At 63.6% G+C, this 115,343-nt stretch carries 101 protein-coding genes (2 of these 101 running past the window's edge); 56 read left to right on the top strand and 45 right to left on the bottom strand.

Features of this window, described 5'->3' with window-relative positions:
- Together P0M12_RS02930 and dapD are read right to left on the bottom strand one after the other, a co-directional pair.
- Nucleotides 1-1,044: the 5' portion of an amino acid permease gene (locus P0M12_RS02930; RefSeq protein ID WP_003945184.1), read on the bottom strand. It extends 339 nt beyond the left edge of the window; the window shows 1,044 of its 1,383 coding nt (coding positions 1-1,044); its start codon is at nucleotides 1,042-1,044; the stop codon falls past the left edge of the window.
- Nucleotides 1,044-1,997 (bottom strand): 2,3,4,5-tetrahydropyridine-2,6-dicarboxylate N-succinyltransferase, encoded by a 954-nt coding sequence (gene dapD / locus P0M12_RS02925; protein WP_019749368.1) that lies wholly within the window; start codon nucleotides 1,995-1,997, stop codon nucleotides 1,044-1,046. The genes P0M12_RS02930 and dapD overlap by 1 nt, the downstream gene beginning before the upstream one ends.
- A gap of 49 nt (nucleotides 1,998-2,046) precedes the next feature.
- On the opposite strand from dapD, the gene dapE reads away from it, so the two are divergent.
- The 10 genes from dapE to P0M12_RS02875 all read left to right on the top strand — a co-directional run bounded on the left by dapE (nucleotide 2,047) and on the right by P0M12_RS02875 (nucleotide 10,496).
- Entirely contained in the window at nucleotides 2,047-3,117 is a 1,071-nt protein-coding gene (gene dapE, locus P0M12_RS02920) for a succinyl-diaminopimelate desuccinylase (RefSeq protein ID WP_030536946.1), read from the top strand.
- 16 nt (nucleotides 3,118-3,133) lie between these two features.
- Nucleotides 3,134-3,937, top strand: a complete 804-nt coding sequence (locus tag P0M12_RS02915) for a TIGR00730 family Rossman fold protein (protein ID WP_003945176.1) — start codon at nucleotides 3,134-3,136, stop codon at nucleotides 3,935-3,937.
- Nucleotides 3,931-4,488, top strand: a complete 558-nt coding sequence (locus tag P0M12_RS02910; protein WP_003945191.1) for a TIGR00730 family Rossman fold protein — start codon at nucleotides 3,931-3,933, stop codon at nucleotides 4,486-4,488. The genes P0M12_RS02915 and P0M12_RS02910 overlap by 7 nt, the downstream gene beginning before the upstream one ends.
- Nucleotides 4,489-4,600: 112 nt before the next feature.
- On the top strand, nucleotides 4,601-6,373 hold the full coding sequence (locus tag P0M12_RS02905; protein WP_003945170.1) for a long-chain-acyl-CoA synthetase: 1,773 nt from the start codon (nucleotides 4,601-4,603) through the stop codon (nucleotides 6,371-6,373).
- Nucleotides 6,374-6,403: 30 nt separating this feature from the next.
- Entirely contained in the window at nucleotides 6,404-7,303 is a 900-nt protein-coding gene (folP, locus tag P0M12_RS02900) for a dihydropteroate synthase (protein ID WP_050656816.1), read from the top strand.
- Nucleotides 7,300-8,241 (top strand): glucosyl-3-phosphoglycerate synthase, encoded by a 942-nt coding sequence (locus P0M12_RS02895; RefSeq protein WP_003945188.1) that lies wholly within the window; start codon nucleotides 7,300-7,302, stop codon nucleotides 8,239-8,241. The genes folP and P0M12_RS02895 overlap by 4 nt, the downstream gene beginning before the upstream one ends.
- A gap of 32 nt (nucleotides 8,242-8,273) precedes the next feature.
- Complete coding sequence (locus tag P0M12_RS02890; RefSeq protein ID WP_003945181.1) at nucleotides 8,274-8,651, top strand: DivIVA domain-containing protein; 378 nt, start codon at nucleotides 8,274-8,276, stop codon at nucleotides 8,649-8,651.
- On the top strand, nucleotides 8,651-9,220 hold the full coding sequence (locus tag P0M12_RS02885; protein WP_030536943.1) for a DNA-3-methyladenine glycosylase I: 570 nt from the start codon (nucleotides 8,651-8,653) through the stop codon (nucleotides 9,218-9,220). The genes P0M12_RS02890 and P0M12_RS02885 overlap by 1 nt, the downstream gene beginning before the upstream one ends.
- Before the next feature lie 151 nt (nucleotides 9,221-9,371).
- A complete protein-coding gene (locus P0M12_RS02880) occupies nucleotides 9,372-9,539 on the top strand; it encodes a DUF3117 domain-containing protein (protein WP_003945169.1) in 168 nt (55 codons plus the stop codon).
- 117 nt (nucleotides 9,540-9,656) lie between these two features.
- Nucleotides 9,657-10,496 carry a putative RNA methyltransferase gene (locus tag P0M12_RS02875; RefSeq protein WP_210377502.1) on the top strand — a complete coding sequence of 280 codons (840 nt, stop codon included), beginning with the start codon at nucleotides 9,657-9,659 and terminating at the stop codon, nucleotides 10,494-10,496.
- 6 nt (nucleotides 10,497-10,502) lie between these two features.
- Here the strand turns inward: P0M12_RS02875 and glgA are convergent, their stop codons facing one another.
- A complete protein-coding gene (gene glgA / locus P0M12_RS02870; protein ID WP_003945186.1) occupies nucleotides 10,503-11,675 on the bottom strand; it encodes a glycogen synthase in 1,173 nt (390 codons plus the stop codon).
- A 132-nt stretch (nucleotides 11,676-11,807) separates the two neighbouring features.
- On the opposite strand from glgA, the gene glgC reads away from it, so the two are divergent.
- Nucleotides 11,808-13,022 (top strand): glucose-1-phosphate adenylyltransferase, encoded by a 1,215-nt coding sequence (glgC, locus tag P0M12_RS02865; RefSeq protein ID WP_003945185.1) that lies wholly within the window; start codon nucleotides 11,808-11,810, stop codon nucleotides 13,020-13,022.
- Here glgC and P0M12_RS02860 read toward each other — a convergent pair.
- The gene (locus tag P0M12_RS02860; protein WP_275232804.1) at nucleotides 13,019-13,654 is read right to left on the bottom strand and encodes an O-methyltransferase; all 636 of its coding nucleotides are present in this window, start codon (nucleotides 13,652-13,654) and stop codon (nucleotides 13,019-13,021) included. The two genes, glgC and P0M12_RS02860, sit on opposite strands and share 4 nt — an antisense overlap.
- 330 nt (nucleotides 13,655-13,984) lie before the next feature.
- Here P0M12_RS02860 and sigE point away from each other — a divergent pair, with 330 nt between their 5' ends.
- The 4 genes from sigE to tatB all read left to right on the top strand — a co-directional run bounded on the left by sigE (nucleotide 13,985) and on the right by tatB (nucleotide 17,014).
- Nucleotides 13,985-14,581, top strand: a complete 597-nt coding sequence (gene sigE / locus P0M12_RS02855; protein WP_029255812.1) for an RNA polymerase sigma factor SigE — start codon at nucleotides 13,985-13,987, stop codon at nucleotides 14,579-14,581.
- 52 nt (nucleotides 14,582-14,633) lie between these two features.
- Entirely contained in the window at nucleotides 14,634-14,993 is a 360-nt protein-coding gene (locus tag P0M12_RS02850) for a hypothetical protein (protein WP_003945180.1), read from the top strand.
- Nucleotides 14,994-15,068: 75 nt separating this feature from the next.
- Complete coding sequence (locus tag P0M12_RS02845) at nucleotides 15,069-16,547, top strand: trypsin-like peptidase domain-containing protein (RefSeq protein WP_065351193.1); 1,479 nt, start codon at nucleotides 15,069-15,071, stop codon at nucleotides 16,545-16,547.
- Nucleotides 16,548-16,621: 74 nt separating this feature from the next.
- Nucleotides 16,622-17,014: a Sec-independent protein translocase protein TatB gene (gene tatB, locus P0M12_RS02840; RefSeq protein WP_003945177.1), complete on the top strand. Its 393-nt coding sequence runs from the start codon at nucleotides 16,622-16,624 to the stop codon at nucleotides 17,012-17,014.
- Between the two features lie 64 nt (nucleotides 17,015-17,078).
- On the opposite strand, the gene P0M12_RS02835 is transcribed toward tatB, so the two are convergent.
- The 5 genes from P0M12_RS02835 to P0M12_RS02815 all read right to left on the bottom strand — a co-directional run bounded on the left by P0M12_RS02835 (nucleotide 17,079) and on the right by P0M12_RS02815 (nucleotide 22,619).
- On the bottom strand, nucleotides 17,079-18,215 hold the full coding sequence (locus tag P0M12_RS02835; RefSeq protein WP_003945178.1) for an Mrp/NBP35 family ATP-binding protein: 1,137 nt from the start codon (nucleotides 18,213-18,215) through the stop codon (nucleotides 17,079-17,081).
- Between the two features lie 24 nt (nucleotides 18,216-18,239).
- On the bottom strand, nucleotides 18,240-19,103 hold the full coding sequence (locus P0M12_RS02830; RefSeq protein WP_003945171.1) for a lytic murein transglycosylase: 864 nt from the start codon (nucleotides 19,101-19,103) through the stop codon (nucleotides 18,240-18,242).
- A gap of 145 nt (nucleotides 19,104-19,248) precedes the next feature.
- On the bottom strand, nucleotides 19,249-20,718 hold the full coding sequence (locus P0M12_RS02825; RefSeq protein ID WP_223304678.1) for a lytic murein transglycosylase: 1,470 nt from the start codon (nucleotides 20,716-20,718) through the stop codon (nucleotides 19,249-19,251).
- Between the two features lie 75 nt (nucleotides 20,719-20,793).
- Nucleotides 20,794-21,336 carry a DUF1003 domain-containing protein gene (locus P0M12_RS02820; RefSeq protein ID WP_003945067.1) on the bottom strand — a complete coding sequence of 181 codons (543 nt, stop codon included), beginning with the start codon at nucleotides 21,334-21,336 and terminating at the stop codon, nucleotides 20,794-20,796.
- On the bottom strand, nucleotides 21,333-22,619 hold the full coding sequence (locus P0M12_RS02815; protein WP_003945077.1) for a CBS domain-containing protein: 1,287 nt from the start codon (nucleotides 22,617-22,619) through the stop codon (nucleotides 21,333-21,335). The genes P0M12_RS02820 and P0M12_RS02815 overlap by 4 nt, the downstream gene beginning before the upstream one ends.
- Before the next feature lie 72 nt (nucleotides 22,620-22,691).
- Here P0M12_RS02815 and P0M12_RS02810 point away from each other — a divergent pair, with 72 nt between their 5' ends.
- The 6 genes from P0M12_RS02810 (at nucleotide 22,692) to ugpC (ending at nucleotide 28,789) form a co-directional block, all read left to right on the top strand.
- Nucleotides 22,692-23,654, top strand: a complete 963-nt coding sequence (locus P0M12_RS02810) for a CoA ester lyase (RefSeq protein ID WP_054826602.1) — start codon at nucleotides 22,692-22,694, stop codon at nucleotides 23,652-23,654.
- Nucleotides 23,655-23,761: 107 nt separating this feature from the next.
- Complete coding sequence (locus P0M12_RS02805; RefSeq protein ID WP_003945065.1) at nucleotides 23,762-24,256, top strand: general stress protein; 495 nt, start codon at nucleotides 23,762-23,764, stop codon at nucleotides 24,254-24,256.
- 227 nt (nucleotides 24,257-24,483) lie between these two features.
- Entirely contained in the window at nucleotides 24,484-25,821 is a 1,338-nt protein-coding gene (locus tag P0M12_RS02800; protein WP_037131899.1) for an ABC transporter substrate-binding protein, read from the top strand.
- A gap of 80 nt (nucleotides 25,822-25,901) precedes the next feature.
- Nucleotides 25,902-26,783, top strand: a complete 882-nt coding sequence (locus tag P0M12_RS02795; protein ID WP_044480569.1) for a sugar ABC transporter permease — start codon at nucleotides 25,902-25,904, stop codon at nucleotides 26,781-26,783.
- Between the two features lies 1 nt (nucleotide 26,784).
- Nucleotides 26,785-27,615 (top strand): carbohydrate ABC transporter permease, encoded by an 831-nt coding sequence (locus P0M12_RS02790; RefSeq protein ID WP_003945075.1) that lies wholly within the window; start codon nucleotides 26,785-26,787, stop codon nucleotides 27,613-27,615.
- Between the two features lie 4 nt (nucleotides 27,616-27,619).
- Entirely contained in the window at nucleotides 27,620-28,789 is a 1,170-nt protein-coding gene (gene ugpC / locus P0M12_RS02785; protein ID WP_003945069.1) for a sn-glycerol-3-phosphate ABC transporter ATP-binding protein UgpC, read from the top strand.
- A 3-nt stretch (nucleotides 28,790-28,792) separates the two neighbouring features.
- Here ugpC and P0M12_RS02780 read toward each other — a convergent pair whose 3' ends face one another.
- The gene (locus P0M12_RS02780; protein ID WP_202425898.1) at nucleotides 28,793-29,029 is read right to left on the bottom strand and encodes a hypothetical protein; all 237 of its coding nucleotides are present in this window, start codon (nucleotides 29,027-29,029) and stop codon (nucleotides 28,793-28,795) included.
- A 126-nt stretch (nucleotides 29,030-29,155) separates the two neighbouring features.
- Between P0M12_RS02780 and P0M12_RS02775 the strand changes: the two genes are divergently transcribed.
- The gene (locus P0M12_RS02775) at nucleotides 29,156-30,421 is read left to right on the top strand and encodes an ATP-binding protein (RefSeq protein WP_277377431.1); all 1,266 of its coding nucleotides are present in this window, start codon (nucleotides 29,156-29,158) and stop codon (nucleotides 30,419-30,421) included.
- 10 nt (nucleotides 30,422-30,431) lie between these two features.
- Nucleotides 30,432-31,535 carry a winged helix DNA-binding domain-containing protein gene (locus P0M12_RS02770; RefSeq protein WP_162114839.1) on the top strand — a complete coding sequence of 368 codons (1,104 nt, stop codon included), beginning with the start codon at nucleotides 30,432-30,434 and terminating at the stop codon, nucleotides 31,533-31,535.
- On the opposite strand, the gene P0M12_RS02765 is transcribed toward P0M12_RS02770, so the two are convergent.
- Both P0M12_RS02765 and P0M12_RS02760 read right to left on the bottom strand, forming a co-directional pair.
- Complete coding sequence (locus P0M12_RS02765) at nucleotides 31,528-32,391, bottom strand: hypothetical protein (protein ID WP_003945080.1); 864 nt, start codon at nucleotides 32,389-32,391, stop codon at nucleotides 31,528-31,530. The genes P0M12_RS02770 and P0M12_RS02765 overlap by 8 nt on opposite strands.
- The gene (locus tag P0M12_RS02760) at nucleotides 32,381-33,079 is read right to left on the bottom strand and encodes a metallophosphoesterase (RefSeq protein ID WP_277377907.1); all 699 of its coding nucleotides are present in this window, start codon (nucleotides 33,077-33,079) and stop codon (nucleotides 32,381-32,383) included. The genes P0M12_RS02765 and P0M12_RS02760 overlap by 11 nt, the downstream gene beginning before the upstream one ends.
- Nucleotides 33,080-33,150: 71 nt before the next feature.
- On the opposite strand from P0M12_RS02760, the gene P0M12_RS02755 reads away from it, so the two are divergent.
- Complete coding sequence (locus tag P0M12_RS02755) at nucleotides 33,151-33,735, top strand: suppressor of fused domain protein (protein ID WP_007736116.1); 585 nt, start codon at nucleotides 33,151-33,153, stop codon at nucleotides 33,733-33,735.
- A gap of 25 nt (nucleotides 33,736-33,760) precedes the next feature.
- Here the strand turns inward: P0M12_RS02755 and P0M12_RS02750 are convergent, their stop codons facing one another.
- Together P0M12_RS02750 and P0M12_RS02745 are read right to left on the bottom strand one after the other, a co-directional pair.
- Nucleotides 33,761-34,207: an SRPBCC family protein gene (locus P0M12_RS02750; RefSeq protein WP_007736117.1), complete on the bottom strand. Its 447-nt coding sequence runs from the start codon at nucleotides 34,205-34,207 to the stop codon at nucleotides 33,761-33,763.
- A 134-nt stretch (nucleotides 34,208-34,341) separates the two neighbouring features.
- A complete protein-coding gene (locus P0M12_RS02745) occupies nucleotides 34,342-35,412 on the bottom strand; it encodes a magnesium and cobalt transport protein CorA (protein ID WP_158171032.1) in 1,071 nt (356 codons plus the stop codon).
- Between the two features lie 169 nt (nucleotides 35,413-35,581).
- Here P0M12_RS02745 and P0M12_RS02740 point away from each other — a divergent pair, with 169 nt between their 5' ends.
- The 4 genes from P0M12_RS02740 to P0M12_RS02725 all read left to right on the top strand — a co-directional run bounded on the left by P0M12_RS02740 (nucleotide 35,582) and on the right by P0M12_RS02725 (nucleotide 39,043).
- Nucleotides 35,582-36,436, top strand: a complete 855-nt coding sequence (locus P0M12_RS02740; protein ID WP_277377430.1) for a PHP domain-containing protein — start codon at nucleotides 35,582-35,584, stop codon at nucleotides 36,434-36,436.
- Nucleotides 36,436-37,047 carry a MarC family protein gene (locus P0M12_RS02735; protein ID WP_003945093.1) on the top strand — a complete coding sequence of 204 codons (612 nt, stop codon included), beginning with the start codon at nucleotides 36,436-36,438 and terminating at the stop codon, nucleotides 37,045-37,047. Before P0M12_RS02740 ends, P0M12_RS02735 begins: the two co-directional genes overlap by 1 nt.
- A 3-nt stretch (nucleotides 37,048-37,050) precedes the next feature.
- The gene (locus P0M12_RS02730; protein ID WP_277377429.1) at nucleotides 37,051-37,443 is read left to right on the top strand and encodes a hypothetical protein; all 393 of its coding nucleotides are present in this window, start codon (nucleotides 37,051-37,053) and stop codon (nucleotides 37,441-37,443) included.
- Between the two features lie 406 nt (nucleotides 37,444-37,849).
- Nucleotides 37,850-39,043, top strand: coding sequence for an NADP-dependent malic enzyme (locus P0M12_RS02725; protein ID WP_003945072.1), 1,194 nt, complete (start codon nucleotides 37,850-37,852; stop codon nucleotides 39,041-39,043).
- Between the two features lie 73 nt (nucleotides 39,044-39,116).
- On the opposite strand, the gene P0M12_RS02720 is transcribed toward P0M12_RS02725, so the two are convergent.
- Genes P0M12_RS02720 through P0M12_RS02705 form a run of 4 tightly spaced genes read right to left on the bottom strand, consistent with a single transcriptional unit; the run spans nucleotide 39,117 to nucleotide 42,579 of the window.
- Complete coding sequence (locus tag P0M12_RS02720; RefSeq protein WP_003945081.1) at nucleotides 39,117-39,806, bottom strand: ABC transporter permease; 690 nt, start codon at nucleotides 39,804-39,806, stop codon at nucleotides 39,117-39,119.
- Nucleotides 39,803-40,486, bottom strand: coding sequence for an ABC transporter permease subunit (locus P0M12_RS02715; RefSeq protein ID WP_007736121.1), 684 nt, complete (start codon nucleotides 40,484-40,486; stop codon nucleotides 39,803-39,805). Before P0M12_RS02715 ends, P0M12_RS02720 begins: the two co-directional genes overlap by 4 nt.
- 4 nt (nucleotides 40,487-40,490) lie before the next feature.
- Nucleotides 40,491-41,636 (bottom strand): ATP-binding cassette domain-containing protein, encoded by a 1,146-nt coding sequence (locus P0M12_RS02710; RefSeq protein WP_003945084.1) that lies wholly within the window; start codon nucleotides 41,634-41,636, stop codon nucleotides 40,491-40,493.
- A gap of 4 nt (nucleotides 41,637-41,640) precedes the next feature.
- The gene (locus tag P0M12_RS02705; RefSeq protein ID WP_003945094.1) at nucleotides 41,641-42,579 is read right to left on the bottom strand and encodes an ABC transporter substrate-binding protein; all 939 of its coding nucleotides are present in this window, start codon (nucleotides 42,577-42,579) and stop codon (nucleotides 41,641-41,643) included.
- A 203-nt stretch (nucleotides 42,580-42,782) separates the two neighbouring features.
- On the opposite strand from P0M12_RS02705, the gene P0M12_RS02700 reads away from it, so the two are divergent.
- Nucleotides 42,783-43,667, top strand: a complete 885-nt coding sequence (locus P0M12_RS02700) for an ABC transporter substrate-binding protein (protein WP_042923402.1) — start codon at nucleotides 42,783-42,785, stop codon at nucleotides 43,665-43,667.
- A gap of 22 nt (nucleotides 43,668-43,689) precedes the next feature.
- On the opposite strand, the gene P0M12_RS02695 is transcribed toward P0M12_RS02700, so the two are convergent.
- From P0M12_RS02695 to P0M12_RS02685, 3 genes are read right to left on the bottom strand one after another with little or no spacing between them, the layout of a single operon-like run.
- Nucleotides 43,690-44,631: an alpha/beta hydrolase fold domain-containing protein gene (locus tag P0M12_RS02695; protein WP_063316844.1), complete on the bottom strand. Its 942-nt coding sequence runs from the start codon at nucleotides 44,629-44,631 to the stop codon at nucleotides 43,690-43,692.
- A 46-nt stretch (nucleotides 44,632-44,677) separates the two neighbouring features.
- Entirely contained in the window at nucleotides 44,678-45,508 is an 831-nt protein-coding gene (locus tag P0M12_RS02690) for an SDR family NAD(P)-dependent oxidoreductase (protein ID WP_007736128.1), read from the bottom strand.
- Entirely contained in the window at nucleotides 45,505-47,079 is a 1,575-nt protein-coding gene (locus tag P0M12_RS02685; RefSeq protein WP_125051612.1) for an NAD(P)/FAD-dependent oxidoreductase, read from the bottom strand. Before P0M12_RS02685 ends, P0M12_RS02690 begins: the two co-directional genes overlap by 4 nt.
- A gap of 71 nt (nucleotides 47,080-47,150) precedes the next feature.
- Here P0M12_RS02685 and P0M12_RS02680 point away from each other — a divergent pair, with 71 nt between their 5' ends.
- Nucleotides 47,151-47,780: a TetR/AcrR family transcriptional regulator gene (locus P0M12_RS02680; RefSeq protein ID WP_007736130.1), complete on the top strand. Its 630-nt coding sequence runs from the start codon at nucleotides 47,151-47,153 to the stop codon at nucleotides 47,778-47,780.
- A gap of 72 nt (nucleotides 47,781-47,852) precedes the next feature.
- Here P0M12_RS02680 and P0M12_RS02675 read toward each other — a convergent pair whose 3' ends face one another.
- The 5 genes from P0M12_RS02675 to P0M12_RS02655 form a co-directional block, all read right to left on the bottom strand.
- Entirely contained in the window at nucleotides 47,853-51,614 is a 3,762-nt protein-coding gene (locus tag P0M12_RS02675; protein WP_037126710.1) for a multifunctional oxoglutarate decarboxylase/oxoglutarate dehydrogenase thiamine pyrophosphate-binding subunit/dihydrolipoyllysine-residue succinyltransferase subunit, read from the bottom strand.
- A 175-nt stretch (nucleotides 51,615-51,789) separates the two neighbouring features.
- Complete coding sequence (locus tag P0M12_RS02670) at nucleotides 51,790-55,599, bottom strand: ABC transporter ATP-binding protein (RefSeq protein WP_277377428.1); 3,810 nt, start codon at nucleotides 55,597-55,599, stop codon at nucleotides 51,790-51,792.
- 36 nt (nucleotides 55,600-55,635) lie between these two features.
- Nucleotides 55,636-56,409 (bottom strand): ABC transporter permease, encoded by a 774-nt coding sequence (locus P0M12_RS02665; RefSeq protein WP_054187349.1) that lies wholly within the window; start codon nucleotides 56,407-56,409, stop codon nucleotides 55,636-55,638.
- Entirely contained in the window at nucleotides 56,406-57,407 is a 1,002-nt protein-coding gene (locus P0M12_RS02660; RefSeq protein WP_030536929.1) for an ATP-binding cassette domain-containing protein, read from the bottom strand. The genes P0M12_RS02665 and P0M12_RS02660 overlap by 4 nt, the downstream gene beginning before the upstream one ends.
- Before the next feature lie 68 nt (nucleotides 57,408-57,475).
- On the bottom strand, nucleotides 57,476-58,225 hold the full coding sequence (locus P0M12_RS02655) for a hypothetical protein (RefSeq protein ID WP_003945111.1): 750 nt from the start codon (nucleotides 58,223-58,225) through the stop codon (nucleotides 57,476-57,478).
- 154 nt (nucleotides 58,226-58,379) lie between these two features.
- On the opposite strand from P0M12_RS02655, the gene P0M12_RS02650 reads away from it, so the two are divergent.
- Nucleotides 58,380-58,790 (top strand): VOC family protein, encoded by a 411-nt coding sequence (locus tag P0M12_RS02650; RefSeq protein WP_003945129.1) that lies wholly within the window; start codon nucleotides 58,380-58,382, stop codon nucleotides 58,788-58,790.
- Nucleotides 58,791-58,801: 11 nt separating this feature from the next.
- Here P0M12_RS02650 and P0M12_RS02645 read toward each other — a convergent pair whose 3' ends face one another.
- Both P0M12_RS02645 and P0M12_RS02640 read right to left on the bottom strand, forming a co-directional pair.
- A complete protein-coding gene (locus tag P0M12_RS02645; protein WP_042450363.1) occupies nucleotides 58,802-59,836 on the bottom strand; it encodes a glutathione S-transferase C-terminal domain-containing protein in 1,035 nt (344 codons plus the stop codon).
- Between the two features lie 23 nt (nucleotides 59,837-59,859).
- On the bottom strand, nucleotides 59,860-60,549 hold the full coding sequence (locus P0M12_RS02640; protein WP_003945114.1) for a hypothetical protein: 690 nt from the start codon (nucleotides 60,547-60,549) through the stop codon (nucleotides 59,860-59,862).
- 126 nt (nucleotides 60,550-60,675) lie between these two features.
- On the opposite strand from P0M12_RS02640, the gene P0M12_RS02635 reads away from it, so the two are divergent.
- Both P0M12_RS02635 and P0M12_RS02630 read left to right on the top strand, forming a co-directional pair.
- Complete coding sequence (locus tag P0M12_RS02635) at nucleotides 60,676-61,299, top strand: PadR family transcriptional regulator (RefSeq protein ID WP_007736146.1); 624 nt, start codon at nucleotides 60,676-60,678, stop codon at nucleotides 61,297-61,299.
- 2 nt (nucleotides 61,300-61,301) lie between these two features.
- Nucleotides 61,302-62,786, top strand: coding sequence for a DHA2 family efflux MFS transporter permease subunit (locus tag P0M12_RS02630; RefSeq protein ID WP_003945132.1), 1,485 nt, complete (start codon nucleotides 61,302-61,304; stop codon nucleotides 62,784-62,786).
- On the opposite strand, the gene P0M12_RS02625 is transcribed toward P0M12_RS02630, so the two are convergent.
- Nucleotides 62,746-64,146: an FAD-binding oxidoreductase gene (locus tag P0M12_RS02625; protein WP_277377427.1), complete on the bottom strand. Its 1,401-nt coding sequence runs from the start codon at nucleotides 64,144-64,146 to the stop codon at nucleotides 62,746-62,748. The genes P0M12_RS02630 and P0M12_RS02625 overlap by 41 nt on opposite strands.
- Between P0M12_RS02625 and P0M12_RS02620 the strand changes: the two genes are divergently transcribed.
- The 4 genes from P0M12_RS02620 (at nucleotide 64,145) to P0M12_RS02605 (ending at nucleotide 68,002) form a co-directional block, all read left to right on the top strand.
- Nucleotides 64,145-64,945: an enoyl-CoA hydratase/isomerase family protein gene (locus P0M12_RS02620; RefSeq protein WP_007736151.1), complete on the top strand. Its 801-nt coding sequence runs from the start codon at nucleotides 64,145-64,147 to the stop codon at nucleotides 64,943-64,945. The two genes, P0M12_RS02625 and P0M12_RS02620, sit on opposite strands and share 2 nt — an antisense overlap.
- Before the next feature lie 93 nt (nucleotides 64,946-65,038).
- On the top strand, nucleotides 65,039-66,232 hold the full coding sequence (locus P0M12_RS02615; RefSeq protein ID WP_030536925.1) for an AMP-binding protein: 1,194 nt from the start codon (nucleotides 65,039-65,041) through the stop codon (nucleotides 66,230-66,232).
- A 35-nt stretch (nucleotides 66,233-66,267) separates the two neighbouring features.
- Entirely contained in the window at nucleotides 66,268-67,029 is a 762-nt protein-coding gene (locus P0M12_RS02610) for a crotonase/enoyl-CoA hydratase family protein (protein ID WP_003945127.1), read from the top strand.
- Between the two features lie 7 nt (nucleotides 67,030-67,036).
- Nucleotides 67,037-68,002, top strand: coding sequence for an adenosine deaminase (locus tag P0M12_RS02605; protein ID WP_003945144.1), 966 nt, complete (start codon nucleotides 67,037-67,039; stop codon nucleotides 68,000-68,002).
- Between the two features lie 3 nt (nucleotides 68,003-68,005).
- Here the strand turns inward: P0M12_RS02605 and P0M12_RS02600 are convergent, their stop codons facing one another.
- Nucleotides 68,006-69,319, bottom strand: a complete 1,314-nt coding sequence (locus P0M12_RS02600) for a D-arabinono-1,4-lactone oxidase (protein ID WP_030536924.1) — start codon at nucleotides 69,317-69,319, stop codon at nucleotides 68,006-68,008.
- Nucleotides 69,320-69,397: 78 nt separating this feature from the next.
- Here P0M12_RS02600 and P0M12_RS02595 point away from each other — a divergent pair, with 78 nt between their 5' ends.
- Nucleotides 69,398-70,045 carry a TetR/AcrR family transcriptional regulator gene (locus P0M12_RS02595; RefSeq protein WP_020908434.1) on the top strand — a complete coding sequence of 216 codons (648 nt, stop codon included), beginning with the start codon at nucleotides 69,398-69,400 and terminating at the stop codon, nucleotides 70,043-70,045.
- A 70-nt stretch (nucleotides 70,046-70,115) separates the two neighbouring features.
- Nucleotides 70,116-71,291 (top strand): amino acid deaminase/aldolase, encoded by a 1,176-nt coding sequence (locus P0M12_RS02590; RefSeq protein ID WP_030536923.1) that lies wholly within the window; start codon nucleotides 70,116-70,118, stop codon nucleotides 71,289-71,291.
- Between the two features lie 29 nt (nucleotides 71,292-71,320).
- Here P0M12_RS02590 and P0M12_RS02585 read toward each other — a convergent pair whose 3' ends face one another.
- The gene (locus tag P0M12_RS02585) at nucleotides 71,321-74,764 is read right to left on the bottom strand and encodes a bifunctional RecB family nuclease/DEAD/DEAH box helicase (protein WP_030536922.1); all 3,444 of its coding nucleotides are present in this window, start codon (nucleotides 74,762-74,764) and stop codon (nucleotides 71,321-71,323) included.
- Nucleotides 74,765-74,847: 83 nt separating this feature from the next.
- Between P0M12_RS02585 and P0M12_RS02580 the strand changes: the two genes are divergently transcribed.
- Entirely contained in the window at nucleotides 74,848-75,489 is a 642-nt protein-coding gene (locus P0M12_RS02580) for an alpha/beta fold hydrolase (RefSeq protein WP_277377426.1), read from the top strand.
- Nucleotides 75,490-75,494: 5 nt separating this feature from the next.
- On the opposite strand, the gene P0M12_RS02575 is transcribed toward P0M12_RS02580, so the two are convergent.
- Entirely contained in the window at nucleotides 75,495-76,112 is a 618-nt protein-coding gene (locus tag P0M12_RS02575; protein WP_030536921.1) for a cysteine hydrolase, read from the bottom strand.
- A gap of 92 nt (nucleotides 76,113-76,204) precedes the next feature.
- Between P0M12_RS02575 and P0M12_RS02570 the strand changes: the two genes are divergently transcribed.
- From P0M12_RS02570 to P0M12_RS02560, 3 genes are all read left to right on the top strand, one after another.
- Nucleotides 76,205-76,906 carry an FCD domain-containing protein gene (locus tag P0M12_RS02570; RefSeq protein WP_003945110.1) on the top strand — a complete coding sequence of 234 codons (702 nt, stop codon included), beginning with the start codon at nucleotides 76,205-76,207 and terminating at the stop codon, nucleotides 76,904-76,906.
- A complete protein-coding gene (locus P0M12_RS02565) occupies nucleotides 76,903-78,273 on the top strand; it encodes an FAD-linked oxidase C-terminal domain-containing protein (protein ID WP_277377425.1) in 1,371 nt (456 codons plus the stop codon). The genes P0M12_RS02570 and P0M12_RS02565 overlap by 4 nt, the downstream gene beginning before the upstream one ends.
- Nucleotides 78,274-78,351: 78 nt before the next feature.
- Nucleotides 78,352-79,347 carry an NAD-dependent epimerase/dehydratase family protein gene (locus P0M12_RS02560; protein WP_162114823.1) on the top strand — a complete coding sequence of 332 codons (996 nt, stop codon included), beginning with the start codon at nucleotides 78,352-78,354 and terminating at the stop codon, nucleotides 79,345-79,347.
- Nucleotides 79,348-79,403: 56 nt separating this feature from the next.
- Here the strand turns inward: P0M12_RS02560 and P0M12_RS02555 are convergent, their stop codons facing one another.
- The 4 genes from P0M12_RS02555 to P0M12_RS02540 all read right to left on the bottom strand — a co-directional run bounded on the left by P0M12_RS02555 (nucleotide 79,404) and on the right by P0M12_RS02540 (nucleotide 83,665).
- Nucleotides 79,404-81,191 (bottom strand): long-chain fatty acid--CoA ligase, encoded by a 1,788-nt coding sequence (locus P0M12_RS02555; RefSeq protein WP_277377424.1) that lies wholly within the window; start codon nucleotides 81,189-81,191, stop codon nucleotides 79,404-79,406.
- Between the two features lie 139 nt (nucleotides 81,192-81,330).
- The gene (locus P0M12_RS02550; protein WP_209909283.1) at nucleotides 81,331-82,029 is read right to left on the bottom strand and encodes a heme peroxidase; all 699 of its coding nucleotides are present in this window, start codon (nucleotides 82,027-82,029) and stop codon (nucleotides 81,331-81,333) included.
- Between the two features lie 126 nt (nucleotides 82,030-82,155).
- Nucleotides 82,156-82,782, bottom strand: coding sequence for a phosphoribosyltransferase family protein (locus P0M12_RS02545; RefSeq protein WP_054827947.1), 627 nt, complete (start codon nucleotides 82,780-82,782; stop codon nucleotides 82,156-82,158).
- 55 nt (nucleotides 82,783-82,837) lie between these two features.
- Entirely contained in the window at nucleotides 82,838-83,665 is an 828-nt protein-coding gene (locus P0M12_RS02540) for a carbon-nitrogen hydrolase family protein (protein ID WP_277377423.1), read from the bottom strand.
- A gap of 102 nt (nucleotides 83,666-83,767) precedes the next feature.
- Here P0M12_RS02540 and P0M12_RS02535 point away from each other — a divergent pair, with 102 nt between their 5' ends.
- Nucleotides 83,768-85,543 carry a DEAD/DEAH box helicase gene (locus P0M12_RS02535; RefSeq protein ID WP_277377422.1) on the top strand — a complete coding sequence of 592 codons (1,776 nt, stop codon included), beginning with the start codon at nucleotides 83,768-83,770 and terminating at the stop codon, nucleotides 85,541-85,543.
- A gap of 101 nt (nucleotides 85,544-85,644) precedes the next feature.
- Here the strand turns inward: P0M12_RS02535 and P0M12_RS02530 are convergent, their stop codons facing one another.
- The 4 genes from P0M12_RS02530 to P0M12_RS02515 all read right to left on the bottom strand — a co-directional run bounded on the left by P0M12_RS02530 (nucleotide 85,645) and on the right by P0M12_RS02515 (nucleotide 90,284).
- Nucleotides 85,645-87,543, bottom strand: coding sequence for an ABC transporter ATP-binding protein (locus P0M12_RS02530; RefSeq protein WP_019749303.1), 1,899 nt, complete (start codon nucleotides 87,541-87,543; stop codon nucleotides 85,645-85,647).
- 92 nt (nucleotides 87,544-87,635) lie between these two features.
- Complete coding sequence (locus tag P0M12_RS02525) at nucleotides 87,636-88,232, bottom strand: hypothetical protein (RefSeq protein ID WP_007736169.1); 597 nt, start codon at nucleotides 88,230-88,232, stop codon at nucleotides 87,636-87,638.
- A 56-nt stretch (nucleotides 88,233-88,288) separates the two neighbouring features.
- On the bottom strand, nucleotides 88,289-88,699 hold the full coding sequence (locus P0M12_RS02520) for a YchJ family metal-binding protein (protein WP_042450339.1): 411 nt from the start codon (nucleotides 88,697-88,699) through the stop codon (nucleotides 88,289-88,291).
- 22 nt (nucleotides 88,700-88,721) lie between these two features.
- Nucleotides 88,722-90,284 carry a long-chain-fatty-acid--CoA ligase gene (locus P0M12_RS02515; protein WP_047268989.1) on the bottom strand — a complete coding sequence of 521 codons (1,563 nt, stop codon included), beginning with the start codon at nucleotides 90,282-90,284 and terminating at the stop codon, nucleotides 88,722-88,724.
- A gap of 262 nt (nucleotides 90,285-90,546) precedes the next feature.
- Between P0M12_RS02515 and P0M12_RS02510 the strand changes: the two genes are divergently transcribed.
- The 5 genes from P0M12_RS02510 (at nucleotide 90,547) to P0M12_RS02490 (ending at nucleotide 96,796) form a co-directional block, all read left to right on the top strand.
- Nucleotides 90,547-91,320 (top strand): ABC transporter ATP-binding protein, encoded by a 774-nt coding sequence (locus P0M12_RS02510; RefSeq protein ID WP_003945134.1) that lies wholly within the window; start codon nucleotides 90,547-90,549, stop codon nucleotides 91,318-91,320.
- Nucleotides 91,321-91,324: 4 nt separating this feature from the next.
- The gene (locus P0M12_RS02505) at nucleotides 91,325-93,859 is read left to right on the top strand and encodes an FtsX-like permease family protein (protein ID WP_158171018.1); all 2,535 of its coding nucleotides are present in this window, start codon (nucleotides 91,325-91,327) and stop codon (nucleotides 93,857-93,859) included.
- 68 nt (nucleotides 93,860-93,927) lie between these two features.
- The gene (locus P0M12_RS02500) at nucleotides 93,928-94,374 is read left to right on the top strand and encodes a hypothetical protein (RefSeq protein ID WP_030536910.1); all 447 of its coding nucleotides are present in this window, start codon (nucleotides 93,928-93,930) and stop codon (nucleotides 94,372-94,374) included.
- A 107-nt stretch (nucleotides 94,375-94,481) separates the two neighbouring features.
- Nucleotides 94,482-95,657 carry an acyl-CoA dehydrogenase family protein gene (locus tag P0M12_RS02495; RefSeq protein WP_007736177.1) on the top strand — a complete coding sequence of 392 codons (1,176 nt, stop codon included), beginning with the start codon at nucleotides 94,482-94,484 and terminating at the stop codon, nucleotides 95,655-95,657.
- Between the two features lie 8 nt (nucleotides 95,658-95,665).
- Complete coding sequence (locus tag P0M12_RS02490) at nucleotides 95,666-96,796, top strand: acyl-CoA dehydrogenase family protein (protein WP_030536908.1); 1,131 nt, start codon at nucleotides 95,666-95,668, stop codon at nucleotides 96,794-96,796.
- A gap of 58 nt (nucleotides 96,797-96,854) precedes the next feature.
- Here P0M12_RS02490 and P0M12_RS02485 read toward each other — a convergent pair whose 3' ends face one another.
- Complete coding sequence (locus P0M12_RS02485) at nucleotides 96,855-98,201, bottom strand: DUF5691 domain-containing protein (protein WP_277377421.1); 1,347 nt, start codon at nucleotides 98,199-98,201, stop codon at nucleotides 96,855-96,857.
- Between the two features lie 104 nt (nucleotides 98,202-98,305).
- Here P0M12_RS02485 and P0M12_RS02480 point away from each other — a divergent pair, with 104 nt between their 5' ends.
- Complete coding sequence (locus P0M12_RS02480; RefSeq protein ID WP_050656661.1) at nucleotides 98,306-99,535, top strand: hypothetical protein; 1,230 nt, start codon at nucleotides 98,306-98,308, stop codon at nucleotides 99,533-99,535.
- A gap of 136 nt (nucleotides 99,536-99,671) precedes the next feature.
- Complete coding sequence (locus P0M12_RS02475) at nucleotides 99,672-100,442, top strand: hypothetical protein (protein WP_003945109.1); 771 nt, start codon at nucleotides 99,672-99,674, stop codon at nucleotides 100,440-100,442.
- Between the two features lie 2 nt (nucleotides 100,443-100,444).
- Here the strand turns inward: P0M12_RS02475 and P0M12_RS02470 are convergent, their stop codons facing one another.
- A complete protein-coding gene (locus P0M12_RS02470; RefSeq protein WP_007732210.1) occupies nucleotides 100,445-101,392 on the bottom strand; it encodes an aldo/keto reductase in 948 nt (315 codons plus the stop codon).
- Between the two features lie 183 nt (nucleotides 101,393-101,575).
- Here P0M12_RS02470 and P0M12_RS02465 point away from each other — a divergent pair, with 183 nt between their 5' ends.
- From P0M12_RS02465 to P0M12_RS02455, 3 genes are read left to right on the top strand one after another with little or no spacing between them, the layout of a single operon-like run.
- Nucleotides 101,576-102,001, top strand: coding sequence for a hypothetical protein (locus tag P0M12_RS02465; RefSeq protein ID WP_058037443.1), 426 nt, complete (start codon nucleotides 101,576-101,578; stop codon nucleotides 101,999-102,001).
- Nucleotides 102,001-106,104, top strand: coding sequence for a cation-translocating P-type ATPase (locus tag P0M12_RS02460; protein ID WP_277377420.1), 4,104 nt, complete (start codon nucleotides 102,001-102,003; stop codon nucleotides 106,102-106,104). The genes P0M12_RS02465 and P0M12_RS02460 overlap by 1 nt, the downstream gene beginning before the upstream one ends.
- 11 nt (nucleotides 106,105-106,115) lie before the next feature.
- Complete coding sequence (locus tag P0M12_RS02455; protein ID WP_030536904.1) at nucleotides 106,116-106,397, top strand: hypothetical protein; 282 nt, start codon at nucleotides 106,116-106,118, stop codon at nucleotides 106,395-106,397.
- 69 nt (nucleotides 106,398-106,466) lie between these two features.
- On the opposite strand, the gene P0M12_RS02450 is transcribed toward P0M12_RS02455, so the two are convergent.
- Together P0M12_RS02450 and P0M12_RS02445 are read right to left on the bottom strand one after the other, a co-directional pair.
- Complete coding sequence (locus P0M12_RS02450) at nucleotides 106,467-111,950, bottom strand: carboxyl transferase domain-containing protein (protein ID WP_277377906.1); 5,484 nt, start codon at nucleotides 111,948-111,950, stop codon at nucleotides 106,467-106,469.
- Between the two features lie 542 nt (nucleotides 111,951-112,492).
- The gene (locus P0M12_RS02445; RefSeq protein WP_225320093.1) at nucleotides 112,493-113,266 is read right to left on the bottom strand and encodes a hypothetical protein; all 774 of its coding nucleotides are present in this window, start codon (nucleotides 113,264-113,266) and stop codon (nucleotides 112,493-112,495) included.
- Between the two features lie 215 nt (nucleotides 113,267-113,481).
- Between P0M12_RS02445 and P0M12_RS02440 the strand changes: the two genes are divergently transcribed.
- Nucleotides 113,482-114,213 (top strand): GNAT family N-acetyltransferase, encoded by a 732-nt coding sequence (locus tag P0M12_RS02440; protein ID WP_007732221.1) that lies wholly within the window; start codon nucleotides 113,482-113,484, stop codon nucleotides 114,211-114,213.
- A 53-nt stretch (nucleotides 114,214-114,266) separates the two neighbouring features.
- On the top strand, nucleotides 114,267-115,241 hold the full coding sequence (locus P0M12_RS02435; protein ID WP_003945115.1) for a sigma-70 family RNA polymerase sigma factor: 975 nt from the start codon (nucleotides 114,267-114,269) through the stop codon (nucleotides 115,239-115,241).
- A 91-nt stretch (nucleotides 115,242-115,332) separates the two neighbouring features.
- On the opposite strand, the gene P0M12_RS02430 is transcribed toward P0M12_RS02435, so the two are convergent.
- Nucleotides 115,333-115,343 carry the end of a VOC family protein gene (locus P0M12_RS02430; protein WP_042923411.1) on the bottom strand. The gene runs 400 nt beyond the window's last position, so the window shows 11 of its 411 coding nt (coding positions 401-411); the start codon falls outside the window, past its right edge — the gene reads right to left on this strand; the stop codon is at nucleotides 115,333-115,335.

Here is a 115,343-nt window from a genome sequence, read left to right as displayed (position 1 = left end):
GCCGAAGAACACCGACAGCAGAACGGCATTGGTCGGAACTCCGGTGCTCGACAATTTCGCCATGAAGGCGGGTCCGTCGCCGCGGCGCGAAAGTGAGAACGCCATGCGAGAGGTGCCGTAGATGTTGGCGTTGAAGGCGGAAAGCAACGCCACCACTACGACGAGTTCCATGAACCCGGCAACGCCTGGAATGTTCGCCTTGTTCAGGACGGCCACAAACGGGCCGCTCTCGAGTTCGGGGTCGTTCCAGGGCAGCACCAGAACCATGATCGAGATGGCGCCGATGTAGAAGACGCTGATGCGCCACACGACGCTCCGGACAGCGACGGCGATGGAGCGTTCCGGATTCTCGGATTCGGCTGCGGCGATGGTGACGATCTCGATCCCACCGAAGGCGAATGCCACGACGAGAAGTCCTGCGGCTATGCCGGACAATCCATTGGGCATGAAGCCGCCCTGCCCGAACAGATTGCTCGTACCGACCGGGTCGGTATCGGGGAGGATGCCGAACACCAGCAGGACACCGATGATCAGGAAGCCGATGATGACGGTGACTTTGATTGCGGCGAACCAGAACTCGAACTCACCGAAGTTGCTGACTTTCGCCAGGTTCACCACGGCGAAGAACACCACGAAAACCAGGGCGACAACCCATTGCGGGATCGACGGCACCCAGTCGTTCACGATCGCCGAGGCTCCGGTGATCTCGGCGCCCAACACCATGATGAGCATGAACCAGTAGAGCCAGCCCATCACGAAGCCGGCCCACTCGCCGATCCCCAAGCGTGCGTAGTGAGAGAAGGAACCGCTGGCCGGGATCGCGGCGCCCATCTCGCCGAGCATGCGCATCACGAACACCACGACGGCGCCCGCAAGGATGTAGGAGATCAGGACGGCCGGCCCGGCCTTGGCGATACCGACGCCGGTTCCGAGGAACAGGCCGGCGCCGATGGCCGAGCCCAAGCCCATCATCGTCAGATGGCGGACCTTGAGACCGTGGCCGAGAGCAGTGGTTGTTCCGTCGGAGACGTCGGTGCTACTCATCAGTCGTTAGCGTGCAAAGCAGCGTTCAGTTCTACGCCGGTGCCCTTCCACGGCACGACCTCGACGGCACCCGAGACCGAGTTACGACGGAAGAGAAGGTTCGACTTGCCGCTCAGTTCCTTGGCCTTGACGACGGTTCCGTCCGGGCCGGTGACCTTGGTGCCGGCGGTGACATAGAGGCCCGCTTCGAGGACGCAGTCGTCGCCGAGCGAAATGCCGAGGCCGGCGTTTGCGCCGAGGAGGCAGCGCTTGCCGAGGGAGATCGTTTCCTTGCCTCCACCGGAGAGGGTGCCCATGATCGAGGCGCCGCCGCCCACATCGGATCCGTCGTCGACGACGACGCCCGCGGAGATGCGGCCTTCGACCATCGAGTTGCCGAGGGTGCCGGCGTTGAAGTTGACGAAGCCCTCGTGCATGACGGTCGTTCCGCTGGCGAGGTGTGCACCGAGTCGGACACGGTCCGCGTCACCGATGCGGACTCCGGACGGCACGACGTAGTCGACCATGCGGGGGAACTTGTCGACGCTGAACACGGTCACGACGCCGCGGATGCGCAGACGCGAGCGAACCTGCTCGAAACCTTCGACGGCGCACGGGCCGAAGTTGGTCCACACGACGTTGCTGAGCAGGCCGAACTGGCCGTCGAGGTTGACACCGTGAGGTGCGACGAGACGGTGCGAGAGGAGATGGAGGCGCAGGTAGACGTCATGTGCGTCGACCGGCGCCTTGGAGAGATCGGCGATGGTGGTGCGCACGACGACCTGCGATACCTCGCGAGCGTCGTCAGTGCCTGCCAGCAGTGCAAGATCGGAAGGAATATCTGTTCCCTCGACGTTCTCGGTACCGGTCTTGTCGAATGTTCCCAGCTCCGGTGCCGGGAACCAGGTGTCGAGGACGGTTCCGTCCGCGGTCACGTTGGCGATACCTACTGCTGTTGCTCCCTGTGCGCTCACGGGACTAGAGATTACTGGGTGGTGGGTGCACCGGCCTAGGCTGGTGCGTGTGAGCATCCTCGATCTTGCTTCGGACCCCATCGACTTGACGGCCGCCCTGGTCGACATCCCCAGCGTCTCGCACGACGAATCCGTCATTGCGCAGGCTGTCGAGGATGCGCTGCGTGAGCAGACTTCGGGCTTCGAGATCATCCGCAACGGCAATGCCGTGTTGGCGCGTACGTCGCGTGGTTTGCCCAGTCGGGTCATGCTCGCCGGACATCTGGATACGGTGCCGATCGCGGACAACGTTCCTTCGCGGCGTGACGGCGACATCCTGCACGGCTGCGGGACCGTGGACATGAAGTCGGGCGACGCGGTCTTCCTACACCTTGCGGCCACCATCGAGAACCTGGCCCACGATCTGACCCTCGTCTTCTACGACTGCGAAGAGATCGCCGCAACGTACAACGGCCTGGGACGGATCGAACGCGAGATCCCGCAATGGCTCGCGGCGGACGTCGCAATTCTCGGTGAGCCGACGGCCGGTTTCATCGAGGCCGGGTGTCAGGGCACGATGCGGGTGCGGTTGACGGCTTCGGGAACTCGCGCCCATTCGGCCAGGTCCTGGCTGGGGGACAATGCCATTCACAAGTTCGGCGGAGCGTTGGAGCGGTTGTCGAGTTACCAGCCGCGCTCGGTCGACATCGACGGTTGCGGCTACCGCGAGGGCTTGTCGGCGGTGCGGATCTCCGGTGGCGTCGCCGGAAACGTCGTCCCGGACGAAGCCGAGATGGACGTCAACTTCCGATTCGCGCCCGATCGCAGCGAGGTACAAGCCGAGGCGCACGTGCGCGAAGTGTTCGACGGTCTGGGCCTCGGATTCGAGGTCACCGACTCCTCGCCTGGCGCGCTGCCTGGCTTGGCGAACCCGTCCGCTGCCGCCCTGATCGAGGCGGCCGGTGGTCAGTTCCGTGCGAAGTACGGGTGGACCGACGTGTCCAGGTTCTCGGCGCTCGGCATTCCTGCCGTGAACTACGGACCGGGTGATCCGAACCTCGCGCACAAGCGCGACGAGCACGTTCCGGTGCAGCAGATCACCGACGTCGCGGCCGTGCTGAGGAAGTATCTGTCGGCCTGACCGTTAGCCTTGCCGCATGGCACCAGAGAAGAATTCGGCTTCGAAGAAGCAGAGCTCGTCGATCAAGCACCGCGGGCCGGTTCAGCTTCGACGCAAGCGCAAGGACGAGAAGACCACGACGGATCAGCGCTTGCTCGACAAGCGCGGACCCACGGATTGGGTACACACCGATCCGTGGCGTGTGCTGCGTATCCAGAGCGAATTCATCGAAGGTTTCGGCGCACTCGCCGAGGTCCCGCGTGCGGTGACGGTGTTCGGTTCGGCCCGCACCACGGTCGATCATCCCGAGTACCAATCCGGGCGCGAGCTGGGAACGGCGTTGGCCGAGGCCGGGTACGCCGTCATCACCGGTGGTGGGCCAGGGGTGATGGAAGCTGCCAACCGCGGTTGCAGCGAGGCCGGCGGATACTCGATCGGCCTCGGCATCGAGTTGCCGTTCGAGCAGGGACTCAACGAGTGGGTGGATCTCGGAATCAACTTCCGGTACTTCTTCGCACGCAAGACGATGTTCGTGAAGTACTCCCAGGCATTCATCTGCCTGCCCGGCGGCTTCGGAACACTCGACGAGCTGTTCGAGGCACTCACCCTGGTCCAGACCCACAAGGTCACGCGCTTCCCGATCGTCCTGTTCGGTACCGAGTACTGGTCCGGACTCGTCGACTGGATTCGCGGCACCCTCGAGCGGGACGGCAAGATTTCCGAAGGTGACGTGAATCTGCTGCACGTCACCGACAGCGTGGAAGAAGCAGTACGAATCGTCCTCAACGCCGACAAGGGCGTCGACGAGGCCGCAGATCTGGGGAAAGAAGAAGAATGGTGACCGATTCCGACAAAAAGTACTCGATCTGCGTCTACTGCGCGTCGGGGCCGGTGGACGAATCGTTCCTGGCGTTGGCTGCCGAGGTGGGAACCGCGATCGGTCGACGCGGATGGCAGTTGGTCTCGGGCGGTGGCAACGTGTCGATGATGGGCGCTGTCGCCGAGTCCGCTCGCGCGGCGGGTGCCTGGACCGTCGGCGTCATCCCGAAAGCCTTGGTGCACAAGGAAGTTGCCGACGTTGACGCCGACGAACTGATCGTCACGGACACCATGCGCGAACGCAAGAAGCTGATGGAAGACCACGCCGACGCGTTCATCACGCTGCCCGGCGGAATCGGGACGCTGGAAGAGTTGTTCGAGACGTGGACAGCCGGCTACCTGGGAATGCACGAGAAACCTGTCGTGATGCTCGATCCCGTCGGCCACTTCACCGGCCTGCTCGAGTGGTTGAACAAGCTCGACGGGACCGGCTTCGTCGGGCGTCAGGCGCTGGACACTCTGCTGGTGAGGACGGACGTCGAGGCCGCGCTCGACGCGTGCGTCAAATCCTGATCAGACGCTTGCGTGAAACCCTGACCTGGGGCATGGCGGGCTTTATTACCGTGCAGTAAGGTGGCCGCAGACTGGGCGGCCGAATGGGCGCCGGATACGTGTTAGGGGAGCCATGAGTTCGGAAGCCCGTTCGACCGTCGGCCTGCTCGATCTGGCGGCAAAACTGCCGTCGATGATCACCGAGGTGCCGATCCTGGCGCGGGGGGCCGCCGGGCTCACCCGTAAGCCTTCGGCCAAGGAATCGATCGGGTTGATCTTCCAGAAGGCCGCGCACGCGCACCCGTCGCGCCCGTTCATCCGGTTCGAGGGCCACGCGACCAGTTACGCGGAAGCCAACGAACTGGTGAACCGCTACGCGGACGTTCTCCGTGGTCGAGGAGTCGACCGCGGAGACGTCGTCGGAGTGCTGGCAAAGAACACTCCCGAAGCGCTGCTGATCGCCTTGGCCGCGGTAAAACTCGGCGCGGCAGCGGGCATGCTGAACTACAACCAGCGCGACGACGTTCTGGCACACAGCCTTACGCTCCTCGATGCGCGCGTCCTGGTGGTCGCCGACGAGTGCGAAGAAGCCCTCGAATCGTTGCCCGCCGGATTTAGCGGACCGAACCAACTTCTCGTCAGCGAACTCGCGGATCTGGCGAAGACGGCTGATCCGTCCAACCCCGCGGTCACCGCCGAGGTGCTGGCAAAGGAGAAGGCGTTCTACATCTTCACCTCGGGCACCACCGGAATGCCCAAGGCCAGCTTGATGACTCACTTCCGTTGGTTGAAGTCGATGTCGGGGCTCGGGTTGATGGGCGTGCGCTTGCGCGGCTCGGACACCCTGTACTGCTGCCTGCCGCTCTACCACAACAACGCGTTGACGGTCTCGCTGTCCTCGGTGCTCGCGTCCGGTGCGACAATCGCGATCGGACGTCAGTTCTCGGCCTCGCGGTTCTGGGACGACATCGCACTGAACAAGGCGACCGCGTTCACCTACATCGGCGAACTGTGCCGCTATCTGCTCAACCAGCCGGTCAAGCCGACCGACAGCGACAATGCTGTTCGGCTGATGGTGGGTAACGGTCTGCGCCCTGAGATCTGGGCCGAATTCACCCAGCGGTTCGGCATACCCCGCGTCGCCGAGTTCTACGGCGCGAGCGAATGCAACATCGCGTTCGTCAACGCACTCAACGTCGACAAGACAGCAGGCATCTGCCCGTTGCCGCACGCCGTCGTGGAGTTCGACGAGGACACCGGAAAAGCGTTGCGTGGAGCCGACGGTCGACTCCGCAAGGTTTCCACGGGTCAGGTCGGACTCCTGCTGTCGAAGGTCACCGACCGGGCGCCTTTCGACGGTTACACCGACGAAGCGGCGAGCAACAGCAAACTGGTACGCGGCGGATTCAAGGACGACGACACCTGGTTCGACACCGGAGACCTGGTGCGCAAGCAGGGATGGGGCCACGTCGCCTTCGTCGACCGTCTCGGCGACACCTTCCGTTGGAAGGGAGAGAACGTCGCCACCACGGAGGTCGAGGGCGCGCTGAGTTCGCACCCGGCCGTCGAGGAAGCAGTTGTCTACGGCGTCGAGATTCCGGGCACCGACGGTCGCGCGGGCATGGCGGCAGTCAAGCTGCGGGACGGTCAAAGCTTGGAGGGAAGTGAAGTCGCGGCACACCTCTACGGCAAGCTCCCCAACTACGCGGTCCCGCTGTTCATCCGCATCGTCGACTCACTCGAACACACCAGCACTTTCAAGTCGCGCAAGGTGGAATTGCGCAACGAGGGTTACGACGTCGGCGCCGACACTCTGCACGTTCTCGAAGGCCGCGAGGGTGGTTACGTGGACTCGTACGACGAATACGTCGGAAAGGTCGCGGCGGGCTCGGTACCCAAGGGCTAGACCGAGTTCCGTCATGCCAGTATGAGTGGCATGTCTTCACTCCCCGGTTCTACCGCGCAGCCAGGTCCGGCGCCCACCCTGTGTGGGCGTCCGGTCGCGGTCGACCGTGCACTGGTGATGGCCATCGTCAACCGCACTCCCGATTCCTTCTACGACCAAGGCGCGACGTTCTCGGATTCGGCAGCGATGGCTGCCGTCGACAGGGCCGTCGACGAGGGCGCCGATCTGGTGGACATCGGGGGAGTGAAAGCTGGGCCCGGTGACCTCGTCGACGCCGACGAAGAGGTCAGGCGAGTCGTTCCGTTCGTCGCCGCGATCAGAGCCAAGTACCCCGAGCTGATCATCAGCGTCGACACCTGGCGGAGCGGCGTCGCGCGGTTGGCACGCGTCGAAGGCGCCGACCTGATCAACGACACGTGGGCGGGTGCGGATCCCGACCTCGTCCTGGTTGCTGCCGAGACTGGTGCCGGGATCGTCTGCTCGCACACGGGTGGCGCGGTTCCGCGCACCCGCCCGCATCGTGTCCGCTACGACGACGTCGTCGCAGATGTGGTCACCGAGGTCGTGTCGGCGGCAGAGCGCGCCCTGGCACTCGGGGTTCCGCGTGACGCGATCCTGATCGATCCCACCCACGATTTCGGTAAGAACACCTTTCACGGGCTCGAGTTGTTGCGGAAAGTGGACGTTCTTGTAAACACCGGGTGGCCAGTGCTGATGGCGCTGAGTAATAAGGACTTCATCGGGGAGACTCTTGGTGTGGAGCTTTCCGAGAGGTTGGAGGGAACATTGGCAGCGACAGCAATGGCCGCGGCGGGCGGCGCCCGGGTGTTCCGTGTTCACGAGGTGGCGTCCACCCGTCGAGTCGTCGACATGGTGGCCGCGATCCAGGGACGCCGTGCCCCGGTACGTACGGTTCGAGGTCTGGCATGAGCATCACCGGTGCGGGCCCGACCCGCGTATGGGCAGACGCCAACAGTTGGGACCATCCGAGTTGGACGGTCGCCGAGCTCGAACGGGCGAAGGGTGGCCGAACCGTCTCGGTGGTGTTGCCCGCGCTCAACGAAGAGGACACCGTTGCTGCGGTGGTCGACACCATTCATCCGTTGCTCGGTGGTTTGGTCGACGAGTTGATCGTTCTCGATTCCGGTTCGACCGACCGTACCGCCGAGCGTGCTCGCGCGGCGGGGGCGACGGTGATCAGTCGTGAGAGCGCAGTCCCGTCCATCCCGCCGACCGCGGGCAAGGGCGAGGTGCTGTGGCGTTCGGTCGCCGCAACGACCGGCGATCTGATCGCATTCGTCGACTCCGATCTCATCAATCCCGATCCGGCGTTCGTGCCCAAACTGCTGGGGCCGCTGCTCACGGTTGACGGCATCCATCTGGTGAAGGGCTACTACCGCCGTCCGCTGCGCGTGAGCGGCACGGAGGATGCCAACGGCGGCGGGCGAGTCACGGAATTGGTTGCGCGGCCCATGTTGGCCGCGCTGCGGCCGGAACTCACGTCGGTACTGCAACCGCTTGGCGGTGAATACGCGGGCACCCGTGAGCTGCTGTCCGCTGTCCCGTTCGCGCCCGGCTACGGCGTCGAGATCGGCCTTCTGCTCGACACGTACGACACGTTGGGGCTGGCGGCGATCGGTCAGGTCAATCTCGGTGTGCGCAAGCATCGCAACCGGCCGCTCGCCGACCTCGGTGTGATGAGCCGGCAGATCATCGGAACGATGCTCCGGCGGTGCGGGATCGAGGATTCGGGTGCCGGGTTGACCCAATTCCTGGTCGACGGCGATTCTTTCGTGCCCGAGACCACCGAGGTTTCGCTACTCGATCGACCCCCGATGAATTCGATAGTGCGCACCGCGGGGGTCTGACCGCTCACACTCGGGTATGGGAGTATCGGTCCATGATGACGATCCTCCTGTACCTGATTGTCATGGCACTGGTCGGCGCGATGATCTTCCTCGCCGCCAGCGCTGTGTTCGGGCGCTCGGAAGAGCTGCCGCCGCTGCCTCCTGGCACGACGGCGACCGTACTCCCGGCAGAGGACGTCACCGGGGCGGATGTCGACGCGCTGCGTTTTCAGCAGGTGCTGCGTGGCTACAAGGCGAGTGAAGTGGATTGGGCCCTGCATCGCCTCGGGTTGGAAATCGATTCTCTGCGTGCACAACTGGGCCGTGACGAGCGGTCTGAGGTCCTGGTGAAAGCGGATGCTCCGGCCAAGGCCGAAGCATCGCAGGAGGAGCCTGAGACCGTATCCGAATCGAAGGATTCCCAGGGCTGATGGCCGACGGACTCGTTCGGTGCGGCTGGGTGGTCGAGACGCCCGGCGACACGCTCTACCGCGACTATCACGACGAGGAGTGGGGGCGTCCGCTGCACGGGCGCGACGAACTGTTCGAACGACTCGCCCTCGAAGCATTCCAATCGGGACTTTCGTGGATCACGATTCTGCGCAAACGCGAGGCGTTCCGCGAAGCCTTCGACGGGTTCGATCCGGACAAGGTCGCAGCGTACGGAGTTGCGGATGTCGAGAGATTGCTCTCCGATGCCGCGATCGTCCGCAATCGCGCGAAGATCGAGGCGACGATTTCCAACGCCCGAGTGCTCGTGAATTCGCCCGATCTGGACCTCGATTCGTTACTCTGGTCGTTCTCGCCGCCTCGACGCACCAGAAGACTGACATCAATTGCAGAGGTTCCCGCGGTCACTCCCGAGTCGACTGCCATGGCTAAGGAACTCAAGCGGCGCGGGTTCAAGTTTGTGGGTCCTACCACGGCTTATGCGCTCATGCAGGCTACCGGAATGGTCGATGATCACGTGGCTGATTGCTGGGTTCCGGTGCAGGTGTGACGGTCGACTGAACACCCCTAAATGTGACTCAGATTCCCGGTTCCCGCATCCATAGGGAACAATGGAGGGTACGAGCCTCGCTGATTGTTGGCGGGGCGCACCGTTAGTCGAGGCGCAGAGCAATGCAGCGCAGATCTGGAGGGAGCAGAGGATGGCGGCCATGAAGCCCCGGACCGGGGACGGTCCCCTCGAAGCAACCAAAGAGGGACGAGGAATCGTCATGCGGGTTCCACTCGAGGGTGGCGGACGCCTCGTCGTCGAGCTGACCCCGGATGAAGCTGCAGCGCTCGGTGTGGAACTCACGAACGTCACCAGCTAGTCGGGTCCAGGTTGTAGCAGTACGAACAACAGCACGTGATTGCACGCAGGCTCCGTATCCGTTTCGGTACGGGGCCTGAAGTGTGTGCGCACCGCCGGTAGCCGAAAGGACGGATCAATGCTTGCCGCCGTGATCGATCTTCTGTCCTGCCCGCAGTGTGCTGCTGATCTGGAATTGGTGGACGGCGCCGCCGAGTGCGACCGCGGACATCGATTCGATATCGCTCGCCAGGGTTACGTGAGCCTGATCAGTGGCGGTGCCACGAAGTTCACCGGCGACAGTGCCGAGATGATTGCCGCGCGTGCACGATTGCTCGGCGCCGGCCACTTCGGCCCGCTGATGGATGCCGTCACCCGAGCCTGCGCGACGACGGCGAGGTCGGATCCCGCGCGGATCGTCGAAATCGGCGCAGGCACAGGACAATACCTCGCACACGTCGTGGATTCGCTGCCTGATTCTCGGGCGATAGCCTTGGACGTGTCCAAGTTCGCGGCCCGGCGTGCCGCGAAGGTCCACGAAAGAATCGGTTCGATCGTCGCAGACGTCTGGCAACCACTACCCATTCGCGACGGAGCGCTCTCTCACGTGCTCTGTGTGTTCGCTCCTCGTAACGGTCCGCAGTCCCATCGAGTTCTCGCCGAAGACGGCGTTCTGGTGGTCCTGACGCCCACCGACAGGCATCTGCGCGAGCTGATCGACATTCTCGCGATGGTCCGGGTCGACGACCGCAAAGTGGAACGTCTCGAATCGTCGATGGCCGGATACTTCGAGCGTGTGAGTAGCGACGAGGTCGAGTTCACGATGTCACTCTCACACCAGGACGTCCTCGACTTGGTGGGGATGGGACCGTCGGCGAGACACCTGACGCCCGCCGATCTGGCTGCCGCCGTGGAGAAGCTGCCGCAGCCGAGTACCGTCACCGCGTCGGCGACGGTCTCGACCTATCGCAAGATCTGACGCGGATCAGCGTCTCGTGACGGCGTCCGCGTAGACCTCGAGCGTCTGCTTGGCGATTTCGGCCCAGGAGAACTCGTCGATCGCACGGATCCTGCCCGCACGACCCATCGCGTCGGCGCCTTCTCGGTCGGCGACAACGGCATTGACGGTGGCCGCGAGCGATTCCTCGAACGCGTTCGGCTCGTAGGCGTTGTAGTGCACGAGTCGACCGGTGACGCCGTCGGCGACCACCTCGGGGATGCCGCCGACGTCGGAAGCGACCACGGCGGTCTCACACGCCATGGCTTCGAGATTGACGATCCCGAGGGGTTCGTACACCGAAGGGCAGACGAATACCGTTGCTGCCGAAAGTATTTCCCTGATCTGCTCGGTCGGGAGCATCTCGCGCACCCAGTAGACATTGCCCCGGTGCCGGGCGAGTTCGGCCACCGCCTTCTCCGTCTCGGCGGCGATCTCCGGCGTATCGGGAGCGCCGGCGCACAGCACGAGCTGAATCTCCGGGTCGAAGTGGTGGGCTGCCGCGACGAGGTGCCCGACGCCCTTCTGCCTCGTGATGCGTCCGACAAAGGCCACGATGGGTTTTGCCGGGTCGACGCCGATCGACGCGAGTGCGGACTGTGCTCCCGGCGCAGATCCCCCGGGATGCCATACCTCGGTGTCGATTCCGTTGCGGACTACGTGAACGCGACTCGGATCGACAGCGGGGTACGCGTCGAGGACGTCGAGTCGCATACCGGAACTGACGGCGATGATCGCGTCTGCGTGCTCGACGGCGTTGCGTTCGGACCACGACGAGATCCGATAGCCGCCGCCTAGCTGTTCGGCCTTCCACGGGCGTCTGGGCTCGAGTGAGTGCGCGGTGAGGATGTGCGGCACGTCGTAGAGAGCCGACGCGAGATGCCCGGCCAGTCCGGTGTACCAGGTGTGGGAGTGGACGATGTCGACACCGGCCGCGGCGTCCGCCATGCGCAGTTCGGTGGAGAGCGTCGTCAGGGCCGGGTTGGATCCGGCGAGAGCGGGGTCGGGAGAGTGGACGATCGCGCCTTCGCGCGGGGCGCCCATGCAGTGCACGTCGACCTCGCACAGCCGTTTCATCTGAGCGACGAGCTCGGTTACGTGTACTCCTGCGCCGCCGTAGATCTCCGGCGGGTATTCCTTGGTCATCATCGCGACTCGCACGCGCTAAACCTAACCGCCCGTGGTCGATCCGGCTACCGATCACGTTATCCCCGACCGTTCGGAGGGGGACACGATCGGACCTCTCGGACTGCTTCGCTAGCGGGAGTTCACCAGTGCGGATAGGTTAGCGGTGTGAGAAGCCAGCCGCATGTGCTTGGAATCGTGCTCGCCGGGGGCGAGGGCAAACGCTTGTATCCGCTGACCGCGGACAGAGCGAAGCCCGCAGTGCCCTTCGGAGGTGCATATCGACTTATCGACTTCGTGTTGAGCAACCTTGTCAACGCGGGATATCTGCGTATTTGTGTGTTGACGCAATACAAGTCACATTCACTCGACCGCCACATTTCGCAGACGTGGCGGTTGTCCGGGTTCGCGGGTGAGTACATCACCCCGGTCCCGGCCCAGCAGCGGCTCGGGCCGCGCTGGTACACCGGCAGTGCCGACGCAATCCTGCAGTCGCTCAATCTCGTTTACGACGAGGACCCCGAGTACATCGTGGTTTTCGGTGCCGACCACGTGTACCGGATGGATCCGGAACAGATGGTTCAGCACCACATCGAATCCGGGGCAGGCGTGACGGTCGCGGGTATTCGTGTACCGCGAAGTGAGGCTTTTGCTTTCGGCTGCATCGACAGTGACGAGTCCGGACGCATCACCCAGTTCCTGGAAAAGCCCGCCCATCCTCCCGGGACACCGGACGACCCCAATTCGACGTTCGCGTCCATGGGTAACTATGTGTTCACCACCAAGGTACTCGTGGACGCCATCCGCGCTGATTCAGAGAATTCCGATTCCGATCACGACATGGGCGGCGACATCATTCCCGCCTTGGTCGCCGCGGGTGAGGCGTCGGTCTACGACTTCAAGGACAACGTCGTTCCCGGTGCCACCGATCGAGACCGCGGCTACTGGCGTGACGTCGGTACCCTCGACGCCTTCTACGACGCTCACATGGACCTGGTGTCGGTGCACCCGATCTTCAATCTCTACAACCGTCGCTGGCCCATCCGCGGCGCCACCGAGAATCTCGCGCCCGCAAAGTTCGTGAAGGGCGGACTCGCGCAGGAATCGGTCGTCGGTGCGGGGTCGATCCTGTCCGCGGCGACCGTGCGCAATTCGGTACTCAGTTCCAACGTGATGATCGAGGACGGTGCGACCGTCGAGGGCAGCGTGCTGATGCCGGGTGTGCGCATCGGCAAGGGTGCCGTCGTACGGCGAGCGATCCTCGACAAGAACGTCGTCGTCGGTGACGGCGAAATCATCGGCGTCGATCTCGAACGTGACCGCGAACGATTTGCCGTCAGTCAGGGTGGCGTCGTCGCCATCGGTAAGGGCGTCTGGATCTAGAGCTTGCTCGCGCAGAGGAGGCCGTCACCGAGGGGGAGGAGGACTCGAATGAGTCGCTCGTCCTCGGTCACGGCCTTTGCCGCTTCTCGGACCGCAACCGTTGTCGCGTCGCGTGCGGAGCTGTCGGCAACGCGGCCGTCGGCCAGGGCGTTGTGCAGAACGATGACACCGCCGGGGCGCAGCAGGCGGACACCTTCGCGGACGTAGTGCGGGTGGTCGATCGCGGCGCAGTCGACGAACACCAGGTCGTAGCCGCCGTCCGCGAGCCGGGGAAGCACGTCGAGAGCCCGTCCGTTGATGAGGCGAGTGCGTGCCGGAGCGATTCCGCTTTCGCGGAAGGTCAGCTTGGCTGCTCGTTGATGTTCGGGTTCGCTGTCGATCGTGGTCAGGACGCCGTCGTCGCGCATGCCGTGCAGAAGCCACAGGCTGCTCACGCCGGCTCCGGTACCTACCTCGACGGCCGTCTTCGCGTCGAGCATCCTCGCGAACATCGCGAGGGTCGCGCCGACGGCGGGCGTCACCGGATGGGCTCCGAGATCCAGCGCTCGATCTCGCGCCGCGGTCAAAATCTCGTCCTCGGAAACTACGTCCTCGACGTGGCGGAGTATCTGTTCGGCGTGGGTCACGCTCATGAGGTTATCGGGCGGTTCGGATTGTCGCTGCAAGGCGCGCAGTCACCAGGATTCTCAGGAATCCCTCAGGCTCCTCATATGGCGTGCACACCGCGATGAGAAAAGGTGTATACATCGCCGGATCGAAGATCGCACGGCGGTATCGATTTCTACCAAGTTGGTCTTTCGCAGCTCGGTGATCGGGAACAAATCACAGCAACGGCTGGTTCTCCCGAATATCGCGCATCACGTGATTCGGACAACGCGGTGATCGAACTACGCGATCCCGAGCAGGAGGATCAACTTATTTACCAGGTCAACGACGAGCCTCGCCCTCGAGAGTCGGAAGTTTTGACGACGGAATCGGCTGTGGATTCCGAATTGATCGGCACTGCTGTGTTCGATGCAACTGGTGAGAAGTCCTCCATGCCGTCTTGGGACGAACTCGTGCGTCAGCACGGTGACCGGGTGTACCGCCTGGCCTACCGGTTGTCAGGCGATGCCCAGGACGCCGAGGACTTGACGCAGGACACCTTCATCCGGGTGTTCCGCTCGCTCTCCGATTATCAGCCCGGAACTTTCGAGGGCTGGTTGCACCGCATCACCACAAACCTGTTCCTCGACATGGTTCGCCGACGCAATCGCATCCGTATGGAAGCGCTGCCCGAGGACTACGACCGCGTTCCCTCGCCCGGTCCGGACCCCGAGCAGATCTACCACGACGCGCGCCTCGACGCAGGTCTGCAGGCCGCACTGGACTCACTCGCACCTGAATTTCGTGCCGCTGTCGTGCTCTGTGACATCGAAGGTCTGTCGTACGAGGAAATCGGTGCCACACTGGGAGTGAAGCTCGGAACGGTTCGTAGCCGTATCCATCGTGGGCGACAGGCGATTCGTGATCATCTGGCAGCGCAGCGCGCAGCCGAATCCGAACTCGTCGGTTTCTGACGGTCGGGTTCGAGCTACAGAGCGGGACGTGGTCAATCACCTGGAGGGACGAATGACGGAGGCGCGGGCACATCGCCAGTTCGGTTCGACCGAACATCTGGCCAGCGAGGCAATCGCTGCCTACGTCGACGGAGAACTCCGAATGCAGGCCTACTTGCGGGCCTCGCATCACATCTCGATCTGTGCCGAGTGCGCTGCGGCCGTCGATGCTCAGCAGCAGGCACGTGGTGCGCTGCGTCGAAGCGGCGAGATGACGATGCCGTTGTCCCTGGTGGGACTTCTCAGCCAGATTCCTTCGTGCAACAGTCCGACTACCGGGCCGAATTCGGAAAACGCCGACAGTTCCGTCGGTAATCAACCCGCCGGCTTCTCCACCATCAGCAAGAGGTTGTCCCGTCGCTGGCGCAAATGACGCCGCGCGCCAGCTTCCCGGCGCGGATCAGTGATACTGGACCATGTGACTGACGGAAAAAGGGGGCACTCCGGAGTGAGTTCGGATTCTTCGGCAAACGGTTCGGTGGACAGACCGGCAGATGCGCCGGTTCTCGACCCCCGTCCGGTCTATCGACCCCAGATCGATCCGGCCTCGCGCCAGGTGTTCGGTCGGCCGAGTGGAGTCGAGGGCTCGTTCACTCCGGTGGCCGCGCGATCGACTCCGTCCTCCGATGTCGTGATCGGGACTCCGGACCCGGTTCTGGCCGAAGCGTTCGGTCGACCCGCAGACGCCACCGAGTCGATCGGTCGCGATCCCGAGGCGACGGCGAACAACACGCCCGACGAAGAAACGCCGCGTGATCCGTGGCGCGATCCTGAATCCGCCGTCTCGCTGGGCAAGCCCGCAGAGTCCGAGGCGCCGGTGCAGTTGCCTCCCGCCCAGAAACTCGACGTGCGTGAGCTGTTGTTCGGTCGCAAGGTCGCCCCCTCGGCACTGGCCGCGCTTGCGGGCATGGCGCTTGTCATCGCTCTCGTCGGTGGATTGCTTGCCACTGTCATCACTGCCGATCGCAGTTCACTCACCAGCTCACGTGTCACGCTCGTTCAATCCGGCGGTGGGGAACAGCCGGAGTCTCAGGTGGCGAAAGTCGCCGACGCCGTACTGCCATCCGTGGTGTCGATTCAGGTCGCCGTCGGCGACCAGGGCAGCACGGGTTCCGGTGTGGTCATCGACGGCGCCGGATACATCGTCACCAACAACCACGTGATCTCCTCGGCCGTTCCGCCCGCTCAGGACGCGAAGATCCAGGTGATCTTCTCCGACGGAACCAAGACCGACGCCCAGATCGTCGGACGTGACGTCAAGACAGACCTCGCAGTGCTCAAGGTGTCGGCGAACAATCTGACGGTCGCTCAGCTCGGAAAATCCGAGGATGTTCAGGTGGGCGACGACGTCGTCGCCGTCGGCTCACCGCTCGGATTGAGCAAGACCGTCACCCGCGGAATCGTCAGTGCACTGAACCGGCCTCTGCGGTTGTCGGGTGAAGGCACCGACACCAACGCCGTCATCGACGCCGTCCAGACCGACGCGGCGATCAACCACGGCAACTCCGGTGGTGCGCTCGTCGACGACGAAGCCCGCGTCATCGGCATCAACACCGCAATGCTCAGTGAGTCCGGCGGTTCGGTCGGGCTCGGCTTCGCGATTCCGATCGACACGGTGACCGAGGTGGCGCAGACCATCATCCGTGACGGCAAGGTTCATCACCCCGACATCGGCGTGAATGCACGCACCGCGGTCAACGACGCGACCAGTGGTGCTGCGGTGGCCAACGTGCGCGACGGCAGCCCAGCGCAACGTGCGGGGATCGTCGAGGGTGACGTCATCGTCAAGGTCGGTGACCGACCGGTGACAAGCGCCGACGAATTGGTGGTTGCGGTCAACGCGACGACCGTCGACCAACCCGTCAACGTTCAGTTGATCCGCGACGGACGGCAGGTCGACATTTCGGTCACGCCGGTGTCGGACTGATCGGACCCTGCGATCTTCCTGTGAGGTTGATCCGGACATGCGCGCACCGAGCGAGCACACAGTAGGCTGACCCTGTGTTTGGCAACATCGGTTGGGGCGAGTTCATGATCCTCCTCGTAGCGGCTCTGGTCATCTTGGGACCTGAGCGGCTTCCTGGTGCGGTCTCCTGGGTCACGAAATCCCTGAGGCAGGTGCGCGAATATGCTTCGGGCGCTTCCAATCAGCTCAAGGAAGAACTGGGCACCGATTTCGAGGATCTGCGTAAACCGCTCGCAGATCTGAACAAGCTGCGCGGAATGACGCCGCGCGCTGTGATCACCCAGCACCTCCTCGACGGCGACGACTCCATCTTCACGGGCAACTTCGACAAGAAGCCGCAGAGCGGAGTACAGGAGCCGAAGACGCTGTCGAAGGACAAGCCACTCACCGCCGGCGAACGTCCTCCTGTGGACTTCGACGCCACCTAGATTCGACATACGCAAGGGCGCCCGTCACCGATCGGTGACAGGCGCCCTTCCGTATGAGGGGGTTCTACAGGTTGCGAACCGTGTTGATACCGAGCGACATTCCGGCCAGCCCGCGCTGACGGACGGCCAACTTGTCGGCGATGTCCTTGAGTGCGATGGCTGCGGGTGAATCGGGAGCGCTGAGGACGATCGGCGTCCCGGCGTCGCCTGCCTCGCGGACGGACGGATCCAGCGGGATCTGTCCGAGAAGCGGAACCTTGGCGCCGACGGCCTTCGTGAGGCGATCGGAGACGGTCTGCCCGCCGCCTTCGCCGAAGACGTCCATACGGGTGCCGTCGGGAAGTTCGAGCCAGGACATGTTCTCGACGACGCCGGCGACGCGCTGGCGGGTCTGCAGGGCGATCGCGCCCGCGCGCTCGGCGACCTCTGCAGCAGCCTGCTGCGGTGTGGTGACGACCAGGATCTCGGCGCTCGGGATGAGCTGAGCCACCGAGATGGCGATGTCACCGGTGCCGGGCGGCAGATCGAGCAGCAGCACGTCCAGATCGCCCCAGAACACGTCGGCGAGGAACTGCTGGAGCGCGCGGTGCAGCATCGGTCCGCGCCAGACGACAGGTGTGTTGCCCTGGGTGAACTGCGCGATGGAGATCATCTTCACGTCGTGGGCGACGGGCGGCATGATCATGCGCTCGACCTGAGTCGGCTTGGCGTCAGTGCCGAGCATGCGGGGGATCGAGTGGCCGTAGATATCCGCGTCGAGTACACCCACGGACAGTCCGCGCGCGGCCATTGCTGCCGCGAGATTGACTGTCACGCTGGACTTTCCGACGCCACCCTTGCCGGAGGCCACGGCGTAGACGCGGGTGAGTGAACCTGGCTGGGCGAACGGGATGACGGGCTCGGCGGAATCGCCGCGAAGCGACTTGCGGAGCTCGGTTCGCTGAGCGTCGTCCATGACGTCGAGTTCGACGCGAATCGCACCGACCCCGGCGACATCGGCGACGGCCTTGGTGACGCGTTCGGTGATCTCGGTGCGCATCGGGCAGCCGGCGGTCGTGAGATAGATGCCGATGTCGACGCTGTTGTCACTGGAGAGGGAGATCCCCTTGACCATCCCCAGTTCGGTGATGGGTTTGCGGATCTCTGGGTCCAGAACTCGCGCGAGCGCGGAGCGAACGTCGGACTCGGTCAGTACAGACATGACTCCATGGTAAGTCCAGGTAGGTCAGTGGATGCGCGGCAGGTCCGATGCGGCGGGCACGATGCCGGTGGAGTACCCGAGCGACCAGGCCAGAACGTTGGCGACGTAGGCCGCCGAGTTGTTGTAGCGGTGGATCGCGGAGGCAACCTGGGTGACGTCCTGCATGTTGAGCCCGCCGTCGCACAGGTACTTGCCGGTGGTCAGTGCGGAGTCGAAAAGGTTCTGCGGGTCGGCGATTCCGTCACCGTTGCCGTCGCCGGCGTACTGGTTCCAGGTGGACGGGATGAACTGCATCGGGCCGACTGCGCGGTCGTAGACGGTGTCGCCGTCGAGGGCGCCGCCGTCGGTGTCCATGATGACGGCCTGGCCAGGCAGGCTGCCGTTGAGTGGCAGGCCGATCACGGGCTTGTAGAGGTTGCCGTTCGCGTCGGCGTCCTTGCCGTCGTTGGCGTGGCCGGATTCGACGCGGCCGATACCGGCGAGGAGCGTCCAGTGCATGTTGCAGTTGGGCTTCTCGACAGCGAGGATTCGCTCGGCGTTCTGGTAGGCGGCGACGCTCACGCTCGGGATTCCGAGTGCGCCCTCGGCCATGGACGCGGGGAGCGGGGGAGTGGCCTGCACGGGAGCCAGCGGCGCGGGTTCCGGCGCGGGGGCGGGAGCCGGCTCGGCGATTGCTTCGACGGCGGGCAGAATCTGCGCCTGCGGTTCCTGCGTGGCTTGTGCGGCGGTGTCCACCGTTTCGGCGGAGCTGGTGTTGAAGAACGGGACCTTGGGAGCGGCGCCGGCCGTGTTGGCTGCGGTGACGAGTCCGATAGGGATGAGTCCGGTGAGCGCGATGACCGAATTTCGACGGATGTGCGAATCTGTCTTCTTGCTGTGCCGACCCACTGTGTATGCCTCCTGAACCTCCGCGAGGAGGTTTTCCGTTCAACTGACGGAGTCGAGGCTACCTGATTTGTTGCGTTTCCGTTATTCAACCGTGATCTAGAAGGGCAGTTTGGGGCATATGCACTGTTCTTTCGTGATTTTTCGGTTACAGAGCGGGCATGCCGGGCAGGCCCGGGAAGAACGGCACGAATGCCGGAGCCGGGGCCGGAGCGGGCTCCGGTGCGGGTGCGGGTGCCGGTGCCGGTGCGGGCTCCGGAGAGGGGGCGGCGGGTGGAGAGGATTCCGCGGGAGCCGCGTCGGTGGTGGCGGGTGCCGTGGCGGCCACTGCCATGCCCGGGATCGTGCACGGCAGAAGGATGCCGTCCTGCAAGGCGTCGAGGGCTGCGGGGTCCGGAAGGATCACACACATGTCGTCGGGCCAGCGCCATCCCTCGGCCGTCAGAATCGGCCACACGAGACCCCGTGAGGTGAGGACGGGGAGCGGGATGATCGGACCGGGAGCCGCATTCCGGGCGGCGTTGGGTCCCGGAGCGGGGCTGGTCGGCATGACGCCCGGCGGGATCAGTGCCTGGATCTCGGGTGAGAGTGCAGGCATGTCCGGCAGACCCGGGAAGAGGGGAGTGGTGGTCGGGGTCGGCGTCGTCGACGCTGATTCCTTGTCGCCGGCCGCCGGATCGGTAGCCGCAGCCGCGGCGAGTACGGCCGAAGCGGCGGAGTCTGCCGAGGCGGCGGCGTTGATCGCGGAGCTGCCGGTGTTGATGCCCGAGGTGTACGGCAGCTGACCGGAAGGAATGACACCGTTCTTGTATGCCGTCGACCACATGATCACGTTTGCTGCGTAAGCGGCCGAGTTGTTGTATCGCAGAACAGCTTTGGTCTCCTGGGCGACATCGCGCAGGTTGAGTCCGCCGCTGCAGAGGTACTTCGCTGCCGAGAGCGCCGCATCGAAGACGTTGTTGGGGTCCTTGATTCCGTCCCCGTTGCCGTCGCTGGCATATCCGGCCCAGGTGGCCGGAATGAACTGCATCGGCCCGACGGCGCGGTCGTGAGTGGGGTCGCCGTCGATCGCGCCCTTGTCGGTGTCCCGAATGACTTCGTTGCCTGCCAGCCGTCCGTCGAGGACGGGGCCGAGGATCGGGGTGACTGTCGTACCCACCGAGGTCGTCTTGCCGCCGTTGGCGTGACCGGATTCGATGCGTCCGATGCCGGCCAGAAGATGCCAGGGGATTCCGCATCCCGGTGCCTCGGTCATCATCACCAGCTCCGCGGAGCGGTACGCGTTCAGGACGATCTCGGGGATGCCCAGAGAGGTGAGGACGACGGCCGCAGCGTTAGGCGCTGCCGGGGCGCCGGCGACCGTATCGCTGGGCGGGGCCGATCTTTGCGTTCGGACCGTGCGGGGCGTCGGGAGGAAGTCGACAGAGTCCGGCTGCGCAATCGAGGCGGAGCCCGCCAGTGCGATCGGAACCTGTGACCCTCCGGTCGGTGCGCTTCCGGCAGTGAGGGCCGCTGGACCTGTGACGACGAGCAGTCCCCCCACCAGTGTGGATGCTGCAATCATTCCGCGTACTCGCACGATTCCCCTTTGCTGGCGCTCCCGCTCCGGAGTACCCACCGTGATATCCATATTGCTGTGACTTACGTTACATATCGGTCACGGTGCGTGCAGCAAAACTCAGCGAACGCTCAGCTAGTTGTGACTTTGTTTCGCAGTATTCGAGTCACGGTGCTTCTTCTTCGGGGTCGGTTCGCCGTCGGCAGCAAGGATCGACTTGATCTCCTCGAGCTCCCGTCGCAGGTAGTCGCGGGTGGCAACCTCGCCGACGGCGATACGCAGAGCTGCGAGTTCTCGGGCGAGGAATTCGGTATCCGCCTTGGTTTGCTCGGCGCGTGAGCGGTCCTCCTCGAGCGAGACCCGGTCGCGGTTCTCCTGACGGTTCTGGGCCAGCAGGATCAGCGGCGCCGCGTAGGCGGCCTGGGTGGAGAAGGCCAGGTTGAGCAGGATGAATGGGTACGGGTCCCACTGCAGGGCCACCGCGAACACGTTGATCAGGATCCAGACGATCACGATGATCGTCTGGATTGCGAGATAACGCCCGGTACCGAGGAAGCGGGCGATGCGTTCACTGACGCGCCCGACAGCTTCGACGTCGAAATCGAGATTGAACCGGCGGCTTCCGCGGGGCGTTTCCAGTCGTTGCCGTGCAGTCGTGCTCGACGCCCGTTCGCTCATCGGAGTAGTTCCTCGTCGTCGGAGTAATCCTCACGCCAGTCTTCCGGCAGGAGGTGATCGAGCACGTCGTCGACCGTCACGGCCCCGATCAGGTGGTTCTCGTCGTCCACGACCGGCCCGCATACCAAGTTGTACGTCGCGAAATATCGGGTGACCGACGCCAACGAGTCGTCCGGGGCCAACCGGGGCATGTCGGTGTCGAGTAGTCCGCCTACCAGGCTGGCGGGAGGCTCGCGGAGAAGCTTCTGCAAGTGGACGCAGCCGAGATACCGCCCGGTCGGAGTCGCCGTCGGCGGACGTACGACGAAGACCATGCTCGACAGCGCCGGGGTCACGTCGTAGTTGCGGGCGCGGGCAAGGGCCTCCGCGACCGTCGTCGAGGCCGTCAGTACCACCGGTTCGGGCGTCATCAGACCACCGGCAGTGTCCGGGGAATGCTCGAGCAGGCGTCGAACAGGTTCGGAATCCTGCGGGTCCATCAACTGAAGCAGTGACTCGGCCTCGGTTTCGGGCAGCTCGCCCAACAGGTCGGCGGCGTCGTCGGGATCCATCGCTTCGAGTAGATCGGCGGCGCGTTCGACTTCCAGGTGCATCAGCAGATCGGTCTGGTCGTCCGCCGGCAGTTCCTGCACGACGTCGGCGAGGCGTTCGTCGTCGAGCGCCACGGCCAGTTCGTGGCGGCGCTTCTCCGGCAGTTCGCGCATGGCGTTGGCCACATCGGCGGGTCGCATGCCTTCGTACTGGAGAAGCAGGTGAGCTACGCCCTGGCCGGGGAGTGAGAGATCGCTCTGGGTGAGGCCGGCGACGTGCTGCCAGTCGACGATGTGAATCGCCGCGCGTCGACCGAGGCGTCCGCGATGGCCGCGAACCGCGACCTTGGAGACCACCCAGTCTCGCGTCCGCGTCGATTCGATTCCGAGATCGACGACTATCGTGTCGACGCCGTGAAGCTCCTCGAGTTCCGGGTCGTCCACGCGCACATGCGAATCGAGTACCTGCGCCAGAGCGAGCACTTCGCCCGGGCGCTGGTTGAAGCGCCGCAGACTGACGTTACCGGTGGTGAGGGTGACTGCACTCGGTTCGATTGCTGTCACACGCAACATCGGAACGAAAATGCGTTTGCGCGTGAACATTTCGATCACCAGACCGAGAACGCGGGGTTGCTGGCGTCCGATGCGGACCGTGATGACGACGTCGCGCACACGACCGATCGATTCGCCGTCCGGGCCGAGTACAACCAGGCCGGCAAGCCTGGCTGCAAATACCTTGCCTGCTGCTGCCATGATTGCAAGGCTAATTCGTCCAGCGTCAAAATCTGCAACGGCGCCACCGAAAATCGAGAAGGGCAGTCCGCAATGACTTCACGCAACCGTTCCCGTCGATCGGTATTGGCAGTTCCCGGCAGCAGTCGGAAGATGATCGACAAGGCGAAGGGATTGCCCGCCGACGAGATCTTTCTCGACCTCGAAGATGCGGTGGCGCCGCTGGCGAAGCAGGCGGCCAGGGAGTCGATCGGCGACGCGTTGGCCGAGGACGGGTGGGGCAAACAGGTCAAGGTCGTCCGGGTCAACGACTGGACCACCGAATGGACGTATGCCGACGTCGTGGAGGTGGTGGGCCGCGCCGGAGCGCATCTGGACGCCATTCTGCTGCCCAAGGTTCCCGATGCGAGTCACGTCCAGGCGCTCGATTTGTTGTTGACGCAGGTCGAGAAGGCCAACGGTCTCGAGGTCGGCAAGATCGGGATCGAACCGCAGATCGAGAACGCGATCGGCTTGACCAACATCGACGCGATCGCCACCGCGAGTCCCCGCGTCGAGGCGCTCGTGTTCGGCCCGGCCGACTTCATGGCGAGCTTGAACATGCGAACTCTGGTCGTCGGTGAGCAACCGGACGGCTACGACCGCGGTGACGCGTATCACCACATCCTGATGACCATCTTGATGGCCGCGCGGGCGCACGGCGTCCAGGCCATCGACGGGCCGTACCTGCAGATCCGCGACGTCGAGGCTTTCACTCGGTCGGCTGCGCGAACGGCAGCGCTCGGTTTCGACGGCAAGTGGGTTCTGCACCCCACGCAGATCGAGGCGGCCAACGAGGTGTTCAGTCCGCGCCAATCCGATTACGACCGTGCGGAACTCATCTTGGACGCGTACGCGTTCCACACCTCGGCTGCCGGGGGAGGGCGGGGCGCCGTCATGCTCGGCGACGAGATGATCGACGAGGCGAGTCGCAAGATGGCACTGGTGATTTCGGCCAAGGGCCGCGCCGCGGGGATGGCGCGCACGTCGGAATTCACGCCGCCCGAACACGCCTGACGCTCGCATAGCCGAACGAATCAGGTCTGTAAAGGGCACAATAGGGGGTAGATGTACTTGCGTCATCCGCGTGGATGACGTGCCCGAAAAGAGGAGCGCAGCCAGCCATGTCCAATCCGCTCGGTCAATCGTCGAATGGGTCGCGCCGTGGAGCGTTGCCGACACCGCCTTCGGGATGGCCCATCGGGTCGTACCCCACCTACGCCGAGGCGCAGCGCGCAGTCGATTACCTCTCCGATCAGGAATTCCCGGTTCAGGACGTCACGATCGTCGGCGTGAACCTGATGCAGGTCGAGCGAGTTCTCGGTCGGTTGACGTGGGCCAAGGTGATCGGTGGCGGCATCGTCTCCGGTGCTTGGCTCGGTGTCTTCTTCGGCCTGGTGCTCGGAATCGTCACCGGTGGTTTCCTCGCTCCGCTGATCGCGGGCATCGTGGGCGGCATCATCTTCGGTGTCATCTCCACGACGATTCCGTACGCCGCGACGCGTGGGCAGCGGGACTTCGCCTCGACGATGCAGTTGGTCGCCGGACGTTACGACGTACTGTGTGAGCCCAAGACGGCGGAGTCGGCGCGCGACCTGCTCGCCAAGCTCGCCATCTGACATTCTCGCTCGGGCTGCCAACTTGTGTGATCTCGGTTACTTTATGTACACGCGGGCGAGGTAGTACTCGCTTCCCGTGACCGTTTGCCGGACAAGGAAATAGGTCCCTTCTCCGGCAAAAGTGCCGATGTGTGGTGCGTCGGCCAGCCGTAACGACTGCGCCGTCTCGCCGCCCGAGGAGGACGGCTGTGCAGAACGAGAGATCGCGGGCGGGACAGAAGAAGAAATTGCGGGCGGGGCTGCTCGGCGCGGCAACATTGTTGTTGGCGCCCTTGCTCAGTGCGTGCGGATCGGACAATGACGACGGCGTGGTGCTGTCCTTCTACACCGCTGCCGACGGCGCCGAGCAGTATGCGGAGGCCGCCGCCAATTGTTCGGCGGCGTCGAACGGCGCGTACCGGGTCGAGCAGAAAACTCTGCCCAAGGGTGCCGACGACCAGCGACTTCAGTTGGCCCGGCGTCTGACCGGCAATGACAAGTCACTCGATCTGATGACGCTCGACGTGGTGTGGACTGCCGAATTCGCCGAAGCGGGATGGGCATTGCCGCTTCCTGACGACGTGGCGGCCGAGGTCAGCAACGGGACGCTCGAGGGTCCGCTGGAGTCGGCGAAGTGGCAGGACCAGCTCTATGCGGCGCCATTGAACACCAACACCCAATTGCTCTGGTATCGAAAGGATTTGATGCCGGACGGGCAACCACCCCAAACCTGGGATCAGATGATCGACATCTCCGAAGGCCTGGCCGCGGAGGGGCGCCCCAGCTGGATCGGTGTGCAGGGCAAGCAGTACGAAGGATTGATGGTCTGGTTCAACACCCTTCTCGCCAGTGCCGGCGGATCGGTGGTGGGGCCGGACGGAACAACCGTGACGGTGGCCGACGGTGATGCTGCCCAGCAGGCGCTGACCGTCATGAAGCGCGTCGCTACCGCCAAGGGTGCGGATCCCTCGATCTCGCAGGGGGATGAAGCGTCGTCGCGACTGGGTATGGAGAGCGGCAAATCTGCCTTCCAGGTCAACTGGCCGTTCGTGCTGCCCGGCATCATGGAGAATGCCGAGAAGGGCGATCTGCCGTACATCGACGACAAGGGCAACGTCACCAGTGAGAACACCGGAAACACGGTGCTCACGGTGAACGGAGAACGGAATTTCCTTGCCGCTCCGTATCCCTCGGTGATCGAGGGTAAGCCGGCCGAGGTCACGATCGGCGGCTTCAACGTAGCGGTGGCCAAGACCAGCCAGCATCCGGACCTCGCGTTCGAGGCGCTCACCTGTCTGCGTAACGAGGAGAATCAGCGCAACAACGCGGTAGCCGGTGGCGTTCCGCCGACTCTCGAGAGCCTGTACGACGACCCGGCGTTCCAGGAGGCGTACCCGGCGTGGCGTGAGGTTCGCGACAGCCTGGACACCGCTTCGGTTCGTCCGGTTTCTCCTGCCTATCAGAGTATTTCGACGCTCATCACTGCCACGCTGAACCCTGTGGGAAACATCGATCCGGAATCGACCGTGAACGATCTTGCCGAGCAGGTACGCAAGGCAGTCAATTCCGAGGGGCTGATTCCGTGACGATCGACAGCGAAAATTCGGGAGCTGCACCAACAGTCGCGACGGCATCGCCGGAGCCGAAGCACTCCGCGAAGTCGAAGATGTCGGACGGAAAGGCGGCCGAGCGTCGCCTCGGTCTCTGGCTGGTGGCCCCGGCCGCGATTCTCATGATCGCGGTGACCGCATATCCGGTGGTCTACGCCGTTTGGCTGAGTTTGCAGCGCTACGACCTGCGCTTCCCGGATCAACGAAAGTTCGTGTGGTTCGACAACTACGTGTCGGTGCTGACCGACGGTTACTGGTGGCAAGCGTTCGCGGTGACGACGTCGATCACGGTTGTCTCGGTCGTCATCGAGTTCGTTCTCGGACTGACCATCGCACTGGTGATGCACCGAACGATCGTGGGTAAGGGGCTCGTCCGCACCGTTGTGCTCATCCCGTACGGCATCGTCACCGTCGCGGCGGCATACAGCTGGTACTACGCGTGGACGCCGGGGACCGGCTACCTCGCCAATCTCCTGCCCGACGGCAGTGCGCCGCTCACCGACCAGATCCCGTCGCTCGCGATCATCGTCCTTGCCGAGGTCTGGAAGACGACGCCGTTCATGGCGCTGCTCCTGCTCGCCGGCTTGGCGCTCGTGCCCGATGACCTTCTCAAGGCGGCTCAGGTGGACGGCGCCGGCGCGTGGACCCGGTTGGTACGCATCATCCTTCCGCTGATGAAGCCCGCCATCCTCGTCGCTCTGCTGTTCCGCACACTCGACGCATTCCGCATCTTCGACAACATCTACGTGCTCACGAAGGGAGCGAACGACACCGGGTCGGTGTCGATTCTGGGTTACGACAATCTGTTCAAGGCATTCAACTTGGGCATCGGATCCGCGATCAGCGTGTTGATCTTCGTGTGTGTGGCCGTGATCGCGTTCATCTTCATCAAACTTTTCGGTGCTTCGGCTCCCGGATCCGATACGGAAGGACGCTGACATGACCGTGACTCCCAGACTCAAGATCAGCTGGTCCGTCGTCAACCTTCTGGTCTTGCTGTACGCGTTGGTTCCCGTCCTGTGGATTGCGAGCCTGTCCTTCAAGCCCGCCGGAACCATCAAGGACGGCAAGTTCATTCCGGAGAAGTGGACCCTGGACAACTACCGAGGAATCTTCGACACCAGCGCCTTCACCAGTGCTCTGATCAACTCCATCGGCATCGGACTCATCTCGACGGTCATCGCCGTGGTGATCGGAACCATGGCTGCTTACGCGATTGCGCGCCTGGATTTTCCGGGCAAGAAGCTGCTGGTGGCTGTTGCCCTGCTGATCGCGATGTTCCCGCAGATTTCATTGGTGAGCCCGCTGTTCGACATCGAACGACGGCTCGGACTCTTCGACACCTGGGCCGGACTCATCCTGCCGTACATCACCTTTGCGTTGCCGTTGGCGATCTACACGCTCTCGGCATTCTTCAAAGAGATTCCTTGGGAACTCGAGAAGGCGGCGCAGATGGACGGCGCGACGCCGGGGCAGGCGTTCCGGAAGGTGGTAGCTCCGCTCGCCGCGCCCGGCATCGTCACGGCGGGCATTCTGGTGTTCATCTTCTGCTGGAACGATCTGTTGTTCGCGATCTCGCTGACGTCGACCGAACGCTCCATCACCGCCCCTGCGGCCATCGCAAACTTCACCGGCGCTTCACAATTCGAGGAGCCCACCGGGTCGATCGCCGCGGCCGCCATGGTCATCACCATTCCGATCATCATCTTTGTTCTGTTCTTCCAACGTCGTATCGTGGCCGGGCTTACTTCCGGCGCAGTGAAGGGATAAGCCTGTGGCCGAGATCGTGCTGGACAAGGTGACCAAGCTGTACCCGGACGGAGCCAAGGCGGTCAGTGATGTCGACATCACCATCGCCGACGGAGAATTCATCATTCTCGTGGGCCCGTCCGGTTGTGGAAAATCCACGACTCTCAACATGATTGCCGGGCTGGAAGACATTTCGACCGGTGAGTTGCGGATCGCGGGTGAACGCGTCAACGAACGCGCCCCCAAGGACCGCGACATCGCGATGGTCTTCCAGTCGTATGCGCTGTATCCGCACATGACGGTGCGCCAGAACATCGCGTTCCCGTTGACCTTGGCGAAGATGTCCAAGGACGAGATCAACGCCAAGGTCGACGACGCGGCGCGGGTCCTCGACCTCACCCAGCATCTCGATCGCAAACCGGCGAACCTGTCGGGCGGTCAGCGTCAGCGTGTGGCGATGGGACGCGCAATCGTGCGCAGCCCGAAGGCGTTTCTCATGGACGAGCCGCTTTCCAACCTGGACGCCAAACTGCGCGTGCAGATGAGGACGGAGATCGCCCGTCTGCAGCAGCGGCTCGGTACGACAACGATTTACGTGACCCACGACCAGACCGAGGCGATGACGCTCGGCGATCGGGTAGTCGTGCTGCGCGGCGGAATCGTGCAACAGATCGGTGCGCCGCAGGAACTCTACGATCGTCCGAACAATCTGTTCGTGGCGGGGTTCATCGGGTCCCCGTCCATGAACTTCTTCCCCGGACAGTTGACGGCCGACGGTGTGAGCACGCCGATCGGCGATGTTCGCCTGCCCGCGGCGGCGCAGTCGAAGATCTCGGGCAGCGGCTCGGGCAAGGACGTCGTGGTCGGTATCAGGCCGGAACATTTCGAGGACGTGGCGCTGGTCGATGCAGCGCAGAAGCCGCACGGTGGGACGTTCACCGTCGACGTCGACGTGCTGGAATCGATGGGTTCGGACAAGTACGCGTATTTCCTCGCTGGTGGCCCCGCCGTCAATTCTCGTGAACTCGAGGAACTCGCCGCCGATTCGGGAACGGCCGTCGCTGGTGGCGGTCAACTGGTTGCCAGGCTCTCGTCCGAGTCCACGGTGGCCCAGGGCAGGTCTGTCGATCTGTGGTTCGATCCCGCCAAGATCGCAGTGTTCGACGGCGGTACGGGAGCCAATCTGCTGCTGTGACCTTTACCCGGGCAAGGTGACCGAATACGTCGCGTCCAGGGGGAGCGGTACCTGTTCGGGGCCGGGCGCTGCGTCGGCCGGCTCGGGTAGGGGGACCAGGCGGCCGAATTGTTCGTGATGGGTGGAGGCCGGGGCGGCTTGCGCTGTCCCGGCGACCACGGCGATCGGCGCCGCTGCCAGGGCGCCGGCGACGGCAAATCGAGTGGCGATGCGGCGCTTGCTTGCTCGGGTCGAGATCATGAGCACTCCTGCGTGGTTTCGAGGTTCGGTGAATGCTGTGCCATTCACGGTATTGCGGGTTGATTGTGAAATCTCGTGTGCGAAGCTCATTCACAGGGAACTGGGATGGGCGGCACAGGAGGACAGATGAACGAATCCTCGGTACGAACCGAGCACCTGCCCGGCGGCCCGGACCTCGAGCGGATCATGCGCGAACACGCCTACCGCGGTGCGTACCTCCAACTGACGGTGCGCGGCGCTCTGGTGCTGTTCATCGCCCTGACACTGATCTTCGTCCCGCCGATGAACGACGCGGGATGGTGTTTCGCGATTCTGGGCGCCTATGCCCTCTGGTCGGCAGCCGTGGCGCTGTGGATCCGCAAGGGCGGCACCGGCCCGGTGACGATGATCTGGCTCGGCTTGTTCGTCGACCTTGCCGTGCTCGCAACTCTGACATTGCTGACCGGTCTCGCGGCCGAGCAGAGTTGGACCGCCGACATCTTGAGCAACGGGCTCTTCGTCATTCCGGTTCTGGCGTGTACGCAACTGCGGACGGACGTGTGTGTCGGCGTCGTTGCCTGCACGATCGGGGTGTTCTTCGTTTCCAGTTGGGCAACGATGACTTCGAACTCCGAGCCGTGGCCGTCGATCCTGCTGAGCACCATGGCCTTGGCCGGAGTAGGCGCGGGCGCAATCGGACTGACTCGGATTCAAAGATCACGCGTGCTGACCATCGGGCACCTCGTCGGGCATCGCACGAGCCTTCTTGCCGAGCTCATGGGGCTCGAGCAGCGTGAGCGCACGGAACTGTCGGAGCAATTACACGACGGGGCGCTGCAGTACGTCCTCGCGGCGCGGATGGATCTCGACGAATTGGCAGACAGCGCGGAGCCTGTCGCCCTGGCGCGAGCTGGGAAAGCGCTCGGTGAAGCGACAACGCTGTTGAGATCCTCCGTCTCGGAGTTGCATCCCACTGTCCTTGTTCACGTGGGTCTTGCCCGCGCAATCGGGGACCTCGCGCGATCGGCGCAGGGACGCGGCGGAGTAGTGGTCGACGTCGACACTTCGGGCTGGAACGACGATCTGCGCACGTCCGCGGACGACGTCCTGTTCGGCGCCGCACGAGAGCTGCTGGCCAACGTCGTCAAACATGCCGGTGCGCACAATGTTCGGATCGAGCTCGCACGACTGGACCACCGTGCGGTGCTGGTGGTCTCGGACGACGGCCGGGGGATCAGCGCCGATCGGATTGCCGAACGACGGGCCGCCGGCCACATAGGGCTGCTCTCGCACGAGTTGCGGGTGGTTGCTGCGGGTGGCTCGTTCTCGGTCGGGCCGGGTGAAGAGTCCGGAACCCTCGCGCGAGTCGAGATACCGTTCCAGATCGTCACCGAATCCGACCACGAGCGCTGAGGAGTTGTCGATGACACTGATCACCGATCGCGAGCTCAACCTGGCGACACTGGCGAGGCAGTTCCTGCTGCGGAGGGCCGAGGTCAGCGCGTTGGATGCGATCGAGCACCTGGCGGGTCTGCAAGCCCAGGCGCCGACGCCTCCCTATCTGGCACTGTGGGCGCGGCTGAAGAACTTTGCAGCAGAAGACCTCTCCACCCTTGTGGAGAAGCGCCAGGTGGTGCGGCTGGTTGCCATGCGGGGCACGGTTTTTGCTCTCTCGGCCGCGGATGCGGGTCCCTTCCGGGCCACGGTTCAGACGATCATGGAACGCGATCTCCACACCAACAGCACTCAGCGTGCTGCGCTCACCGGGTTGGATCTCGACGCGCTGGCGCGGGCGGGGCGCGAATTGGTAGCGGACGGGCCGCTCACTCAGATGCAGATGAGACCGTTACTGGCAGAGCGCTTTCCCGGTCACGCGGCCGAGGGACTGGCGCACGGAGTTCGAGGGCTTCTGCCGATGGTGCAGGTCCCACCGCGAGGTCTGTGGGGACGATCCGGAGCACCGGCACTGACGACCTTGGAGAATTGGCTTGGCGCAGAGGTGAGTTCATCGCCGGATCCCGACGCGATGGTGCTGCGCTATCTGGCTGCCTTCGGCCCCGCGAGCGTGAAGGACGCTCAGGCGTGGTCGGGTCTGACCAGACTCGCCGAAGTATTCGAGCGGCTACGTCCCGGCTTGATCACCTTTGTCAACGCGAAAGGGGCCGAGGTGTTCGACCTGCCGGACGCGCCACGACCGACCTCCGGAACACCGCCGGTCAGAATCCTTGCTCCGTTCGACAACATCCTGCTCTCGCACGCCGACCGCTCGCGAATCATGGACGAGCAGTACCGAACTCGCGTCTTCACCGTCAACGGCATCATCAAGCCCGCCATCCTGGTGCGCGGAAAGGTGGTGGGATTCGCGACGGTGACGCCGGACAAGGAGACGGTCGAATTGGGCGCGACTCTGTTTGCGCAGCAACCGAAGACCGCGCTCGCATCCATCGAGAAGGAAGCGCGTGCGTTGCTGAAATTCATGCACCCGAAGATCCCGAACCGAGAGGTGCGGTTCGCTGTCGCTACGTAGCGGGCTTGTGCTTTCGCGGTGCTCGATCGCGTAGTTCGGCCACGATCTCGTCGTTCCACATGTGGCGCCGCACCAACCGGTACCGCTCCCGTGCAATCCACAGATATGCCTCGGCGTCGGTGTGTTCGGGCAACATGTCGGCGCCTCGCAGCATTCGCACGACGGGGAGAAACTCCTCACCGAACCAGCGGCGGGCGACGGTGTCCCGGCCGAGAAACTCACCCTTCTCCTGCATGAGGCGAAAACCCCACGCCTCCACGCACTCACTGAGTTCGGCGTACTCCCACGGGTCCGTGACTTGTACGGCTTCGCGTTGTGAACCCTGCAGCGGAACGCGGGTGAGGAAGAGTCGACGATGATCCTTGATGAGCAGATCAGCGCGCTGAGTGATGCCTTCCGGCGAGATACGCGTGATGATCTCGGTGACGTACGCGTCGATTGTCTTCTGGTGCATCGCACACGCAATGGACACTCGGTGGTGCCCGTCGATCACGAAATGCATGGAGCCGACGCGATACAACTGAACAGGTGGTACCGATTCGCCGCGTCGTTGCGCCACCGCAAGTCGCTCCCAACGAGCGCGCGAGTGAGTGGACGTCGGACGGAAGTACCTGTCGAAATCACCTGTGCGGTCGACACTTCCGACTATTGATTCGATGGTGACGACCTGCAGCCCCAGAGACTTCTCGCCGACCTTGCCCAGAGCTGCGACAACCTCGTCGAACGGCAGGATCGCGTTGACGTCGTCGGGTTCGCGTCGTAGCCAACTGACCAGACGGGCAACGTCGGCACGTCGACGCTGACGAGCGAAGTCGTTTTCCGCGTCGGCTGTGGGAAATCCGGTGTCACGAGCCATGTCGGCGCCTCACGATCGTCGGCGGAGTACCTGGGGAAATCTCCATCAGCGTGAAGCCGACGGTATTGAGCACGATAGTCCGGCCTACCTCCAGATCGAGAGGGGTTCGCCCGTGCGGGTGGATGTGTCCGTGGACCATCACCGTCGGATCGAGGTTGTGAATCAAAGGCGTGAAGCATTCGAACCCTCGATGTGGCCGATCCTCGGCGTCGCCGACACCGCGGGCGGGGCTGTGGGTGAGCAGCACATCCACGCCCGCCCGGCCGCCGGGAAGCCGCGATTGCCAGGCGTTTCGCCAGGCGAGCGAGCGAGCGCGTCGGCTCTGCTGGCGCTCGGACCACTGATTGGGACCCGTGTTGTATCGGATGGAACCGCCGAGGCCGGCGATCCGCAGACCGGCGACGGTCACGATGCGTCCGTCGGCGTTGACTGCGCCGGTCGGCCCTGGCCACTGCGCCGGCATCCCTGCCCGCATCCAACCGGATCTCTTGTTCGAATATCCGGACAGATCGGCGTCGTGGTTGCCGGGAACGAACACGCACGGCGCATTCAGCTGATCGGACAGGTACTCCAGATACGCAAACGGCAGATCGCCTGCGCCGAGGATCACGTCGACTCGGAGTGAACGAACCTGACTGCTCCACAGGAATTCGACAGTCTCGTCGCTGACAGCGAGAACGGAGACCATTTCGACGACGCTACCGCCACCGCGAGGTATCTGCGCTGCGAACCTCGCGGGCACGGTGTTTAGATGGACGAGTGTCAGACAGCGTCGTATCTTCCGTCCGGGCCCATCTCGTCAGCAGCATCGAGGGGCCGGACCCCACCGCGGCCTCGGTGACGTTCCTCGGTGTCGAACCGCTGGACGTGCTGCGTTTCGAATCACCCGACGGCCTGGTCCGCTACGTCACACTGGGGTGCTCGCGTCATCCGATGGGCGACCCCAACGAACTGGTCGCAGACCCCACACGCGGACCCCGCGCCGAGTTGGTACTCACGCTGCGCGGTGGCACCGGTGTGGCGTCAGGTGTGGCCAGGACGCTCGCGGTGCTGGCCGCGGCGCCGTCCGTCGAAGGCGTCGTGCTGCTCGAGGACGCACTGTTGGACCTGGGCGAGCCGCTGTGGAAGGACACTGCGTTCACGGCGGTGCTTCTCGGTGACAGCGGGATCGAAGACCTGACGCTGCCGGAGCCGTTCGACCCGGTGCGCTTCCTTGGTGTGGTCCCCCTGACCGGTACCGAAGCCGCCTGGGTGCGTCTGCGCGGCGCGGAGGCACTGAGGGAAGCGTGGACCGAGGCGGGGATCGACATCCGCGATCCGCACCGTTCCGCTGCCTCGCTCTAGCTGCGCTGGCGCTTTGTCCGTCAGATCATTCGGCGTGCACGAGGATGTCCGCCAAGTTCTCGAGACTTACCCGAACCGTCCGTGAAAATGCTTTCGTGACGATCGGGTCGGCCATCTTGCCGAATACTCCTCCCAGGCCGCTTTCGCTGTCGAGTCGGTAGGTGACCCGAGTGCCGTCACCGACTTCTTCGCAGGTCGTGGTCTGCGAGAAGCTGACCGGACTTTCGACGGACGTCGATTTCGACGATCTCGGTGGGTCGTACTCGGTGAATTCGGATGTCCACTCGAGACGCTTGCCCAGGATTCGCGAGACACCGTGCCAGCGGCTTCCCACGCCCATCGGGCCGTCGGTGATCTGTTTGCACTCGACCATCGAATTCTCCCAGTTGGGCCAGTTCTCGGCGACGGCGATGTACTCCCAGACGTCCTTGGGTGGCAACGCGATCTCCACGGATTGCTCGACTGTAGGCATGGTTGCTCCTCCACTTCTCTTTGGATCTGAATTTGCTTGTCGCAAAATGGATTTCGGGAACGGAATGAAAATGCGTACCCATATCCATTGTCCGCCTGCGACGGTGGCAAGTACAGGGAGTCAGCGTGCGAGGTTCACAGCCAGTTGTTGCGACGGAAGAGAAAGAACAAGCCGACACACACCGACGCGATGAGGAACAGGATGGACTGATAGCCGTACTTGTAACCGAGTTCCGGCATGTTCTCGAAGTTCATCCCGTAGATACCGGCAACGCCGGTCGGCACGGCGGCGATAGCGACCCACGCGGAGATCTTTCGCATGTCGGTGTTTTGCTGCACCGCGATCTTCGCGAGTGCGGCGTCGACCAGCGAACTCAACACCTCGTCGTATTCCGAGATACGTTCGGCCACGATCGTGTGGTGATCTCGTACGTCACGGAAGTATCGCCGGATCTCCTTCGGGACGAGGCCGCCCGCGGGCTGGGTCAGCTGGAGCAGTGGCAATCCGAGTGGAGTGACCGAGCGTCGTAGTTCGACGATTTCACGTTTGAGCAGGTAGATGTGCTCGACGGCAACGGTGTTCCGCGGGTTGAACACCAACTCTTCCATGCTGTCGACGTCCTGTTCGACGAGTTGGATGACGGAGAGATAGCTGTCGACGACGTGGTCGGTGATCGCGTGCAACACCGCGAACGGGCCCATGGTGAGGCGCTCGGGGTTCTGCTCGAGTGACTTGCGCACGCTTGCCAGTTCGGAGTGATCCCCGTGCCGGACGGTCACCACGAAGTCGGGGCCGACGAACACCATGATCTCGCCGGTTTCGACGATCTCGCTCGCCGTCGCGACGGACTCGTGCGGTACGTAGACGACCGTGCGCAGCACCAGGAACATGACGTCGTCGTAGCGTTCGAGTTTCGGGCGCTCGTGTGCATGGACGGCATCCTCGACCATCAGCTCGTGGAGTCCGAAAGTTGCTGCGACATCTTGCATCTGACCTTCGTCGGGAGCGTGCATGCCCACCCAGACGAACGCGTTGTCGCGACTATGAACCTCGGCCAACGCAGCGCGGTGCGTGTACTTGCCCGGCAACCGCACGCCGTCCACGTAGACCGCGCAGTCGACGATCGCGCGGGCTGCCGGAACGGGGATCTTGGGCGCATCGGCTTGCGTCGATTTGCCGTTCGACCAATTCGGCAGTGACGGCATGGTTGGCACGCTCGCTCCTTCTCGGTCTGTAATGCAGTGGAACGGCAGGGGAACGGCACTACAGCGACACCTGATCGAATTGCGCTGCCGCTGCGGCGTAATCGTACGTCAGCTTCCGGCTCGCCCACCGGAGCGCGATGAAGTTGCCGATTGCTGACACACTGGAACAGTGCGAATAGATCTTCACACCCACTCCAACGCATCGGACGGCACCGACACCCCGGCTGCCCTCATGCGCGCCGCAGCCGACGCCGGACTCGACGTCGTCGCCATCACCGATCACGACACGACTTCGGGCTGGGCCGAGGCGGCGCAGGCCTTGCCGGCCGGCGTCAGCCTGGTTCGTGGGATGGAGATGTCGTGTGAAGGTCGAGGTGAGCGTGGTTGGCCGGTCGCTGCACATCTGCTTGCGTACCTGTTCGATCCGACGCACCCCGAATTCGCAAAAGAACGTGAGCGACTGCGCGCCGAACGCGTCGAACGTATCCGGGTGATGACGACCATGATGGCGCGTGACGGTCTGCCCGTCGATCCCGATCAGATCCTCGCCGACGCCGGTCCGTCCGTCGGACGCCCGCACGTCGCAGCGGCCCTGATGCGGGCCGGTGTGGTGTCGAGCATCAGCGAGGCCTTCTCCGACCTGTTGTCCAGTCGAGGACGATACGACGTTCCCAAGTACGACACTCCGCTCGAGTACGCCGTCGAACTGGTGGCAGCCGCCGGGGGAGTGACCGTCCTGGCGCATGGACGGGCTCGTTCGCGCGGCGGATTGCTTGCGCTCGATCACATCCGCGATCTGGCCGAGTTGGGTCTCGGGGGTCTCGAAGTCGATCACCCGGACCATCGCAGCGACGATCGTGACGTCCTGCGCCGCCTGGCTGTCGACCTCGGTTTGGCAGTCACCGGATCCTCTGACTACCACGGCGAGAACAAGACGATCGGACTCGGCGACGAGCTCACGGACGAAGCCGAGTTCGACAAACTCGTCTCGGCTGCCACCGGCGTGGAGGTACTGGGGCGCTGATGCTCGACACCACGCTCTACCTCACCGTGTTCATCACGCTGTTCGTGATCATGGACCCGCCCGGAGTCATCCCGGTGTTTTTGTCACTGGTCGGCCGTAAAAGTCGTGAAGATCGCAATCGAGCGGCATGGCAGGCCCCCGCCGTCTCCCTGGCGGTCATCTCGGTCTTTGCCATCGGCGGTCAGGCGATCCTCAACTACCTCCACATCGGCATTCCGGCGTTGCAGGGCGCCGGCGGACTACTCCTGCTTCTCATCGCACTCGAACTGCTGACCGGCAAGGCCTCCAACCGTCCGCAGGGAGCCGACGACGTCAACGTCGCACTCGTTCCTCTGGGAACGCCGATGATGGCCGGTCCCGGTGCGATAGCGGCCGTCATCGTCTTTGTCGCCCAGGCCGACGGTGAAGCGGCGTCGTATCTGGCGATCGCGTTGGCGATTCTGTCCATCCACCTCGTGCTGTTCGTGGTCCTGCGCTTCTCGACCGCACTGATCCGGATACTGGGCGAGGGTGGCATCAGTCTGCTGGCACGCATCGCCGGTCTTCTGCTCGCCGCCATCGCGGTTCAACTCATTGCGGAATCAGTCCGCGGATTCGTCGCGGGAGCGTAAGAGATGACATACGACGACAGGTACGACCGGAACGACAGGTACGAGGACGACTACCAGTACCAGGAATATCAGGACTATCAGTACGAAGACGATCACGACTATCCCGCCGACAAACGACAATGGCTGCTGGTCCGCGCTCTACGCGCCCTGAGTGGCACCGTGGCGGCCGGAATCGTGGTCTTGACACTTGTGATCATCGGTTCGGCATATCTGGGCGGCAACCGCGGATTCCCGGGTCCGGGAACAACGTCGATCACCGCGCACATTGCGGCCTCGGTGGTTGCTCTGGCCGCGCAGATCTGGTGCGACCGCAGGCGGGGTATCGCGGCGGTTGCCGGATCGGTGGTCGTGCTCGTGGTGGCGGGGCTGTTGTTGGTGACGCAGTGGTGGGGATGACTGGGTGGGGATGACTGGGTGGGGATGACACGGTGGGGATGACGGCTCGGGTTCGAGTGTGGTGAGGAATCCGACCGCTTGGAGGATTTGATTGTGATCCGACTCTGGTGGCAAACTGGAGTTACTTCGAGGCGGCGCCACAGCCCGGCCCCGAAGTGCAGGTTTCGTCAGAATTTCTCCCGAAACCTAGATTGCATGGATACGCCAGGGCTCACCCGCCCCACACCATGACGCTTCGGATGTATTGCGGCCCACTTTCTCGCGCACGCCGAATGCTCTTCTTCTCAGTAGTCGTTCGCGGAAGAAATGATCTCTGACCGTTGTGAACGTAGTTTCGCACCGGTCCGAAGGATTACTTCCCAGTAACCCAGCCCCGCTTGAGGCTGGACTAATCAGGAGTGTCATCGTGTCCCTCGTGACTGAAGCCATCAACGTACCCAAGGTCGAGTTGACCGACGAAGAAATCTTTGCCGCTCACGTCGGTGGCAAGCTCTCGGTCGAGACCACAGCACCGCTCGATACGCAGCGGGCCCTCTCGATCGCCTACACGCCGGGTGTTGCTCAGGTGAGCCGCGCCATCGCTGCAGACGAAACCCTTGCCGATCGATACACGTGGACCAACCGACTCGTCGTCGTGGTCAGCGACGGCACCGCGGTTCTCGGACTCGGCGACATCGGCCCTCGCGCGTCGCTGCCCGTCATGGAGGGCAAGTCGGCGCTGTTCAAGAACTTTGCCGGACTGAACTCCATTCCGCTGGTTCTCGACACCAAGGATCCCGACGAGATCGTCGAGACACTCATCCGACTGCGTCCGAGCTTCGGCGCGGTCAACCTCGAGGACATCTCGGCGCCGCGTTGCTTCGAGATCGAGAAGCGCGTCATCGAAGCTCTCGACTGCCCCGTCATGCACGACGATCAGCACGGAACCGCCATCGTGGTCCTCGCGGCACTCAAGGGCGCCGTGAAGGTCCAGAGCCGCGACATCACCACACTCAAGGTCGTCATCTCCGGCGCCGGCGCTGCGGGTGTTGCCTGCGCGAACATCCTGCTTGCCGCCGGAATCAGCGACGTCATCGTGCTGGACTCGAAGGGCATCATCTCGGGTGAGCGCAGCGACCTCAACGACGTGAAGGCAGAACTCGCGGCCCGCACCAATCCCCGTGACCTGCATGGTGGTGCCATCGAGGCTCTCGAAGGTGCTGACGTGTTCCTCGGTGTCTCGGCGGGCAAGATCCCCGAGGAGCTCATCGCTTCGATGGCTCCCGAGTCGATCGTGTTCGCACTCTCCAACCCGGACCCGGAGATTCACCCCGAAACCGCGTCGAAGTACGCGGCGATCGTGGCGACGGGCCGTAGTGATTTCCCGAACCAGATCAACAACGTTCTTGCCTTCCCCGGTGTCTTCAAGGGCGCGCTCGACGCCGGCGCCCGTCGCATCACCGAAGGTATGAAGCTCGCTGCCGCCGAGGCAATCCTGTCGGTGGTCGGCGACGAGTTGGCGGCGGACAAAATCGTCCCCAGCCCACTCGACCCTCGCGTGGCACCCGCAGTAGCGGAAGCCGTCGCGGCCGCAGCGCATGCTGAGGGCGTGACCAGCTAAGAGGGACTACGAAAGCCCCGATCGGAACCCGCACACAAGGTTCCGATCGGGGCTTTTTCGTGTGTACCGAGAGCTACAGACGAGTGAGGTCGGGTGTTCGGCGCAGCCTGCCGGTCCCGGGAACCGATGCCCAGACCACCAGCGCCAGTAAGCCGTCCACGACGAGAGCCACAACCGCGACCAGGATTGCGCCGACGACCACTCGGTCGTACTTGTAGAGCGCGAGACCGTCGAAGATGTACCGGCCGAGGCCGCCGAGGTTGACGTAGGCGGCGACCGTTGCCGTGGCAATCACCTGCAGTGTCGCGTTACGCAGTCCGCCGAGAATCAATGGCAGCGCATTGGGTATCTCGACGCGGAAGAGCACTTGGAGTTCGGTCATACCCATTGCCCGTGCGGCCTCGACGACGCCGCGGTCGACGCTGGCGATTCCGGCGTACGTGCCGGCGAGTAGTGGGGGAATACCAAGAATGACGAGGGCGAGAATCGGCGGCATCACTCCCAGACCCATGAGAAGAACGAGGAAGGTCAGCAGGCCGAGAGTGGGCAGTGACCGCAGTGCGTTGACCAGACTGACGACCACGATCTCACCGCGACGCAGATGGCCGATGAGTAATCCGATGGGCACCGCGATCACAGCCGAAAGTGCCACGGCCAGAACGCTGTACCAGAGGTGCTGGAGGATGCGGGTGCCGATTCCGGTGTCGCCGCTCCAATTTCCGGGATCGACGATGAAGTCCCAGGCCCCGGTGAAGATGCTCATACGGGTTCCCCCTCGGCTGACAGGACGGCGGGAACCTTCGACGAGGTCGACGTTCTGGTCCACGGGGTCAGGAATCGGCCGATCAGATACAGGATCAGGTCGAGCGCCAGTGCCAGCACGACGATCGCGATGATGCCCGCAACGATCTGGTCGGGATAGTCGCGGTCGTAGCCTTGTTTGAACAGGACTCCAAGCCCGCCGATTCCGATCAGAGATCCGACTGACACCAGCGAAATATTGGTAACGGCAATAACTCTGATGTTCGCGATCATCACCGGCAGCGCCAATGGCAACTCGACCGTCAGAGCGCGTCGTAGTGGTGTGAAACCGACGGCGGTGGAGGCGTCGATGACGTTGTCCGGCACCGAGTCGAGTGCTTCGGGTACAGCCCGGATGAGCAGTGCCGTCGCATACACGCTGAGTGCGATCACGACGTTGAGAGGATCAAGGGTCTTGAGTCCGAACAACTGGGGGATGGTGACGAACAGCGCGAGCGACGGAATCGTGAACGCAATGCTCGCCAGGGTCAACGTGATTCGGCGCAGCCATCTGACGTTGCGGATCGCTGTTCCGACCGGAACGGCAATCAGGAGACCGATCAGCAAAGGAAGCAGTGCCAGATACAGATGGGTCTTCGAGTAATCCACGACCGTCGAGAAATTGTCGATGAGCCAGCGCATGCCGCTACGACCCGAATCCCTCGGTGAAGGCGACGCGGTTGCGTTCCTCGTCCTCGCGTCGACGCTGATCTGCCAATTTCGCCACGACTTCGGAACCGAGGATCCCGCCGATGACCGCGCCCTCGCCGTCGACGGCAACGCCGATACCGGAAGGCGACGAGATTGCCGCATCGAGTGCTTGGCGGAGATCGCCGCCGGGGGAGAACAGCGAACCACCGGCAGACGTCGACTGAGCAAGGGTTCGTCCCGAGCGCAGGCCTTCGACGCCGGTCACGTCGATCCATCCCTGCGGAGTTCCGTTGTCCGTGACCACGAGAACCCATTCGCCCAATTCGAGACGTAGAGCCTTCAATTCGTTCTCGACGGCCGTGCGTACAGGGTGCAACGGAACCTCGTCGGCAGCGCGGAACGACAATCCCCGATAGCCGCGATCGCGTCCGACGAATCCGGCGACAAAATCCGTTGCCGGAGCGGCCAACACGTCGCGAGGTGCCGCCACCTGCTGAAGCCGCCCGCCGGGACCGAAGACGGCAATGTGATCACCGAGTTTGACTGCCTCGTCGATGTCGTGGGTGACAAAGACGATCGTCTTCTTCAGTTCGCTTTGAAGACGGAGCATTTCGGTCTGCAGATCCTCACGCACCACCGGGTCGACGGCGCTGAAGGGCTCGTCCATCAACAGGATCGGCGGATCGGCAGCCAATGCTCGCGCAACTCCCACACGTTGTTGCTGCCCACCCGAGAGTTGCCCGGGATAGCGGGTGGCAAGGGAGATGTCCAGACCGACTCGTTCGAGCACACCCAACGCGGCTTTACGGGCGGCGCGGCGGGACTCACCGCGCAGCACCGGAACCGTTGCGACGTTGTCGATCACGGTGCGGTGCGGAAGCAGGCCGGCGTTCTGGATGACGTACCCGATACCGAGACGCAGTTTCACCGCGTCGGTCTGGGCGATGTCACGACCGTCGACGAAGATCTTGCCCGACGTCGGTGTGATCATCCGGTTGATCATGCGCATCGACGTCGTCTTGCCGCACCCGGACGGCCCCACGAACACCGTGAACGACTCGGCCTCGATGGTGAGATCGAGACGGTCGACGGCGGTGGTGCCGTCCGGATACTGCTTGGTGACGCCCTCGAAGGTGATCACGTGACTACGAGACCGGCTTGTCGAGGCCCTGCGCCGTCACCCACGCCTTGGCCGCCGCTGCCGGCTCCGTCTTGGTGTCGCCGGACACCTGGACGTTGAGTGCCAACAACTCTTCGGTGGTGAGCTTGGCGGACACCGCATCGAGGACTGTCTTCAACTTGTCGGAAGACTTCGACGCGCGCAGCACCGGCACCACGTTCTGAGCCGGGAAATTGTTCTTCGGGTCTTCGAGAACCACGAAGTTGTTCTCCGGGATGGAGGCCGACGTCGTGAAGATGTTTGCCGCGGTGATGTCACCGGAGGAGAGAGCCTTCACGGTTGCCGGTCCACCGCCGTCGGCGATCGGAACGAAGTTGGCTGCCGAGATGTCGAGGCCGTAATTGGACTTCAAACCGGGCAATCCGGCTGGACGTTCCTGGAACTCGGCCGGAGCACCGAACTTGACCTCGGCGGAATGCGGAGCCAGATCGGCGATCGTCTTCAGGTTCCACTTGTCAGCGGTTTCCTTCGTGACGACGACGGCGTCCTTGTCCTCGGCGGATGCAGGCGTCGCAATTGCCAATTCCGACCCGAGAGCTGCGGGAAGAGCAGCGAGGACGTCAGCGGAGCTGGTGGCCGTGCTGTCGGGATCCAAGTACTGCAGGAGATTTCCCGTGTAATCCGGAATGACACTGATGGACCCGTCCTTGAGTGCCGGAATGTACGCCTCGCGGCTGCCGACGTTGAACGACGTGGACACATCGAACCCGTTGACACGCAGTGCTTCGGCGTAGATGTTGGCGATCGTCTCGGATTCGGTGAAGTTGGCGGAGCCGACGACGATCGCGTTGGGATCGCTGTTGGAGTCACCGTCGCTGCTACCGCACGCTGTCAGTGCAGTCAGAGAGACAACGGTTGCCGCGGCTACGAGCCAACGGTTGGAACGAAATCGTGAGGTGCGCATGAGCGTCCTTCCGGTTTTTCGGGCGTCCCGTGTTTCGGGCGTCGGAAACCATTCCCTTGTGGCGAAGCCACCCGAGTGACTCCGACGGCGCCGCCACCGAGTGGCTGCGTCAGGACTGGTTACCGCGCATCGCCCGACAAGTGTAACGATAGGTACCGACATGGCACGGTTTTCGATCCATGGGATTGGATGTGAGGATTTCGGTGAAGAGCACACGCACGAAGTATTCGACTGTTGTTGCAGCACTGATGGTCCTGCCGATTCTCAGCGGATGCGCAAACGGTGATTCGGTGGTAGAGGGTGCCGAAGCGGAGTCTCGTGACCAGATCGTGGTGGCTGCTGACGCATCGGTGGAGAGTTCGGTGTTGGCCGAGGTGTATTCGACGGTGCTCTCCTCCTCCGGCCTGTCGGCTCGCGTCGAATCGGTGGGTGGTGGCCGAAACCAATCACTCGAGGCTCTGGACGCAGCGCGAGTCACTTTGGTGCCCGAGTTCACCGGCGCGCTGCTCGATCACTACGACCCTTCATCCCCGGCCCGCAAGGCCGACGACGTCTTCGAAGCCTTGAGTCGCTCTCTGCCGGAGGGTCTTTCGGTCTCCGACTATGCGATGGCCGAAGATCGTGCGGTCCTCGCACTCGACAACGGATACGCACAGTCGTTGGGAGCGAAGACGATAGAAGCCTTTGCTCCTTCGTGTGCCGCGGCGACGCCGCTCGTCTCCGCGAGATTCGTCGAGGACGGGGCAGTAGAACAGTTGGCCGAGGGCGCCGAGTGTGTCTTCGCCGGTGTCGATCAGGCAACGCCGGCAGACGTACCCGGTGCACAAGTATTCGGAACCACGACGCTGTCGGCGTTGGCACAATCCGATGCCGTCACAGTGCTCGCTGATTCGAATCACGTTCTGGCTGCGCAGAATGTCGTTCCGCTCTTTCGAGCGGGCGCACTGGGAGATTCGGCTGTCAAGGCGCTCAGCGTCGTTGCCGGTGAACTGTCCACCACCGATCTCGCCGCAATGATCGAGCAGGTGCGGACCGGCAAGGCGTCAGCCTCGGAAGTCGCCCGCACCTGGTGGGACACCCGTCAGTGACATGGACGGAGTGGGCCACCCGTCAGTGACTGTTCGAGCCCACTGCTGAACTCGAATCATCCTTGGCACGAATCAGTTTCGATGCGATGAACTGGCCGAGGTCGGAAACGGCGTCTGCTGCTTCCTTCACCAGTGACGCCTGTGCGTGAGCCACGTGCCACAGTCGCGCGTACTCCACCAGGGACACGTCGACGCCGGCAGCGGAGAGCTTGTCGGTGAACGTCATGATCTGCGGGTAGAGGACTTCCTCGGAACCGACGTGAATCCTGGTGGGTGGCAACCCGTCGAGCTTGCCATGCATCGGTGCGTAGCCGGGATCAGTACGGTCGCCTCCGGCAAGGTAGGCGTCGGCGGCGTCGAAGGACCACGCTGTGTTGACCACCAGGTCGGCCTTTTTGGTAGCACTCCGATCGCCGGGATCGACCCACGGTGAGATCAGGGCAAGCGCGCCGGGGGTCACGCCGTGACGCTCGATCAGACGGATAGCGGTCGCCGCGGCCAGGCCGCCACCGGCCGAATCGCCGGCGATGGCAACGCGGTCTTCCGAATAGTCGAACTCGGTGACCAACTGCATGAAGGCTGAGACCGCGTCGTCGAGAGCGGCGGGATACGGATTCTCCGGCGCGAGACGGTAGTCCAAGGTGAAGACCGCACTGGACGACTCACGGGCGAGATGAGCTGCGAGAGAACGGTGTGTGGACAGCGAACCCAGCGTGTACGCCCCGCCATGCAGGTAGAGAACTGCGGTGGGGCGCTCGGTTGCGCCGACGGTGATCTTCTCTGCCGGTCGGCAAGCCAGCTCCAGCGGGCGCACGACGGCGCCCGCTGGAACCTGCTGTAGCGGTGCCCCGGCCTCGAGCAACAGACGTTGAATCCGATACGGCAGCCGCGAGTTGAAAGCCAGACGGAAGTACGGCTTCAACAAGAATGCGACCACGGGCAGCGGAAGGGTAAACGTGCTCACCGGCAGGGCTCCTGACTCTTTGTGCGAACTGCGCTGTGAAACGAACTCAGCTGGACTTGGGCATCATTCGGCCGGCGACGATCGCGACGATGCGCTGGTAGCCCGATCCTACGAGGCGAACCCAGGCGTCGAGTGCGATTGCGTCCATCCCGATGAGAACTCGCGGCTTGCTCTTCCGAACACCGTTGACGATCGTCTTGGCGGCGTCTTCCGGTGTGGTGCGCGCGAGCTTGCGGTCGAAGAACTCGGAGAAGACCGCAAGATCTTCACCCGGGCCTGCGGTGGCGTTGCGTGCGATGGCGGTCTTGATTCCGCCCGGGTGCACACAGGTCACCTTCACCGGGTGCTTGGCGATCAGCATTTCCTGGCGAAGCGACTCGGTGAAACCGCGAACGGCGAACTTGGCCGAGTTGTATGCGCTCTGACCCGGCATCGACAGCAGACCGAAGAGGCTCGACACGTTTACGATGTGCCCGTCGCCGGATGCGATGACGTGGGGGAGGAATGCCTTGGTGCCGTTGACAACTCCCCAGAAGTCGACGTCCATGACACGTTCGAAGTCCTTGAATTCGGACTTCTCGAAAGTGCCGTGGTAGGCGATTCCGGCGTTGTTGTAGATCTGGTTGACCTTGCCGAAATGGGCGACAACCGCGTCGGCGTACTCGAGAACCGCTTCGCGCTGGGTGACGTCGAGATGGTCCGACTTCACCTCGGCGCCGATGGCTTCCACCAGACGCGTTGTCTCGGCGAGCCCGATGGTGTCCACGTCGGAGATCGCCAACTTGGCGCCCTGGCCGGCCAGGTTCAGTGCTAGTGCGCGACCGATGCCCGATCCCGCTCCGGTGATGACTACGACCTTGCCTGCAAAATCACTCATTGTGCTACTGCCTTCTCGTCGTCGAGGTCGATCTGTGAAGTGGTCGCGGTGCCGACGGCGCCGAGATCCGAGGTGGCGACGCTGCGGTATGCCGCGAGGTCGAAATGCTTGGTGGCGTTGCGGAACTGGAAGGTGAAGCCAGGCCACAGGGTGGTGTTGTTTCCGTGCTTGTCCATGTACCAGCTGGCGCAACCGCCGTTGTTCCACACGCTCTTGGACATAGCTGCCTGCAGGTCCTTGTTGTACTTGTCCTGCTTGTCCTTGCGCACCTCGATGGTGCCGATGTCGTACTTGTCGATGGTGGTGATCGCGTCGACCAGGTAGTTGATCTGCGACTCGATCATGAAGACCATCGACGAATGTCCGAGGCCGGTGTTGGGTCCGACGAGGAAGAACATGTTGGGGAAGTTGGCAACTGCCGCGCCCTTGTATCCCTGCATGCCGGTCTCTTCGAAGACCTCGGCGAGCGAGCGTCCGTCCTTGCCGAAGATTCCCGCGAAGGTGGGGGAGTCGGTGACGTGGAATCCGGTCGCCACGACGATGGCATCGATCTCACGGGTGGTGCCGGTCTTCGAGACGATCCCGTTGGCGGTGACCTCCTCGATGCCTTCGGTCACCAGGTCGACATTGTCCTGGGCGAGGGTGGGGAAGTAGTTGTTCGAGATCAGCATGCGCTTGCAGCCGATCTGGAAGTTGGGCATGACCTTCTTGCGAAGATCCTTGTCCTTGATCTGGGCCTTCAGGTGACGCTCGGCGGCGAACTGCAACGGCTTCATGAAGACCGGCGCCTTGGCCAGGCCGACGACCTGCGTCTCTCGCATCCAGTAGATACCGGTGCGGCACAACTTCTGGAAGCCGGGGAGGTACTTGAACGCGAGGTGCTCGATCTTGGTGTACTCGCGGTCTGCGCGGGGCAGGATCCACGGCGCCGTGCGCTGGTACACGTCGAGATGCGAGACCTTCTTGCCGATGGCCGGCACGATCTGGATGGCCGAGGCGCCGGTTCCGATGACGGCCACACGCTTGCCGGTCAGATCGGCGTCGTGGTTCCAACGCGAGGAGTGGAAGATCTCGCCCTTGAAGCCGTCGATGCCCTTGATGTCCGGAAGTGAAGGCTCACACAATGCGCCGACGGCCGAGACGACGATCTTTGCGACGAATTCGCCCTTGTTGGTGCTGACGTGCCACCGAGCAGACGCCTCGTCCCAGCGTGCGGAGAGAACGTCGCAGTCGAAGATGTGCTTGTCGAGCACCTTGTGGCGGTTGGCCACCGACTGGATGTACTTGTAGATCTCGGGCTGGGTGGAGAAGGAGCGCGTCCACTCCGGATTGAGTGCAAAAGAGTACGAGTACAAATGCGACGGCACGTCACACGCGGCGCCCGGGTAGCTGTTGTCACGCCAGGTTCCGCCGACGTCGTTGCCGCGCTCGAGAACGACGTAGTCGGTGATGCCGGCCTGTGCCAGTTTGATCGCCGCACCGAGACCGGCGAAACCACTGCCGATGATCAGTGTGCCGACGTGGCGAGTATCCGCGGCAGGTGCTGAGGTATCTGTAACTGGAAGACTCATGTAGGGAACGATATGCCTTTATTGAGTCACGGTCAATAGCTTATTGACGAATATTCAGTAGTCTATTGGGCATGGACGCAGTAAAGCGAACGCGGCTCGACCCTGCGCAACGCCGAGCGCAACTCATCGACCTCGGGGCGCGGATGCTGGCCGAACGGCCGCTCGAACAGATTTCCGTCGAGGACATCGCCGATCAGGCTGGTGTCTCGCGGGGGCTTCTGTTCCACTACTTCGCGTCGAAAAGCGAGTTCCATCTGGCGATCGTCCGACACAGCAGTGAACAGATGCTCCAGCGCACCGAGCCGAGCGAGTCGGACGATCCGATGCTCACCCTCCGCTCGGTGCTGGCGTCGTACGTCGACTACGTGACCGAGAACCGCAATACCTACGTCTCGCTGCTCCGGGGGACCGCCAGCGGGGATCCGCAGATGCGTGAGGTGTTCGAGCAGACTCGCGACATCATGGCCAAGAGAACCCTCGACCAGCTCCCGAAGATCGGCCTGACTCGAACACCTCAGGTGGAGTTGGCCGTTCGCGGTTGGATCGCGTTCGTCGAGGAAGCCACCATCAGTTGGCTCCGAGCGCCCGCCATCACCCGCGAGGAACTGATCGACCTGACGGTTCAGTCGTTACCTGCGTTGGCACTGGCCGCCGTCGGCTTCGATGCCGGGCCGGATCTGGGTCTGCTGCAATCGAATTGACGTGAACGCAGAAAGGCCGGGCCCCACACTCCTTGCGGAATGTGGGGCCCGGCCCTTGTCAAATTACTGAGATCAGTTGGTCGGCAGGAACGCCTCGTCCAAGATCTCCTGCTGCTCCACCGCGTGGACCTTGCTCGATCCCGAAGAGGGAGCGGACATCGGACGACGCGAGATGCGCTTGATACCGGTCAAGGTCTCCGGCAGAAGGTCCGGCAGAGCCAGCCCGAGGAACGGCCACGCACCCTGGTTTGCGGGCTCTTCCTGGACCCAACGGAACTGATCCGCATTCGGGTAACGGTCCAGGGTCTCCTTGAGGCGACGCTTCGGCACGGGGTAGAGCTGCTCCATGCGCACGATGGCGATGTCGTCACGCTCGTCCTTGTGCTTCTTCGCCAGGAGTTCCCAGTACAGCTTGCCGCTGACCAGCAGAACCCGCTTGACCGATTCGCGTGCGCTTTCGCCGCTCTCGTATGCCGGCTCCTCGAAGACCGAACGGAACTTGCCCGTCGTGAAGTCCTCGACGTTGCTGACGGCAGCCTTGTTACGCAGCATCGACTTGGGCGTGAAAACCACCAGCGGACGGCGGATGCCGTCGAGGTGATGGCGACGCAGCAGGTGGAAGTAGCTGGCCGGAGTCGACGGAACCGCAACGGTCATCGAGCCTTCTGCACACAGCTGAAGGAAACGCTCGATGCGGCCGGAGGTGTGGTCCGGACCCTGACCCTCGTGACCGTGCGGCAGGAGCAGCACGACGTCGGAGAGCTGACCCCACTTGGCCTCACCCGAAGAGATGAACTCGTCGATGATGGTCTGCGCGCCGTTGACGAAGTCACCGAACTGCGCTTCCCACAGGACCAGAGCGTCGGGGTTACCGACCGAGTAGCCGTACTCGAAGCCCAGACCTGCGTACTCGGTGAGTGCGGAGTCGTAAACCATGAACTTGCCGCCGTTTTCGGCGTCGGCAGCGATCTTGGCGATCGGGCTGTACTCGTTACCGGTCTTGCGGTCGATGAGGACCGAGTGACGCTGCGTGAACGTTCCTCGCTTGGAGTCCTGACCCGCGAGGCGGATCAAGGCACCCTGCTCGGCCAACGAGCCGAACGCGAGCAATTCTGCGAACGCCCAGTCGACATGTCCCTCACGGGCCATCTCGCGGCGCTTCTCGGCAACCGGCTTGACGCGCGGGTGAACGGTGAAGCCCTCGGGGACGTTGACGAACGCATCACCGATGCGCTCGAGGACCTCGGGAGCGACAGCCGTGGTCAGGCGAGCCGGGGGAGTCTGGTCGAGTTCGACGGACTCGGACGGTTCGGGCTGGAACTTCTCGAGTTCACGGACCTCGTTGAAGACCCGTTCGAGCTGGCCCTGGTAGTCGCGAAGTGCGTCTTCGGCTTCCTTGAGCGAGATGTCACCGCGGCCGATAAGGGACTCGGTGTAGCTCTTACGAACGCTGCGCTTGGTGTCGATGACGTCGTACATGGCCGGCTGGGTCATCGACGGGTCGTCGCCCTCGTTGTGACCGCGACGGCGGTAGCAGATGAGGTCGATGACAACGTCCTTGCCGAACTTCTCACGGAAGTCGACGGCCAGCTGAGCAACCCAGACGCAAGCCTCGGGGTCGTCGCCGTTGACGTGGAAGACCGGGGCGGCGATCATCTTCGCGACGTCGGTGCAGTACTCGGACGAGCGTGAATGTTCCGGAGCGGTGGTGAAGCCGACCTGGTTGTTCACGACGATGTGCACGGTGCCACCGGTGCGGTAACCGCGAAGCAGCGAGAGGTTGAGCGTCTCGGCGACAACGCCCTGACCGGCGAATGCAGCGTCACCGTGCAGCATGAGCGGCAGGACGGTGAAGCCTTCTTCACCCTTGTCGAGGATGTCCTGCTTGGCGCGGACCAGGCCTTCGAGAACCGGGTCGACGGCCTCGAGGTGCGACGGGTTTGCGGTCAAGGAGACAGCGATGTCGTTGTCACCGAACATCTGGATGTACGTTCCGCTGGCACCCAAGTGGTACTTCACGTCGCCGGAGCCGTGAGCGGCTGCCGGGTTCATGTTGCCCTCGAACTCCGTGAAGATCTTGGAGTACGGCTTGCCGACGATGTTGGCAAGCACGTTGAGACGGCCACGGTGCGGCATGCCGATGACGACCTCGTCGAGCTGGTGCTCGGCGGCCTGGTCGATCACGGCGTCCATCATCGGGATGACGGCTTCGGCGCCTTCGAGCGAGAAGCGCTTCTGGCCGACGTACTTGGTCTGCAGGAACGTCTCGAAGGCCTCGGCGGCGTTGAGCTTGCTCAGGATGTACTTCTGCTGAGCGACCGAAGGCTTGGCGTGATGGCCCTCGACGCGGTCCTGGATCCACTGACGCTGATCCGTCTCGAGGATGTGCGTGTACTCGACGCCGACGTGGCGGCAGTACGCGTCGCGCAGCACGCTCAACACGTCGCGCAGCTTCATCTTCTCTTGACCGTGGAAGCCGCCGACCTTGAACTCACGGTCCAGATCCCACAGCGTCAGGCCGTGGCTGATGACGTCGAGGTCGGGGTGGCTGTGGAACTTGTCCTTGACGAACTGCAACGGGTCCGTGTCGGCCATGAGGTGGCCGCGGTCACGGTATGCAGCGATCAGTTCGAGAACGCGGGTGTTCTTGTCGACAGCGCCTTCCGGCACGTCCTTGCGCCACCGCACCGGCTCGTACGGGTTGCCGAGCGCGTGGAAGATCTCGTCGTAGAACTCGTCGCTGATCAGCAGGTTGTGGATCGTGCGCAGGAAATCGCCCGACTCGGCACCCTGGATGATGCGGTGATCGTAGGTCGAGGTGAGAGTCATCAACTTGCCGACGCCCATCTCGGCCAGCTTCTCGTCGCTGGCGCCCTGGAACTCGGCGGGGTATTCCATCGCGCCGGCACCGATGATGGCGCCCTGGCCCTTCATCAGGCGAGGAACGGAGTGAACCGTGCCGATACCGCCCGGGTTGGTCAGCGAAATGGTGACGCCGGTGAAGTCTTCGCCGGTGAGCTTGCCTTCACGGGCGCGTCGGACGATGTCCTCGTATGCCGCGTGGAACTGGACGAAGTTCATCGACTCGGTGTTCCGGATGGCGGCAACTACCAGTGAGCGGTTGCCGTCCTTTCCGGGAAGGTCGATCGCGAGTCCGAGATTGGTGTGCTCGGGCGTGACCGCGTTCGGCTTGCCGTCGATTTCGGCGAAGTGCCGGTTCATGTTGGGGAACGCGTTGACTGCCTGGACGATCGCGTAACCCAAGAGGTGGGTGAACGAGATCTTGCCGCCGCGGGTACGCGCGAGGTGGTTGTTGATGACGATGCGGTTGTCGAACATCAGCTTCGCGGGGATGGCACGCACGCTGGTTGCAGTCGGGATCTCGAGCGAGAGCGACATGTTCTTGACGACTGCGGCTGCGGCGCCGCGGAGAACCTTGGTTTCCTCGGCTCCGCCGGCAGGGGCGGGCTTCGCAGTAGCGGCCGCGGGCTTGGCTGCTGCGGGCTGGGCCGGGGCGGCCTTGGCGGCGGGCGCTGCCGTCTTCGCGGGGGCCGGAGCGGCAGCCTTGGCAGCCGGCGCAGGAGGTGCGGTCTTGGGGGCGGGAGGCGTGGCCTTGGGAGCAGCAGGCGGAGCTACAACAGCGGCGGGTGCAGCCGCGTTGCCGTTCGAGGCAGTCCCGTTTCCACCTCCCGTGTTCGCCGAGTCCGGCGAGTAATCGGTCAAGAATTCGTGCCAACTGGGATCCACGGACGACGGATCGTCCTGGAAGCGTTGGTACATCTCGTCAACCAGCCACTGGTTCTGTCCGAATTGGGATGTAGAACTGCTGCTCACGGCAGGTGTTCGCCTCGTTTCTATTTCGGTACCCGATCAGAGCGCCTATATACATGAGATTAGCCCGAGCGTGTGACGAGCAATTGTGCGGCACACAATTTGTGAGCTGTCTCACGGAAGTCCGTGATCTTGCGATCGCGCACTACCTCTCGGCGGTACAAATCCGTGCCGACTGTCACGCGACGGGGTTGCCTTCGATGACAGTTCTCGACGTCAGATTATTCCCCTCACGCGCCTGCGATGCATCCCAGAGTCCCGAGTAGTGACCACCGGCATACCGCAGAACATCGTGCGGGCCGTATTCAACGATACGTCCCCGGTCAACTACGGCAACGAGGTCCGCTCGGGCAGCTGTCGCGAGGCGGTGAGCTACGACGACGGAAGTCCGTTTCCGGGTGACCGACCGACTTGCTTCGAGCACCATTCGTTCGGTCGCGGGATCGAGCGTCGCGGTCGCCTCGTCGAGGAGCAGAAGGTCCGGGTCGACGAGTTCGGCACGGGCCAATGCGATCAGTTGGCGTTGGCCCGCCGAGAGCCCCTGGCCGCGCTCGCCGACGGGATGATTCATGCCTCCACGCATGTCGGCTATCGAATTCAGTGCGCCGACGGAACGTGCCGCTTCCTCGATCTCCGCGTGCGACGCCGACGGCCTGCCGTACGCGATGTTGTCGGCGACCGTGCCGGTGAAGAGATGGGCTTCTTGTGGGACCACGCCGAGGCGACGTCGGTACTGCGAGAGGTGGAAGTTCCGGATGTCGGTTCCGTCCACGTCGACCGATCCGGACGTCGGGTCGTAGAAGCGGGCGAGCAACTTCACGACCGTCGACTTCCCGGCACCGGTTCGGCCGACCAGAGCGACGGTCGTGCCCGGCGGGATTTGCAGATCGAAATCGGAGAGGGCGTCGACGTCCGCACCCGAGTACCGGAACCCGACCCCGTCGAGATGGACGGCGCCGTCGAGTCGTCCGGAGATCGCGATCAAATCCTCGCTGTCGGCAGTCTCGATCGAACTGCGAGTGCGTAGTAGGTCGCCGATTCGTTGCAATCCGACGTTTGCCTGTTGGTAACCATCGAACACTTGTGAGAGTTGCTGAATCGGTCCGAACAGCAGACCGAGGTAGAGCACGAAAGCGATCAGTACGCCGGGCGAAGTCGATCCGTTGGCGATCTGGTGCGCACCGACGAACACGACCGCGGCCAACGCGAGGTCGGACAGGAACGAAATGAAAGGGAAGTAGATCGAAATGGCTCGCTGCGACCGCATCCGCGATCGGCGGTAGCTCTCGGAGCGTTCTGCGAACCTACGCGCAGCACCTTCTTCGCGGCGGTAGGCCTGAGCCGCTCGCAGACCGGCGATGTTCTCCTGGAAGTCGGCATTGACGAGCGAGATCCGTTCGCGGGACTGGCTGTAGGCAACCGAGGAGATCTTGCGGAAGACCACGGTCGCGACCACGAGCGGTGGGATGACGGCCAGCGCCACCAGGCCGAGCGTCACGTCGGTCGCCAGGAGGGCGATCGAAATTCCGCCGACGGTCAGGACGCTCACGATCGCCGTTGACATACCGGTTTGGATGAACGACGAGAGCGCGTCGACGTCGGTGGTCATACGCGTCATGATGCGGCCGGACAATTCCCGTTCGTAGTAGTCCAGACCCAGGCGCTGCAAGTGTGCATAGCTGCGGACGCGGAGCCCGAACAGCACGCGTTCACCGGCTCGGGCCGTGAGCACCGTCATGACCGCCACGATGACCCAGTCTGCGGCGACCAGGAGCGCGCCGAACGCCGTCGCGATCCAGAGTGTGGTGCTGTCTGCGGTCACGACTCCGTGGTCGATCGCATATCTGACGAGGGAGGGAAATGCGATCGCCGCGGCGGAGTCCAGGGCAAGGCACACGACAACCGCCAGTAGAACCCAGCGGACCGGCCTCAAGATCTGTCGGAGTGAGAACTGTGGATTCGATTCGCGCAGGCTCTCAGGAGCAATTCCGGGGTCTTCGCGTGCGGGTGGGAGAGCGTCGACTGCTGCCCGCAGAGACGGAGTCACCGCGATTCCGCTGAGCGCTCCGGCCATCGGTCCGCCGGCACTCTGCGCCGAAGCGGTAGTGCTGTCGGCTTCGGATTCCGGAGCCTGCGGCCACAGCTGCTCGGCTGTGGGCTCGCGGCGTTGATGTCCGAAAGCGTCAGGGCCGGCCTCGTCGATTTCGGCGGATAGTTCCGGCGGCGAGGAGAACAGGGCGCGAAAGAGCGGACATCGCGCTTCCAGCTCGTCCACGGTTCCGGAGTCGATGATCCGTCCGCCGTCGAGAACCGCGACGCGATCTGCCAGCGTCAAGGTGGATCGCCGGTGCGCGAGGATCAGCGTGGTTTGCCGTCGTCTGGCCCGGAACGCGTCGAAGATCGCAGCCTCGGTTGCCGCATCGACCGCGGAGGTGGCGTCGTCGAGGACCAAAATCCGCGGGTCGACGAGGAGGGCTCGGGCAAGCGCGATGCGCTGACGCTGGCCGCCCGACAGCGTCAGACCTCGTTCACCGACAACGGTGTCGTATCCGTCCGGGAGTGCCTCGATGAAGGTGTCTGCCTGTGCCAATGCAGCTGCGGCGCGGATGTCCTCGTCGGAGGCGTCCTCGCGCCCCAGTGCGATGTTGGCGGCGATGGTGTCCGAGAACAGGAAAGGTTCGTCGAAGACCAGGCTGACGGCGGCACGAAGCTGTTCTGTGCGCAGTTCGCCGATGGGGAACGTCTCGCCCGCGGTATCGACGGTCACTACACCCGAAGTCGGGGCGTAGAACCGGGGGAGAAGCAAGGACAACGCGGTCTTGCCCGACGCGGCCGGCCCCACGACGGCGACGGTCTCGCCCGGTTCTATGCGGAGGTTCAGCCCGGTCAGGACGTCGCGTTCGGTGTCGAATCCGAATGCCACGTCGTCGAAGGTGACTCCGAGAGGACCGTCGGGCAAGTCCACCGGATGGTCTGGATCGGCGATGTCCGGCTGAGCGTTGATGACGTCGTAGACACGCTCTACAGCGGCGCGCGCCAGCTGCGCCATGACGATGACCGACGACAGAGTTCGGGTGACTCCGGTCATCGTCACGATGTAGGTGGCGAACGCGAGAAACGTTCCCACGGTGATCTTGTCGTGCAGTGCGAGATACCCGCCGAGAGCGATCACTCCCACCTGCCCGAGCTGGGGCAAGGCGGCCATGGTCGGCGCGAATTTCGCGTTCAACCACGCGGCGCGAAGACGCTCCGAATACAACGTGCGGCTGTGCTTTTCGAGTTGGTCGACGGCTCGTTGTTCCTGCCCGAATCCCTTGACGACGCGCACGCCCGTGACGGTTTCCTCGACATGTTGGGCGAGGTCGGCGGCCCGCTGCTGCGCGGACCATGTTGCGGCGAAAAGCATCGGTCGCATCAGGAACACCACCAGCCCTACTGCGGGGATGACGGCGACAGCGACGAGAGTCAACAGCGGCGAGAGCCACGCCATGATGCCGATCGCGAGCACGAATTGCAGGAGCGCACCCGCGGACATCGGCACCATCGCGAGCAAACCCTGGACGAGTTGTAAATCGGTGATGGACCGGGATACCACCTGGCCTGTGCGGATCTGATCCTGCCCGCGTCCGTCGAGGCGTTGCAGCGAGCCGAGCAAGGCGAGCCGCAAGTCGTGTTGAACATCGAGCGAGAGTCGGCCGGCAAGCATCCGTCGGCCGTACTGGCACGCGAAGCGCACGACCGCGAGCAGCGCGATCGCCAGCGCGACGAACCCGATCACCTTGCCTGGGTTCTCCTGGCTTGCGGCGTCGAGCGCATAGCGGGTCAGAAGAGGAAACGAGATGTCGATCGCCGAGGCGATGACCGTAACGAGTAGCGCGCCGATCGCAACTCTTCGGTGCAACCAGCATGCGTGGGCCAAGCGGCGGATCCAGCCCGGAGCTCGATCGACCTCTCCAGCTACCGGACTGTCCGTGTTGATCGTGTTCATCGAGATCCACGGTAGACCCGGCCCCAGACAGCCTTTTCAGGTGATGTCGCGGGTTCTGGTCCGCAGCCAACCGAGCCCGCAGAACAGAACCACCCAAGCTGCCAGCATCATCGGGCCGCTCGGCCAGGACGCGAACGCGTCGACGTCGATCGACGGGGCCGCATTGATGATCGTGCCGATCGTGGCCGACACCGGAAGCGCGGCCCCGATCCCACCGAGATCCATCGCGAGCAGCACTGCGCGGACGATCCATTCACCGAAGACGAACCACAGGATGACCGAGAGGGCACCGGCCATCGACGAACCGGTGAGCAGTGCCACCCCGGCGCCGAGCAGCGCCCACAGAGCGCACGCCAGAATGCCTGCGGCGCAGATGGCGAAGAGATCGGTGGTGAAGCTGAAGTCCCGGCCGAAGAGCAACATCGCGCCGATGCTGACTACTTCGACAGCCAACGCGTAGCCGACGGCAAAGACCGCGACGACCGCAAGTTTTGCGCCGAGAACTCCGTCACGGCCGCGAGCTGTGAGGAACGTCGTGGTGAGAGTTTTGTAGCCGAATTCGGATCCGGCGGTGAGTGCTCCGAAGACAGCCGCGAACACCAGGACAAGCGTGTTGGAGACACCGAGGCTGACGCCGGTGGACACGACATCGACGTCGAAGGTGGTGTCTGCCGAATCGGCCACGACTTCGACGAACGTCCTGGTGGAGGCAGCAATCAGCACGGCCACGACGACCGGTGCGATGGCCAGTGCCCACCAGTAGCGCAGGGTGAGAACTTTGAGTGTCTCCGCGCGCACGAGCGTGGTCATCGGTGTCCTCCGGAAGGTCCGTATGCGGCAGGGCCGTAATAACCCGGGCCCGAACCGGGACCGGGTGGGCGGTGGTATCCGACCTGGGGGACGGCATATTGCGGCGTTGTCATGGCCAGGAACAGTTGCTCGAGATCTGCGCCTTCGGTTGCGACACCGAAGATCGTGACTCCGGCGGCGGATGCCACCGGTGGCAGTACCGACGTGTCGGTGCCGCCCACGGCGAGCCGTCCGTCCTGGGTGATCTGGGCGTCGATGATTCCGCGAGCGGCCAATGCCGTGGCGAGGAGCGCTGGGTTGGAACACGAGACGAGCAGTCGACTGCGCTGCGAGCGGCGAAGTTCGTCCATGGTCCCTTGGTAGACGAGTGAGCCGGCGCTGACGATGACCACGCTGTCGACGGTCGCTTCCACTTCACGAAGCGCGTGACTCGAGATCAGAACCGTTCGGCCGGAACCGGCGAAGGTCTGCAGGAACTGACGAAGCCACGCCATGCCCTCGGGGTCGAGTCCGTTCGCGGGTTCGTCGAGCACGAGGATCTCGGGATCACCGAGCATCGCGGTGGCAAGGATCAGGCGTTGGCGCATCCCGAGCGAGAAGGTGCCGGTCTTGTGGGCTCCGACCGATCTCAGACCGACCATGTCCAGCACCTGCGCCGCGCGCTGAGTCGGCATGCCGATAGCGGCCGCGTAGATCTCGAGGTGTCCGAGGGCCGTTCGTTTCGGATGGAGACTGCCGACGTCGAGTACTGCGCCGACGGTCCGAGCCGGGTTGGGCAGCAAACGCATCGGGGTGCCGTTGATCGTGGCCGATCCCGACGTCGGTGACACCAGTCCGAGGAGCATCCGCAACGTGGTCGTCTTGCCCGAACCGTTCGGACCGAGAAACCCGGTGATCGAGCCCGCCTGAACGTCGAAGCTCAGGTCGTTGACCGCGCGCGCCGCCTTGAACGTCTTCGTCAACCCACGAATCTCGATGGGGGCAGAGAAGGATCCCATTGCGGTGTTCGTCAATGCTGCTCCCGGGTCGGCGGCGAATACGTGATGCGAGCCTACGGCCCGGACAGCTATCTGCGGATGGCCCGGCGTGTCTCCGTCTGGGGAAGCACTGCGGCATCGTCGGCAGGCATCACGATCAGGTGGTCGGTCCACCTGGCCGGTGCCGGTCCGAAGGCTTCGCGCGCATTCTTGACGACGCCCTTGCCGATTGCACGGTTGCCCGCACCGCCGATGACCGCACCGATTCCGGCCGGAACGAGCTTGCCGAGGATCAGTGCGCTGCGCTTCGCGGCGTACTTGGTCACGAATTTCCGCACGAGGGTGCTGTTCATTCCCCTCATCGTGGGTCCGGGAATCTTGCTCGTGATTGCCGTTCCCCAATTCTTGGCTGTGATTCCGGTGGCCTTCTGCACGATCTCCATACCGGATTCGCCGAGGGCGACTGCCAGGACCAGGGCACGTCGTTGCTGGTGATCCTGTACGGAGATTCCATGCACTGACGCAATTGCCAACGTCAGCAGCGCTGACGCCTCGAGGAAGAAAGCCGATTCCGCACCGACGGCAGCGATGGACGCGACCGTTCCGACGCCCGGCACGGCGGCGGTGGCGCCGACGGCACTGCCGCTTCCGGTCACGGCGAGAATGAACATCTTCTCCATCCGCTCGACGATCTGAGCAGGTGACTCGTCGGGGTGGGCCTTACGGACATGGTTGACGTATTTGGCCACTGCGGGCGCTTGCAGGCGGCTTCCGTTGTCGAGAACGGAAACGAGGACCTTCTCGATACGCCCGCTGTCGTTGTTCGTCGACTTGCTCATTGCTGCCCCTCCACAGTTGTCCTCCTCTGAAGCGAGGTGGACCGTATCTCGAGAATAGGTGAAGTTTTCGCTGGCGGCGGTGATCACCGGGGCCATAGGCTCGTACGAGACTCGGTTTTCTTCGTGAGTTTTCCCAGGCAGGAGTTCGAGTGTTATGACCGCCACTTCGGAATCTCGTTCGACGACCATCTGGCCGACGCTGCGCTACCTCGACGCCCGTGCGGCAATCCACTTTCTGGTGAGCACCTTCGGTTTCGTGGAGAAGGCCGTCTACGGAGAGGGAGACGTGGTGGACCACGCCCAACTCGACTGGCCGGGCGGTGGCGGCATCATGTTGGGTTCGCCGCGCACCGATTCGGCGATCGCCGGCCTGCCGCCTGGAATCGGTTCGGTGTACATCGTCGTGGACGACGCGGACGCCGCCGATGCACTCCACGAACGCGCTGTCGCGGCGGGCGCCACGATCACGCAGGGATTGCGCGACGAGGACTACGGTTCGCGGGGGTTCACCTGCCGTGATCCCGAAGGTGTGTACTGGAGTTTCGGCACGTACGCAGGGGAGTAGCCCCCCGCGACCTACCTGGTGGCCCAGTGCTCTGCCGGAACCACTTCCGACGGGATGGGCGGATGAGGTGGTGTGCCGTCCCCGAACGGTCGGCCACCCAACTGTTCGCGTCCGTGCGGTTCGAGCCAGTGTGTCAATTCCGGTCCCTTGGGCACGATTCCGGAGGGATTGATCTCGGAATGCACGATGTAGTAGTGCGCTTTGATCTGTGTGAAGTCGATGGTGTCACCGAATCCGGGGGTTTGGAACAGATCGCGCGCGTAGTCCCACAGCACCGGCATCTCGCTGAGTTTGCTTCTGTTGCACTTGAAGTGGCCGTGATAGACGGGATCGAACCGCGCCAGCGTGGTGAACAGGCGCACATCGGCTTCGGTGATGGTGTCGCCCACCAGGAAACGTTGCCGGGCAAGACGTTCGGTGAGCCAGTCGAGGCGGGCGAACAGCGTGTCGTATGCCTCGTCGTACGCCTGCTGTGAACCGGCGAAACCGCAGCGGTAGACGCCGTTGTTGACGTCGCGAAAAACGTACTCGGCCACTTCGTCGATTTCGTTTCGCAGAGGCTCCGGGTACAGATCCGGTGCGCCTTCGCGGTGGTACTTCTTCCATTGCGTCGAGAAGTCGAGGGTGATCTGTGGGTAGTCGTTCGTGATCACCTTGCCCGTGGCGATCTCCACCATGGCGGGCACCGTGATTCCCCTGGGGTAGTGGGGATCTCGGGCGAAGTATGCGTCCTGCAGTCGCGGGATCTTCAGTACGGGATCGACGCCGCCCGGGTCGAGATCGAAAGTCCAGCTTCGCTTGTCGTGAACCGGACCGCAGATGCCCATCGACAGTACGTCTTCGAGGCCGAGTAGGCGGCGGACGATGATGGCGCGGTTTGCCCACGGGCAGGCACGTGCCACGATCAACCGGTATCGCCCGGGTTCGACGGGGTAACCGTCGCGGCCGTCCTCGGTGATCCGGGTCGGGATGTAGTTGGTGTCGCGTTTGAATTCACGACCCTCTTCGACGAATGTCGGTTCGCTCGCGCCGTCTTCCGTACTCATCTGCGGTCCCTCTCGTTCGAGTGTCAACTGGGCAGGTGCACGTGTACCCGAGCGTATGCCCCCAGAACGTCGAATTTGGCTTTACGTGGAAGCGTCGCGCCGATCGCACTGCCGCGACTTGTGCGTAGCTGCGGGATCAAGCCGGAATCGAGAGCGTCCTCCGCAGCGAGAAGCGTTACTGCGCAGCCGATTCCGTGACGGCGATGCGCTGGAGCAGTCAGGGTCGTGAGATCTGCCACGAATCCCTGAAATTCGGAGTACGCCGCGCATCCGAGCACCTCGGTGGAATCGGTGAGGGCGGTGAACCACCGCGTCCGGTTCCCGAGGTCGGCTGTGGTGCTGTCGTCGGGTGGGCAGAGCGCAGCGACGGCGAGGGCATCGTCGATGTCGTGGGAAATCAGTAGTTGCTCGTCGGGTGGCGCGTCCGTGTAGTCGCCGAGGAAAGCGAGATCGACGGGGCCGGTGATTCGGCCGCCGTGATCGCCGGCGATCTCGAGCAGACGCGCCGGTTGCAGCAGGGCGTCGACGGAGATGTCCTCGGTGCGCTCGATGAACCACTGCGGCCCGACGATCGCACCTGAGCCTGCCAGATCGAGAACGTGGATGTCGTCGCCGACGACGCGGGCCGTGTGTGCCGGCCGAAGTGCCGAGTCGCCGAGGCCCAGTTCACGTGCCCAAGCGAGTCGGATGATGTCGAGGTGATGTTCGTCCACTCGCTACAGGCTAGTCCGATTCGAACGGGTTGATCGAGATGGACAGAGGTCGTATATTCCATGTGGACTATTTCAGGTGGAATAGTCAAGAAATAGTCAATTGCGGCTTGTCAGGGAGGGGGACTCATGGGTGACGTGTCTTTGACGCCTCTGGGAATCACCGTTCTGGGCCTGCTGTCCGAGCGTTCGATGCATCCGTACGAGATGTATCAACTGGCCTCGGTTCGCCGGGGCGATCAGTTGGTGAAGATCAAGCCGGGATCGCTCTATCACACGGTTTCCCGGTTGGAGAAGCAGGAACTTCTGGCTTCGATCGGGACCGATCGTGAGGGCAACCGGCCCGAACGGACGACGTACGAGATCACCGCCCGGGGCCGTGAGGCCCTCGAGCATCAACTACGTGAGATGTTGGCGGTTCCGGTGCGGGAGTATCCGCGGTTGCCGCTCGCGCTCGCCGAAATGCACAACCTCTCCGCGTCCACCGCGTGTCAGATGCTTCGAATTCGTCTCGCGCACCTCGACAAGACGATCGCGAAATTCGAGGCCGACTACGAAGCGCTGAAGGCGGCGGAAAAACCACGAATCTTCACGGTGGGCGCGGACTACGCCCACGCACTGACCGTCGCCGAAAGAGAGTGGATCGGCGCGTTGGTGACAGACATCGAGAGCGGCGAAATGCCCTGGCTCTCACAAGAACTTCTCGACCGGCTGGCCGGCTCCGCAGGCTCGTCCGCACTACCTAAGGACTGAAGATGGAAAAGCAGGTCAATCCCTGGCACGCGCTGTGGGCGCTGTGTATCGGGTTCTTCATGATTCTGGTGGACAGCACCATCGTCGCTGTCGCCAACCCTGCGATCATGGAGGACCTCGGCACCGACATCAACAAGGTCGTCTGGGTCACCAGCGCGTACCTGCTGGCGTACGCGGTGCCGCTGCTCGTCACCGGCCGGCTCGGTGACAGGTTCGGACCGAAGAACCTGTACATGATCGGCCTCGTACTGTTCACCGGCGCTTCACTGTGGTGTGGTCTGTCCGGCAGCGTCGAGATGCTCATCGTGGCAAGAGCTTTCCAGGGTCTGGGCGCCGCAATGATGACGCCTCAGACGATGGCCGTCATCACACGCACGTTCGCGCCGAACAAGCGTGGCGCCGCAATGGGCCTGTGGGGCGCGGTTGCCGGTGTTGCGACGCTGGTCGGTCCGCTTGCCGGTGGTGTGTTGGTCGACAATCTCGGCTGGGAATGGATCTTCATCGTCAACGTCCCGGTCGGTGTCATCGCATTCCTCCTCGCGTGGAAGCTTGTTCCGTCGTTGCCGACCAGCGAGCACAAGTTCGACATCCCCGGCGTGATTCTCAGCGCCGCAGGCATGTTCCTGCTCGTGTTCGGAATCCAGGAAGGCAGTTCGTACGACTGGAACGGATTCGTCTGGAGCCTGATCGGCGCCGGTGTGGTGTTGCTCGCGGTGTTCGTGTTCTACCAGTCACGCAACAAGAACGAGCCCTTGCTCCCACTCGAACTCTTCAAGGACCGCAACTTCTCGCTCGCCAACGTCGCCATCACCGCGATGGGCTTCGCGATCACGTCGATGGTCCTTCCGCTGATGTTCTACACCCAGGCAGTTCGCGGACTCTCCCCGACGCAGTCGGCGCTCCTCCTCGTTCCGATGGCCGTGCTGACCGGCATTTTTGCGCCGATCATCGGCAAGCTCGTCGACAAGACGCATCCGCGCTACATTGCGGGCACCGGCTTCCTGCTGTTCGCGATCGCCCTGGGCTGGCTGGCATTGGTGATGTCTCCCGACGTCGCGATCTGGGAACTGCTCCTGCCGATCGGCCTGATCGGCTTCGCCAACGCATGCATCTGGTCGCCGCTCGCGGCCACCGCCACACACAACCTGCCTCCGATGCAGGCCGGCGCCGGCGCCGGCGTCTACAACACCACCCGGCAGGTGGGTGCGGTTCTCGGCAGTGCCGCGATCGGAGCACTGATCACCGCACGATTGGCGGCTCAGGGTCTGACCGGCGGCAGTTCCGAAGCCGGAGTGGGTCACCTACCCGAGTTCGTCCGTGAACCGTTCAGCACGGCGATGTCGGAGTCGATCTGGCTGCCCGCCGGCGTGCTGCTCATCGGCTTCGTCGCTTCGGTGTGCTTCGCTCGGCCTCTGCGCGGCGACGCACACGACGACGCGATGGCCGTCAGTGCCGAAGCGCGTCGGGAAACATCACTGCACGATTGAGATAGTCGCTCGGGTCCAGGGCTCGCTTGATCGCCCACATCGTGGCTATGTCCTCCGCAGAGAGGGCCAGGTTCAGATAGTTGCGTTTGAGCGAGCCCACCCCGTGTTCGGAACTGACGTTTCCGCCGTGATCGCGAACCAGTTCGAGGACGCTGCGGTACACGGTGTCGGCGTTCGGGCAGTTCAGGACGTTGAGGTGGATATTTCCCTCGGCGACGTGTCCGAAGAGGATCGGAATTGCCGCGGGGGCACGACTCGCGATCACCGCCGCGGCGTCCTCGGCGAAGGTGGCAAGCGAGTCCAGCGGCAGCGCCGCGTCGAATTTCAGTGGGGGGCCGAACAGTCCGACCACTTCGGCGAAACACTCCCGCGCCGCCCACAAACGCGTCGAGCCGGGATCGTCGACCGCCACGGCCGGGGTCTGCGGTGGGTCGATGCGTTCGAGCAGCTCGGCCAGGTCTTCCAGCGGATCGTGGGCCGCGGACACCTCGGCGAGGAGGTACCACGGTCGCCCCGTCGGAACCGCGGCGTTCAAATGGTGGGCGGCCAGTTCGAGACCGCGCCCGTCCAACAACTCCAGTGCGTCGACGCCGTCGAGAGTGCGCAACACTCGCCCCGCCTCGACGACGTCTTGCAGTCGGTCGAAACCGGTCAGCGATGTGACGCGGTGAGTCGGTATCTTCCGTAATTTCAGGTCGACGGAAGTGACCACCCCTAGAGTTCCCTCGCTGCCCACCCACAGTGCGGGCAGGTTGTATCCGGAATTGTCGGACAACACTTTCGGTGACCGGCGCACCGTGGTCCCGTCGGGGAGCACCACCTCGAGGCCGAGCACCTGTTCGGCCATGTTCCCGTATCGAACCGTGTGCAGCCCACCGGCATTGGTGGAGACCATGCCGCCGATCGTCGCTGTATCCCGAGAAGCTATGTCCACCCCGAATTTCAGGCGGGCGGCGGCGGCCGCCGAATGTACCTGCGCGAGTGTCGCTCCCGCACCGACGGTGATCCGACCGGCGGCAACATCGACTTCGCCGATCGCCTCGAGGCGTTCGGTGGAGAGCAGGACGTCGTCGTGCTCGGGCACCGTCCCGGCGACCAGACCGGTTCGCCCGCCCTGAACGGTGACCGGTACGCCGCGCGAGCGGCACACGTTCAGCACTGCCGAGACTTCGGCGGTATTTCCGGGTCGGACCAGAGCGCTGGCGCGCCCGCTGTAGCGCCCTGTCTGGTCGGTGGAACGGGTCGCCAACACGTCGGCGTCGTCGACGACGAACCGGTGTCCCACAACGTCCGCGAGTGCATTTCTCAGACCGTCCACCCGACGATCGTAGGCCGGTTCGATGTGGCAGTGTGGCGGCATGACTGCTCCCGAATCGCATCCCACCCGTCTCGAGCGCTTCACCACCGATGGTGGTGCCGAGGTGGCTGTCCTGACGTTCGCGCACGGACCACTCAATCTGTTCGATCAGGCCATGTTCGACGCCGTCATCGCCGATGTTGCAGCGCTGACCGAAAACCCACCGCGCGCTGTGCTTCTGCGCGCCGAGGGCAAGGTCAACTCGGCCGGCGTCGACGTCCATGTGTTCGACGGACTGAACCCGGAGCAGGGAGCGGAATTGTGGCGCGAACTGTTCGCCCAGATCTGCCATCCGCTCGAGGCGTTGCCGTGCCCGGTCATCTACGCGGCGCACGGGCTGACGCTGACTGCTGCCTTCGAGATCTCCTTGGCCTGCGACATCATCCTCGCGGCGCCGAAGGCGAAGTTCGGACTGGTCGAGACAGTGGTCGGTCTGACGCCGTCCATGGGTGGACCGCAGCGTTTGGCCGAGCGCGCCGGTTCCGGACGGGCTCGGGAGTTGGTCATGACCGGCGATCTCTACGACGCCGCAACTCTGCACTCGTGGGGCGTCGTCAATGCCGTTCACGACGATGTCGATGCTGCGGCGCGTGCCCTGGCGGCCCGGTTGGCGGACGGGCCCACGCGAGCCCACGACGCCACCAAGCAGATCGTGGCGGCCTGGCGTTCCGGCGGGATCGCCCACGCTGATTCGGTGACTCCCGGGGTGTCCGGTGCGCTGTTCGCCACCGATGACCTACGCGGCGCTGTCCGCAGTTTCCTCGAGGTCGGACCGGGCAAAGCGGTCTACTCCGGAAAGTAAGTTTGCGACGATTATCGCCAGAGACCTCCACGAACTGTGATCCACGTCATATAGTCGAATGGCCGGTGGGTTGTCAGTGACGTGGAGGTATCGATGCGGTCGACGCTTGTGGAATACCCGTGTTCGACTCAGCTCCTCGCCGACGCCCGTGTCACCCGTGCGGGTGACGGGGTGCTTCGGTACAGCCAACTCGACCCGTCGCTGTCCGAACTCCTCGATATCGCCGTTCATCGATTCTCCTCACGCATCGCGGTGGAGGAGGTCGACGGCGAGCAGGTCACCTTCGCGGAGTTGTGGGCCGAGGCGTCGCGGGTCGCAGGCGGGCTGAAGTCGCGAGGCGTCGAGATCGGTGACCGTGTGGCCATTCGTGTCGCCGCCGGGGTGAGGTGGATGGAGGCGTGCCTCGGCGTCATTCTCGCCGGCGGTGTTCCAGTCTCCGTGGGTGTTCATCTGAGCGACGACGCGGCGGACTTCGTCATCGCGGACAGTGGCTCGGTGTTGGTGCTCGACGGGGAACTCCCACACGGTGTTCCGTTCATCGACGACGGTGCCGCCCCGGAGGAGATGGCGATCCTCGCGTACACCGCCGATTCTTCGGGTGAAATGCTGGGCGTCGAGTTGAGCAACGAGAACGTGCTCTCCGCCATCGTCGGCATTCTGCACTCGCGCGATTACGGCGTCGAAGGTGTGCGCAATCTGTTGGTGGACAATGACTTCAAGTCGGTACGGCAATTCGTGCACGTGCTCGCGACGTTGGTGGTCGGTGGAACGGTGGTCCTCGCCGGCGACTTCTGGCGTGAGAGTGTGCATACCGTCGACATCGTGACCGGGCGGCCCGAGGACCTGCTCGAGCCACGGTTGCTCACCCTTGGGCCGGCGGCGCGTGCCGGTTCGAGGTCGGTTCAGTGGATCGATTGCAGCGGGTCGCCGATCACGGCCGAACAGGAATCCAAGCTGCTGACCCTGTTCCCGGCCGCTCGGCATGTGATCGGGTGGGGCAAAACCGAGACCTGTGGGGCTGGTCTCATTCTGCCAACCGAGTCGGCACCCACCCACCTCGGAAGCGTCGGAATCGCTTTCGGTGGAATGGAAGTGGCGTTGTACGGCCCGGATGCTCCAGGTGGTTTCGGTGAGTTGCTGTGCCGTGGACCGAGTGTCACGCGTCGGTATTGGAACTCGCCGCAAGCGACCTCGACGAGGTTCACCCAGGGGTGGTTCTGCACTCACGACACCGCGCAGATCGACCCCGATGGCTTCGTCCGTATTGTCGAACGCAACGTCGCGTAGTCACGCGAGCGTGGTCGACAAACGAGAGGGACATCATGGCGGACGAGGTTCTCACCGAGCGGCGCGGGCGGACACTGATCATCACCATCAACCGGCCCGAGGCGCGTAACGCCATCAACTCGGCGGTCAGTCACGCATTGGCCGCTGCGGTCGAAGAGCTCGATGCGGACGACGATCTGTCCTTGGCGGTGCTGACAGGAGCCGGCGGAAACTTCTGTGCCGGTATGGATCTGAAGGCATTCGTGGCCGGCGAGAACGTACTCGTGCCGGGACGCGGTCTCGGATTCACGGAAGGGCCGCCGCGTAAGCCGATCATTTCGGCGGTCGAGGGCTTCGCGTTGGCAGGCGGCACGGAACTCGTGCTTGCCACCGACCTGGTGGTCGCGTCGTCCGAAGCGAAGTTCGGTATCCCGGAGGTCAAGCGAGGGCTGGTCGCAGGTGGAGGCGGATTGTTGCGCCTGCCCAAGCGGATTCCGTACCAGAAGGCATTGGAACTGGCCCTGACCGGTGACAGTTTCACAGCCGAGGAGGCCTACCGCTACGGCTTCGTGAACACGTTGACCGAGCCAGGTAAGGCGCTCGAAGGCGCGCTGGAGCTGGCTGATCGCATCACCCGCAACGGACCGCTCGCGGTTGCGGTCACCAAGGAGATCATCGTCAAGGCCGGCGGTTGGTCCGACGACGAAGCTTTCGCGAAGCAGTTGCAGGTCATGGCGCCGGTGTTCGCGTCCGAAGATGCACGCGAGGGCGCGACGGCGTTCGCCGAGAAGCGCGCCCCGGTCTGGAAGGGGCGGTAACACCGACATGGCTACACCTGTCGCAGAGCTGCACATGCACATCGAGGGTTCTCTGGAACCCGAACAGATTTACCGACTTGCCGAGCGCAATCGAATGGACTTGCCGTACAAGGACATCGACGATCTGAAGTCGAGGTACGAGTTCACCGATCTGCAGTCGTTCCTCGATCTCTACTTCGCCAACATGGCCGTCCTGCGCACCGCGGAGGATTTTGCCGACCTGACGCGAGCGTACTTCCGCCGCGCGGCTGCCGCCGGCGTCGCGCATGCCGAGTTCTTCTTCAATCCACAGGCGCACGTGGTCCGTGGTGTTCCGCTGACCGAGGTCCTGGACGGGATCATGGATGCGGTGGCATCGAGTGAGCGCGAGTTCGGGCTCAGCAGCGCGGCAATCGCCGCCATCCTCCGAGATCAGCCCGTCAAGGACGCCGAGGAGATCTTCTCCGAGATAATTCGCCTGCAGGCTCCGATCGTCGGGCTCGGACTCGACTCCGCGGAGGTCGGCAACCCGCCGTCACTGTTCGAGGACGTGTTCGCCCGCGCGCGTGCCGAGGGTTTGCACGTTGTGGCTCACGCCGGTGAAGAGGGACCGCCCGAGTACATCTGGCAGGCGCTCGACATTCTCGGCGCCGAGCGGATCGACCACGGAGTCCGGGCACTCGAGGATCCTGCCCTGATCGAGCGTCTGGTCGACGAGGAGATTCCACTGACGGTCTGCCCGTTGTCGAACGTTCGTCTGCGGGTGTTCGATTCGCTGTCGGATCATCCGCTTCGATCGATGCTCGAGATGGGTTTGATCGTCACGGTCAACTCCGACGACCCGGCCTACTTCGGGGGATACGTCGACGACAATTTCACCGAACTGGGCCGAGCCCTGGGTCTGACGGAGGCCGAGCGAGACACCCTCGCCCGGAACTCGATCAAGGCCTCGTTTGCGAGCGATGCGCGAAAAGCGGAACTACTGCGGCACTGACCGTCAGTCGCCGAGCACCTGACGCAAGTATTCGTTGTCGAACACACGATTCGCGTCGTACTTGTCTCGAACGGCGACAAAGTCGTCGAGTCGGTCGTACGTCGGACGCAGGTCGTCGACGGTCCGGTTGTGCATTTTTCCCCAATGCGGCCGGCCGTCGACGGCGCGCGCGATGGCTTCCACCGCGGCGAAGTACTCCGTTTCGGGTCGGCGGTGGTACTGGTGTACCGCGATGTATGCGGTGTCGCGTCCGTGAGCAGTGGAGAGCCAGAGGTCGTCGGCGGCAGCAAAACGTACTTCGACGGGGAAAGCGACGTTGGTTCCGGACTTCTTCATCCAGCGATCGATTTCGTGAAGTGTCTCGGTGACGTGTTCGCGGGGAATCGCGTATTCCATCTCCTTGAACTTCACCCGGCGCGAAGACGCGAATACCCGGTAGCTGCGATCGGTGAACTCGCGGGCGCCGAGCAATCGGGACGACACGTTGTTGATTCTCGGGATCGCGGCCGGTGCCAGGGTGGCAACGCGGTTGACACCTTCGAAGAGTGTGTTCGAGAGGAGTTCGTCGTCGACGAACGCGCGGACCTTGCCCACCGGATCGGGTTCGGTATCTCCGGGGAGTCGCGTATTGCTCTTCGTCAGGACACGATCGGTGTGCGGGAACCAATAGAACTCGAAGTGATCCAGGCCCAGACGATCGCTCTCGAGGGTGTCCAGTATGTGAGACAGCGTGTCGGGTTCCTCGATTGCGCGAAGTGTGAATCGCGGAACGCAGGCGAGAGTGATCTTCGAAATGATGCCGATTGCGCCCAACCCGAGGCGGCCCGCTTCGAACAACTCGACGTTTTCGTCGGCGCTTGCGGAAACGACGGATCCGTCGGCGAGAACGACCTCGATTCCGCGAATCTGTGTGGCGATGCCGCCGAATCGTGCGCCGGTGCCGTGCGTGCCGGTGGACGTCGCGCCGGCCAGTGACTGGACGTCGATGTCACCGAGATTTGCCATCGCATATCCGCGTTGCCACAAGGCGTCGTTGAGAGCATGAAGGCGAGTGCCTGCAAAAACAGTGACCAGCGCACCGTCGTCGGTCGGTGTGATCGAGTCGATTCCGCTCAAGTTGTCCAGGCTGACGAGGACACCGTCAGTGACCGCGACACCGGTGAACGAGTGGCCGGCGCCGACGGCCTTCACACGTTGGCCACGCGAGGCGGCCTCGGCGACCAACGACGAAAGTTCACGGGTATTTGTCGGCGTCGCAAAGCGACGCGGCGCGGCGCTTTGAGTGCCCGCCCAGTTCTGCCAAGTGTCCGAAGCCATTACGCAATAATGTACTTGGACGGTCGTCCAGGCAAGTATTGCGCGAAGATTTTGTCATTTGCGTTCTACGATCATTGGATGCTGAACAGGCTCCCGGCGGACGAACGCCGCACACAATTGGTCGAGTCCGCCTTGTCTATTGCGGAACAGCGCGGTGTCAGTTCTGTGACGGTAAGGGCGGTGGCAGAGGAGGCCGGGGTATCGCTCGGCGTCGTTCATTACTGCTTCGAGAGCAAGGAAGCGCTGATCGCGGCAATGGGTGAAACGCTCATTCTGCAGCTCAGTGCGTCGATGCAGTATGCGTTCGCGCAGGTCCGCCATGCGCCGGATCTCAGTGGCGTGCAGGGGCTCAGGGAATTGCTGCACATCGGCCTGACCGGAATGTGGCCGACCATCGAGGCAACCCCGGATCGCCAGTTGTTGACCTACGAAATTACCGCGCAAGCACTGCGTAGTCGCAATCTCGGAGCCGAACGTGCTGGGGCGGTTGCATTTGAGCAGTACCGAATCATGGATGAGCTCGCGGTGTCGTTTCTCGAAGAGTGCGCCAAGATATCGGGCACGGTGTGGACGGAGCCGTTGAGTTCGATTGCGCGACTGAGTCTTGCAATGATCGACGGCCTTGTTCTGCGATGGCTGGTCGATCGTGACTCCGACGCGACTATTGCCGAGTTCGGAGAAATGGTTCAGGTAATCGCCAACAAAGCCGTGGTCGCGCCTCAGTAGAACCGCCATCCTGGACATACGTCCAGGATTGGTGATTGACTGGTCGCACGCCGCGACGATTGGATCATCTGTGACCAGGACCCTTGATCGACTCACTGCTGCCACGCGAGAACTCGACCCGCCTCTGGCTGCTCTGGATCTGACCACACTGCGCAGTAATGCAGCCGACCTGGTGCGCCGCGCCGGTGGAACCCCGGTGCGAGTGGCGAGCAAATCGGTTCGTTGTCGGACGGTTCTGGCTGAAACTCTCGGCGACACACTGACCGCGTCCGGCGGATTCCGCGGAATCATGGCGTTCTCACTGCGCGAGGCTCTGTGGCTGGTCGGGCTCGGCGCACGGGACATCCTGATGGGGTACCCGACCGCCGATCGTGGCGCCATCGCGGATCTCGCTGCCGACGACACCGCTCTCGCATCGATCACCTTGATGGTCGACGACGATGCGCAGTTGGACCTCATTCGTTCGGCGTCGACGGGGGATGCGCCTGTCCGCGTGTGTCTCGACGTCGACGCGTCACTGCGGATCGGCCCGATTCATCTAGGCGTACGACGCTCGCCGCTGCGCGAACCTGCCGCGGTCGCCGCACTCGCGGCGCGTGCGCGCCAACGCGGATTCTCCGTCGTCGGAGTGATGTTCTACGAAGCCCAGATCGCCGGCCTCCCGGACACCAGCGCTCCGATCGGTTGGGTCAAGAAGGCCTCTGCCCGCGAATTGGCGTCCAGAAGGGGCGCTGTGGTCGCGGCCGTCACCGATGCCGTGGGTGCACTCGAGATCGTCAACAGCGGCGGTACGGGGTCGCTGGAGGTCAGCTCGGCCGATCCTGTGGTGACCGAGGTAACAGCAGGCTCCGGACTGTACGTACCGACCCTGTTCGACCGCTACCGTGCCTTCCGTCCCGATCCGGCGCTGTTCTTCGCGCTGTCGGCCGTGCGCAAACCGACGCCGTCGGTCACGACCCTTTTCGGCGGCGGATACATCGCGTCGGGACCTGCCGGAGCCACCCGCGTTCCGTCACCGGTCTGGCCCGCTGGTCTCAAACTGCTCCGCAACGAAGGAGCCGGCGAAGTCCAGACGCCGGTCACCGGGAAGGAAGCCGGAAACATCGCGATCGGCGACCGCGTGTGGTTCCGTCACGCCAAGGCCGGCGAGCTGTGCGAGCGCTTCGACCGCGTGTACGTGGTCGAAGCCGACGGCACCCGAACCTCGGTTCCCACCTATCGCGGCGAAGGGCAGTGCTTCGGGTAGGGCAGTGCTTCAGGTAAGACAGGCTTCGGCTAGCTCGTCAGCCTCATGAATGCACCCAGTTCGACCAATCCCGCAGGCGTACTGGGCATGTACTGCGTCAACGCGTGCGATCGAACGATGATCGCGCACCACTTGCCGCGTGAGACAGCAACATTGAGACGGTTTCGCGACAGCAGGAACGACATCCCTCGCGGGACGTCCTCGACGGCAGATGCGGCCATCGACACGATTGCCACCGCAGCCTCGCGGCCCTGGAACTTGTCGACGGTCCCGACCTCGACCTCCGTGAGACCGGCCTCGGTGAGATCGCGCTCGACGGTGCCCACCTGGGCGTTGTACGCCGCGACCACGAGAATGTCCGACTGCTCCAGCGGCCTGGTTCCCTCGAACTCGCTCGGGTCGGTCCAAGGCGTACCGAGAAGGCCCTGGATCTGGCGAACGATTTCCTGGGACTCTTCCGGGGAGTAGGTGGAATTGCCGCGGTGATCGACGAACACCGTGTGTACTCCGGCAGCGAGTCCGTCGAGTTTTCTTGCCGCACTCACGGTTTCCTGGGAATGCAGCTTGCCCTCGTACGACAATGCGGACACGGGCGCACACAGATCCGGGTGCATCCGCCACGTTTTCTCGAGGAAGTAGCCGAATTCGGGTGGCAGTGCGCCGTGTCCCTCGGCGAGCCAACCGAGTGCCGATTCGTCGACCGGTTCGGGGTGAGTACCTTGGCTCACCTGCGGCAACTGCTGCGGATCGCCCAGCAGCAACAGGTTTCGCGCGGAAATCGCGACGGCAATGGTGTTCGCCAGCGCGAATTGGCCTGCTTCGTCCACGACGAGCAAGTCCAAGCTGCCCGCTGGAACACGATCGGTGTTCGAGAAGTCCCACGCAGTGCCGCCGATGACACAGCCGACGCCTTCGGCCTCGGCGATGAATCCCGCATATTCTTCGGATGCGATGTCCTGCCATTCTGCGGTCTTGCTCCGGCTGCCCTTCTTCGCGACCAGTGCAGGGTCCACGCCGGCTTTCAGAATGCCGCCGAGCATGTTCTCGACCACCGAATGTGATTGTGCCACCACGCCGATTCGCCACTGATGTTGTTCGATCAGTGTCTTGACGACACGAGCGCCCGTGTAGGTCTTGCCCGTACCAGGGGGACCCTGTACTGCCACGTAGGAATCATCGAGGTCGAGAAGTGCGGCGGTGATGGCGTCGGCGTAGTTGTTGTCGGTGCCGACAGGTGGCAGCGGTGAACCCGAGAGGGTTCTCGGGGTGCTGCGCCGGAGAATGTCGACTGCCGCGATGTGTGGCAGTTCGGGCAGGCTCTCGCTGGCGTCGGATGCGGCAGCGGCGATCGACTTCTCCATACGTCCCGTGGGAATCGGACGACCAGGTGCCAATGCGACTGGGGTATCGAGGTATTCGTCACCGCCGAGCAGTTCTTCCACGGTGACCACGTCGAGCCCTTCGGACTTGACCACGGCGGTGACCTTGACGCTGCTGGTGCCGCGTTGGGTGGGGTTCTCGCTTGCAACGGCATCGGGGGAGGGGGTTGCGTAGAGCGCGAAAAGATCACTGCCCGGGCTCAAAGACGTTCCGGTGCCGAAACTTCCGGTCAACTGGATGTGGCGACGAAACTTCTTCTGCCGCGCGGTGCTCTTGTGCCAGTCCGTTTCGATTTCGGACTGCTCGACCACCATGACGTCGCGGATGTCCACGAGGTCTTCGATCGGTGTGACCAATCGGTCGAAGTGGGCCCACCAGTACGGCTTCCGCTCGCGATTGTGGTAACCGACTGCTGCGGCCAATAGAGCAGCAGCCTGCTGATCGGGGGTGCGTGTCGAACCGGCCTTGTGGCCGGCGAAGTCGCGGAGTGCGATTTCCGATTCGGTGAGTTCTTCGAGTGGAATCTTGATCTGTCCGGTCGGCTCTCGAAGTTCGACACCATGTTCTGCGGCGCGCTCGGCGAGCCAATCGCGCAGGCGGAGAGTGGATTCGCAGTCGTACTCGTTGTAGTCGGAGATGCCCTGAAGAAGTTCCCGGGCCTGGTCGGCTTGTCCGCCGTCGCGCAATTCGCAGTAGTCGGCATAGGCGACGACCGAGGCGGCGGCGTTGGTCACGTCACCGTCACGGCCGTGCTCACCCATGTAGAGCGGCTCGAGTTTCTTGATGCTGTACGAGCGTTGTCCGATCCGCAGGCACGCGCGGACGATCGGGTACAGGTCGACGAGCACGTTCTCGCTGAGCAGGGTGTCCACGGTCTGCTCGCCGACACCGTGACGTGCGGCCAAGCGCAACAGCGCCGATTTCTCGTACGCGGCGTAGTGGTAGATGTGCATGCCTGGATGAGCTTCTCGACGCGCGGTGACGTAATCGAGGAAGTCGAGGAGCGCCTGGCGCTCACCCTCGCGATCGTGTGCCCAGAACGGCTTGAACACGTAGTCGTCCGCAGGCCCTTCGACCACACCGAACAGATACTCCAACCCCCAATCGGTGGACCCGTCCTCGGCCCAGAGCGGATCGCCCTCGAAGTCGAAGAAGATGTCGCCGTCGTCGGGGATGGGGAGTCCGCCGAGCGCCGAGGGTTCGTAGACCTCGAATTCGGCGTCGCCGGACAGTTCCTGGCGTAGTTGAACCGCTGCCTGTGCACGGAGCTTGTCGAGTGTTTCCCGGCGGATTCCCTCGACTGGGCCGGTGCTCGCGGCGAGTTCGTCAATTGTCGTGATCCCCGAGACGATCAGCTGTTCACGCTGATTGCCGCGGACACCCGCAACCAGCAGCAGGTCTCGATGGCTTTCGACCTCGACGCTGCAGGTGTCGCATCGACCACAACGCAGGTACCGATCGTCGAGCCACTGTGTCGGTTTCCCCTCGGCGCGGTGCTCGTCGAGGACTCGTTCGAGTTCAGCTCTACGTGCCGCGAATACCGGCGCGATGTCTCCGATGTCGTGCGACGACGTGCTGCCGTCGCCTAGCAGTAGATGAACTTGATCGGAGGCGGCAATTGCATTGCGCTCCAACGCATCCGCGTATGCGGCGAGTTGTAGAAGTGCCGACACCTTGGCGTGCCGGGAGAGCTTGCTGTCGTAGACCGCGTAGGTGTCGCCTTCGCGGACGAGGAAATCGCAGAACCCGAGGAATCGGCCGTCGAAAAAGGTTCCCTGATAAATGACCGGCGCGCCCGATCGTGCTGCCTCGACGGTGGCCAACGTGGCAGCGGTCAGGCCTGCGCGTGAGTGTTCCGGTCGCGGCATGACGACGACGCCGTCTCCGTGCTGATCGATGAACTTCTGAAGCTGTTCGCGCTCGTGCGAGTCGCCGAGGCTCGACGTCCGTTCGAGCATCGGATCCGCCTCGGCGGCCTCGGCCGCGATCAGACCGGTTCGGGCGTCGAGTTGCCGCAGCAGTGCGAACTCGCACGAGGCCGCAGCCGAGAGGTCGCTGGCGCTGTAGACGATCTGATCATCGAGTAGGAACACAGGGCGATTGTGCCATCGCTCACCGACAAGGCAACCCACCAGTAATCGCTCACGAGCCGCGGATATCGGTAGCGGCGTGCAGAATGACGTTCATGCCTTTCTTCGACGGACGAACCGGTCAGGTGCACTTTCGGCATTGGCCGGCGGCAGGGGGTGCGGTGCCCACGGTGTCACTGGTCTTTCTGCACGGTCTCGGCCAGCACAGCGGCCAGTATCACCGCTTCGCGGGCGCAATGACGGCGTCGGGGATCGACGTGTGGGCGATCGATCACACCGGGCACGGTTTGTCAGAGGGTGATCCGGGAGTCGGGGCTCCGCTCTCCGATCTTGCTGCCGATGCAGCCGCGCTCGCTGACATCGCTTTGGTGGAACTGCCCGAAGTCCCGCAGGCGGTGATGGGCCATTCCTTGGGTGCGGTGACGGCGCTGACGATGCTGGCTCATCGCGATCACGATTTTGCCTCCGCAGTGCTGTGCGGCATTCCGCGCAGTGCGGTCGAGCAACACGGGTGGGCGGAACTCTCCGACGCGGGCATCCCAGTCCTGGTCGTTCACGGTACCGACGACCGGATCGCCCCGGTCGATCCCGTCCGGGACTGGGCGCGGACGCTGCGCAACGTCGAGATGCGCGAGTTCGAGGACGCCGGTCACGACCTGCTGCACGAGAAGGTTCACGCCAGTGTCACCAACGTCAGCCGTGAATTCCTTCTCGCGCATTCCAGGTAGTCCTCTCAGGAGAGCGCGCCGAGCACCTCTTTCGACGTGACGGGGTGCGAGAACATCGGGTAGTCGTAGGTGATCGCGTTCTCGTGTTCGGCGACCGAAGTTCCGGCTACACAATCGGTGAGTGTGATGACCCGGTAGCCGTTCTCGTATCCGGTGCGCATGGTCGATTCGACGCAGCAGTTGGTCAGGAAACCGCCGAGAAGTATCGTGCGAATTCCTTTGCTACGCAGAATGAAATCGAGGTTGGTGCTGGCAAAAGTGTCGAGTCCACGCTTGCCCTCGATGACGATGTCGCCGTCTTTCGGAGTGAGGTCGTCGACGATCGCAGCTCCCCAGGAACCCTTCACGAAGGCCTTTCCGTCGACGACGCCCTTGAGGATTCCGTACGGATGCGAGGTGATTTCGTTGTACCCCTCGGCGAAGGTGATCGGTGCGTGCATCACGGTGACACCCGCCGCCCGGGCCGCATCGACCAGCGCGGCGGTGTTCGCGAGGAGTCCGTTCGATTCCATGACTGGTGCGACGGCCTCGTGGAGGACACCGCCCTCGGTGGTGAAGTCGTTCTGGTACTCGATGAGCACGACGGCGGTGGTCGCGGGATCCAATTCGAGCTTGTCGGTCATGGTCGGCACCTTCTCTGTTGTGGTCCGGGTCACGAATCTCCTCAATTAAACAGTTTGTCAGACAAGCAGGCAAGGGGTGGTAGCGTCGCGGCATGGATACGACTCCGTTGTCGCGCATGCCGCTCAGCCTTGCCGTGTCGGGACGAATCCGCGCTGCCATTCTCGACGGTTCACTCCCGGTCGGTGAGGCATTGCCCACCGAACAGGAACTTGCACAGACGTTCTCGGTGGGTCGATCGACGGTCCGTGAGGCCCTTCGGGTCCTGCAAGCGCAGGGATTGTTGACCGGCGCGGACACCACTTCTACTGCCAGGCCTCGGGTGACGCACGAGCATACGGCCGATTCCGCGGCCACAGCTCTCAGCACGGCGTTGCAGGTGGGTGCAGTTCCATTGGGCGATCTTGTCGAATTGCGAGTGCTGCTCGAAGCTGCTGCGCTGCGCACCGTCGTCGCGGTGCCGAACGGCGCCCGGGCTGCGATTGAGCGAATGCGCGTCGCAACCCTTGCCGACGACTCGGTCGCATTCCACGACGCCGATGTCGACTTTCACGTTGCGCTGGCCGGAGCGGGCGGGAACAAGGCGTTCGGGTTGGTCATGACGGTTCTCCGCGACAGCATCGCCGGCTACCTGCTGAGCGAACTCGACTCGCGCGAGAACTCGGCGGCCACGCTCGGCGCACTGTTGGCCGAGCACGAGGGTATCGCCGACGCGATCGAGCGCGGTGCAGCTGACGAGGCCGCCGTTTTGGTCGAGCGCCATGTGCGCGGATTCTACGAAGGACGAACACAATGACTACGAGTATCGATCTGTTGGGCGAGCGTCTGCAGAAAGCGGTGGGGGACAGGGCGACAACCGATCCCGACCGAATGGGTGCGTACGTCCGGGATCAATCACTGCTCACCGCAGCCGGAAGGCCCGCCGCGCTGGTCAAGGCGAAGACGGTCGACGACGTCGTTGCGGTCATGACGGTGGCCCACGAACTCGCCGTTCCGGTGGTGACACGAGGGGCAGGTACCGGGTTGGCCGGCGCCGCCAACGCACTCGACGGATGCATCGTCTTGAGCGTCGCGGGCATGGATCGAATTCTCGAGATCGATCCTGCCGCGCGCACCGCCACGGTGGAGCCCGGAGTGATCAACGGTGACCTGGCGGAAGCTGCTGCACAGCAGGGTCTTTGGTACGTACCGGATCCGGGAAGCCGGTCCATCTCGAGTATCGGCGGCAATCTGGCGACAAATGCAGGCGGCATCTGTTGCGCCAAGTACGGCGTCACCGGTGATCACGTTGCGGCCCTGACGGCGGTACTCGCCGACGGGCGTGTGATCCGTACCGGTGCACGGACGCGCAAAAATGTTGCGGGGCTGGACTTGACACATCTGCTCGTCGGGTCGGAGGGCACTCTCGCGGTCATCGTCGAAGCCACGATGCGGTTGCGTACGGCGCCCACTGCCGCGACCACTGTGGTCGCCTTCTTCGATTCCGCGGAGTCCGCGATTGATGCCGTCCTCGCCGTGTCGGCAGTGGCCGAACCGTGTCAGATGGAGTTGATGGACGACGTCACCATCGGCGCCGTCAATCGGCTGACCAAGATGGGGCTGGACGAATCGGCCGGGGCGATGCTGCTCATCCAGTGCGACGGTAGGTCGGCGGCCGCCGAGGCAGCGGACTGCGCCGCGGCGTGCGAAAGTGCCGGGACCCGAGAGGTTTTCCACACCGACGATCCGGTGGAAGGTGAAGAGTTCACCGCCGCGCGCCGCATGGCCTTGCCGGCTCTCGAGGCGTTGGGCACGGTACTTCTCGACGACGTCGCGGTGCCGGTGCCGGCGTTGCCGTCCATGTTGGAATGCATTCGTGAAGCGGCCGATCGCCACGGCGTCACGATCGGAACCTTCGGTCACGCCGCCGACGGCAATCTCCACCCGACCATCGTGTTCGACGCTGCCGAATCGGGTGCGCAGGATCGTGCGCGCGGAGCTTTCGACGACATCGTTGCCGGCGCACTGGCGTTGGGCGGAACGATCAGCGGTGAACACGGTATCGGGGTTCTCAAAGCGCCGTACATGGCGGACATGGTCGGCCAGACCGAACGCGAAATGATGCTTGCAGTCAAGGCCGCATTCGATCCGAAGAACGTTCTCAATCCCGGACGAGGTATCTGAGCGGTTCGTCCGTGCCTCAGTCGCCGGAAATTGCGCTACCAGACGAACGTGTTGCCGCACGACGCTTTTCAAGTGACGATGGCCCTCATGAAGCTGTTGATGCTCGGAGGAACACGGTTCCTCGGCCACGCTCTCGTCGATGACGCTTTGGTCCGGGGCTGGGAGGTGACAGTGCTCCATCGTGGGCTCACCGGAGCGCCACCACCTACAGCGGAGGTCCTGTTCGCGGATCGCACCGATCAGCGTGCGATGGTTGATGCGCTCGGTGATCGTCGATGGGATCTTGTCGTCGACACCTGGTCGGGTAGCCCCCGAGTGATCGGGGAAAATGCGCGCGTCTTACTCGGTCACGTCGACCGGTACGCATACATCTCCAGTGGGTCCGTCTACCAATGGGGCTTGCACGTAGACGAGACCTCACCAGTGGTGGCCGCATCTGCGACCTCCGATGACTACAGCGATTACGCGTCCGCCAAACGCGGGGCCGAACTCGCTGTCCTGGAATCCTTCCCGGACGCGTTACTCGCGAGGGCAGGTTTGATCCTCGGCCCGCGCGAGGACATCGGGCGGTTGCCGTGGTGGCTGCAGCGCATCGCGGCGGGCGGACGTGTCGTTGCTCCCGGAGTGCCGACCAGACCGTTGCAGTACGTCGATGCCTGCGACATCGCAACCTTTGTCCTGGCCGGACTGGCCGCCGGGATCAGCGGGGCATACGACGTCATCAGCCCGTCCGGCCACACCACTACCTCCGGGCTCCTCCAGGCGTGCGTGGATGCCACCGGTTCGGACGCTGAACTCGTGTGGATCGACGAGGACAGGCTGGCCGCTGCGGGAGTGCAGCCGTGGACACAACTTCCGTGTTGGGTTCCGCAAGAGGGCGAGTTCGCGGGCTTCCTCGAAGCCGACACCGCCAAGGCGGGGCAAGCAGGGCTGCGGTGCCGGCCCGTCGAAGACACCGTGCGCGATACCTGGGAGTGGATGCAGCGAGAAACTCTGCCGACTCAGCGGGAGGATCGTGCGGTGCACGGCCTTCCATCCGAGATCGAAGAGGAACTACTCTCCGCCGGACAGTGAAACGAGTCTGGCCCGGTTCGCATTCGAACCGGGCCAGACTCGTGAAAGACGATCGATCAGGCGTACAGGTCGCTGATCTTGGTCTTGTGAGCTTCGTGAATGATGTTGCGCTTGAGCTTGAGCGTCGGCGTCAATTCACCGGTCTCCTGGGTGAAGTCGACCTCGAGGATCGTGTACTTCTTGATCTGCTCGGGGTTGGAGACCTTCTTGTTCGCGTCGGCAACGGCCGAGTCGATCTCGGCGATCAGGTCGGCGTTCTTCACCAGATCGGCAATCGGGGTGCCGGCGGGCAGGCCGTTGCGCTCGACCCAACCGGGCAGAGTCTCCGGATCGAGGGTGATCAGTGCACCGATGAACGGCTGACCGTCGCCGACGACGAGGCACTGGCTGATCAGAGCGTGCGCGCGCAGGGAATCTTCGAGGCCTGCCGGTGCGACGTTCTTGCCGCCCGCGGTGACGATGATTTCCTTCTTGCGTCCGGTGATGGAGACGTAGCCCTCGTTGTCGATCGAGCCGAGGTCGCCGGTGTGGAACCAGCCGTCGACGATGGATTCGGCAGTGGCCTTCTCGTTGTGCCAGTAGCCGGCGAACACGACCGGGCCCTGCAGGAGGAGTTCGCCGTCCTCGGCGATCCGTGCTGCATGGCCGTTGATCGGCTTGCCGACGGTGCCGACGCGCTGCGCGCTCGAGGTGTTGACGGTGATTGCGGCGCTGGTCTCCGTGAGTCCGTAGCCCTCGTAGATCGGGATGCCGACGCCGCGGAAGTAGTGGCCGAGGCGCGCGCCGAGGGCTGCGCCACCGGAGACTGCACGCTCGCACTCGCCACCCAGAGCTGCGCGCAACTTCGAGTAGACGAGCTTGTCGAATACCGCGTGCTTGAGCTTGAGTGCCAGTCCGGGGCCACCCTTTTCGAGGGATTCGCTGTATTCGATGGCGGTGGCAGCAGCCTTGTCGAAGATGCTGCCCTTACCGCCGTCGACTGCCTTCTGGCGAGCCGAGTTGTACACCTTCTCGAACACGCGGGGCACCGAGAGGATGAAGTTGGGCTTGAAGCCGGCGAACTGCTCGAGCAGCGTCGTCAGGTCCGACGTGTGGGCGACGGTGACCTTGGCGTCGAAAGCGCCGAAGGAGATCGCTCGCGCGAATACGTGGGCAAGCGGCAGGAACATCAGAGTCTTCTTGCCGGGGACCATGGACTCCGGCATCGCCAGGCGGCAGGCGTTGGACTCGGCGTAGAAGTTGGAGTGCGTCAGCTGGACACCCTTGGGGCGTCCGGTGGTTCCGGAGGTGTAGATCAGGGTCGCGGGCGAGGCAGAGGTGACCTGGTGACGACGAGTGTGCAGTTCTTCGTCGGTGATTGCCGAACCGCGACTGGACAGCTCGTCGATCGCACCCGACTCGATGACAAGAACCTCGCGGAGGGCTTCTGCGCCGTCGGTGACTTCCTTGTGAGTCTCCGCGTGCTTGGCCGTTTCGACGACCAGAAGTGTTGTCGCTGAATCCTCGAGGATCCACTGCGCCTGATCAGGGGAGGAGGTCTCGTAGATCGCGACGGTGCATCCGCCTGCAGTCCAGATGGCGTAGTCGAGAACGACCCACTCGTAGCGAGTCGCGGACAGGATAGCGACGCGGTCGCCGAGCTCGACGCCCGAAGCGATCAGGCCCTTGGCAACTGAGGAGACCTGCTTCGCGAATTCAGCTGCAGTGACGTCGACCCATCCACCGTTCGACGGCCTCTTGAACGGCACGAATGTGGGGTCTTCTTCGGCGTGACGGAACACGGAGTCGGCCATGGATACGTTCTCCGGAATTGAGAACGACTGTGGAACTGAGAACTCGCGCACTATTGACCCCTCCAGTGACTACTGACATTTCTGATGTGCATTGCATCACATTAGTCGTCATTTTGCACTGTCGTTACTATTCGGTAGAGCTGGTCGGGCGCTGACCTGCAGTTTAGTGTGACCGCCTGTTTATAGGTACTCAGGCGACGTGTTGGAGCGTGCGACCGTGCACGGACAGCCACCGCCGAATTGCGTAGTCCAATCGGTCCGGATCCACTCCGAGTTGCTCTGCAGTAGCTGCAAGGATCTCCGAGGTGTCTCCCGGCAACTCGGCGGTGCCGAGTGTCGCGCTGATGAAGGTGTCGGCAGCGGTCCCCAGATCGGTGTGCGGAATTCCGGCCAACATCAACAGGTGGGCCCAGGTCACTTCGGAACCGTCTCCGCACGCGTCCACCCAGGCATGGTGAACGGCTTCGAGAGCGTTGTCGGAATCGGCGGCCGACAGCAGGTCCTCGACGCTGTTGATCCGCAAGTGATGGAGTTTCTCGGCGACCTGTTGGATGTGCCGTGCCTCGATCGGGACACCTGTCGCCGTGTAGCGACGCTTGTACGAGCCGATCTTGCCTGCCCACTGGTCCGAACTGCCGGCTTCCTCGAAGGTGCGGAGTAGTTCACGTGCGCCATCCGTGACGGGTTTGTCCTCGCGGGCTTTCCGGTACGCCAGGTAGCGATCGACGACGGTCACTTCGCTGTGACCCGACGTGGACTGAACGGATTCGATGATGCACAGGGCGAGGCTCTGTCGATAAGCGTCTGACGCAACCCAGGCGGAAGGGTCGCCCAGGCGGTCACGGCACGCAGCTGCGACGGCGTCGACGGTATCGGTCGAGATGGTCACGGTTCCTCCAGAAAGCCGAATTCTTTTTGTTTCATTTGGGCTATCGGCACCGAGGAGCGAAATGTTGCACACATCACAAATTCTCAGAGATCTCTTGGACTGTGCTCAGGCTGGAGAGGTGTGCACTCAGGTGAGGAAGGACAGCACTTCGTCGTCGCTGAGTTGATGAAAGTCCTCGAATGCAGCACCGACGCCGCCTAACAGGGCAGGAACGAAGGGGCAGACGACCCGATCGGCGGAGCACGCGATCACTCTCATGGCTTCGGGGGAGGCTACTGGGACCGCTACGATCACGGCGGCAGCACCCGCGGTGCGCGCGCATCGGCAGGCAACCGCGGCACTCGCGCCCGTAGCCATTCCGTCGTCGACGATCACCGCAGTGCGTCCGTGGAGGGAAACCGGGGTCCGCCCCTCGCGCAGGAGATGCGCCCGCCGTTCCAATTCGGTTCGCTCGTCGCGTTCGACGGCGACGAGTTCTCTTTTCGAGACGCGAACCGCTGCGATGACGTCGTGGTTGAGGACCCGCACGCCGCCCTCACCGATGGCGCCCATCGCCAGTTCCGGGTTGTACGGACTGCCGAGCTTGCGCACCACCACGATGTCGAGCGGAGCGTTCAATGCCGCAGCCACCTCGGCTGCGACCGGAACTCCGCCGCGCGGGAGTCCGAGAACGACGGGCTTGTCGATACGCAAGGTCTCGAGCCGCCCGGCCAGAAATTTGCCGGCGGAAGATCGATCCCGATACTGGGTCACTGCGTTGTCCTCGAGAAGCTCGAACCCCGACCAGTTCGACGCTACTCGCTGCAGGTCACCGCGACGAGACTGTGAACCTCCGCAGCGCGAGAGCGGGATTCTTCTCGCGTACCTCGGCGATGCGAGCAGCCGAAACGAGTGCGGTGGCGACCCCGACCTGCTCGCCAAGTGAACACATCACGACGCCCATCGGGTCCACGATCATGCTGGCACCCGCGCCGCCGCGCGCGCTCTGATCTGCCGCTGCGATGTACATCGTGTTCTCGATGGCCCGGGCGCGCACGAGAGTGGTCCAGTGGTCTTCCTTGAGCGGCCCCGGCACCCACTGGGCGGGCAGGAGCAAGATGTCTGCGCCGACGTCGACGATGCGCCGGGTGACTTCCGGGAAGCGCAGGTCGTAGCAGGTCTGGAGGCCGAAGGTCAGGCCGTCGCACCCGAAAGTCTGCGGTTCGGTGATCTCGCCCGCGCGGATCACGGCCGACTCCTGGTAACCGAAAGCGTCGTAGAGATGCAGTTTCCGGTAGGTCGCCACCAGTTCGCCGTTCGGGTCCATCGCGACGAGGGTGTTGGAGATTCTGCTCACGTCGTCGATCCGCTCGTTCATTCCTGCCACGAGGAAGATTCCGAACTCCGAGGCGACCGACGCCAGCGCCGAACCGAATTCGCCGTCCAGGTCCTCCGCGGACTCGATCAAACGCTCATCCGTCTTCGGTGCGGTGAACATCGAGTATTCCGGCGCCACGACAACTTTCGCGCCGCGTGCTGCTGCATCGGAAGCCAGTGATCGCAGTGATTCGAGGTTGGCTTTCTTGTCCGTCCCCGGGGCGAATTGGGCAATCGCGACAACGGTCTGGGAAGGGGTGGCTGCGGTGGCTTCGGTCATGCTTCCTACGCTAGGCGAAACCCGCTGGGAGGGTGGATCTGTCGTAAAAGCACCCCCGGTATGTCGTCGTGTCTATACTCTATCCGCTAAACTGCTGGTCAAATGAGTGATATTGAGCGTGACCCCGAACCCCCAACATTTGCCGACCTCGACATCGATGATCGGGTACTGAAGGCACTGTCAGACGTGGGCTACGAGTCGCCCTCGCCCATTCAGGCTGCCACCATTCCGCCGCTGCTCGAAGGCAAGGACGTCGTCGGTCTCGCACAGACCGGTACCGGCAAGACCGCAGCCTTCGCAGTTCCAGTCCTGTCGCGGATCGACACGTCGATCAAGCAGACCCAGGCGCTGGTGCTTGCTCCCACGCGTGAGCTGGCGCTTCAGGTTGCCGAGGCATTCGGCAAGTACTCCGCGCACATCCCCGGACTCAACGTGCTGCCGATCTACGGTGGCCAGAGCTACGGAGTCCAGCTGTCGGGCCTGCGCCGCGGCGCACACGTCGTCGTCGGTACCCCGGGTCGTGTCATCGACCATCTCGAAAAGGGCACCCTGGATCTGACCAATCTCAAGTACCTCGTTCTCGACGAGGCCGACGAGATGCTCAAGATGGGGTTCCAGGAGGACGTCGAGCGCATCCTCCGCGACACCCCCGGCGACAAGCAGGTCGCCCTGTTCTCCGCAACGATGCCCGGCTCGATTCGCCGGATCTCGAAGCAGTACCTGAACAATCCGGTCGAGATCACCGTCAAGTCCAAGACGTCGACCGCCTCGAACATCACGCAGCGCTACATTCAGGTTGCTCATCAGCGCAAGCTCGATGCACTGACCCGAGTCCTCGAGGTCGAGGCATTCGAGGCGATGATCATCTTCGTCCGTACCAAGCAGGCCACCGAAGACCTGGCGGAGAAGCTGCGGGCCCGCGGGCACTCGGCTGCCGCGATCAACGGTGACATCGTCCAGGCACAGCGTGAGCGGACCATCGGTCAGCTCAAGAACGGCGCCCTCGACATCCTCGTCGCGACCGACGTTGCCGCTCGAGGCCTCGACGTGGATCGAATCTCCCACGTCGTCAACTACGACATCCCGCATGACACGGAGTCGTACGTCCACCGCATCGGTCGTACCGGCCGCGCCGGTCGTCAGGGTGACGCGTTGCTGTTCGTCGCCCCGCGTGAGCGTCATCTGCTCAAGTCCATCGAGAAGGCGACCCGTCAGCCGCTTGCGGAGATGCAGCTTCCCAGTGTCGACGACGTCAACGCCCAGCGCGTGGCCAAGTTCGGTGACTCCATCACCGAGAGCCTGGCCTCGGAGAATCTCGCGATGTTCCGCAAGATGATCGAGGACTACGACCAGGAACACGACGTTCCGCTCATCGACATCGCTGCCGCTCTGGCGTTGCAGTCGCGCGACGGCGAAGCATTCTTGCTTTCTCCCGAGCCGCCGGCACCGCCGCGTCGTGAGCGCGAGCCTCGTGAACCACGTCCTCCCCGTCGTTTCGACGACGGCCCGGTCCCGCGCTCGCGTGGGCCCGAGGGCCAGGAGCTGGCCGCGTACCGCATTGCAGTCGGCAAGCGTCACCGCGTCGTTCCGGGTGCCATCGTCGGTGCCATCGCCAACGAGGGTGGGCTTCGTCGAAGCGACTTCGGGCACATCAGCATTCGCCCGGATCACAGCATCGTCGAGCTGCCGGCCGACCTCTCCAACGAGACTCTCGAAGCTTTGCGTCGCACACGCATCTCCGGCGTCCTGATCCAGCTGCAGCCTGATTTCGGGCCGCCGCAGGGACGTCCGAGTGGCCGTGGCGACCGTGGTGGCCGGGACGATCGTGGTGGACGTGACGACCGCCGCGGTGGCGGACGCGATCGCTACAACGACTGACCTACAGCTTCAACGACTGTCATGAAGACTGAAACAGGCGCTGCCCTCCGCGAGGAGGACAGCGCCTGATTTCTGTGTGGGGGGCAAGGCGCTGCGCGGTATCAGATCGGCGTCGGTGCGAGGGCGCCGTTCTTCCGGGCGTTGGTGTCGAACTGCGTGCGGTACAACTCGGCGTAGCGGCCGCCGCGCGCGAGCAGTTCCTCATGGTTGCCGCGCTCGACGATCTGGCCTGCCTCGACGACAAGGATCAGGTCCGCGGAACGGATCGTCGACAATCGGTGAGCGATCACCACCGCAGTCCGCCCGGCGAGTGCTTCGCCGAGTGCTTCCTGAACCGCAGCTTCCGACGTCGAGTCGAGATGCGCGGTGGCCTCGTCCAAGATGACGACGCGAGGCTGGGCCAGGAGCAGGCGTGCGATGGTCAGGCGTTGACGCTCGCCGCCCGAGAGGCGGTAACCGCGTTCACCCACCACGGTCTCCAGTCCGTCGGGCAGCGACGCAACCAGGTCGGTGAGCCGTGCGCGCTCCAGAACCTCACGCAGATCTTCTTCGGTGGCATCCGGTCGCGCAAGGAGCAGGTTGGATCGAAGGCTCTCGTGGAACAGGTGCCCGTCCTGCGTGACCATGCCGACGGTCTCCCGGATGGAATCGGCACTGAGGTCGCGGACGTCGACGCCGCCCAACTCGACCGAACCGGAGTCGATGTCGTAGAGGCGCGGAATCATCTGCGCCACGGTCGACTTTCCGGCACCGGACGTGCCGACCAAGGCGACCATCTGTCCTGCCTCGGTGCGGAACGACAGGTCGTGCAACACGTCCTCGCCGCCGCGGGTGTCGAGGATCGCGACTTCCTCCAGGGACGCGAGAGACACCTTGTCCGCGGATGGGTAAGCAAAAGTGACGTTCTTGAACTCGACGGACACCGGGCCCTGCGGCACCGTGCGCGCATCGGGCTTCTCGGTGATGAGCGGCGCCAGATCGAGAATCTCGAATACCCGCTCGAAGCTGACCAGGGCGCTCATGACGTCCACCCGGGCGCTGGCCAGTGCGGTCAACGGTGAGTACAGCCGCGTCAACAACAGTGCCATCGCCACGACGGCGCCTGCGTCCAACTGTCCGCGCAGCGCGTAGAAGCCGCCGAGTCCGTAGACGAGGGCAAGAGCAAGGGCCGAGACCAGCGTCAGTGCTGTGACGAAGACGGACTGCAGCATTGCGGTCCGGACTCCGATGTTGCGCACACGCCTGGCGCGAACCGCGAACTCCGCAGATTCTTGCGACGGGCGGCCGAACAGCTTGACCAGAGTCGCGCCGGGAGCGGAGAACCGCTCCGTCATCTGGGTGCTCATGAGCGAATTATGGTTGGCTGCTTCACGATTGAGTGCTGCAAGTTTTGCGCCCATGCGCCGTGCGGGGATGACGAAGATCGGGAGAAGTAGCAGCGCGAGGACGGTGATCTGCCAGGAGATCCCGAGCATGACGATCAGCGTGATCACCAGGGTGACCAGATTGCTGACCACTCCGGACAAGGTGTCGCTGAAGGCGCGCTGAGCGCCGATGACGTCGTTGTTGAGACGGCTGACCAGTGCTCCGGTTCGAGTTCTGGTGAAGAACGCGATGGGCATCTTCTGGACGTGATCGAAGACGGTGGTGCGCAGATGCAGGATCAGGTCTTCGCCGATGCTGGCCGAGAGCCACCGGGTCAACAGTCCCAGAGCGGCTTCGAGAAGTGCTACCAGTGCGATCAGGGCGGCAAGTTTGACGACCACGTCGACGGCGTCGCCGCCGACTATCGCGTTGACCACGCGCCCGGCCAGGACAGGTGTTGCCACGGCAAGCGCAGCAGTGACGACACTCAGTACGAGGTACCAGCTGAGGTTGCGTTTCTGTGGAACTGCGAACGTCGCGATCCGCTTCAGTGTCGCCTTCGAGAACGGGCGCCGATCTTCTTGCGCGTGCATCGCGTTGTACATCGCGTTCCACGCGGTGACTTCCATACTCATGACTTCGCCCCTCCGGTCGCCGGCCACGAAGATTACGTGGCCGGTACGACACGAAGGTAGAACCTCAACCAAACTTCAGGTCAAGTGCGGCCTCAGCGGGCCACGTCGACCACCACGCGAGGAGGGTCGCTGAGCGTCGTGACCGTGAACGGCTGCTTCTCGGTCACGCCGATGAACGACTGCGTGACTCCCTCGAAGACGTTGGACCCGTTGACCTCGGTCACGACTCCGCCGACGCCGGGGACCGGGTTGGGGCCGGAGTACTGCTCGACTCCGCTGTCGAAGGGATATGCGGAACCGTCGATCAGGACCTGGATCACTGCGGCACCCTTGATGTCCACGGGCTTACCGCTGCCTTCCTGCGTCGCCGCGTCGACGTACTTGACGCGCCAACCGGGTGTGCCGGTTCCGCCCATTTCGTAGACGACACGATCGAATCCGTCGTGTTCGCCCACTCGGATGTCGACGACGGTGAGCTTGGATTCGGTGCCCGCAGCCGAAGTCTTGTCGGAGCTGTCCGTCGGGACTGGTTCTGTGGTCGACGCTGCTGCACTCGAGGTCGAGGTCGAGGTGACGGCCGAGGTGGCTGCCGTGGGAGTGGTCTCCGCGTCCTGCGAACAGGCAGTCAGGCTCACGCCCACTGCGATGGCAGCGACAGCGGCAAATGATCTCGTCCGGTTCGTTGTCATGACTCGATCGTAGGGCTCGCGTTATCGGGATCCGCGGCGGCGGTGCCCGGAGTTACCTAACCGATATCGCCGTCGACATAGAGCCACTTACCCTCTGTTCGCGCAAATCGACTGCGTTCGTGGAGCATTCCCCGCTCGCGTCCGAATGTGTAGTGAGCGCGAAATTCCACGACGCCGTCGGAATCGAACAGCCCGCCCCGTTCGGTGTCCAGGATCTCCAACCGGAGCCATTTCTGGTCGGGGTCGAGATCGAGTTGGGCTGGGCGATGGTCGGGATGCCAAGTCCGCGTGAGATATTCGTCGTCCATCGCAGCGAAAGCCGTGTAACGCGAACGCATCAGGGTTTCGGCGGTCGGTGCGTGCGCTTCACCGCTGATGTACTTTCCGCAGCATTCGGCCAACGCGTTGCCGCTGCCGCACGGGCACGGATCGGTCGGATTGGGTGTGGTGGGGCGGCGCGAAGTCACCGCCCCATTACAGCACGCGAACTCAGACCAGTTTGTGTTCGCGGTTGTCCCAGTACGGTTTGCGGAGGTCGCGTTTGAGGATCTTTCCGGTGGGATTGCGGGGAAGGATCTCGACGACGTCGATACTGGTCGGGCACTTGAACTTTGCGAGACGTTCCTGGGTGTACGTGATCAGATCGGCTTCGTCGATCTGCGCTTCGGGAGTGAGAACCACGACAGCCTTGACGGTTTCACCCCAACGGTCGTCGGGAACGCCGATGACCGCGACCTCGGCGATTGCCGGATGCTCCACCAGTACTCGTTCGATCTCGGGGGAGTAGACGTTCTCGCCGCCGGTGATGATCATGTCCTTGAGGCGGTCCTCGATGAAGACGAACCCGCCGGAGTCGGCGCGGCCCATGTCGCCGCTACGCAGCCACCCGTCTGCGGTAATCGTTTCGGCCGTCGCCTCGGGCTTACCCAGGTATCCGGGTGTGCACTGTTCGGATCGCCACCACAGCTCACCGGTCGTTCCGGTGGGCACGTCCTCGAGCGTGACGGGGTCCACCACGCGCATCTCGACGCCGGGGATCGCCGTACCTGCTGATGCCATGCGCTCGACCTGCGACTCGTCGCGGTGAACGTCCGGCATCAACGCGGTAATTACGCCTGCCATTTCGGTCATGCCGTAGACCTGCACGAATTCGGTGTCCGGCCACGCTGCGAGTGCCGCGCGCAACAGTGGGAGCGGCATGGGGGCGGCGCCGTAGGTGATGCGTTTGAATGCTTTGAAGGCGGCGACCGCCTGCTCGCCTGCGGCCAGGACTCCGGCAATGACCGGTGGGACGAGAAAGGCGATGTTGGCTCCGGCGGCGAGACCGGCGAAGATCGACGGTCCGTCGGCTTCTCTCGTGAAGTAACAGCGGCCACCGGTGTGAATTGCCATGATGGCGTAGCACGTTCCGCCGACGTGGAACATCGGCATCGCGATCAAGAATCGGTGATCCTCGTGGGCCGGCAGGATTTCGAGGACATTGTTGCTGTGCGCGAACAGGTTTCGATGCGTGAGCTGGACACCCTTGGGGCGACCGGTCGTCCCGGAACTGTAGAGAACCAGAGCGGTGGCATCGGGGCTCACCTCGGGGCGGGAGTGCAGCGGTGTGACCTCGTCGATCCACGGCTCGAATTCGTCGTGTTCACCGCCGACGGCGAAGATCGATTCGACGGCCGTCAAGCGGTCTCGCATCGCGACGACCTGGGGGAGTAGTTCGCTGCCGACGAACAGAATGCGAGCGCCACAGTCCGCGAGAACGTAATCCAGCTCTTCGCTCGAAAGTCGCCAGTTGGGAACGACATTCGCGGCGCCGAGTAGTGAGGCGGCGTAGGTGACTTCGAGACAGGACAGATGATTCTTGTCGACGAACGCGACAGTGTCGCCGGCACCGATGCCTGATTCGGCGAGGGCGGCGGCGATACGCAAGATGCGGTCCCGCCACTGAGCCCACGTGAATTCGGTCCCTTGGAAGGTCATCGCTGCTTGATCAGGCTTGACCGTCGCCCAGTGCTCTAGCCGATCGAAAATGATTCCAGCGGTGGCGTCGGACATTCGGCCGCCTCTCTCGTGTGATTGGTGTCACAAGGTTAATGTGCGCCCGGTCTTCGTATCGCTGTTTCCAGTCAATGCGCACAAGCAGGAGGGGTCGCATTCCCCCGACCCTGACCGGCTCGGCCGCAGATATCAGGGTGGTCCCCGATGGCGGGCGCGCCCGCCACCCGACAGGATGGAACCAACCATTGCGGGCGTCCGTGTTTTCACGGGCGCCCGTCACGCCCGCAAAGTAGCACCGAAGTGAACAGGAAAGGCGATCATGAGTTCGCACGCCCAGGATGTCGCGGCCCGCGCAGTCGGCCTGTCCAAGACCTACGGCACCGGAGATACCCAGGTGCACGCCCTCAGTTCGGTGTCCGCAGATTTCGCCCGCGGTGAGTTCACGGCGATCATGGGGCCGTCCGGTTCCGGTAAGTCGACGCTGATGCATTGCCTCGCCGGTCTGGATTCCGCCAGTTCGGGTTCTGTTCTCATCGGTGACACGGAACTCACGACGCTTTCCGACAAACAGATGACCCAATTGCGACGCGATCGCATCGGTTTCGTTTTCCAGGCGTTCAACCTGGTGCCGACCCTGACCGCGCTCGAGAACATCACGTTGCCGCTCGACATCGCGGGACGCAAAGCGGACCCGACCTGGTTGAACAGCGTCCTGACCAAGCTGGGTCTCGGGGATCGCCTCGATCATCGGCCGGGAGAGCTCTCGGGTGGTCAGCAGCAGCGTGTGGCGTGTGCGCGTGCGCTGGCGGGTCAGCCGGAGATCATCTTCGGCGACGAGCCGACCGGAAACCTCGATTCGAAGTCCTCCGGTGAGGTGCTCTCGATCCTGCGGGCGGCCGTCGACGAGTTCAACCAGACCGTGGTGATCGTGACGCACGATCCGCGGGCAGCGGCGTATGCCGACCGGGTGGTGTTCCTCGCGGACGGCAAGATCGTCGACGAATTGCGCGAGCCTACGGCGGATTCGGTCCTCGACCGGATGAAGCGTCTGGACGCTCCGCAGGCGGTCGTGAACGTGGAAGCCGGGGCTTGAGCACATGGCTTCGGTAAGCAACTCGCCGATGCGCAAGGTTTCCCTGCGCAACTTGGCGGCACACAAGGTGCGACTTGCGCTGACGGTTCTCTCCGTGGTGCTTGGCACGGCTTTTGTCGCGGGGTCGTTCGTTTTCACCGACACCCTCCAGAAGACTTTCGATTCGATCTTCGAGAACACCGCCCAGGGCGTCGACGTCCGGGTATCGATGGAAGAGCGCAACACCAGTGGCGTTCCGGTCGAGGATGTCGACAAACTTGCCGCAGTCGACGGCGTCCGAGCGGTAGCCCCGGCCGTCAGTGGACAGATCGTCCTGATCAACGCAGACGGCGGCGCTGTTCAGACCGGCGGCGCGCCGAGTATCGGTCAGTCCTACCTACCGCCGGGCCAGGCGATTGCCGAATCCGACACCTTCGTCGAGGGCGCGCCTCCGACGCAGACCGGTCAGGTCGCGCTGAACACCAGCGCCGCCGAGCGAGCCGGACTGAAGGTGGGGGACTCCGCCAAGGTTCTGGCACCGGCCCGCGGAATCGTGGACGTGACGTTGTCCGGCATCTACGAGGGGGCGGGCAGTGACACCGGCGGGTTCATCGGCGCGCTCTTCACCGACGAGCAGGCCCGTGGACTCTTCACCGACGGCCAACACGTCGAGTACATCGACGTCGCGGGCGACGGGGTGTCGCAGACGGAACTGCAGCAACGCGTCGAGCAGGTTTTCCCCGATCTCAAGGTGCAGACCGGCGACCAGGTTCGTGAGGAGACCAAGGCCGAGGTCGACTCGGCGCTGAGCTTCATCAACTACTTCCTGTTGGCGTTCGGCGCGATTGCTCTGCTCGTCGGAACGTTCATCATCTACAACACCTTCTCGATGATCGTGGCGCAGCGTCTTCGTGAGCTGGCGCTGCTGCGTGCGATCGGTGCGAGCCGAGCGCAGGTCGGCCGTTCGGTGGTCACCGAGGCGCTCGTGGTCGGACTCATCGGCAGCATCATCGGTCTGCTCGGCGGTATCGGTCTCGCCTACGGATTGCGCAGTCTGCTCAACACATTCGACGTCGGTCTGCCGGAAGGCCCGCTCCAGGTGGGTGCCCGCACGATCATCGTCGCGTTGGTAGTCGGCGTCGTCGTCACGACGCTCAGCGCTTACGCCCCGGCTCGTCGTGCGTCGAAGATCCCGCCGGTAGCGGCCATGCGTGAGGAGTTCGCCTCTACCGGCGACTCACTGCGAGTGCGGACGTTGATCGGTGCGATTCTCGGCGTGATCGGTGTGGCACTGCTCGTGTTCGGCTCTCGCGGTACCGGTGGTGGCGCGGCGCTGATCGTCGGGCTCGGTGCGTTCTCGTTGATCATCGCGGTGCTTCTCGGGGCTCCCGCGCTGTCGCGGCCGATCGTCGGAGCGCTCGGTGCCGTGTTCGCCAAGCCGTTCGGTGCCATCGGGCGATTGGCTCGTACCAATGCGGTGCGCAATCCCCGTCGCACGGCCGCAACGGCATTCGCGTTGACTCTCGGTCTGATGCTGGTGACGGTCATCGGAGTGTTCGGTTCTTCGGCCAAGGCGAGCATCAATGCTCTTGTCGACGTGGGTGTTTCGGCCGACTACATCCTGACCGGTCCCAACGCGATCGGCGTGCCGCGAGGTGCGGCCGACGCGGTCCGACAGGTGCCCGACGTGCAGAGCGCGACGTCGTTGCACGGAGTGCGTGCGAAGGTCGACGGTGAGGACGAGCAGGGCGCTTCGTTCGACGGCCCGATCGAAGGCGTGCTCGAATACAAGATCCTCGAGGGCACGGTCGATCTGACCGGCAACAACATGCTCGTCTCGAAGTCGACTGCGGACGACAAGGGTTGGACTGTGGGTTCGACCCAGACGTTGACCGGTCCCGGCGGCGTCGAGTACCAGACGGTTGTCGCGGGAGTGTTCGAGGACAACCAGCTGATCGGCTCGTGGATCGTCTCGGACGAGGCGTATCGGAAGCTGATGCCGGCCGAGAGTCTGCCGGACTTCGTGGTGCTGGTGAAGGCGAAGCCTGGCGCGGATCTGACAACGCTGCGATCCGAGCTCGAAACGGCCACGGAGAAGTACGTCGTCGTCCAGGTGCAGGATCGTGAGGAGTTCAAGGGAACTCAGGGCCAGCAGATCAACACGTTGTTGGCGATCCTCTACGGACTGCTTGCACTCGCGGTCGTGATCGCAATCCTGGGCATCATCAACACCCTGGCACTGTCGGTGGTCGAGCGGCGACGAGAAATCGGAATGCTGCGAGCTGTCGGCATGCAGCGCGGACAGATGCGACGCACGATCTACCTCGAGTCGGTGCTCATCGCGGTGTACGGCGCGGCGGTCGGAGTTGTTCTCGGCATCGCGTTCGGTTGGGCCTTCGTGAGCACTCTCGCGGATCAGGGCCTCGACAAGATCACGATCCCGTGGGGTCAGGTGGTCGGAATGCTGATCGGCTCGGGTGTGGTGGGTGTCTTGGCGGCGCTGTGGCCGGCCAACCGAGCGGCCAAGACGAAGCCGCTCGAGGCGATTGCAGACATGTAGGGCCTTCGGCCCCCGTGCGCACTTTTGGTAGCGGAAGCAGCCGAAAGTGCGCACGGTACCGTTGCCACATGAGCACCCTTCAAGAAGTCGGCGAACGTGAATCCTGGCGCTGCTGGCTGTGTGACGAACCGGTCGATCCCGACATGTCCGTCAATGATCCGCGCGGCCCGAGTATCGACAGCATCAACACCGCAAAAAAGGGTGGCAAGACCAAAGGTGGCGTCGAACGCTTGGCGCACCGCGCATGCAACACCAAGAAGGGTGCGGTCAAACCTGTTGTGGAATGGCCGGATCGGCTGTTCGTCGTGGATCCCGCTCCGATCGTCGGGGTCGTGGAGCAGCTCGAGCGAAAGGGTGGCCGCGTCGCCGTCGCTCGCTGCCCCGGCAAGGACGACGCCCAGGAAGCGTCGGATTGGCTGATCGATCGGTTGTCGCGTCTGGCTCCCGCGTTGAATGTCGAAACAAGCATCGACGCCGCGGGCGGGGGTTACCTGTTGGTCCTGAAAACCGTGTAGGAGGTCGGCCCTGAGTGCCGTCTTTTGCGGTACCTGTTCCGCCTCCATAGTTGTCGGGGTACGGTCGAACCGAACATGAATCCGGTTTCGAGTGCGAAGGAATCCCGATGAACCTGGCATTGACCGACGAGGAACTAGCGTTCCGCGACGAGATGCGGACGTTCTTCCGTACGCAAATCCCCGCGGACATCAGGGAGGCGTACGCCCACGGCGAGGAGTTGGGGCGCGACCGTATGGTCGAGGCGCAGCAGATCCTCAACGCTCACGGTCTGGCGGTACCGCACTGGCCGGTCGAGTGGGGCGGCAAGGACTGGACCCCGGTCCAGCACAACATCTGGCTCGACGAACTGCAGCTTGCGTCGGTTCCCGAACCTTTGGCGTTCAACGCCAACATGGTCGGTCCGGTCATCGCGGCCTTCGGCTCGCAGGAGCAGAAGGAGAAGTTCCTTCCGGCGACTGCGAACCTCGACATCTGGTGGTGCCAGGGATTCTCCGAACCCGAGGCCGGTTCCGATCTCGCTTCGCTCAAGACCCGTGCGGTCCGCGACGGCGACGACTGGGTCATCAATGGTCAGAAGACCTGGACGACGCTGGGACAGTACGCCGACTGGATCTTCTGCCTCGTGCGCACCAATCCCGATGCGCCCAAGCGTCAGGCCGGCATCTCGTTCATCCTTGTCGATCTGAAGACGCCTGGCGTCACGGTCCGCCCGATCAAGCTGATCGACGGCGGCTACGAGGTCAACGAAGTGTTCTTCGAGGACGTCCGCGTTCCGGGAGAGAACCTGGTCGGTGAAGAGAACCAGGGCTGGGGCTACGCCAAGTTCCTGCTCGGCAACGAGCGAACCGGTGTCACCCGCGTCGGTTTCTCGAAGGTTCGTCTGGCCCAGGCCAAGGCCCGCGCTGCCGAGGTCAAGGTCGGCAACGGAACACTGCTCGAAGATCCGCTCTTCGCTGCTCGCCTCGCCGAACTCGAAAACGAATTGCTTGCCCTCGAGCTCACTCAGCTCCGAGTGGTAGCCAGTTCCGCTGACGGCCAGCCGAACCCGGCGTCGTCGCTGCTCAAGCTTCGTGGCTCCGAATTGCAGCAGGCGAGCGTCGAACTGCTGATGGACGTGGCCGGCCCTGATTCACTGCCGTACGACGCGGGCAGCGACATCGCCTCCGCGAGCTGGGCGCAGCACACTGCCCCGACGTACTTGAACTACCGCAAGGTATCCATCTACAGCGGATCGAGCGAAGTGCAGCGCAGCATCATCGCCTCCTCGATCCTCGGATTGTGAGGCGTGGCATGGACTTCGAACTCAACGACGAACAAAAACTTCTCCGCGACACCACCAAGGATCTCCTCGCGCGTAGCTACGACGCCGAGAAGCGCAACGCGATCATCGACTCCGATCCCGGGTGGAGCCCGCAGGTCTGGAAGCAGTTGGCCGAGGTCGGCTTGCTCGGCCTGACATTCTCCGAGGACGACGGCGGCATGGACGCCGGCCCAGTGGAAATCGGCGCGGTCATGACCGAGATCGGTCGACGCTTGGCACCCGAGCCGCTACTCGACGCGGTCGTGACGCCGGGCGGCCTAATCTCCGAAGGTGGCAGTGCAGAGCAGCGTTCGTCGATTCTTCCCGGAGTGGCCGAGGGCACCACGTTCCTCGCGTTCGCCGACCAGGAACCCGGAATCCGTTGGCCGGCAACCGAACGGGCCACCGCGGCGGCCCAGGTCGACGGCGGCTGGACCATCACCGGTATCAAGAATCCCGTCGGCCACGGCGCGACGGCGGACATCTTGGTCGTGAGCGCTGCGCTCCCCGGCGGTGGCGTCGGACTGTTCCTCGTCAAGAGCGATGCCTCCGGTTTGGTACGCAAGTCCTACGCCACTCACGACGGGTTGCGCGGGGCGCAGATCGAGTTCACCGATACGCCGGCCGAAGCACTCGGTGAGGGCGGTGACGCTACTGCTCTGATCCAGGCCGCGCAGATCCGTGAGCAGGCCGCGCTGTGCGCCGAGGCTGTCGGAGCGATGGAAGAGGCGCTACGCCTGACCACCGAATACCTCAAGACGCGTAAGCAATTCGGGGTTCCCCTCGCAAAGTTCCAGACACTGACACACCGCGCCGCCGACCTGTACGTCTCGCTCGAGTTGGCACGCAGCATGAGTCTGTACGCAACGATGTCCCTTGCCGACGGCGTCGTCGATCCAGTGATCGCTTCGCGGGTGAAGTTGCAGATCGGGCGTTCGGCTCGGCTCATCGGCCAGGAGGCGATCCAGATGCATGGTGGTATCGGTATGACCGCAGAGTACCCGGTGGGGCACTACGTGAGCCGACTCGTCGCCATCGAGCACACCCTCGGCAGCACCGAAGATCACCTTCGGGTGTTGGCCGCCGGTGTGGCTGATCACGAGATGGTCAGCGTGGTCTGATCTTTCACGAACGACGAAGGGGCCGCATTCCGTTCCAAGGATGCGGCCCCTTCGTCGTTCAGCGGTGATTGCGCAGGACGTCCAAGCGGAGTCGGCGCTGCTCGATGTTGACGGCGCTGTCGGTGAACGCTTGTTGCCACCCGGGGTCACTCGTTCGGGCCGCCGCGTCCTGCAGAAGCGGTACGGCGTCGAAAGGGAAGCGCGCCTGCACGCTTCGCAGGGTGGAAAAGTGACTGTGACGCGAGTGGATGCCCAAGTCCTCACCCGTCGCAGCATGCTCCATCGCTTCGTTCTCCAAGGCATTCAACAACTTTTCGGCGACGGCCAGGGGCCATGGGCGGTCGATGCCGTCGAGCAGTGCGCTGCCGTCGACGCCCAGAAGGTACTCGTCCGCGTGGCCGGCAACGATGTACTCGACGCGCTCGCGTGGGTCCGCGATGGCGACGATTCTCCGGTCGGTCGTGCGCCCGTCCCGCTCCAGAAATGCCGACGCCCACGCGGTGTTCTTCTGGAGAACGGTTGCGGCAATCCATGATTCGATCATCACCGCGCGCCATTGCTTCTCGATGGGGATGGTGAGGGCCTCGCGTGGCGAACCGGCCATAGATTCCCACAGCGTCAGCGGAGTGGCGGTCACGACTTGCCGTAACCACCAGCGCCGGATGCCCTTGTTCTTGTAGTGGACGTCTTCGATGCCGTCACGAAATGCGAGGTCGTCGAGCGAGCCGGGCAATCGGACGGCAAGGCGCGGCCGCAAGGGCTTCGTCTCGAGCCGCACCCAGGACCGAGCCCGAGTGACCATTCGAGAGGCAAACGGAGATCGGGGGAGTTGCCGTAGTAGTTGAATTGCACGCTCACGGACCCGCACGGCTGGATCGTCGAGTGCACGCTCGAGGAGCGCGTAGTCGTGTTCACCCAGCCCGACGTCGAGATGGTCGAGGAAGTGCAGCCGGCTTGCCGTGGCCTCGTCGTCCCAAGCGATCTCGAGCTCTTCGCTCGCCAGTTCCGGGTCGACCGTACGTATGTAATCGAACCAGGCCGTACGGTCGTCCGGATCGGGCGAAAGCCACAGCTCGTCCCGGCGTGATCCGATTCGTCGTAGCTGGGCCCAATCCGGGTTCTGCTCCGCCAGGTACTGCCCGCGTCGACCGGCGAGGCGAAGTAGCGCCTCGCGGTGCTCGGGATACTTCAGCGCGGCTTCCATGAAGAGCGGGACACTGGCCGCGGGCGCGAGGAATCCGCGTTGGTCGGCCATCGCGAACCATTCCGCGAGAGTCCAGGAACGTACTTGCAACAAGGACTGAAGTTGTTCGATCGCGAGGTCGGGAAGCAGCGGTTGAACTGCTGGATCAGTCTTCGATGCGCGCGAGTGACCTGCGTGCGCGTCTGATCGCAGGGAGGTCACCCGCCTACGGTATGGCAGGGGTGCGTCGAGCTGGGTCGCAGGGGTCGGGCGCGTGTCGGCAGATTCTGGAACAGTGGTAACCGGCACCCAGCAGGAGGCGTGAGATGACGGATGGCCGTGAGATGAGAGACGGAACTGACGACGTCTTTGTCGTGGCATCGGTGACCGAACGGCGAACGCTCATCTCCACCCGAGTGAGGGAGTGGTGTGCGGCGGGAACCGTCGAGTCGAACCGGCCGGAGTTGTCCGATGATGTCGCGCTGCTGATTGCCGGGGGGTATGGGGACGAGTCGACGCGATCGATCCTGGCGAACCGGCGCAGTGTCGGACGTTCGTTCCCGGAGATCGGCGGCTTCTCGGAGTTGCGGTATCTCACCGACGAGCTGGCCCGCACCAGACGTCGACTGCTCGCGACTCGCATCGGCCCTGTTCAGGTTGTCCTCGAACGACGGGTGCAGGCGCTCGAGAAGCGCGTTCAGTCGATGCGATCGGCGATCGTGCATTCCAATCGTCACTTCGCGAGCAGTGTCCGTGCCATCCGCAAGGACCGGCGCGACGGCCTGCATCTCGACGTCGAGCAACGCGAGGCTCTCTTTGCCGGGCTCACCCGTACGCCGGTTCCAGCCAAGCTGCCGGTGGGGCTCGGTGTCGTGGCCAGCAGTGGAAACGCAGCACTCGACAAACTCGCCGCCCAGTTCGGGAAGGTCCAGGGAACCGGTGTCATCGCCGATGCCGGAAGGCGCATCGCGGAAGTCCTCGACGGACTGGTCGATTCAGAACCCGAGGGACGCGCCGGTGAGTACGACGCCTTGCTTTACCTCGCCGGGAATCTGTTCGACCGGATCGAAAGCTCCAGCGCGTGGCATTCCGACCACTTCGTCATTCAACGTAACCAACTCGACCTGGCCGACGAGATCACCCAGATCGCGGTCGACACCGTCGCGCTGCGTTCGATTCTTGCGGAGTTGGACGACGCGGCTGCACTGGCACGCGACGAGGGAACCCGAGCCGGAATCGCTTCGCGCAGGGAAGCGCTCGGCGCGGTCTGGGACCAGCTGGTCGAGCGCGTGGCGGCCCTCGCGCGGATCGGTGACCTGGTCGCACGGGCCGAGGATCAGTTGAGTTCGCAGCGCGCGGTTGCGCATGCAGCGAGCCTCGACAGCCGGATCGACGACCTACTTGCGCGCTCCGGCTCACGTGAACTTTCGGCTGCAAACACGCACTACGTCGGGGATCAATTCGACGGTGTGGAAGAGCTGATGTTCGCTCACCGGGCGGCGCTTTACGGGGACATTGCACTGCTGACCTCTGGGAACGAGCGTCGGGCGCCGTAGTCAGGCCGTCGCCGGAGCTGTAAGGTCGGGGGTACTGACCGGCCACACGATCGAAGTAAAGGCCGGGATTTCGCTCAATGCTCGACCCCGATGCCGATCCGGTGATGCGGGCGTACCCGCTCGAGACAGGTCGATCATGGAAGACACCGCAAGCCGCGGCATCAATGCGTTCATTTCCGAAGCTACGCAGCGTGGGGGCAAGGCTGTCCGTCTCACGCACTCACGTCGTAATCCCGTCGAGGTGACGGGCGCTGACGGTGTCAGCCGAATCGTCCGCGTGCGGTCCAAGCTCGACGGTGACTGGCAGGCCAGGCGTCAGGACGAGTCGCTCGAGAGTGACGACACCCGCTCCGAGTTCTGGGTGTTCGTCGACCTGGCAGCAGATCCGCACGAGTTCTACATGTTGCCCTCCAACGAGGTCGCCGACGACATCCGCGCCGAGGTCGACCTGTGGATCATGGACAGCCCCGGACGCAATCGCACCGGCCATCACGCGATTCCGCGTGGGCGCGTCGTGCACGGTCACGATCGTTGGGATGCGCTGGGCTTAGCCGCGGTCAAGGATCCGAGCATTTACGTCGAGACCCCGGTTGCGACCAAGCGTAAGACGTCGCCGGTCGCCGCGAAGAAGCGTCGCGCCAGCGGTGTCGAGGAGATCGAAGTCGTCGACAATCGCCTTGAGATGACAGCCGATTGCCACGGATATCGCTGGGTCGGGCGCTTCGACGAAACCACCGAGGTCGTCGAGATCATGCGTGGACCGATGGAAGGCCGCCGATTCCCAGATCCGACCGCGGCCGCAAATGCTGTCACCGGTCACATCTCAGGCGACACCGAGAGCCATGACGGTTGGTCGTTCTGGACGATCAACAACACGGCCCTCGGCGCTCATCTCAAAACTGCCTGATCTCAGGCTCCGACTGCCGCCGACACCCGTTCGAGAGTGTCCAGTTCGTTCGACGAGAGAACCAGATTCGGGGCGTCCAGTAGCGCCGGGAGCTGCTCGGGCCGGCTGACGCTCGCGATCGGTGCGGTGATGCCCGGTCGAGTCAGCAGCCAGGCCAGCGCGACGGTCGAGATCTCGCTGTCGTGTGCCTGCGCGATTGTCGCCAGTTCCGCGACGACGTCGAGTCCGGCGTCGCTGAAGTATCCGGCGGTCAGTCGTTCGCGGGAGCTGCCTTCGATATCCGCGCGGGTCTTGTATTTTCCGGTCAGGAAGCCGGAAGCGAGAGCGAAGTACGGGAAGACGCTGATGTTGTTGTCGGTGGCGATCTGGGCAAGTTCGGGTTCGTACGACTTGCGGTGAACCAGGTTGTAGTGCGGTTGCAGGGCGATCGGCGCGGCGTAACCGTTCTCTTCGGTGATCCGCAGCCACTCCCGGACGCGATCGGGGCTGTAGTTGGAGATTCCGAGATAGCGAACCTTGCCCGCGACGACCAACGCATTGAAGGCTTCGAGAGTTTCCTCGAGCGGAGTCTGCGGGTCGTCGAAATGCGCGTAGTACAGATCGATGCAGTCCGTCTGCAGGCGCTGCAGCGACGCCTCAGCTGCGGCCGCGATGTTGTCGGCCTTCAGGCCCTTGAAATCGGGATGGCTACCCACCTTGGTGGCGACGACGATGTCGTTCTGCAGTCCCCGATCGGTGATCCATTTCCCGATGATCGTTTCGGATTCCCCACCGGAATTGCCGGGAGCCGACGCCGTGTACGAGTCGGAGGTGTCGATGAAATTTGCACCGGCTTCGGCGAACGAGTCGAGGATCTCGAAGGACGTCTTCTCGTCCGCGGTCCATCCGAAAGGGTTGCCGCCCAAGCTGAGTCGGAAGATGTCGAGATCCGAATTTCCGATGATCGCCACTGTGTGGAACTCCCGTCGATGAAGGTGGTCGCTGCATCCCGCACCGTACCCTCTCACGGCGCTGGCGATGGCGCGCCCTCGCCAGGTTCGCCGAAAAATGTATCGGATCGTGATTGCCGCCGTCGGTGTTGGGTATGGCCTCAAATACTGAATTCTTCGATGGACTGCTGATAGGAGCGTCCGATGATGATTGTGGACGAAGCCACCCGCGTCGTTCGTGGTGTGGCAGACGCAACGACGACGGTGGCCGGAGCCGTCGGCGGTGGAGTGCTCGGTGGAGTGACGGGCGGGATACGTGGATCGGCGGAGGGTGTCCGAGACGGAATTCGTGCGGGTAGTTCCTCGACGCCGACGGCGGTTCTCACGATGGCGGCCGTGGGTGCGGCGGGATTGGTGGAATGGCCGGTGCTCTTGGCAGTCGGCGGCACGGCCCTGGTACTCCACGAATGGGATCGCAAGAGCGGTCGGCCGGATCGCCAGGTCAAGGCGGTTGGCCGCACGAGCAAGCCGGAACAGGTAAAGAAGGAATCGAGCGGAAACTCCCACAAGGCGGCCGGCCGGTCACAGGATCGAACTCACAGTTCTTCGCACACTCGATCCACTCACTGATGTTCTCAGCGATGGCCCGGCGTGCGGTGTCGGTGGCAACTTTGCCGCCGCGCCTGGCGTTGTCGGGACTCGCGTTGGTGGGCGGTTCGACGATTCCGCGAACCGCTGTCAGTGACGTGGCGTTGCGGACCGGCACCCTCGCGTTGGCGGGTGTGGGGATGATTCCTGCAGCAGCGGGATCGATATTCGGTGCCCCGCGAATCCCAGGTTCCGCCTATGTCTCGGCGGCCGCGTCGGCGATCAATTATCAACCCCGGGTGCGTCGGCGAATCGAACAGCGCCTTGGCCGTTCGCTCACCGACTTCGCATTGGAGTCGGCGACGTCGTTCGCGGATGTTCTGACCTATGCGCCTGCGTCATTGGGCGTGGATTTCGGGCTACGGACGATGCTGCTGCGCGAAACTCTGGCGGCGCGACACTCTCGGCGGGTGTGGTCATTAGAACCTGGCGGTCGCGGTGCTTCCACGAGGCCTGACCCGAGTGGTCCGGGGGAGCGTTATGCCGACAGGATCGCTGGGGTTCAGCTGGCGGCCGGGGCTGCACTGGCTACCGTGTCCGCCGGCGGTGACACCGTCGCGACGAGTATCAAGGTTTCGGCGCCGCGGCCGCTTCGGATGTCGCGCGAATCATTCGCTGCTGGTGTGTCATACGGTCTGTGTCGGACGCACCACACCGCCGTTTCGGACTCTGCGGCTCTACGCATGCTCGATCGTATTGACACCGTCCTCGTCGATCCGAGCGTCCTCTTCGACGACTCGCTCCGGGTTTCCGACATACGAGAGGTGGCCGAGTCGGATCGCGTCGCAGTGTGGGAACAAGCCAGGAAAGCTCTGAACGACGGAACTGTCGGAGTGGGAAGGCACCGCATCGGCGGCGCCGAAGTGGTCGTGCGACCCGTGCGAAAAGGTCTGGCGGAAACACTGATAGGCGAAATACGTGCGGCCGGGGTCGCAGCCGTCACGATCGACGACGACGGGCTCGGATCACTGCGAAGTGGATTCGACGAGCTCTATCCGGCGCAATCGACTGCCGAAGCCGGCCTGCGCGAGGCGCTCTCGGCGTTGGTGGCCGAGGGTCGGACAGTTGCGATCGTGTCGAGTAGGGCGATAGCGGGGCAGGCAGTGCTACGCATCGGGATTTCACCACCGAGCGGCGAGCACATGAGTGCCGACATCCACACCGACTTGGCCGGGGCGTGGCGGGTTGTCCATGCGCTCCCGGCTGCTCGAACAGCGACGAGGCGCGGTGTCGAACTCTCCTCAGGTTCTTCGGCATTGGGTGCCTTGATCATGCTTCCGGGAGTTCGAGGGGCAGGGCCGGGGCCGGTCACGGCTGGTTCGGCCGCGGGACTGTGGACCGGATACACCCTGTCCCGATCTGTGATTCAAGCGCCCGTCCCTGTCGGTACTCCGAGCGATACCTGGCATGAGATGGACGGTGATGCTGTCGTTCGCGAACTATCCGAATCCATCCGACATACACCGCACCGTGCGGAAGCTCGTGTGCGAGCGCCCGCACGGTTCAGGTTGATCCGTGACGGATTGTCGGCGTTGCGAACAGAATTGGCGGATCCACTGACGCCTGTGTTGGCGACCGGCTCCGCTGCCAGTGCAGTCCTCGGTTCACCGGTAGACGCCGTCCTGGTCGGCTCGGTCTTGGTCGGCAATGCCGCGATGTCCGCTGTTCAACGGCTTCATTCGGAGCGGGCGGTGCAGCGGCTCTTGCGGACTCAGGAACCGGTAGCTCGGCGAGTAACCAACGACGGCACGGTCGAGACAGCGGCCGACGCGCTCGAACTCGGTGACGTCGTGGCAATCGAGTCCGGGGACATCGTGCCCGCAGATTGTCGCCTGTTGAGCGTCGAATCACTGGAAGTCGACGAGTCGTCGTTGACGGGAGAGTCCCTGCCCGTCGACAAGCAGACCGACCCGACCCCTGGGATGCCACTGGCCGAGCGACGGTGCATGGCCTACGCAGGGACAACAGTGCTTGCCGGATCCGGTCGTGGCGTGGTCACGGCCATCGGAGCCCGAACGGTGACCAGGCGTGCCGATGTCGGTGTGTCCCGATCCGGACCTGCTGTGGGCCTGACCAACAGACTTCGCGAACTCACGAGGGCGACCCTGCCGGCCAGTATCGGCGGTGGGGCGTTGGTGACAGTCGCGGGTCTGCTTCGTGGTACCGGTCTGCGCCGCGCCGTCACCGGAGGTGTGGCCGTGGCTGTGGCTGCCGTGCCGGAGGGGCTGCCTCTGGTTGCCACTCTGGCTCAGCAGGCCGCAGCGCGAAGGCTCACTGCAGCAGGAGTGTTGGTTCGTGCGCCACGATCGATAGAAGCGCTCGGTCGTGTCGACGTGGTCTGCTTCGACAAGACCGGAACCCTCAGCGAGAACAAGCTACGGGTGGCCGCGGTCGAACGCGTCGACGGCTGGGACGAAAGCGAGATTCTGGAAGTTGCGGCGCGCAGTGCCTTGGGAAGTCGCGACGATCGCGTGTTTCATTCGACGGATGCTGCCGTCGTCGATGCAGCCCAGCAAGCTCTGGACGATGCTTCGGTTTTCGGTGACGTCGAGGCGAACAACCTCGTTCCGTTCAGGTCGGGGCGGCCGTACTCGGCAGCTTTGCTCGGCAGGCGGATCGCACTCAAAGGTTCGCCGGAATTCGTGACCGAAGCAGGACGAGATCCGAATGCTGTGTCGGCGAAGCACGTTCAAAGCATGGCCGGACGCGGACTGCGGGTGGTTGCCGTCGCCCAGCGCGAGTTGTCGGAACACGACGCGCGACGCGCAGGCGAAGACTCGCAATTTCTCGAACAGTGTTGCTCCGAGGGGTTGGAAGCGGTCGGCCTTCTCGGACTCTCGGACACGCTCAGACCCGAAGCAACGCAACTTGTTCGAGAACTTCGAGGCGACGGACGGCAAGTGCGCGTGCTGACCGGGGATCATCCGACAACAGCGGCCGCGGTCGCCACCGAACTGGGGTTGGACGTCGCACGCGAGGATGTTGTCACCGGTCCTGACTGGGAGAACTTCTCTCGCGCCGAAAGACGGGATGCGGTCCGCGGCAGCAGCGTCTTTGCGCGCGTGACACCCGAGCAGAAGGTCGAGATCGTGCAAGCGTTGGAGACCGACGGGCGGGTGTGCGCCATGGTCGGTGACGGCGCGAACGATGCTGCGGCGATCCGAGTTTCCAGCGTGGGAATCGGGGTGGCGTCGACCGACAGTGATCCGGCGCGCGGCGCCGCAGACATCGTGCTCCTCGACGGCCGTGTCGGCGGACTGACCGACGCATTGGACGAGGGCAGTCAATTGTGGCGGCGGGTCAGATCAGCGGTAGGGGTTTTGCTCGGAGGCAACGCGGGTGAAGTCGCATTCGCGCTGATCGGTTCTGCGTTGTCCGGCGAATCACCGCTCAACGCAAGGCAGTTGCTACTGGTCAATCTGATGACGGACGCCTTGCCCGCTGCCGCGCTTGCGGTGAGCACCCCGTCCGAGAACGGATCCGAGAAGTCCGAACAGATGGACGCTCATGCGTTGTGGCAGACGATCGCTGTCCGCGGCGGTGCCACGGCAATCGGTGCGCTGGCAGCGTGGCTTCTGGCCCGGGCGAGCGGTAGGAGGCGGCGAGCGTCGACGGTGGCGTTGGTTGCCCTGGTGGGCACCCAACTGGGGCAGACGCTGCTCGAATCACGCAGTCCACTGGTGGTCGCAACCGTTGCCGGATCCGCTGCGGCGCTGGCGACGCTCGTCAGCACACCCGTGGTGAGCCAATTTCTCGGTTGCACGCCGCTCGGTCCCATCGCCTGGGGCCAAGCGGTGGGCTGCGCGTCGGCGGCGACGCTGCTCGCGGCGCTGGCCCCGCGGGCGTTGGAGCGGATTGCCGCAACTGAGGAGAACGCGAACGGTCAGTCGACGATTCGCAAGATCCCGACGCGAACGAGCACTGCGTACACCTCCCGAACCGGGGGAGTCAGCGCCCGCGACAGCGTGGAAATCAGCGACGTGGAAATCAAAGAAGCGGAAACCGGTGAATCGGACACGCTTGTGAGCGTCGCTGCTGGAAGTGACTCGTCGCCGAACTCCCGGGCGACCCGAGATGAATCCTGAGGAATCGTGACATGTCCCAGAACACCGTCGACCACACGAACCCCGTCGATCACCGCGCGGTAGTCGAATCCGTCCGTTCGGCACGGAGCTTCGAGTTGGAGCTACCGATCGTCGGTGCCATCCCTGTTCCGAGACCCGAGCAGATCGCCTACTTTGCGGTGATGGGACTGATGGTCGCCTTCGAGATCATCGAGTGGCCCGTGGCAGTCACCATTGCAGCGGGGCATCTGCTCGCAACAGAGCAGCACAATCACGTCCTCGAAGAGATCGGAGAGGCGCTCGAGGGCGTCTGACGCAGGCGCTGCCTGGACACAAATCGAGCGGCCCCGCATTTCGCGGGACCGCTCGACGTGCGGAGAAACTTACTGCGCGAGTGCGCGCTTCATGCCGCGTTCGACTGCTGCGATGATCTGCGGACGCAGTTCTGCGGCAGGGACGATCTCATCCACCGAGCCGACCTCTCGGGCCCGCTGGATGTTGTGGATCGCTTCGAATTCGGATGCCACTTCGCCGAGCTTGTCGGAGCGGACGGCGATGCGCTGAGCGTTCAGTTCTACGCGCAGATGTGCTTTCTCCGTGTCATCCTTGGCTGCTGCCAAGTCTGCCTCCAGCTGCTGCACCTTCGGGTCGTTGTTGGTGCGGGTGTTCACCTCACGGGTGAAGACCACTGCGGCGGCGGGGGCGCCGCCGAGTACCGACGCGAACGAGCCTTCGACAGCAAGAACTTCCATGTTGTCGTTGAGCGCACCGGAGAACACGACGAACGCGCCGCCGTGGTAGCGGGAGACGACGCAGAACACGATCGGTCCGTCGAAGTTGACGATGGCGCGGCCGATCTCGGCGCCGTACTCGAGCTGGATGTTGCGCAGCGACTCCGGGGAACCGTCGAAGCCGGACAGGTTGGCCAGCACCACGATCGGACGGTTGCCGCTCGCAGCATTGATCGCGCGGGCAGTCTTCTTCGACGAGTTCGGGAACAGCGTTCCCGACGTCCAAGTGTCGGGACCGTCGGCGGGGAAGTGCCCCTTACGTGGGATCGCGCGGGATTCGATGCCCACCACTGTGACCGGATGTCCGGCGAGGTGCGCGTCCAGGACGACCGAGGTGTCGGCGCCGGCCATGTCGGCCCAACGCTCGAGAACAGAGTGGTCCTGGTCGACCACCGAACGCATCACGGTGCGAATGTCGAAGGGCTTCTTGCGATCCGGGTTCTTCGCCGAGGAGAAGATGTCGCCGACCGTCTCGAAGTCGCTCGACGGGTGGGTGTGCGGGAAACTACGCACGTCGCGATCGACGGGGTCCGTCGTCGCTGCGCGGCGCGGGAACCGTTCGCCGGGAGCGAGGTACGAGTGTGCGTAGTGACGGAACAGGATCTCGCACGCCGCAGTGAGGTCGGGGGCCCAGTACTGCGCCTGGCCGTTGGGGCCCATGACGCGGTCGTAACCACCGATACCGAAGTTGTCCTCGGCCGACACACCACCGGAGTAGTCGAGAGACTGCTTGCCGGTCAGCACCATCGCGCTGTCCGGGGTCATCACCAGAATGCCCTTGGTGTGCATCAACATGGTGGCTTCGGCGTTCCAGTAGGGCTGAGCGCCGACGTTGATTCCCGTGACGACGATATTGATTTCACCGCCGTTCTGGGTGAAGGTGATGATCCGGCGCAGGCCACGGGAGACCCAGTCCATGTTCTCGGTGCCGCTCTCCATCGAGATGGTGGCACCCGAGGACAGTGCAAACCACTCGACCGGGGCGTTCAACTTCTCGGCCAGGTCGATGGCAGCGACGACGCGTGAGCATTCGGCCTCGGCCACGGTACCGAGCGCCTTGGTGGGGTCACCGAAGAGCGCGACACGGGTCATTCCCTCGGGATAGCGCGGCGTCGGAGTGTTCACGAGGCCGACGACGATGCCGGCCTTGTTGAGCCCGTACGGACGCTCGACAGGTGAGAGGACGCCCGCTTCGTCGAAGTCGTGCTCGACGAAGGTGCCCTTGGTGCCGGTCAGGAGGGGAATCAGCTCGTACGGGTACACCGTGCCGCGTGCCCGCGAACTCTGGACCTTCTGGGCGTACGCGTCGAGGGGGAGCAGCGGTTCGGTGGGAGGCGTGGTCTTGTTGATGACCACACCGGCACCTGCGCGGTAGGAGAATCGCAGCGCAACTTCCTTGGGCGCGCCGCCCTTTCGGTCCTTCAGGCGGGTGATGAGTGTGATCTCTTCTAGCCCGGCGCCGACGGTCAGTCGGGCTGCGTTCTGAGCGATCACGGAGAAGCGTTCGCTGGGAACGTCGGCGACCGGCCACACGTACAGCACGACGCGGTTGGCTGCCAGTCGACGCTTGTCTCCGCGCTGGGACTGCGCACGGCGGATGCCGTCGAGGCACGCGGCAAGTGTGCGCTCGATGGCCGGAAGCGCAACCATCTGGCCTTCGTCGTCGAGCTGCGGTGTCACGTCACGGATTTCCGCGAGAGCGATCAGGCGCTCGTCCTTCGGGTTCTCCTTGGCGGAGAGGTGGAACAGGTAGGTGTTCTCCGGAGCCGGCAGACGCTTGCCGTTGAAGTTCTTCAGACGCCACATGTCCAGACGCTGACCCGTGAGCGGATGCATGTCGCGGATGATGTTGTCCTCGACCAGTTCACCGTCGATCGGGCGGAAGGTGACCCAGCGGACCGGCTCCCCATTCGGATTGCAGATGATCACAGTCGCGCGGCGGGACCGGGTGATCGTCTCGTTGCGCGAGAGTTCGGTGCGCAGCGTCTCGACGAGCGCGTCGCCGTCGGCGGGCTGATCAGGCCAGTCGAGGTAGATGTCGACTACCAGCCCGCGACCGGATGGAGCATCCTGCGCGATCGTGGCGACATCGTCGAGAGCCGTACCGAGAGCGTCGAATTCGGCCACCGTCGAGACCAGATGTAGCCCGTCGCCCTTGAGGTCGAAGTTACCGGTTACGAAACGGCGGTCGACGTGCTCGAAAACGCGGACGTCTTCGAACGAGTGAATCTTGTAGTAGCGACGCGTGATGACCTCGAGCAGAGGGCCGCCATCGCGGTTGCCGAGGCCGATCTTTCGACCCAACAGGTCGAGGAGCGGTTCGGGAGTGGCGACGAGATTGGCGATTCGCTCGTCGAAATCTGCAGCGTCCGGCTGCTCTTCGAGGTAGGCGAGGTTGCCGCGTACTCCGTCGTAGACGTCTTCGCGAACTTTGCGGATGCGCGGCTCGTCGAAGAACCGGAAGCGAAGGTTGCGGGCGACGTCGCCGATGACGGGGTAGCGGACCTGCGTCGCGACGATGAGTCGATCGAGAACCTCGTTGAGCTCCTGCGCCGAGCAACCGGGAGCCTTGTCGCCGACGAGCCAGCCTTCGAGAAGTGCTGCAATGACCGGGATCTGGGCTTCCATGCGCTGCAGAGCCAGGAAGAGTCGGTACACCGCTTCCTCGACGGCCTGGCGATCTTCCAGATCGGTGACGTCGTAGTGGCGAAGTGCCCGTTCGAGTCTCGTGCGGAACGACGCCGGCAAACCTTCGCGCTCGGAGTCGAGTGAGTGCAGGAAGGTGTGGAAGTGCTCGCGGGGGCTGTGGACGGACTCGTCCTTCGCGGACTCGCCCGAGGTGGGCTTGTTGCGCGAGAGTTCGCAGATGTCGGCGAAGGTGGTCAGCACAGCCAGTTCTGCCTGGACCAGTTCGCGGTCCTCGGATTCGAGTGCGCTGCGAAGTGCGTCGTATTCGGCCAGAACAGCGTTTGCGTGCTTGCCGCTGACGTCGTAGCCACTGATCATCGCGGTCAGTGCTTCCAGCTGTGCCAATGCATCTGCGCGGGTATCGGACCCGGAAGTTGCTGCGGGAAGATCGAATTGGACTCGCGGAGCCTTCTCCGTGACAGCTTCCTCACTGACCTGGTCGACGCGCAGGAGCGGTGCGCCGGCATCGACCTGGGAGTTGACGGTAGCGAGAACCTCACGCACTTTGCCCGCATACGGAGCGCGAACCGCGGTCTCCATCTTCATGGATTCGAGCACGACCAGAGTGGATCCGGCTTCGACGTCGTCGCCGACCGCGACCGGTACTGCTACCACTACGGCGGGAGCCGGCGCGCGGACTACGCCGGCGTCGTCCTGGCTGATCTGGTGGCTGATGCCGTCGACCTCGACGAGATAGCGAGCCGGGCTCACGACGGAAACGACGTGGAAGCGGCGATCACCGATCACCAGCCGTGACTCGAAGTCACCGAGACGATCGACGTCGACCTCGATGTCTCCGGCGTCTCCGTCGACGCGGTAGCGGTGCGGGCCGATACGCCCGACGGTCAGTTTGTATGCCTGACCTTGGTAGTTGAGCTCGACGGTACGGCCGATCGCGTGATTGGCGCGTGGGCGGCCGCCACGTGCCGAGGCGAGGAAGGCCGCACGCTCGAGTGACTCCTCGGCGTCGTAAGCATCGATGGCGGTGGCGATCAGCGCGACGTCCGCGCGGCGAGTGGTGCCGGTGAGGGCGCCCGTGCGGTCGAGCCAGCCGGTATCCGCGGATGCCGAGATGACCTCGTTGCGATCGAGTAGATCGAGGAGGAACGACTTGGTGGTAGTGCCGCCGTCGAGTACGACAGTGGTTTCACGAAGGGCAGTGCGCAGACGCGCAAGTGCCTCGGAGCGGTTGCGGCCCCACGCGATGACCTTCGCGACCATCGAGTCGTAGTCGGGCGGAATGACGTCCCCGGCAGCGATGCCGGTGTCGACCCGGATGCCGGAGCCGAGCGGGAACTTGAGGAGCTGAACGGTGCCGGGTGCCGGCGCGAAATCGTTGTCGGCGTCTTCGGCGTTGAGGCGGGCTTCGACGGCGTGGCCGAATGCGGGCGGGCAGTCACCGACCAATTCGTCACCACTGGCGACCAGGATCTGCAGTTTGACGAGGTCGATTCCGGTGGTGACCTCGGTGATCGGGTGCTCGACCTGCAGGCGGGTGTTGACCTCGAGGAACGTGAAGAGCTTGTTCTCGGGCTGGTAGAGGTATTCGACCGTGCCTGCGCCCTGGTATCCGGCTGCCTTGACCAGTTCGGCGGACACCTTCTTGAGGTGGTCCGACTGTTCTTCGGTCAGGACGGGGGAGGCGGATTCTTCGATGACCTTCTGGTTGCGACGCTGAATCGAGCAGTCGCGAACGCCCGGAGCCCAGACATTGCCGTGGTTGTCGGCGATGACCTGTACCTCGACGTGGCGTGCATCGGTGACAAGGCGTTCGAGGAAGACGACGGGGTCGCCGAAGGACCGCTCTGCTTCGCCCTGCGTGCGCTCGAGTGCAACTTCGAGTTCGTCTTCGGCCCAGACCTTGCGGATACCGCGTCCGCCGCCGCCGCTTCGGGCCTTGATGATCAGGGGATATCCGATGGACTGAGCATGACGACGAGCGTCGGCGCGCGTTTCGACCGGTCCGCCGCTCCACGGGGCGACCGGTACGCCGACCTTCTCGGCCAGGATCTTGGCGGCAACCTTGTCGCCGAGCAGGCGCATCGCGTCGGCGCTCGGGCCGATGAATGTGATGCCCAGTTTCGCGACGATCTCCGCGAAGGCGGGATCCTCGGCCACGAAGCCCCAGCCGACCCAGACTGCGTCGGCCTTCGCTGCGAGGAGTGCTCGCTCGAGTTCGGCGTAGTCGAGGTACGGGCTACCGGTGCCGGTGCTGCGCAGGGTCACGCCCTCATCGGCCTGGCGGACGAACATGGCGCGGCGCTCGGCCTCGGTGTGCAGCGCAATGACGCGAATGCCGTAGTCGTGTTCGGCGTTCAGTTCGCGTACAGCCCTGATCAGCCGGACCGCGGCCTCACCTCGATTGACCACTGCGATTCGTTTGAACATTGTCACTGCCACCGTCCTTGATGAGATTCTTCGTCACGTACGTTGCGATATGAGCCGACCGTGTCCCACGTACCCGGATTCCCCGGTTCGTGAACTACGCCGCGATGCGCTGTGTTTCCCCCGGTTGCGCGTCGGCAAGTGATTGCCCTTCCGGTTCGTCGAGTCCCCTGCGCTGAAGCACTGTGTGCACCGAAGCGCTGTGTGCGCTGAGGCACTGTGTGCCTTGTGCGCCACCCTGCAGGCGTGGACTCAGAACCGCTCCAATCACGAATCAGCAACATATTGTGTCTGCTTCCAGGGAATCCCTGGTTTATCTAAGAATGCAGTATGTCGACGCTCATGTCACCTGGGCGAATTGAAGAATATTAGTCAACGTGAACCACGGTTACACATATGGCGTTAAATCATTGCGGTGCAATCGAATTCGGACTTGTGACACGGATCACGATGGTAATGAGATCGGCAAGAAAGTGAATACTCACTGGTAACAAAATCGCATATTCGGAGAATTCTCTGGGTTGCTCGATTATTACTGATCGGTACTACTGGCGAGTATTTTTTATGTCCGGTCGGACCGTATTCGAGAAATCGCCTTCGATGGTTGCGATGTGCTTTGCGATCGCGTCGAGTCCTGAGGGAGGGAGGTGCAATCCGTTGCCGAGAGCAAGTGAAGTCCGCTTGAAGTGCTCCACGAGTGGTTCGTATTTCGTGACCAGTCTCAGCCTGTCGGTCTCGCTCAGGTACTTCACGCTTCCCGCGTTGTCGACGAAGTCACTGAACTTCACGAGGAACACTGCGGGATCCGCTATCGCGCGGATGACGTGATCCTGATATCCGGCGGTGGTGTTGTCGCATGGGTAGTCGATTGGATTGGTCACTGCCTCAACAAGTTCGGAGATTCTGTGGCCGAAGCGCGAGGCGATGAGTGTTGACGCACGTTCCTGCGCTTCGGATGCGGACATGTCGTCTGCAGTCTGGCCACCGAGGAGCGCGATGACGGCGTGTGGTCGGTCTTCGACCGTGTCGTGAAGCGCGGTTGCGCTCAGGATCTCGACATCGGAGCACCCGTACCGAAGCAGCCGCAATACATTTCGTAGGGGATGAACGATGTAGGGATCCTCGTCGGACTTGATCCCGTTCTTTCTGAACTGATCGAGGTGCGCAAGGGTCGCGACCTCCATGGCGAGCCGTAGGGTTTCACCCGAGATCGCCAGCTCGTCGACGGCGCTCTCGATGGCGAAGACCAGCGTTGCAGCGTCCATCTCCTTCAGGGGCAACTGGTCGAATGCAGACCTGATCGGGTCGGAGTTGCTCATGCCAAATAGCCTTCCGGTTGGTGAGGCGTCGCGACGAATGTCCTGGTGCAGATCTGCAATCGAGCCCTGATTGACGCCGGAAATACAGGTCGAGGTCAGAATCATCTTGATTCTATCCGGCGACTACGACAGCAAGTGTTCCTAGCGTTGTCATAGAGGTGGGCGGGGAGGTTCGTCCGCCTCCATCACAGGCAAATAGGGCAGGAAGAGGTTCGATGACCACGGAGGCGACCCTGGCGTCGTTTGTCGAGACAGTTGACACGGATGTCGACACCCATCCGCTGGACGATCCTGTGCGACAAGGACTTCGCGGACATCATGCGCAATTCGCTCGCTGGGCAGGGAGAGTTGCGCGATACGACCCGACGGTCGCGCCGTTTGTCGGTCATCCGCCCGAGTTGGACGCCGAGGACTGGGAGAACCTACTCACACTCGTAGGTCCTGGCGGCACAGTAGGTTTGCGAGGATTTGATCACCGCCCGCCGGAAGGGTGGCGCATTGTGGATCAGTTCGGCTCGGTGCAGATGGACGGATCCGCACTCGAAGTCTCCGTTGATCCGTCGGTCGAACTTCTCGGAACGGGCGACGTTCCCGAAATTCTGGCATTGATCGAGCGCACCAAGCCAGGACCGTTTCTTCCTCGTACCGTCGAGATGGGCAGTTACTACGGCATTCGCGTCGACGGAAGACTTGTTGCCATGGCGGGGGAGCGGTTGCACCCTCCGGGATGGACGGAAATCAGTGCGGTGTGCACTGACAGCGACTTTCGGGGTCGAGGCCTGGGTACGACGCTGATCCGTGCCGTCGCTGCCGGGATTCGCGAGCGCGGCGAGCTGCCATTTCTCCATGCAGTGCAATCGAATACGAATGCGATCAGACTCTACGAATCGCTGGGGTTCGTTCTCCGGAAGAGATCCAGGTTGACTGCGGTGCAGGCGCCTGCCTGATCGAATTCTCGCCGACGCCTGTGTTTCGGGCGCTCGGCCACTAGTCTGAACAAATGACAGTCGATCAGGCGTTGGACAGTGATTTCCTCACTCTTGCCGATCCGTACCGCCGCGAGTTGCTGGCGCACTGCTATCGCATGATGGGGTCGATTCACGACGCCGAAGACCAGGTCCAGGAGACGTTCATCCGGGCTTGGCGCGGGTTCGACGGTTACAAGGGCCAGTCATCTCTCAGGACCTGGCTCTACCGCATCGCGACGAATACCTGCCTGACCGCGCTGGAGGGGAGATCGAGGCGTCCCCTCCCGACCGGCCTCGGCGCACCTAGTTCGGACCCGGCCGACGATTTGATCGAGCGCAACGAGATTGCCTGGTTGGAACCGATCGCCGATTCTGCGTTGGGCGACGTCAATGATCCGGCCGTCATGGTCGTCAATCGCGATTCGGTCAGGCTCGCCCTTGTTGCCGCTTTGCAGCACTTGTCCGCGCGCCAACGTGCGGTTCTGGTTCTACGTGACGTTCTCCAGTGGAAGGCGTCGGAAGTTGCGGAGGCGCTGGACACCACAACCACTGCGGTAAACAGCCTGCTGCAGCGGGCTCGCGCGCAGATCAATCACATCGGACCCACCGAGGACGATCTCGTGGAACCGACTACCGAGGCTGCCCGGAAGTTGCTTCGCGACTACGTGCACAGCTTCGAGAGCTACGACGTCGAGGCCATCGTCGAACTGTTCACGCGCGAAGCCATCTGGGAGATGCCTCCGTTCGAGGGTTGGTACCAGGGCCCCGAGGCAATCGGGCAACTCATCGGAACCAAATGCCCGGCCGACGGACCAGGAGCGATGCGCCTACTTCCGACCGCTGCGAACGGACAGCCGGCGTTCGGCCTCTACATGCGCGAGCCCGATGGTGTTCACCGCGCTTTCCAGTTGCACGTTCTCGATGTCACCGAGTCCGGGATCTCGCACGTGACGTGTTTCTTCGATCTGAGTCTGTTCGCACGGTTCGGATTGCCTGCCGAGCTGTAGGGGCCCTGCCGAGTTGTAGGGGCAAGGAGTTGCGCGAGCCCTCCGGTATGGAGGGACCCGCGCGACTGCTCGTTACTGCTGTTGCTGTGCGTTACTGCTGGG

It is taken from the genome of Rhodococcus sp. RCBS9, from assembly GCF_029457415.1.
GTDB lineage: Bacteria > Actinomycetota > Actinomycetes > Mycobacteriales > Mycobacteriaceae > Rhodococcus_F > Rhodococcus_F qingshengii.
This window is presented reverse-complemented; position numbering and strand designations above follow the sequence as displayed.

Coding starts and splice junctions, on each gene's coding strand:
- P0M12_RS02915 (WP_003945176.1), top strand. CDS start 3,134: ATGGCACCAGAGAAGAATTCGGCTTCGAAGAAGCAGAGCTCGTCGATC.
- P0M12_RS02910 (WP_003945191.1), top strand. CDS start 3,931: ATGGTGACCGATTCCGACAAAAAGTACTCGATCTGCGTCTACTGCGCG.
- P0M12_RS02905 (WP_003945170.1), top strand. CDS start 4,601: ATGAGTTCGGAAGCCCGTTCGACCGTCGGCCTGCTCGATCTGGCGGCA.
- folP (WP_050656816.1), top strand. CDS start 6,404: ATGTCTTCACTCCCCGGTTCTACCGCGCAGCCAGGTCCGGCGCCCACC.
- P0M12_RS02895 (WP_003945188.1), top strand. CDS start 7,300: ATGAGCATCACCGGTGCGGGCCCGACCCGCGTATGGGCAGACGCCAAC.
- P0M12_RS02890 (WP_003945181.1), top strand. CDS start 8,274: ATGATGACGATCCTCCTGTACCTGATTGTCATGGCACTGGTCGGCGCG.
- P0M12_RS02885 (WP_030536943.1), top strand. CDS start 8,651: ATGGCCGACGGACTCGTTCGGTGCGGCTGGGTGGTCGAGACGCCCGGC.
- P0M12_RS02880 (WP_003945169.1), top strand. CDS start 9,372: ATGGCGGCCATGAAGCCCCGGACCGGGGACGGTCCCCTCGAAGCAACC.
- P0M12_RS02875 (WP_210377502.1), top strand. CDS start 9,657: ATGCTTGCCGCCGTGATCGATCTTCTGTCCTGCCCGCAGTGTGCTGCT.
- P0M12_RS02860 (WP_275232804.1), bottom strand. CDS start 13,654: ATGAGCGTGACCCACGCCGAACAGATACTCCGCCACGTCGAGGACGTA.
- P0M12_RS02850 (WP_003945180.1), top strand. CDS start 14,634: ATGACGGAGGCGCGGGCACATCGCCAGTTCGGTTCGACCGAACATCTG.
- P0M12_RS02835 (WP_003945178.1), bottom strand. CDS start 18,215: ATGTCTGTACTGACCGAGTCCGACGTTCGCTCCGCGCTCGCGCGAGTT.
- P0M12_RS02820 (WP_003945067.1), bottom strand. CDS start 21,336: ATGAGCGAACGGGCGTCGAGCACGACTGCACGGCAACGACTGGAAACG.
- P0M12_RS02815 (WP_003945077.1), bottom strand. CDS start 22,619: ATGGCAGCAGCAGGCAAGGTATTTGCAGCCAGGCTTGCCGGCCTGGTT.
- P0M12_RS02810 (WP_054826602.1), top strand. CDS start 22,692: ATGACTTCACGCAACCGTTCCCGTCGATCGGTATTGGCAGTTCCCGGC.
- P0M12_RS02805 (WP_003945065.1), top strand. CDS start 23,762: ATGTCCAATCCGCTCGGTCAATCGTCGAATGGGTCGCGCCGTGGAGCG.
- P0M12_RS02795 (WP_044480569.1), top strand. CDS start 25,902: ATGTCGGACGGAAAGGCGGCCGAGCGTCGCCTCGGTCTCTGGCTGGTG.
- P0M12_RS02790 (WP_003945075.1), top strand. CDS start 26,785: ATGACCGTGACTCCCAGACTCAAGATCAGCTGGTCCGTCGTCAACCTT.
- P0M12_RS02780 (WP_202425898.1), bottom strand. CDS start 29,029: ATGATCTCGACCCGAGCAAGCAAGCGCCGCATCGCCACTCGATTTGCC.
- P0M12_RS02775 (WP_277377431.1), top strand. CDS start 29,156: ATGAACGAATCCTCGGTACGAACCGAGCACCTGCCCGGCGGCCCGGAC.
- P0M12_RS02770 (WP_162114839.1), top strand. CDS start 30,432: ATGACACTGATCACCGATCGCGAGCTCAACCTGGCGACACTGGCGAGG.
- P0M12_RS02765 (WP_003945080.1), bottom strand. CDS start 32,391: ATGGCTCGTGACACCGGATTTCCCACAGCCGACGCGGAAAACGACTTC.
- P0M12_RS02760 (WP_277377907.1), bottom strand. CDS start 33,079: ATGGTCTCCGTTCTCGCTGTCAGCGACGAGACTGTCGAATTCCTGTGG.
- P0M12_RS02750 (WP_007736117.1), bottom strand. CDS start 34,207: ATGCCTACAGTCGAGCAATCCGTGGAGATCGCGTTGCCACCCAAGGAC.
- P0M12_RS02745 (WP_158171032.1), bottom strand. CDS start 35,412: ATGCCGTCACTGCCGAATTGGTCGAACGGCAAATCGACGCAAGCCGAT.
- P0M12_RS02735 (WP_003945093.1), top strand. CDS start 36,436: ATGCTCGACACCACGCTCTACCTCACCGTGTTCATCACGCTGTTCGTG.
- P0M12_RS02730 (WP_277377429.1), top strand. CDS start 37,051: ATGACATACGACGACAGGTACGACCGGAACGACAGGTACGAGGACGAC.
- P0M12_RS02720 (WP_003945081.1), bottom strand. CDS start 39,806: ATGAGCATCTTCACCGGGGCCTGGGACTTCATCGTCGATCCCGGAAAT.
- P0M12_RS02715 (WP_007736121.1), bottom strand. CDS start 40,486: ATGCGCTGGCTCATCGACAATTTCTCGACGGTCGTGGATTACTCGAAG.
- P0M12_RS02705 (WP_003945094.1), bottom strand. CDS start 42,579: ATGCGCACCTCACGATTTCGTTCCAACCGTTGGCTCGTAGCCGCGGCA.
- P0M12_RS02690 (WP_007736128.1), bottom strand. CDS start 45,508: ATGAGTGATTTTGCAGGCAAGGTCGTAGTCATCACCGGAGCGGGATCG.
- P0M12_RS02685 (WP_125051612.1), bottom strand. CDS start 47,079: ATGAGTCTTCCAGTTACAGATACCTCAGCACCTGCCGCGGATACTCGC.
- P0M12_RS02680 (WP_007736130.1), top strand. CDS start 47,151: ATGGACGCAGTAAAGCGAACGCGGCTCGACCCTGCGCAACGCCGAGCG.
- P0M12_RS02670 (WP_277377428.1), bottom strand. CDS start 55,599: ATGAACACGATCAACACGGACAGTCCGGTAGCTGGAGAGGTCGATCGA.
- P0M12_RS02665 (WP_054187349.1), bottom strand. CDS start 56,409: ATGACCACGCTCGTGCGCGCGGAGACACTCAAAGTTCTCACCCTGCGC.
- P0M12_RS02660 (WP_030536929.1), bottom strand. CDS start 57,407: ATGGGATCCTTCTCTGCCCCCATCGAGATTCGTGGGTTGACGAAGACG.
- P0M12_RS02655 (WP_003945111.1), bottom strand. CDS start 58,225: ATGAGCAAGTCGACGAACAACGACAGCGGGCGTATCGAGAAGGTCCTC.
- P0M12_RS02650 (WP_003945129.1), top strand. CDS start 58,380: ATGACCGCCACTTCGGAATCTCGTTCGACGACCATCTGGCCGACGCTG.
- P0M12_RS02645 (WP_042450363.1), bottom strand. CDS start 59,836: ATGAGTACGGAAGACGGCGCGAGCGAACCGACATTCGTCGAAGAGGGT.
- P0M12_RS02635 (WP_007736146.1), top strand. CDS start 60,676: ATGGGTGACGTGTCTTTGACGCCTCTGGGAATCACCGTTCTGGGCCTG.
- P0M12_RS02630 (WP_003945132.1), top strand. CDS start 61,302: ATGGAAAAGCAGGTCAATCCCTGGCACGCGCTGTGGGCGCTGTGTATC.
- P0M12_RS02620 (WP_007736151.1), top strand. CDS start 64,145: ATGACTGCTCCCGAATCGCATCCCACCCGTCTCGAGCGCTTCACCACC.
- P0M12_RS02625 (WP_277377427.1), bottom strand. CDS start 64,146: ATGCCGCCACACTGCCACATCGAACCGGCCTACGATCGTCGGGTGGAC.
- P0M12_RS02615 (WP_030536925.1), top strand. CDS start 65,039: ATGCGGTCGACGCTTGTGGAATACCCGTGTTCGACTCAGCTCCTCGCC.
- P0M12_RS02610 (WP_003945127.1), top strand. CDS start 66,268: ATGGCGGACGAGGTTCTCACCGAGCGGCGCGGGCGGACACTGATCATC.
- P0M12_RS02605 (WP_003945144.1), top strand. CDS start 67,037: ATGGCTACACCTGTCGCAGAGCTGCACATGCACATCGAGGGTTCTCTG.
- P0M12_RS02600 (WP_030536924.1), bottom strand. CDS start 69,319: ATGGCTTCGGACACTTGGCAGAACTGGGCGGGCACTCAAAGCGCCGCG.
- P0M12_RS02595 (WP_020908434.1), top strand. CDS start 69,398: ATGCTGAACAGGCTCCCGGCGGACGAACGCCGCACACAATTGGTCGAG.
- P0M12_RS02580 (WP_277377426.1), top strand. CDS start 74,848: ATGACGTTCATGCCTTTCTTCGACGGACGAACCGGTCAGGTGCACTTT.
- P0M12_RS02575 (WP_030536921.1), bottom strand. CDS start 76,112: ATGACCGACAAGCTCGAATTGGATCCCGCGACCACCGCCGTCGTGCTC.
- P0M12_RS02570 (WP_003945110.1), top strand. CDS start 76,205: ATGGATACGACTCCGTTGTCGCGCATGCCGCTCAGCCTTGCCGTGTCG.
- P0M12_RS02565 (WP_277377425.1), top strand. CDS start 76,903: ATGACTACGAGTATCGATCTGTTGGGCGAGCGTCTGCAGAAAGCGGTG.
- P0M12_RS02560 (WP_162114823.1), top strand. CDS start 78,352: ATGGCCCTCATGAAGCTGTTGATGCTCGGAGGAACACGGTTCCTCGGC.
- P0M12_RS02540 (WP_277377423.1), bottom strand. CDS start 83,665: ATGACCGAAGCCACCGCAGCCACCCCTTCCCAGACCGTTGTCGCGATT.
- P0M12_RS02535 (WP_277377422.1), top strand. CDS start 83,768: ATGAGTGATATTGAGCGTGACCCCGAACCCCCAACATTTGCCGACCTC.
- P0M12_RS02530 (WP_019749303.1), bottom strand. CDS start 87,543: ATGAGTATGGAAGTCACCGCGTGGAACGCGATGTACAACGCGATGCAC.
- P0M12_RS02525 (WP_007736169.1), bottom strand. CDS start 88,232: ATGACAACGAACCGGACGAGATCATTTGCCGCTGTCGCTGCCATCGCA.
- P0M12_RS02515 (WP_047268989.1), bottom strand. CDS start 90,284: ATGTCCGACGCCACCGCTGGAATCATTTTCGATCGGCTAGAGCACTGG.
- P0M12_RS02510 (WP_003945134.1), top strand. CDS start 90,547: ATGAGTTCGCACGCCCAGGATGTCGCGGCCCGCGCAGTCGGCCTGTCC.
- P0M12_RS02505 (WP_158171018.1), top strand. CDS start 91,325: ATGGCTTCGGTAAGCAACTCGCCGATGCGCAAGGTTTCCCTGCGCAAC.
- P0M12_RS02500 (WP_030536910.1), top strand. CDS start 93,928: ATGAGCACCCTTCAAGAAGTCGGCGAACGTGAATCCTGGCGCTGCTGG.
- P0M12_RS02495 (WP_007736177.1), top strand. CDS start 94,482: ATGAACCTGGCATTGACCGACGAGGAACTAGCGTTCCGCGACGAGATG.
- P0M12_RS02490 (WP_030536908.1), top strand. CDS start 95,666: ATGGACTTCGAACTCAACGACGAACAAAAACTTCTCCGCGACACCACC.
- P0M12_RS02480 (WP_050656661.1), top strand. CDS start 98,306: ATGACGGATGGCCGTGAGATGAGAGACGGAACTGACGACGTCTTTGTC.
- P0M12_RS02475 (WP_003945109.1), top strand. CDS start 99,672: ATGGAAGACACCGCAAGCCGCGGCATCAATGCGTTCATTTCCGAAGCT.
- P0M12_RS02465 (WP_058037443.1), top strand. CDS start 101,576: ATGATGATTGTGGACGAAGCCACCCGCGTCGTTCGTGGTGTGGCAGAC.
- P0M12_RS02460 (WP_277377420.1), top strand. CDS start 102,001: ATGTTCTCAGCGATGGCCCGGCGTGCGGTGTCGGTGGCAACTTTGCCG.
- P0M12_RS02455 (WP_030536904.1), top strand. CDS start 106,116: ATGTCCCAGAACACCGTCGACCACACGAACCCCGTCGATCACCGCGCG.
- P0M12_RS02450 (WP_277377906.1), bottom strand. CDS start 111,950: ATGTTCAAACGAATCGCAGTGGTCAATCGAGGTGAGGCCGCGGTCCGG.
- P0M12_RS02445 (WP_225320093.1), bottom strand. CDS start 113,266: ATGAGCAACTCCGACCCGATCAGGTCTGCATTCGACCAGTTGCCCCTG.
- P0M12_RS02440 (WP_007732221.1), top strand. CDS start 113,482: ATGACCACGGAGGCGACCCTGGCGTCGTTTGTCGAGACAGTTGACACG.
- P0M12_RS02435 (WP_003945115.1), top strand. CDS start 114,267: ATGACAGTCGATCAGGCGTTGGACAGTGATTTCCTCACTCTTGCCGAT.